The sequence below is a fragment of the Rhizobium sp. TAL182 genome (assembly GCF_002117725.1).
Lineage (GTDB): Bacteria > Pseudomonadota > Alphaproteobacteria > Rhizobiales > Rhizobiaceae > Rhizobium > Rhizobium esperanzae.
In genome coordinates, this window is the sequence record NZ_CP021024.1 from 3,545,454 (window position 1) to 3,659,720 (window position 114,267).

A 114,267-nucleotide genomic window follows, 5' to 3' on the forward strand; every position below is an offset into this window, starting at 1 on the left:
TTATTTCGCCGATCACAACGGAGAAATCGCCGACATCGTACTGCAGGGACGGCGCGATTTTATCAGTCAATTCCCGAACCTGCGGGATGAACAACTCATCAGACATATGGCAGATCCATGTGCCCGCGCGACGTTCGACAAGGTGAAGCTTGATTGGGCCGAATGGGAGAGGAACGCAGCAGTCGTTCGGCTTCATCGCGACCTCCTGAATTTGCGTCAGACAGATAAGGCATTTTCCCGCCAAGCCTGCGCCCGTGACGGCCAATTGGACGGCAGTATCTTGTCCAGCACCGCCTTTCTCCTCAGGTTCTTCGCGGAAAAACCGTCTGAGGAGAGACTATTGCTGATCAACTTCGGCAATGATCTCGTGATCGACAGTCTGGCGGATCCGCTTTTTGCTTCCCCACAAGGTCATCAATGGCGTCTCTCGTGGTCAAGTGAAGATCCCTCATATGGTGGCAGTGGACGCCGGCCCTATGATTTCCAGAAGCGTTGGATATTGAACGGCGATATCGCTCTGGTTCTCGCACCCGCAAAAGTCGGAAACCGGCAAAACGCCTCAGGAGTACCCATGAAGGGCTGGCAAGCCGGCATTTCGCGGGCCGAAGACTCCGGCCTCTGACTCAGAAAACCGCGCCGCATAGCCGTCCCTGAAGCGGCGCCTATCGGCAGCTCCGCTTCATGGGCCAGCTCAGGTGGCGCCGCCGATCCTCTCGGGCCCCCTGCGCGTTTCCAGGTCGTGGGCGTATGGTCCCGCATGTCCACCGGTTCTCATGAAGTGCTTATCAATTTCGGCGATGATCGCTTCAGCGTTCTCTCCGGCATTTAATCGGATCAGAGCGTCCAGTTTCGCTTCCGCGCGGTCATCGTTTTCCTTCGAAGACGGAGATCCGATGTAGAGAAAGTAGGCAAGACCGACGACCTGCCAGAGCAATTGCAGGAATTCGGACTGCCAATTTTCAAAGGTGTCTCTGCCCATCTCCATGAGGTAGGCATTGAGATCAGGGGCTTGACCGTGGCTCTGCTGCTCGCCGACAAAAGCAAACCAACCAAATAACCAGTGGCCGGTGAGCGAAAATAGAAAGAAGCCGACGGTGATCCAGGCGTAGGCGTATTTCTCGAACATGATACCTCCTTTGGACAGGCAACTGGTGCGGCGAGTGCGAGATCAGCTGCATTTGAAGTCCCCATCAGTCGATCCCTGGCCTGCCCTTCAAGTTCCCCCGGATTGAGAGATCGGGTGCAGCAGCCGTCGCGCCGGCCCTGAAAGCGGGCAGCACCTCACGTCCGTAGATTTCGATGAATTCGCTGCGAATTTCTTGACATCGATGCTGTAGATCCCCGCCTCCTCATACCAGCTACTGCTTCGGTTCGGCACCGCGACGGCCTCCCGTTAATCTCTGTTGCACACCTTCTAGAGCTTTTCCGGGTTAGCTTGAAGCATTCTGCCGGAGCAGGGTTTCGTCAGGGCAGAGGCGATTGGCGATGGGCATACCTCCAGGTACGTCCGAGCCGATCGCCTCTGATCCTGGCGGAAACATGCCCGGCCCTTCGGGTTGGCTGAAACGGGCCGGCTGATCGACCGGCCGGCTTGGCCGTAGAGCTGGGCTACGACGCGCGCCGGCCGGTCGACCATCCGACTCCGTTTGAGCCAACAGAATGCTTCAATCTAACCCGGAAAAGCTCTAACGGTTCCGGAAGGAGGGGGTTCCTTGAGTTGCGCCAGCTCCACCGAGGCGACGGGAAGCCGGATGAAGTCCGGCTCGGTGGAACCCGCAGGCATCACCGGTGTTCTCCCAAGATCCCAAACAAGTAGGAAAGCTTCCAATGGATCAGTCCACGACACCGCTGGGAGGTCCCGTGCGATCACCTCTCCAACCGAAATGGTGGCATACGGCAACTGTCTACCAGGTCTATCCGCGCAGCTTCTGCGATTGCAACGGAGATGGCATAGGCGATATTCCGGGCATCACCTCCAAGCTCGATTATGTGAAGAAACTCGGGATCGACATCATCTGGCTGTCGCCGATCTACAAGTCGCCGATGGACGACAACGGTTACGACATATCGGACTATCGGGACATCGCCCCCGAGTTCGGCACGCTCGCAGATTTCGACCAGTTGGTGGCCGAGGCGAAAGACCGAGGGATCGGCATCATGCTCGACCTCGTCGTCAACCATACGTCCGACGAGCATCCATGGTTTCTTCAATCCCGTCAGGGGCCGGACAACGCGTTTCGCGACTTCTACATCTGGCGCAAGCCCGCCCCGGACGGAGGACCGCCGAACAGGTTAAAATCCTCCTTCGGCGGGCCGGCCTGGACGCTCGATCCCGCCACAGGCGAATATTACCTGCACATGTTTTCCCGCCGCCAGCCGGACCTCAATTGGGAGAACGAGAAGGTCCGGGCGGAAATCTATGACATGATGAACTGGTGGCTCGAGCGCGGCATTGCCGGCTTCCGCATGGATGTCATCGACTACATCGGTAAGCAAGCGGACCGGGAGCTCGTCAAGGACGGGCCGCATCTCCACGATTATCTGCAGGAGATGAATGCCAAGACCTTCGGCAACCGCGATATCCTGACGGTCGGCGAAGCCTGGAGCGCCACACCCGGCGCAGCGCTGCTCTATTCCGGGCGTGAACGCCGGGAACTGTCGATGATCTTCCAGTTCGAGCACGTCACCCAGCAATGGGACGCGGTTTATGGGAAATGGCGCCCGAAGCCGTTCGACCTCGTGAATCTCAAGACCGTGCTCAGCAAGTGGCAGCTTGCTTTATCCGAAGATGGGTGGAATTCGCTCTTCTGGGGCAATCACGATTTGCCGCGCGCGGTCTCGCGCTACGGCAATGTCAGCGGCTATCACGTCGAGTCGGCGAAGATGCTGGCGACGGTGTTGCACCTCCTGAAAGGCACGCCTTTCGTCTATCAGGGCGAGGAGATCGGCATGACGAACGTCCCCTTCACCTCCATCGAACAGTATCGCGATATCGAAACCATCAACATGCACAGGCTGCACGTGGAGGCCGGCCTTTCACCGGAGGAATTCATCCGCGGAGCAAACGAGAACGGCCGCGATAACGCCCGCACGCCGATGCAATGGAGTGCAGCTCCCCATGGCGGCTTTTCCACAGGCGTGCCCTGGATCGAGGTCAACCCCAACTATTCTAAGGTCAACGCCGAAGCCGCCATCAAGGACGAAAAGTCGATCTGGAACCACTATCGCAAGCTGATCGCTCTGCGGAAATCCCACCCTGTCATCATCTATGGCGAGTACAGATCCTGGCTCGACCAACACCCCGATGTCTTCGTTTATACCCGCACGCTCGACAGGAGCTGGATCATCGTGGTCGCCAACTTCACACCCAGGGACATTTCGCTGAGTTTGCCGACGGAGCTCGCCATCAACGGAGAATGCCTCATCTGCAATTACGAACCGGTGCACATGATCGGCGAAACTGTTGAGCTCAAGCCGTACGAAACCTTCGCGATAGAATGTAAGTGAAGCTCTCAGGCCGGCGTGGCTTTCCCAACCGACGGCTTTCGGCAATCTCGAACTCGTTGAAAAGTTGCACCCTACGTCGGTACGACGCGTTTCAGCCGCCGAATGACTTCCGATAGGCATTCGGGCTCGTGCCCAGCCGCTTGCGGAAGTGGTGGCGCATCGTCGCCAGCGTGCCGAAGCCGCTTGATATCGCGATGTCGTCGAGCGATACGGCAAGCTCTCTTTCGAGAAGGTCGCGCGCATGGCGCAGCCGCTCCTTCAGCAGCCATTGGCCGACACTGAGACCTGTCGTCGTTTCGAAGCGGCGCTGGAAAGTGCGTATGCTCATGCCGGCCCTTTTGGCGAGCAGGCTGATCGGCTGCTCCTCGGCAAGGCTTGCGCGCATCCAGTCGATCAGCGGGCTGAGGCGTATGCCCTCACGTTCCTCCGGAACCGGCGCGCCGATGAACTGCGCCTGCCCGCCTTCGCGGTGCGGCGGCACGATGAGGCGGCGGGCGACGCTGTTTGCCGCCTCCGAGCCGAAATCGCCGCGCACCACATGCAGGCAGAGATCGATGCCGGCGGCGCTGCCGGCCGCTGTGAGCAGGCTGCCCTCATCGATGTAGAGTACATCCGCGTCGAGCGTGATGTCCGGATAACGCGCCGCGATCGAGGCGACATAGCGCCAATGCGTTGTCGCCCTGCGGCTGGCAAGCAGTCCGGAGCCTGCGAGAACCGCAATTCCGGAACAGAGCGACATGATGCGCGCGCCGCGCTGATGCGCTGCCTTGAGAGCGGCGGCAAGCGGTTCCGGCACAGGCGCATCGATCGACCGCCAGCCGGGCACGACGATCAGGTCCGCCGCATCGAGCACTTCCAGCCCCTTATCGACCGCGACCGTCAATCCGCCGGCGGCGCGAAGCGGCCCCGGCTCGATGCCGCAGACGGTGAAGCGATACCACCTCTCGCCCATCTCGGGACGCGGCAGGCCGAAGACCTCGTAGGCTATCCCGAATTCGAACGTGCAGAGCCCGTCATAAGCAAGCACCGCGACCAGCGGTCCGTTCATGTTCGGAGATATGTTTGGCATGATCTTTACGCTGTCAGTCATGATGGCCAATTTCACCAAGCTCTAGCATCGGCGATACCAGGCGGCAATCCAGCACGAAAGGAAAGACCGATGCCAAGCGCCGTCTCCGAAATTCCCGCCGCAGAACCCGAAATCGCTGCCGCCCATTACGCCGCCAAGCTCGCCTTCGAGACCGATTGTTCGGATGTCCGCGCCGCTTTCGCAGCTGGAAAGGCCGATTTCGTTCTTCTCGATGTGCGCTCGCCGGTGCTGTTTGCGCAGTCCCATGTGCCGGGCGCGATCAACCTGCCGCACGGCAAGATGACCGCGCATCGCATGTCGGAATGGGCAAGGGATATGCTCTTTGTCGTCTATTGCGCCGGCCCGCATTGCAACGGCGCCGACAAGGCGGCCTTTCGCCTTGCCAAGCTCGGCCTCAGAGCCAAGCTGATGATCGGCGGCATGACCGGCTGGGCCGATGAGGGTTTCGCCTTCGAAACCGAAACCATCGCTGCCGAATAACAGAAGGCTCCCCTCCACGGTGCGGAGGGAGCCTCATCTCTCAAAACTCAATGACGATCTTGCCGAAGGGGCCTCGATAGAGATGATCGAGCGCCTGCCGCGGAACCTCCGGCGATCATGAGCTGAAAAAGGCATCCTCAGGAAATCAAGCTGAATGCGAATCCCATGTTTTCTCTGAAAATGCCGAGATGCTGCAATATATCGCTAGTTCGTCGCTCTCACATTTGCGGCATCATCTGCCATCACTCAGAACACTGTGTCGCTTCGAAGCATGCTCCGCGCAGAAACAGCAGATTGCCACGCCGAAGTCGATCAGCTCTTCGGCATTTTCGACCTCTCCAGCAGAGAGCAGTACAGGACATTCCTGCGCGCGCACGCCCGCATCATACCGGCAGTCGAAAATGCGCTCGAGGAAGCCGGCGCCGGTATTGCAGAAGCCCTATACGACCGAAGGCATCATAGATCTCCTTGCCCGGGTGCCGCTTCCCAAGAGAGGGCAGAACAGTTAGCCACCCTCCGGCCGCAGCCCGCTAATAAAAAGTTGCTCCAGAAACCGCGCAGCATCCTCGAAGCGCCCTTCGCCGGCATGCTCCTGCCCCAGCACCGCGCGCACCTGGACGTCGAAGTCGGCATAATGCTGCGTCGTCGACCAGATCGAGAAGATCAGGTGGTAGGGGTCGCATTCGACGATCTTGCCTGATTTCGTCCAGGCGCGGATGACCTCCGCCTTCTCGTCGACCAGTTGCTTCAGCGGCCCCTTCAATTCGTCCTCGATATGCGGTGCGCCCTGCAGCACCTCATTGGCGAACAGCCGGCTCTCGCGCGGAAAATCGCGCGCCATCTCCAGCTTGCGCCTGATGTAGCTGCGGATTTCTTCTTCCGGATTGCCCTCGGCGTCGAAGGCCCGCAGCGGCTCCAGCCAGGTATAGAGGACCCGGTCGATCAGCGCCCGGTGCATCGCTTCCTTGGTGCGGAAATAATAAAGCAGATTGGGTTTCGACATGCCCGCGACTTCGGCGATCTGGTCGATGGTCGAACCGCGAAAGCCGCGTGCCGAAAACACGTCGAGCGCCGCCTCCAGAATCTGCTCTTCCTTCTCCTCCTGGATTCGCGTTCGCCTCAGGGTCTTCGCTGCTCTCGGAATAGCCATCGGCTATTGTTTCCCCTTGATATTCAACTTCTTCCCTCAAGTTTCGGCAGAGGCGGCCCCTGCCGCTTTCTTGAGCAACTGCCCGCATTTTTATCGGCAAATTTTGTGATTTTCGTCTTGAGCCCCGCGGTGGAAGTTGTAATGTTTACCAATCGGTCAAATATCCGCCAGATGAAAAACAAAGGCAACTGGCGATTTTCCGGCGCTCGACAAAACCAACAACAGGCGCGGGAAAGGACCATGGGAACAGGTGGGCATGCCCCTTGCATGACTGCCGCAAACAGGTGAGGGCTTGAAGAATGGTGGCAGCACCAGGCGAGAACATGCGCGTCAATGGCGACCGTCTCTGGGACAGTCTCATGGACATGGCGAAAATCGGCCCCGGCGTTGCCGGCGGCAACAATCGCCAGACGCTGACGGATTCGGATGCCGAAGGCCGCAGCCTCTTCAAGACATGGTGCGACGAAGCCGGCCTGACGATGGGCGTCGACCAAATGGGCACGATGTTCGCCACCCGCCCCGGCACCGATCCCGATGCCCTGCCGGTCTATGTCGGCTCGCATCTCGACACCCAGCCGACCGGCGGCAAATATGACGGCGTGCTTGGCGTGCTCTCGGCGCTTGAAGTCGTGCGCACCATGAACGACCTCGGCATCAAGACCAAGCATCCGATCGTCGTCACCAACTGGACGAACGAGGAAGGCGCGCGTTTTGCACCGGCCATGCTCGCTTCAGGCGTCTTCGCCGGCGTGCACAGCCTTGACTTCGCCTATAACCGCAGGGATCCCGAGGGTAATCTCTTCGGCGACGAACTGAAGCGCATCGGCTGGGTCGGCGACGAAGAGGTCGGCGCCCGCAAGATGCACGCCTATTTCGAATATCATATCGAGCAGGGTCCGATCCTCGAAGCCGAAGACAAGCAGATCGGCGTCGTCACCCACTGTCAGGGCCTGTGGTGGCTGGAATTCACGCTGACCGGCAAGGAAGCCCATACCGGCTCGACGCCGATGAACATGCGCGTCAATGCCGGCCTTGCCATGTCACGCATCCTGGAAATGGTGCAGACCGTCGCGATGGGCGAACAGCCGGGCGCCGTCGGCGGCGTCGGCCAGGTGTTCTTCTCGCCGAATTCCCGCAACGTGCTACCGGGCAAGGTCGTCTTCACCGTCGACATCCGCTCGCCCGATAAGGTCAAGCTCGACCGCATGCGGGCGAAGATCGAGGCCGAAGCCCCTGGCATCTGCGATGCGCTGGGCGTCGGCTGTTCCATCGAGGCGATCGGCCATTTCGCACCGGTCACCTTCGACGAAAAACTCGTCACCTCCGTCCGCTCCGCCGCCGAACGGCTCGGCTACACCCACATGAACCTCATCTCCGGCGCCGGCCACGACGCCTGCTGGGCCGCCAAGGTCGCGCCTGCCACCATGGTCATGTGTCCCTGTGTCGGCGGGCTCAGCCACAACGAGGCGGAAGAGATTTCCAAGGAATGGGCGACGGCGGGTGCCGATGTGCTGTTCCATGCGGTGGTCGAGACGGCGGAGATCGTGGCGTGATGGCGTCCGATTTGCCAACGACCTATCTCGATTATGCTGATGCTTTTAAGTTCTATAACCAGCGGACTGCCGACGACTTCGCATGGGCCACCGCCAATGTGACTCCGGTGAGCGAAGGACCATGGGGTGACGTCCCTAGCGTGCAGATCTTCTGTATTGGCATCAATGCAGCAGGCGAGCGGATCAGGCTTTCGCAAATATCGAGCTTTTGGCGATATAAACCTTCTGGTGTTCAACTGGCCAATTCAGATGACCGCGAGTCAGATGCGCCCCACCAAACCTACTCTCTCTATGGACCTGGGTCCGGCGTTGTTCGAATCGAACTCGGCCCCTCCGAGCCCGGCATACTGATCGAACGTCCCAAGGGCAGCCAGCCCATCCAGTCGACCGGGCTGATCGATGGCAAGGATTTCTACTTTCGCGAAAGCGATGGTTTTTGGTCATTGTCAGTCGGCGGCGCTGATGTCGTTGACCAACCCGACTGGTACTATGAGGAAGAGCATGACGCGCGCGATGAATTGAGCGAGCAGGCCGTCTACAGCTTTATCGCCCAGGGTGCGGCGCTCCTGCGAAGTGGCGCGCCCACGATGGCAGCCGAGCAATAACAGCAACAAGATCGCAGGGAAGAGGAACAGCAGCCATGACCACAGTCATCAAGAACGGCACCATCGTCACCGCCGACCTCACCTACAAGGCGGACGTCAAGATCGACGGCGGCAAGATCGTCGAAATCGGTCCGAACCTCTCAGGCGAGGAGGCCCTCGATGCCTCCGGCTGTTACGTCATGCCCGGCGGCATCGACCCGCACACCCATCTCGAAATGCCCTTCATGGGCACCTATTCCTCCGACGATTTCGAGAGCGGCACGCGCGCGGCGCTTTCCGGCGGCACGACCATGGTGGTCGACTTCGCCCTTCCCGCCCCCGGCCAGTCGCTGCTCGAAGCGCTGACCATGTGGGACAACAAGTCGACGCGGGCCAATTGCGACTATTCCTTCCACATGGCGGTCACCTGGTGGAGCGAGCAGGTCTTCAAGGAGATGGAGACCATCGTTCGCGACAAGGGCATCAACACCTTCAAGCATTTCATGGCCTACAAAGGCGCGCTGATGGTCGACGATGACGAGATGTTCGCGTCGTTCCAGCGCTGCGCCGAACTCGGCGCGCTGCCGCTGGTGCATGCCGAAAACGGCGACGTCGTCGCCTCGATGTCGGCAAAGCTGCTCGCCGAAGGCAATAACGGCCCCGAGGCGCATGCCTATTCCCGACCCGCCGAAGTCGAGGGCGAAGCCACCAACCGCGCCATCATGATCGCCGACATGGCCGGTTGCCCTGTCTATATCGTCCATACCTCCTGCGAACAGGCGCATGAGGCGATCCGTCGGGCGCGCGCCAAGGGCATGCGCGTCTATGGCGAACCGCTGATCCAGCACCTGACGCTCGACGAGAGCGAATATTCCAATCCCGACTGGGATCATGCCGCCCGCCGCGTCATGTCGCCGCCCTTCCGCAGCAAGCAACATCAGGACTCGCTCTGGGCCGGACTTGCCTCCGGTTCGCTGCAGGTGGTTGCGACCGATCACTGCGCCTTCACTACCGCGCAAAAACGATTCGGCGTCGGTGACTTTACCAAGATCCCGAACGGCACCGGCGGCCTGGAAGATCGCATGCCGATGCTCTGGACACACGGTGTCAACACCGGCAGGCTGACGATGAACGAATTCGTCGCCGTTACCTCGACCAACATCGCCAAGATCCTCAACATCTATCCGAAGAAGGGCGCGATCCTCGTCGGCGCCGATGCCGATATCGTCGTCTGGGACCCGAACCGTTCGAAGGTCATCTCATCCAAGAGCCAGCAATCGGCGATCGACTACAACGTCTTCGAAGGCAAAGAAGTGACTGGCCTGCCGCGCTTCACGGTGACGCGCGGCGTGGTGGCGATCGAGGAAAGCACGATCAAGACCCGCGAGGGCCACGGCGAGTTCGTCAGGCGCGAACCGGTCACAGCCGTCAGCAAGGCGCTGTCCACCTGGAAGGAGATCACCTCTCCGCGCAAGGTGGAACGCGCGGGCATCCCGGCAACCGGCGTATGACGATGGCGCATAACGATACGGCCATCAACCGGGGAACGGCGTCTCCATGCGGATGACCTCACGCCGGCACCAGCGCGTCCAAATCAGGCAGAAGCACGACGCTTTCCTGCTCGTGCGGATCGGTGCGGGCGATCACCGCCGTGCAGGGGGTGCCGCTGAGGTTCGCCGGCATATGCGGCACGCCGGCCGGGATGTAGAAGAGCTCGCCGGCATGGGTGATGACGTGATGCTCCAGCCGCTCGCCGTACCAGGTATGGGCCTCGCCGGAGAGCACGTAGATCGCCGTCTCATGCGCCTCGTGCAGGTGCGCCTTGGCACGCACGCCGGGCGGTATCGTCAGGAGGTGCATGCAGATGCCGCTGGCGCCGACGGTCTCGGCCGCTATCCCTTCAAAATAGTTGAGCCCCTGTTTGCCGCCATAGGCGTGCCTGGGGCGAACGATGTGGCAGGTGGGTTTTGATGTCGCGTCCATTTTCTTCCTCCAAGAATTGTGCCGCCGGCAAAGCCGGCAGCGATGGTAACATGCAAACCGCCTTCCGGCGGGGAAAACAAGATCGGTCGCATTGATGCAAGCACCCTCCGTCGTGTCCGCCAAGGACCTCTGTCTCACCTACCAGGCGAATGACGGCCCGGTGCGGGCGCTGAGCAATGTCAATCTCGACGTCCGCAAGGGCGATTTCGTCTCTTTCATCGGCCCCTCCGGCTGCGGCAAGACCACTTTCCTCCGCGTCATCGCCGATCTCGAGAAGAGCACATCAGGCGAGATCTCGATCAACGGCATGACGCCGGCAGAGGCCCGCAAGGCCCGCGCCTACGGCTATGTCTTCCAGGCGCCGGCGCTCTACCCCTGGCGCACCATCGAAAACAATATCGCTCTGCCCTTGGAGATCATGGGTTATGGCGGCGCTGATCGGACGAGGCGCATCGCCGAGGCGCTCGACCTCGTCGGTCTTTCCGGCTTCGAAAAGAAATTCCCCTGGCAGCTCTCCGGTGGCATGCAGCAACGGGCCTCGATCGCCCGCGCGCTCGCCTTCGACGCCGACCTGCTATTGATGGACGAACCCTTCGGCGCGCTCGACGAGATCGTCCGCGACCATCTGAACGAAGAACTGCTGAAACTCTGGGCCCGCACCAACAAGACGATCTGCTTCGTCACCCACTCCATCCCCGAGGCTGTCTACCTCTCGACCAAGATCGTGGTGATGTCGCCGCGCCCCGGCCGCGTCACCGACGTGATCGACTCCACCTTGCCGGCCGAGCGCCCGCTCGACATCCGCGACACCCCCGAATTCCTGGAAATCGCCCACCGCGTCCGCGAGGGGCTGAGGACGGGGCATAGCCATGAGGTTTAGGCGGTTGACTCCGAGGGTTACCCCCCTCTGCCCTGCCGGGCATCTCCCCCACAAGGGGGGAGATCGATATGCCGAACCGGCTTCCCCAAACAATCAAAGCCCCCTAATCCAGCGTCGGAGAACGGGGGACCGATGCGCTATCCGCTTGCCAATCTCCCCCCTTGTGGGGGAGATGCCCGGCAGGGCAGAGGGGGGTGGCTACGCATTCGATGCCCCAAAATGGGGGCAGACCCTATGAAACCCGATACCCTCAAAAACAAGATCGTCCCCGTCACCACCATCCTGGTCGCCCTCATCGCCATCTGGTATGTCGCCGCCATCCTCATGAACGCGCCGTTCCAGCGTGACATGGACAGCCGCGCCGGCGTCACGCCGACCACGATGGAATTCATCGGCAAGACGCTGGCGCAGCCGAAGCCGATCCTGCCGGCGCCGCATCAGGTGGCGCAGAACGTCTACGAGAATACCGTGCTGCGCAGCCTTTCGAGCAATCGCAGCCTCGTCTATCACAGCTGGGTGACGCTCTCCTCCACCCTGCTCGGTTTCGGATTCGGTATGCTGCTCGGCATCCTTCTTGCGGTGCTGATCGTTCACAATCGCGCTATGGACCGATCGTTGATGCCCTGGCTTGTGGCGAGCCAGACCATTCCGATCCTTGCCATCGCGCCGATGATCGTCATCATCTCCTATAATGTGCTGACCGGCGACAATGCGCTGGCCCACCTCCTCAACCTCGATTCCGACGCGTCCCGTCTGGTCTCCAAGGCGCTGATCTCCACCTACCTCTCCTTCTTCCCTGTTGCCGTCGGCATGGTGAAGGGGTTGCGGTCGCCCGAGATCATGCATCTCGATCTGATGCGCACCTATTATGCGAGCCCAATGCAGACTTTCTGGAAATTGCGTGTCCCTGCCTCGATCCCCTTCGTCTTCACCTCGATGAAGGTCGCGATTGCCGCAAGCCTGGTCGGCGCTATCGTCGGCGAGCTGCCGACCGGGGCCACCGCCGGCATCGGTTCGAAGCTGCTTGCCGGCTCCTATTACAGCCAGACTATCGATATCTGGGCGGCCTTGGTCGCCGGATCGCTGCTGGCGGGTATCCTGGTTGCAATCGTCGGCCTTGCCGCCAAGATCGTCGAGCGCGCGATGGGCGGGAGGCCGGCATGAGACACCTGACCTTCTCCTGGCAGGGCGTGACCGCCCTCCTCCTCTGCCTTGCAGCGCTGATCACCCTGCCGCTGCTGGCCGAGGGGGCGGCACGGCCCTTCACGGACGGTACGGCGAGCCTCGTCTTCATCATCGTCGCCGCCGCCGCACTGCTGTCCTTCGCGCCACAGCCGCTGGCCTACCGCGCCACCGTGCTGTTCATCGGCGCCCATGGCGCCGCCTGGATGCTGCTGTCCACCCTCTCCGGCAACGAGGGCATGGCGACGCGGGCTTTCTTCCTGCTGCTCTTCGCTTGCTGGCTGCTGGCTTGGCGATGTGTCACCGAGCTATCGAAACAGCAGCCCGTCACCGCCTTCGGCAAATCGGCGCTGCAACTGCTGATCCCGGCAATTTTCGGCGCCTGGATCCTCATCCTCTGGGAGACGGCAACGCGCGGCGCCGGCATTCCCTTCATCATCCTGCCGCCACCGAGCGCCATCGGCGCCCGTATCATGGCTTCCCTGCCGATCCTCGGCGACGACGTCAGACAGACCATCTTCAAGGCGGTATTGATCGGCTATATCATCGGCTGCCTTAGCGGCTTCATCGTCGCGGTGCTGGCCGATCGCGTCGCCTTCCTGCGCCGCGGCCTGCTGCCGATCGGCAATATGGTCTCAGCCCTGCCGATCATCGGCATCGCCCCCGTCATGGTCATGTGGTTCGGCTTCGACTGGCCGTCGAAGGCCGCAGTCGTCATCATCATGACCTTCTTCCCGATGCTGGTGAACACCGTCGCCGGCCTTGCCGCCTCCGGCAGCATGGAACGCGACCTGATGCGCACCTATGCATCGAGCGACTGGCAGACGCTGCTGAAGCTCAAGCTTCCGGCGGCCATGCCCTTCATTTTCAACGCACTGAAGATCAACTCGACGCTGGCGCTGATTGGTGCCATCGTTGCCGAATTCTTCGGGACGCCGATCGTCGGCATGGGCTTTCGCATCTCCACCGAGATCGGCCGCATGAATGTCGACATGGTTTGGGCGGAAATCGCCGTTGCGGCGCTGGCCGGCTCGATTTTCTATGGCATCATCGCCCTGACGGAACGGGCGGTGACATTCTGGCATCCGTCTATCCGTGGTGGCTAGGCGCGCACGGGCCTCGCAAATGGGGTTCGGGCATAACTTCAGAGGGTAAGGAAAAGAAAATGAAAAAGTTGATGGTTGCAATGACGGCGAGCGCCATGACGCTGGCCGCCGCGCACGCGATGGCCGCCGACAAGGTCGTGCTGCAGTTGAAATGGGTGACGCAGGGCCAGTTCGGCGGTTACTACGTCGCTAAGGACAAGGGCTTCTACAAGGAAGAGGGCCTGGACGTCGACATCAAGCCGGGCGGTCCCGATATCGCCCCCGAGCAGGTGATCGCCGGCGGCGGCGCCGATGTCATCGTCGACTGGATGGGCGGCGCTCTCGTTGCCCGCGAGAAGGGTGTTCCGCTCGTCAACATCGCCCAGCCCTATCAGAAGTCGGGCCTGGAAATGATCTGCCGCAAGGACGGCCCTGTTAAAACCGAGGCCGACTTCAAGGGGCATACGCTCGGTGTCTGGTTCTTCGGCAACGAGTATCCCTTCTTCGCCTGGATGAACAAGCTCGGCCTCTCCACCGAAGGCGGCCCGAACGGCGTCACCGTGCTGAAGCAGAGCTTCGACGTGCAGCCGCTCGTCCAGAAGCAGGCCGACTGCATCTCCGTCATGACCTATAATGAATACTGGCAGGCGATCGATGCCGGCTTCAAGCCGGAGGAACTGACGGTCTTCAACTATACCGCGATGGGCAACGACCTCCTGGAAGACGGCCTCTACGCGATGGAAGACAAGCTGAAGGATCCGGCCTTCAAGGAGAAAATGGTCAAGTTCGTCCGCGCCTCGATGAAGGGCTGGAAGTACGCGACCGAAAACCCTGATGAAGCTGCCGAGATCGTCATGGACAATGGCGGCCAGGACGAGAACCACCAGAAGCGCATGATGGGCGAAGTCGCCAAGCTCGTCGGCGACGGCTCCGGCAAGCTGGACGAAGCGCTCTATGCCCGCACCGCAAAGGCGCTGCTCGACCAGAAGATTATCAGCAAGGAACCTTCGGGCGCCTGGACGCACGACATTACCGACGCTGCTTCCAAGTAATCGCGGCAACATTGCAGGGCGAACGCGCGGAGAAGGTCTCCGCGCGTTTCATATTTTTCCTGCTTTCATAAAAAAACACCGGGCAGCTGTCGCATTTGTCGGGCGTCAAACGTCATTCGGGTAGAGCCAGGATCAATCATCGTCATGCTCGCATAACCCTTCGGTGATTGATTCAGGTTCTGATGGTAATTATTATCGGCTCATGGGGAATTGTTTTCTGCCGGGCTTGCATATCGAGCAAATCGATACCAATTAGAAGCCGATTTGCCGGCGAGGGATGAAGACGGCAATGATGTGCGGATACCCTTGAGAATGCAGGAAAGGCAGTGGCCTGGTCGCGAGCTGAAGGACAGACGCGCGAGTTCGGCCAACCTTGTTACAAGATTGGACGACGACGCATGGCACGCAGGCCGAACGGATTTTTAGGTGCATCCACCCTTTTTGCAGCGGCACTGGCTGCATCCACCGCATTTTCGCAGGAAGCGCCGGTCGCAAAACCGCAGCAGAACCTGCCGGCCATCGTCGTTACCACAGCGACAAACCGCACTCTCGTCGACCGTGTCATCGGCACCGGAACGGTTAAGCCCGTCGAGGAGGTCTATATCCAACCGCAGGTCGAGGGACTGTCGATCCGCACGCTGAAAGCCGATGTTGGCGACAAGGTTCAGGCCGATAGCACGCTGGCGACCCTGAACGATGATGCGTTGGTATTAGAGAAAAGCCAGATGATGGCGACGAAGGCCAAAGGCGAGGCAAGCCTTGCTCAGCTGCGCGCCCAACTCATCGAAGCCCAGGCCAACGCCGAACAGGCCAGGCAGCAACAGGCCCGCGCTCAGGAAATGGGCAAGAAGGGCACCGTTTCCACCGCCCAGGTCGAACAGGCCGATGCGACCGCCGCCGCCGCCAATGCCCGCGTCGTTTCCGCCGAGCAGGCGATTGAAGTCGCCGAAGCCGATCTCAAGGTCTTCGACAGCCAGATCGCCGATGCGGATCTGAAGCTTGCCCGCACTGACGTGAAGACGCCGGTCGCCGGCACGATCGCGGCCAAGAACGCCAAGGTCGGCGCCATTGCCGCCGGCAACGGCGATCCGCTGTTCACCCTCATCCGGGACGGCGATATCGAGCTTGTCGCCGAAGTCGCCGAAAGTGACATCGTCAGGATCATGGCCGGCCAGAAGGCGACGATTTCGCTGTCCGGCAGCCGCGAGAAGCTTTCCGGCGCCGTGCGCCTGGTGTCGCCGACAGTCGATCCCACCACCCGCCTCGGCCTCGTCCATATCTCCATCGACGATGACAGCAAGGCGCGCTCCGGCATGTATGGCAGCGCTGAAATCGTCGTGCGCGAGACACAAGGCGTATCGCTTCCCCTGACCGCGGTCCTGACGGGCAATGAAGGCTCATCGGCCCGCAAGGTCGAGGATGGAGTGGTAAAATTCGCCAAGATCGAGACCGGCATCCAGGACGGCGCCTATGTCGAGATCGTTCAGGGATTGAAGAGCGGCGATGAGGTCGTGGCCAAAGCGGGTGCTTATGTCCGCGACGGCGACCACATCACGCCGGTGCGTGAACAGCCCGCGGCTTCCAACTAAAGAGACCATTCGATGAATTTTTCAGCCTGGTCCATTCGAAATCCGATCGCGCCGCTGCTGGCCTTCTGCCTGTTGATATTCATCGGCATCCAGTCCTTCAACACGCTGCCGATCACCCGCTTCCCGAACATTGACGTGCCGTTGGTTTCGATCAGCGTGACGCAGAGCGGCGCTTCGCCGGCCGAACTGGAAATGCAGGTGACGAAGGAGATCGAAGACGCGATCGCCTCGATCACCGGCATCGACGAAATCCAGTCAACGGTGACCGACGGCAGCTCGCAGACCAACGTCATGTTCCGCATGGAAGTGCCGACGGAACAGGCCGTGCAGGACGTCAAGGATGCGATCGATCGCATCCGCAGCGATCTGCCGGCGACAGCCGAAACGCCGATCGTCACCAAAGTCGATGTCGAAGGTCAGGCAATCCAGACCTTCGCGGTGTCGTCGCCCGACATGTCGCTGGAAGAACTCTCCTGGTTCGTCGACGATACGATCAAGCGCGCGCTGCAGGGCCAGGCCGGCATCGGTCGCGTCGATCGCTACGGCGGCGCCGAGCGTGAAGTGCGCATCGAGCTCACCCCCGCCAAACTCGATGCCCATGGCATCACCGCCGCAAGCGTGAACCAGCAGCTGCGCGGCACCAACGTTGACCTCGGCTCCGGCCGCGGCCAGGTGGCGGGCAGCGAACAGGCGATCCGCGTTCTCGGCGACGCCCGCAATGTCGCCGAACTCGCCGACACGACGATCGCGCTGCCGAACGGCCGTTTCGTCAAGCTGTCCGACCTCGGCGTCATCAAGGACACTTATGAGGAGCCGAAATCCTTCTCGCGCTTCAACGACACGCCTGTTGTCACATTTGGTGTCTTCCGTTCGAAGGGCGCCAGCGAGGTCAGCGTCGCCGAAACCGTGGCGCAGAGCCTCGACAAGGTCAGAGCCGACAACCCGAATGTGAAGATCGAGATGATCGACGATTCGGTTTATTTCACCTACGGCAATTACGAAGCCGCCATCCATACGCTGCTCGAAGGCGCGCTGCTCGCCGTCATCGTCGTCCTGCTGTTCCTCCGGAACTGGCGTGCGACGCTGATCTCGGCGATCGCCCTCCCCCTCTCCGCGATCCCGACCTTCTGGGTCATGGACATGATGGGCTTCTCGCTAAACCTCGTCAGCTTCCTTGCCTTGACGCTGGCAACCGGCATCCTCGTCGACGATGCAATCGTCGAAATCGAAAACATCGCCCGCCACATCAAGATGGGCAAGACGCCCTATCGGGCGGCGATCGAGGCGGCTGATGAAATCGGCCTCGCCGTCATCGCCACCACTTTCACCATCATCGCCGTCTTCGTGCCGGTTTCCTTCATGCCCGGCATTCCCGGCCAGTACTTCATCCAGTTCGGCCTGACCGTCGCTTTCTCCGTCTTCTTCTCGCTGATGGTGGCGCGCCTGATCACGCCGATGATGGCCGCCTATCTCATGCGCGCCGAGGATGGCGTCGACGACCATCATGACAATGACAGCCTGCTGATGAAGGGCTATACGCGCCTTGTCACCGGCACGACTCGCAAGTGGTATTGGCGTTATACGACGTTGATTGTGGCCCTCCTCTTCACGGTTGGTTCGGTCATATCGCTATTCATGTTCGTGCCAGGCAGCTTCCTGCCGCCGGAAGACGCCTCGCGTATCGTTCTCTCCGTCGAACTGCCGCCGAATGCGCGGCTTGACGACACCGAGAAGACGACCGATGCGATCTATGACAGGGTCAAGGACATCAACGGCGTCGAAAGCGTCTTCGTACTCGGCGGCGCATCGCCGAAGGGCGAACTCGAACTGCGCCGCGCGACGATCACGCTCGCGCTCGACAAGCTCGACCAGTCGTTGGTCAAGAAGGTGGTCAACGATGTGCTCGGCCGCATCCCGGTCATCGGCCCGATGCTGCCGAAGGTCGAAGTTCACGGCCGTGAACGTCCGCAATGGGACATTGAAAAGGAAGTCTTCGCTAAGCTGCGCGATATTCCCGACGTCCATATCCTCAAGCTCAACGACCGCGGCGAACGCGACCTCTCCTTCAACTTCCTTTCCAAGAACGAGAAGGACCTGAACGACGCCGTCGGCATCCTGGAATCCAAGCTGCGCGCCGATCCGTTGCTGGCAAACGTCAGCGCCGACGGCGCCCTGCCCCGTCCGGAACTGCAGGTCTACCCGCGCAAGGACGAGGCCGCCCGCCTTGGCATCACACCGCAGCAGATTTCCGAGACGATCCGCGTCGCCACCATCGGCGATGTGGACGCGGCTCTCGCCAAAATCTCGCTCGACGATCGCCAGATCCCGATCCGCGTGCAGGCGGCGCTCGACATGCGGCGCGATCTCGCGGCGATCCGGGCGCTGAAGATCCAGACCGCCAGCGGCGGCACCGTTCCGCTTTCGAGCGTCGCCAATATCGACTATTCCGAAGGCGTAAGCTCGATCAAGCGCAACAACCGCTACCGCGTCGTCTCGATCGGGTCCGACCTGCCGCAGGGCGTGGCCCTCGATACGGCATCGGCCCGTTTCCGCGAGATCGTCAACGAGGCCAAAATCCCGGCGGCGGTGCATCTTGCCGAAAGCGGCGATACCAAGGTGCAGACCGAGATGCAGCAGAGCTTTGTCAACGCCATGTTGATGGGCCTCCTGCTTGTGCTGACGGTGCTGATCCTGCTCTTCAAGGACGTGATCCAGCCCTTCACCATCCTGTTCTCGCTGCCGCTCGCCATCGGCGGCGTCGCCGCAGCCCTCATCATCACCAGCAATCCGCTGTCCATGCCCGTGATGATCGGCATTCTGATGCTGATGGGTATCGTTACCAAAAACGCCATCCTGCTCGTGGATTTCGCGATCGAGATGCGCCATCAGGGCATGACGCGGGTCGAAGCCATGGTCGAAGCCGGCCGCAAACGCGCCCGGCCGATCATCATGACCTCGATTGCCATGTCGGCAGGCATGCTGCCTTCCGCGCTCGGCGTCGGCGAAGGCGGCTCATTCCGCGCGCCGATGGCGATCGCGGTGATCGGCGGCATCATCGTCTCGACGGTGCTTTCGCTCGTCGTCGTACCTTCCTTCTTCCTGATCATGGACGATCTGTCCCGCCTGCTCGGCTGGATGTTCGGCCGCCTGGTCGGCAGGAAGGACGAGGAGGACCTTCCGCTGTCACGCGAAGATCTCACCCGCGTCACCCGCGAGAACCGCAGCGACATCGACTCGCTCGACGAGCGCCTGACCGCGATGGAAAAGCCCGAAAGCAAGCGCAAAAGCGCCAACGACACCAACGTGCTCCGCCTGCCGCCGTTTGCCGCGGAGTGAGCAAAGCCTCAGGAAACGAAACGGGCCGGGAGCGATCTCCCAGCTTCCTCGGTCATGCTCGGCCTTGTGCCGAGCATCTAACCACGGCAATTGCTTGACAGAAAAGCATTTGTTTTCAGTTTCTTAATTGGAGGTGCGCAGATCCTCGGCACAAGGCCGAGGATGACGGCGCGAGTTTTTTGTCAACAAACTACGGCGCCGGGAGCGATCTCCCGGCCCGTTTTTGTTTGGCCACCCTCGCCACCGTCAGCCCGATGCGGCGGACCTGCCCCTTAAAGCCCGCCCTGCTCTCTCAAGAAACTAACTATCGAGCTGACGCCGTCGCCGCGCTTCATGTCGGAGAAGACGAAGGGGCGTGAGGCGCGCATGCGCGTCGCATCCCGGTCCATCACCTCCAGATCGGCGCCGACAAAGGGAGCCAGATCCTTCTTGTTGATGACGAGCAGATCCGAGCGGGTGATGCCGGGTCCGCCTTTGCGCGGGATTTCCTCGCCCTGGCAGACGGAGATGACATAGATGGTGATATCGGCGAGATCCGGCGAAAAGGTTGCCGCCAGATTGTCCCCGCCGGATTCGATGAAGACGACGTCGAGATCGGGAATCCGCTCATTGAGGCCGGCGATCGCCTGAAGATTGATCGTCGCATCCTCGCGAATGGCGGTATGGGGGCAGCCGCCCGTCTCGACGCCGACGATGCGGTCCGAAGGCAGTGCCTGCATGCGCACCAACGCCTCGGCATCCTCGGTCGTGTAGATGTCGTTGGTGACGACAGCGACGGAATAGTCGTCGCGCATCGCCTTGCAGAGCTTTTCCGTCAGCGCCGTCTTGCCCGAGCCGACCGGTCCGCCGATGCCGACGCGCAGAGGTCCGTTTCGTGATTTCATATATCGTACTCCAATAGGATTCCGATGATAGCGAGGCCGCCGGCATGCGCCACCGTCAAATGACGCAGTTGCGGGATAATTTGGTAGGTTACGAGCGGAAAAGCCTGGTCGTCTGGGTTTCGTGGCGCAAGCTGGCGATATCGGTCTGCACCGTCGCCGCACCGAGATCGTCGAGGGTTGAGGCTGCCGCCTGCCGCGCGATCCCGGCAATCTGCTCTTCAAGCCCGGCAAGTATGGCAACGCCATCCCTCTGCCCGGCGACGCCAAGTCGGATGCCTGCTGAAACCGCCTGCGAGGCATAAGCATGCAGAAAGACCGCGAGCACCTTCTCCGGTCTTATGCCATGGGCGCCCGCAACCGCTCCGACCGCGATGGGGTAGGCGGTCTTGCCGGGCAGCCTTTCGAAAACCTCATCCGGCCAGGCTCGCGCCGCCAAGAGGAAGGCCTCGCCGAGCAGCATCGTTTCCTGATGGCGCTCACGCGATCCGGCAAGCGCTTCGGCAAGCGCAGCGACTTCGGCAAGGGCTGGAGCCTCGGCCTGGCGCCTGTGGCTCTCAGTCAGAAGCACCGCATCGTTCCAGACCGAACCATGGCCGATCAGCGTGCCGATCCAGTCCGCAAGCGAAGCCGCATCGGTGACGAGCCCATCGGCCACCGCTCGCTCCAACCCGCCCGAATAAGCAAAACTGCCGATCGGAAAGGCCGGTGAAAGCCATGCGGTGAGGCGCAGCAATGCCTGCAATTCACGATCTTCGCTCATCGAGCCTCAGTCGTGTTTGTGGCCGTGATGCCCGTCCCCATGACCATGGTCGTGATCATGGTCGCAGGTGTGATCATGCGTGTGATCATGGTCATGCCCAGCGTTATAATTGTGCCCGTGGTCATGATGAGCATGCCCATGGTCATGCGAATGTCCGCCATGGGAATGATAGGCTCCACGTGCCGGCTGGAAGGGCTCTTCGATATCGAGCACGGCGGCGCCGAGTCCCTGCAGCATGGTGCGGATGACATGGTCGCGCAGGATAACGATGCGATCTTCCTCGATCTGGGCGGCTAGATGCCGATTGCCGAGGTGCCAGGCGAGCTCAATGAGATGCGTGCGGTCGCGTCCGCGAATCTCGAAGAGTTTCTCGTCGGCCGCAAGGATCTCGATCAGTTCGCCGTCTTCGCGCACAAGCAGGTCGCCATTGGCGAAGAGCACCGGATCCTTGAGGTCGAGCATGACCATCTCGCCATTTTCCAGATGCAGCAGCTTGCGGCGCAGATGCCGCAGATCATGCGGCAGCTTGACCTGGGCGGTCGGATGGGAGGACGGGGTTCCGGCAGGAAGATAGGAGGTAACGCGCTGCATGACATGTCCGTTTTGCTGAAAGGACGACCATGCAAAATAGCTCTTGCCGATGCAAGCACCAATGGCCTTTCGTTGGCAGCTTGGCTTTTATATCCCGTAGGCCTGCATCACGTTGTCGCTGCCCTGTCGCCTGCCCTCCGCGTCGGGACCAGCTTCAGCAAGTCCGTGCCAGGCATGATGCAGCCCCTCCCTCTCGTGCACGACGCGATTGCGTCCGAGCGCCTTGGCGAGATAAAGCGCCCGGTCGGCCGAGGCATAAACCTGCTGCTTGTTGCGCCCAGGAATGAGATCGGCCACGCCGCCAGAAATGGTGATGGCAATATGGTTCCCATCGGCCACAAGCGGCCTGCCGGCGATATCGGCCTGCACGACCTGGATCCGCTCCAACCGTTTCTCCAGCGGTTCGCCGGAGACGATGACGCCGAATTCCTCGCCACCAAGGCGCGCAACGACGGACGATTCGTCGAAGGCGGTGATCAGCACCGCCGAAACCGCCGTGATAACCGCATCGCCGCAGGCATGGCCGAAGCGATCATTGATCGCCTTGAAACGGTCGACGTCGAAAATGACGAGCGAGGCGTCGCCTTCGATCCGATCCAGCGCCTCGGTGAAGGCGCGCCGGTTCAACAGGCCGGAGAGGGTATCCGTGCGGCTGAGCTTTTCGAACTTTGCCCGCGATAGCGTCAGCTCATGCATGGTGAAGCCTGTGGCCAGCGACAGCATTCCGGAAACCGTGCCACCGACAAGCCAGGAAAAAATGGCGCCGAAGCCGATCGCCTGCGAAAGGGTCACCGGCAGCAGCCCGAGAAAACCAAGTGGCGGTATCGTCAGCGCAATGATGACGCCGGAGAAAATGACGGCAAGAAAGCTCATCTTCAACGCAAAGACATAGACGTGCCTGCGATATTGAAAATCGCCAAAATCGGCCTGCAGCGACATCCAGTTCCTCATGAGAATCGACCTTCCCGCCCGGCGTTTCAAGGCATTGATAAGAGCGCAATTGCTGCGGGTGTCTTAATCGACTCGCTAAAATTTGAACGATTTCAGACGATTCGGTGGAGAGATTTTTTCTAGCAGGGGCTGCAAGTCTCCAATCCCTGAATCGAACAGAGCACGGAAGCAGCTAATCGACTGATCTATAATAGCTTTCTTGAGTTCTTGCGCTGGGCTGTTTCAGAATGGTGTAACTGAAAAAAACTTGGGTTTTCCTAGTGATTTTTACAACCGGACAGAGAGTTCCGTTCACAATTTCGTTTAAGCGCGGACAGGCCGGCCGGTGCGTCAATTGTAGACACCAATAGACAATCGCAATGATTGTGGAAGCGGGTTCCATAAGCCAGTTCGAAGCCCCGCCGAACGGAGTGCAGCGGCAGTCCAGGTGTTGCAGCCGAAGAGGGCATTGAAGTATCCCTTGGCTTCGAAAAACCGATCGATCTCCCCGTAACCGGCATCCGGGATCGGCGCGATCTCGCCCGCATTGCGGACGAAGCTGTCCGCGATGAATTGGCGCAGCCGCGCCAATTCATCGTCACCAATATCGAATGCGGTAACATCTGGCTGCGGCTCGGCAATATGGCCGGCGAGATCGACATGCAGCACCGAACGGTCGATCGTCAGCGCCCGTAGCACCGGTAGCGGCTTCAGCTCAGCCCAGGTCGGTGTTTCCAGATAGAAGGCGCGGCCGCCCCAGCCGACCACGAGCCATTCCGCATTCGGGTGATCGAGCGGAAAATCGGGATCGTCGAGAAAGGAAAAGCCAGCCCGAGTCTCCGCATCGAGCGGAATGGCAATATCGGTATGGATTGGTCCCGACAGCAGAAGCACCCGGTGGGTTGGCGCCGCGGACGACGCCTTGACCGGAGCAATCAGCGGCCGGGGAATGAAGGTCCCGCCCGCTGCCAGCATCAGAAGCAGGAATAGGGCCCGCAACAGCCAGCGGACGCCCGTCCTCATCAGCCGCCGCGCATGCACGGATGCTGGCCTAAAACAGGAAATAGCGCTGCGCCATCGGCAGCACCGTCGCTGGCTCGCAGGTCAGCAGTTCGCCGTTCGCCCTGACTTCATAGGTCTCCGGATCGACTTCGATCTCCGGCGTCAGGTCATTGTGGATCATCGATGCCTTGGAGATGCCGCCGCGCGTATTCTTCACCGCCACGAGTTCCTTGCCGACACCGAGCCGGCTCTTCAGGCCGGTGTCGAGCGAGGCCTGGCTGACGAAGGTGACGGAGGAATTGGTGAGGCTCTTGCCATACGAGGCGAACATCGGCCGATAATGCACCGGCTGCGGCGTCGGGATCGAGGCGTTCGGATCGCCCATCGGGGCGGCGGCAATCGAGCCGCCGAGCAGCACCATGTCGGGCTTCACGCCGAAGAAGGCTGGGTTCCAGAGCACGAGGTCGGCGCGCTTGCCGACCTCGACCGAGCCGATCTCATGGCTGAGACCGTGGGCGATCGCCGGATTGATCGTGTATTTGGCGATATAGCGGCGGACGCGGAAATTGTCGTTATCGCCCTTTTCCTCCTTCAGCCGGCCGCGTTGGCGCTTCATCTTGTCGGCCGTCTGCCAGGTGCGGATCGCCACCTCGCCGACACGGCCCATGGCCTGGCTATCGGACGAGATGATCGAGAAGGCGCCGATATCATGCAGGATGTCTTCCGCCGCAATCGTCTCCTTGCGGATACGGCTTTCGGCAAAGGCGATATCCTCGGGGATCGATGGCGACAGGTGATGGCAGACCATCAGCATGTCCAGATGCTCGGCGATGGTGTTGACCGTATAGGGCCGCGTCGGATTGGTGGACGACGGGATGACGTTCGATTGGCCGCAGATCTTGATGATATCGGGCGCATGGCCGCCGCCCGCCCCTTCCGTGTGGAAGGCATGGATGGTGCGGCCCTTGATGGCGCCGATCGTATCCTCGACGAAGCCGCTTTCGTTCAGCGTATCGGTGTGGATCATCACCTGCACGTCGTATTCGTCGGCGACCGACAGGCAGCAGTCGATGGCGCCGGGCGTCGTGCCCCAGTCTTCGTGCAGCTTCAGCGAGGTGGCGCCGGCCAGCACCATTTCGGTCAATGCTCCCGGCAGCGAGGCATTGCCCTTACCAGCAAAGGCAAGGTTCATCGGGAAGGCGTCCGCCGCCTCGATCATGCGGGCGAGATGCCAGGGGCCTGGCGTACAGGTGGTGGCAAGCGTGCCATGCGCCGGCCCAGTGCCGCCGCCGAGCATGCAGGTCATGCCAGACATCAGCGCTTCTTCGATCTGCTGCGGCGCGATGAAGTGGATATGGCTGTCCATGCCGCCCGCAGTAACGATCTTGCCTTCGGCGGCGATCGCCTCCGTGCCCGGGCCGACAATAATATTGACGCCCGGCTGCATGTCAGGATTGCCCGCCTTGCCGATCGCGACGATGCGTCCGCTCTTCAGCCCGATATCGGCCTTGTAGATGCCGGAATGATCGACGATCACCGCATTGGTGATGACGGTATCGACCGCGCCGTCCGCCCGCGTCACCTGGCTCTGGCCCATGCCATCGCGGATCACCTTGCCGCCGCCGAACTTCACCTCCTCGCCATAGGTGGTGAAATCCTTCTCGATCTCGATAAAGAGCTCCGTATCGGCAAGGCGCACCTTGTCGCCGGTGGTCGGTCCGAACATGCCGGCATAGGCGGCGCGCGAGATCTTATAGGGCATCCATCAGGCTCCGTAGGAGGAAGAGACAAGCGTTTTTCCGCCGAGCCGCCTGAGGCGGCCGGCGGCAATATAACCATCGACAAGCTGTCGTTCGGCGGCAAACGGGTGCCATTCCCAGCCAGCGTGACCGAAGCCGGCCAGCATCACCTCGGCCTCGGTATATTTGCCCAGCACCTCGGCGATGACGATCATGCCGCTGCTCGGCACCACATAGGGCGCCGGCGCAAAGGCCGAAAGCGAGGCGTCGGCGGCCTCGTGGAGCGCCTTGCCGATGACGACATGCGTCTTGCCGGCATCCGCGCAGAAGGCAGCGAACGCATCCGTATAATCATCGCAGAAATCGTCGAGATCAGGATGCGAGACGGCAAGCGGCGCCCGCATCGCGGCGAATTTTTCCGGGTCGCGCACGCTCCAGATTTCGCGCGCCGCGACAACGCCGGGATGAGCGCGCCACTCGGGCGAGCCGAGCATTGCCTTTGCCGGCCGGCCGGTATTGCAGACCGCAACGGCGTCCGTGCGGCTGCCGCCGCCGCCGTAGGAGCGGCAATCATTGAAGCGGATGACGAAGTCGGCGGCATCGATGATGCCTGCCTGTCCTTCCCCGACCTCGCCATTGCCGACGATTACGATCTTCCTGATCACCTTAGTTGCTCATCGTGTCTGCGAGCTGTTTCAGCTCTTTCGTGCGTTTATCCGTCTCTTCGGCCAGGCATCCGGCAACCAGCATCGGCTCCATCGTGCCCCCGCGCGCCTGAAAGCCAAAGGCATCGCATTCTGCGTCGCGATAGTCGATCCAGGCGCGCTGCGCCTTGACCAGCGCCTTCTCCGCGCCCCTCATGTCGCCGTCGAGATCCTTGTCAATCGCCGCCATGGCGGCACGCGTCTTCTTGTACTGTTCGTTCAGCGCCTTGTCGGCAGCCTCATGGCGCGCCTCTTCGCAGGAGGTCATGTCCGATTGCGTCTGCGGATTCTTGCAATCGACATCCTGCGCGGACGCGCCGCCGGCCACAAACAGCATCGCCGCCCCAATGAGGCAAATATTCAGACGCATTCACCTCTCCCGTTGTTCTAAAGCTTGCCCATCACCAGCTGGCGGAAGCCATAGACCTCGCGCTTGCCGGAAAGCGGGATCAGCGTCACCGAGCGCGTCTGTCCCGGCTCGAAGCGCACGGCCGTCCCCGCCGGAATATCGAGACGTTTCCCGTGCGCCGCCGCGCGGTCGAAGGAAAGCCCGGCATTGGTCTCGGCGAAATGATAGTGGCTGCCAACCTGCACCGGCCGGTCGCCGGTATTGGAAACTTCCAGCGTCACCGTCGGCGCGCCGGCATTGAGTTCGATGTCGCCGCTTGCGGCAATGATCTCGCCCGGAATCATAGAGTTCTCCCTAAGCCGCCCTGGGCGCGCAGCCCTCGGCTTTCAGCACACGTTTCGTCGACGCAGGATTTTTGGCGAGCATCGCTGCCGGCCGAATGGGCCTGGCGACGAGGTTGCCACCGCAATTCGGGCAGACGCCCTTCAGCACGCCGTCCACGCAATCGGCGCAGAAGGTGCATTCATAGGTGCAGATCCGCGCCTCCGCACTTTCCGGCGGCAGATCCTTGTTGCAGCATTCGCAATTGGGCCTGAGCTCCAGCATGCTATGTCCTCACCGGATCGGTTCGTGCACGGTGACGAGCTTGGTCCCGTCGGGGAAGGTCGCCTCCACCTGCACGTCGTGGATCATCTCGGCAACGCCTTCCATCACTTGGTGGCGGCCGATCACTTGGGCGCCGGCCTCCATCAACTCGGCGACGGGACGGCCGTCGCGCGCGCCTTCGACGACGAAATCGCTGATCAGCGCGATCGCCTCGGGATGGTTCAGCTTGACGCCGCGCTCCAGCCGCCGCCGCGCCACCATCGCCGCCATCGATATCAGCAGCTTGTCTTTTTCTCTGGGAGTGAGGTTCATTAGGTGCCCATCTGCTTCGTGCTTAAATTCATAGATTCCAGACTTTCGGCACAGGCGCACCATTGCGCAAGGTGGAAATGACCGGGATCAGGATTTTTCTGAGCGAGAAGCCGTCGGCTGCCGCAAGGCGCACGACGAGCTTGTCGTTCCAGGCGCTGGCGCCACCCATCGACCCTTCGACGAGCGGCCGGACTTTGCCGAGATAGGCTTCCGCCAGCGGCCCGGCATAGAGCAGTGTCGCAAACGCGACCTGCCCGCCAAGCACGGCCTGGCGCGCAGCCAGCGCCGAAATACCTTCGGAAAGCTTCAGTTCCTCAGCATGGATCAGCCGGCCCGAACGGCGGATGCGCCAGCGGTCGCGAAAGAGCCCCGTCTCCACCGCCTCGCCCATCGCCTTGCGGCCTAGCAGCACCGCCTCGACGGCCAGGAATTCGGCGCGCTCGTCGAGATCGACATCGAGCCGGCGGAAAAGAGAAGCGCGGTCGAAGAGGATCGTTTCCTGCGGCAGCCAGTCGACGCGCGCTCCCGCGCCAACTTCGATGCGGATCGTCACCTCGGCGGCTCCAGCCGATGCCTTGTAGATCTTCTCGCAGGCCTGGGTGGTGACGTCGATCTTCGTGCCGGCGCCGGCAACGACGTTCCAGTCCATCCGGTCGCCGCCAGTCAGCCCGCCCGCGGTATTGATGATGACGGCTTCCATCGAGGCATCGAACGTATCGGGCAGACGGATCTTCGCCGCGCCCTCCTGATAGAGTTCACGGAGGCGCGTACGGCCATCGAGCAGCCTTGCCGCCAGATGCCCGCGTCCCTCCGCTCTTTGCGGTCTCGTGCTGGCCACCGCAATCGTCATCTCGTCCCTTTCGGTCGCGCCACCGCTTTTCATTTCATTGCGCGGATGACGGAAAGCAAGCAATTCCCATGCCGCCCGGAAGGTGCGGCAGATCGGCGAAGTACGGCTCCCACTGCCGCAAAACGCGGCATCTGCCCGTCAGACGGTCAGATGACGACGGGCTTCCGGCGTATCCAGCGTCTCCGCCAGCCCTTCATGCACGATCTCGCCGCGATCCATGATGTAGACGTAATCGGCAAGCTCCCGGCAGAAATCCAGATATTGTTCGACGAGCAGGATCGCCATGCCGGTGGATTCGCGGAGGTAGCGGATCGCCCGGCCGATATCCTTGATGATCGACGGCTGAATGCCCTCGGTCGGCTCGTCGAGCACGAGGATCTTCGGCCGCGTCACCATGGCGCGCCCGATCGCCAGCTGTTGCTGCTGCCCGCCGGAAAGATCGCCGCCGCGCCGCGATAGCATCGACTTCAGCACCGGGAACAGGCTGAAAATGTCATCGGGAATGTTGCGGTCGCGGCGGCCAAGTGGAGCAAAGCCGGTTTCGAGATTTTCCTTCACGGTGAGCAGCGGAAAGATTTCGCGCCCCTGCGGCACATAGCCGATGCCCTGCTTGGCGCGGGCAAAGGGCGGCAGGCCGTTCAGCTTCGTATCATTGAAGGTGACGGTGCCGGCCGACAGTGGATGCTGCCCGGTGACGGCGCGCAACAGCGAGCTCTTGCCGACCCCATTGCGGCCCAGCACGCAGGTGATCTTGCCCATCTCCGCCTTGATGGAGATGCCGCGCAGCGCCTGCGCCGCGCCATAATGCAGATTCGCGTTTTCGACTGTCAGCATCCGTTCACCCATTCCCCATCAGTTCATCAGGCTACGCTTCAGCGTCTGCAGAGCGTAGTCCTGTTCCTTAGTTCTCTCGCCGCCGACCGCGGCCACGTCTTCGGCAATATTGATCAGCTGCCGCCGCTCCTGCATATCGAGCACCTTGATCCAGAGGTCCCGGAACCGGCGGATCGGGTCTTCGGGACTGTTGACGTTCTTGGACGCCCATTCGCCGAAAACCAGCACCTCTTCCATGTCGCCCGGCCGAATGATTCCTTTCATGCGGCCGCGGATGACATCCCTCGCTGCGTCGACATACATCGGCTTCTCCTTGGCAAGGCAGAAGAAAAAGGCCACTGCCGCTATCGCCGGATCGGCGATCGAGGCCAGTGGCGCCGCCTCCGCCTGCTTGCGGCGTTTTCCGCGCCTATAAGCGCCCCGCATACGCTCGACGGAATCGATGATCTCATTTCCCGCCTCACGCACCATTTTAAAACGCCAATACCAGATGACGGCGCCGCTGAGCGCCGCGACCAGAATACCGAGAAAAGCCATGCGGAAACCCCACAAGAATACCCACTCGTTTTAGAGCTTGTTCTTCTGTCAGGTTCAAGCCTGGAAGTTGCATTGATCACCGCCCCAGATAGTTCTCGATCACCTTCGGATCCGAACTGACGAAATCGATCGATCCTTCCGCAAGCACCGAACCTTCCGCGAGGCAGGTCACCTTGACGCCAAGGTCGCGGATGAAGCCCATATCGTGTTCGACGACAACGACCGAACGGGTCCTGGCAATGTCTTTGAGGAGGATCGCCGTTTCCGCCGTTTCCGCATCCGTCATGCCGGCCACCGGCTCGTCAACGAGCAGCAGCTTCGGCTCCTGCGCGAGCAACATGCCAATCTCCAGCCACTGCTTCTGCCCGTGCGAGAGATTGGCCGCCAGTTCGTCGCGCCGGTGCGTCAGCCGCACCGTTTCGAGGATTTCCTCGATACGCGCCCTGTCCTCGCCCGAAATCCGGTAGAACAGCGCCGAGAAAACCGAGCGGCGGCGGTTCAGCGCCAGTTCCAGATTGTCCCAGACCGTATGGCTTTCAAAGACCGTCGGCTTCTGGAACTTGCGGCCGATGCCTAGCTGAGCAATGTCGGCCTCGTCCTTTTTGGTGAGATCGACAGTGCCGTTGAAGAACACCTCGCCCTCGTCGGGCCTGGTCTTGCCGGTGATGATATCCATCATCGTCGTCTTGCCGGCGCCATTCGGGCCGATGATGGCGCGAAGCTCGCCGGGCTCGATGACGATCGAGAGCGAATTCAGCGCCTTGAAGCCGTCGAAGGAAACGGAGACGCCGCTGAGATAGAGCACGCTGTTGGGTTTGAGGTCGGGAATCACTGTGTTCACTCCGCTGCCTGGATTTTCGGCTCGATGCCGTCCTCCTCTGCCGCCCGCGGGACAGAATCGGAGACGGCTTTCCGTTTGCCGAGATAGTGCGAGATCGTGCCGACGACGCCCTTCGGCAGGAACTGCGTGACGGCGACGAAGAGGCCGCCGAGCGCAAACAGCCAGAACTCCGGAAAGAGGCCTGTGAAGATCGTCTTGCCGCCGTTGACGAGGATCGCGCCGATGATCGGCCCGATCAGCGTCCCCCGCCCGCCGACCGCCGTCCAGATGACGACCTCGATCGAGTTGGCAGGCGCGAATTCGCCGGGATTGATGATGCCGACCTGCGGCACGTAGAGCGCCCCGGCAATCCCCGCCATCATCGCCGAGACGACGAAGGTGAACAGCTTGAAATGCTCGACGCGGTAGCCGAGGAAGCGCGTGCGGCTTTCCGCGTCGCGCACGCCGACCAGCACCTTGCCGAACTTCGAGCGCACGATTGCCGAGGCGATCGTCAGCGACAGCGCCAGGAAGATCGCGGTCGCGGCAAAGAGGCTTGCGCGTGTGCCGTCCGCCTGGATGTTGAAGCCGAGGATATCCTTGAAATCGGTCATGCCGTTATTGCCGCCGAACCCCATGTCGTTGCGGAAGAAGGCAAGCAGCAGTGCGTATGTCATCGCCTGGGTGATGATCGAGAGATAGACGCCGTTGACGCGTGAGCGGAAGGCGAACCAGCCGAAGACGAAGGCGAGCAGCCCGGGTACGGCGAGCACCATCAGCGCCGCGAACCAGAACTGGTCGAAGCCGTACCAGAACCAGGGCAGTTCCTTCCAGTTCAGGAACACCATGAAGTCGGGCAGGACGGGATCGCCGTAGACGCCGCGCGAGCCGATCTGGCGCATCAGATACATGCCCATCGCATAGCCGCCGAGCGCGAAGAAGGCGCCGTGGCCGAGCGAGAGAATGCCGCAGAAGCCCCAGACGAGATCGAGCGCCAGCGCCAGCAGCGCATAGGTGAGATACTTGCCGAACAGCGCCATGATATAGGTCGGCACGTGCAGCGGGTGCGTCGGGCCGGTGGCAAGGTTCAGCACCGGCACGAGAATGGCGACCGCCAGCAACAAGGCGACGGCGATGGAGATCCTGCGATCAAGAGACCGAAGAAGGAAGGCCGTTATCATGCTTCCACCGCCCTTCCTTTGAGTGCGAAGAGCCCACGCGGACGCTTCTGGATGAAGAGAATGATGAGGACGAGCACCAGGATCTTGCCGAGCACGGCGCCGGCGAAGGGCTCGAGGAACTTGTTGACGACGCCGAGCGACAGCGCGCCGACCAGCGTTCCCCAGAGATTGCCGACACCGCCGAAGACGACGACCATGAAGCTGTCGATGATGTAGTTCTGGCCGAGGTTCGGCGAGACGTTGTCGATCTGCGAGAGCGCCACACCGGCCATGCCGGCGATGCCGGAGCCGAGCGCGAAGGTGAAGGCATCGACCCAGCCGGTGCGGATGCCCATCGACGAGGCCATGCGGCGGTTCTGCGTCACCGCCCGCATCTGCAGTCCGAAGGGGGAGCGCTTCAGCAGCATCAGGAGCGTCAGGAACACCACCATCGAGAAGACGATAATCCAGAGCCGGTTCCAGGTGATGGCGAGCCCGCCGAAATCGAATGCGCCGGACATCCAGCTCGGATTGCGGACCTCGCGGTTGGTCGGGCCGAAATAACTGCGGATCGCCTGCTGCAGGATCAAGGACACGCCCCAAGTGGCAAGCAGCGTTTCCAGCGGGCGGCCGTAGAGATAACGAATGACGACGCGCTCGATGACGAGGCCGACGAAACCGGTAAAGACGAAGGCGGCCGGCACCGCGAAAGCCAGCGAATAATCGGCAAGCGATGGAAAGGCCGAGGTGATATATTCCTGCACGACATAGGTCGTATAGGCGCCGATCATCACCATCTCGCCATGCGCCATGTTGATCACGCCCATGACGCCGAAGGTGATGGCAAGGCCAATCGCGGCCAGCAGCAGTACCGAACCGAGCGACAGGCCGTACCAGACGTTCTGGACGACGTCCCAGAGCGCCAGGTCGCGGTTGATCGAATTGATCTCTGTCTGGATCGCTGGCTTCAGATCGTCACGGGCATTCGCCATCGCCGCCGTCAGGATCGTCAGCGCATCGCGGCCGCCGCGGGCGGCGATCATGTCGATGGCGGCCCGCTTCTCCTCGCTGCCGGCATCGCTCTTCAGCACCATCACGGCCCGCGCCGCTTCCATCGTGTTTTTGATCTCCCCGTCCTTCTCGGCTGAAAGAGCCGAATTCAGAAGTTCGAGATTGGCGGGATCGGCATCCCTCAGCATGCCCTCAGCCGCTGCGAGCCGCGCGGAGCGATCCGGGCTCAAAAGCGTCAGCTGACTCATCACAGTCGTGATCGTGGTGCGCAGCGAATTGTTGATCTTGACCTTCGACATCATGTCGGGGTCGACATCGGCAACCGCCTCTCCGGTGATCGGATCGGAATAGGTTGGCTCGTCCTCCGTGCCGCCCTGAACGAGAACGGGGCCGCCCTCCGAATTGACGTAGAGCTGGCCGTCGCTCAGTTGCTGCAGGATCTGGCTGACATGCGAATCCCCGGAAGCGGCAAGCGCCCGGATGGCCGCATCGCGCTCGGGAAAGCCGCCGACGCCGAGCGCATCGACGAGAGCGTGCACGTCGCCCTCGGCGCGCAGACCGGTCACCGAAAGCGCCAGGCCGGAAAGCATCAGGCAAAATGTCAGAAGGAAAATCTTGATGGCGCGAAACATCGGCTCTCTCGCCTTGAGTGTCGTCGGCCTTGCGGCGCAGCGGTAAGGACAGAGCTTCCGCCCGGATCGGCTCCGGACGGAAGTCTTCAGGCTTTCAACGGATGGGGTTCCTCAGGAGCCCTTGCCACCGCACTTACCCGTGGCAACGTTGAAGTTGCCGCAGGAGAGAGGCTTGCGCCAATCGGAGATCAGGTCCTTTGAGTCAGGCAGGTAGTCGGACCATTCGTCGCCGACGACGGCGGGCGTCTGCTGGACGATCTCGAACTGGCCGTCGGCCTGGATCTCACCGATCAGCACCGGCTTGGTGATGTGGTGGTTCGGCATGACGGTGGCATAGCCGCCGGAGAGGTTCGGAACGGTGACGCCGATAATGTTGTCGAGAACGGCATCGGTATTGGTGGTGCCGGCGGCCTGGACGGCCTTCACCCAGGCGTTGAAGCCGATATAGGCGGCTTCCATCGGGTCGTTGGTCACGCGCTTGTCGTTCTTGGTGAAGGCATGCCATTCCTTGATGAACTTCTTGTTGGCCGGGCTTTCCACGGACTCGAAGTAGTTCCAGGCGGCGAGATGGCCGACGAGCGGTTTGGTATCGAGACCGGCAAGCTCTTCTTCGCCGACCGAGAAGGCGACAACCGGAATGTCGGTCGCCTTGATGCCCTGGTTGCCGAGTTCCTTGTAGAAGGGAACGTTGGCGTCACCGTTGATGGTGGAGACGACGGCGGTCTTCTTGCCGGCCGAGCCGAATTCCTTGATCTTGGCGACTTCGGTCTGCCAGTCGGAGAAACCGAACGGCGTGTAGTTGACGAGAATATCTTCCTTCGGAATGCCCTTGGATTCGAGATAGGCTGCGAGGATCTTGTTGGTCGTACGGGGATAGACGTAGTCGGTGCCTTCGAGCACGAAGCGCTTCACGCCCTCGGTCTTCATGAGGTAGTCGACCGCCGGGATAGCCTGCTGGTTCGGGGCTGCACCCGTATAGAAGATGTTGCGCGAGGATTCTTCGCCTTCATACTGCACGGGATAGAAGAGCAGCGAGTTCAGCTCTTCGAAAACGGGCAGGACGGATTTGCGCGAGGACGACGTCCAGCAGCCGAAGACGGCGGCGACCTTGTCCTTTTCGATCAGCTCGCGCGCCTTTTCAGCAAAGAGCGGCCAGTCGGACGCCGGGTCGACGACGACGGCCTCGAGTTTCTTGCCGAGAAGACCGCCCTTCTTGTTCTGCTCGTCGATGAGCATCAGCATGGCGTCTTTCAGCGTGGTTTCGGAAATCGCCATCGTGCCGGAAAGCGAATGTAGCACGCCGACCTTGATCGTATCATCGGCCGCAGCCGCACCGCTGAAGGCAGCCGACGCCGCCATGACGGCACCGATCGCGGCACTCGTAATCGTGGATTTGAGATTCATATGGTTGATCCCCTCTCTTGTTCCGCAACAGGCCGGAAACGGAGTTAACTGTTGCCGAGGGGACTATCGGGTGCTGCAGCGCAAAAACACATACGCAAAATGACGTAGGCGCAGGGGGCAAACGGGCCGCCGGGAAACAAGGGCATCCCCGCAACCGGGGATGCCCTCCATCTGTGAACGGAAATCAGCCGTCGATCGTCAGCGTAACCGATGTCGGACCGTAGGAGAGGCTCGCCTTATGGCCGGAGATGGTGAACTTGCCGAAGCTGCCGGTGACGTTGCCCGCCTTCAGGATCTCGATCTTGGTTCCGGTCGTCGGGGTGAAGCCATCGGCAAGCGTCACGTCGAGATCGCCGGCGAGCTCCGCCTTGCCGTTGACCACAAGGGTGCCGGCGCCGTCCGCGCCGAGTGCAAGCTTCGCCACAGCATTGGTCTGCCGATAATCGCCCCCCACGATCAGCGGCTTGTCGGCCGCCACCACGAGCGAACCGCCGTTCACCGTCAGCCCGCCGGTGCCGAAAGCCGAAGACGAACCGGCGACCAGCACGCCTTCTTCCAGGACGGTGCCGCCCGCATAGCTGTTGGCGCCGGACAGGCCGAGGATGCCGCTGCCGCTTTTCATCAGCCTGCCCTTGCCGCCGATGTCGTTGCGCCAGGTGTCGATTGCACTGAAGCCGCCCTTGGCCGCATCCATCGTTACGGTCACGTCCTGGTCGAATGCACCATAACCGTCGGCGGCAGCAAACAGGTTGAGACGGCCGTAACCTTCCGCGTCGTCGAGGAGCGGATAGCCGGAAGCGATTTCCGTCGTCTTCAGAACCTCGCGGCGCTGTTCGTCGTTAAGATAAGGCAGACGCGTTTCGAGCAGCGCTTCGGCGCCTTGCGGCACGCGCGCCGGCTGGTCGGTCGCATGGATGGTCGGCAGGCCGTAGCTCAGGCGCTGTAGCACGTAAGCGCGATTGGCTTCATGATCGGCGAAACGGTCCAGCGAAAGCGGCGCCGCATGGGCGACGACGTCGAGCGCACCTGCATCTGCAACGCCTGATTTGCCGATGAGCCACGATTGTGCCTGGGCGTAAGCGTCGCTCTTCAGCGCAGCATTGTCGGCCTTGTTCAGATTGTAGACGACCGTCGCGGTGCCGAGCATGCGGCCGCCCATCACGTCGAGCGGAGAATGCATGCCGGAAAGGATGCGATCCTCGCCCAGTTCGCTGGCGCGTGTGATCATTTCCTGAAAGCGCTGCGGTACGAGATAGGCCATGGCGAGCGCATCCCGCCAGGCTTCCGCCGTATGCCCGCTCGGGAAACCGCCATCCTCGACCGGCTTCCCGCTCTTTGCGGGCACCAGGGTCGGGACAACCGACACGTCCTGGCTCCAGCGGTAGGGGCGGCCATATTTGAAATAGCGCTTGGCGGGTTCCGTCGAGCCGTCAGCGCTTGCGGCGTTGATGAAGTCGATCGCAAGCCCCATGTCCGGGTTGGCGTCGGTCTTGTTTTCGGTATCCGGCTTGCTGCCGGCGCCGCGATTGTTGCCCTTGTCGTCATATTTGACCGTCGTCGCGTCGGCCGCCACCTCGGTGATGGTGGTGGTCTGCTTGGAGCCGGCCTTCCAGGCATCCGTCAGCGGTCCAAGGCCGTCGACGATGCTGGCATTCTTGCCGCGCCGGTCGTCGAGATAGGCGGCAACCGCCTGCTCGGCCGTCCGCGCCTTGGTCACCTTGACGGCATAGGCAATATTGGCGTCATGGACGAGCTTGTTGACGATCTGGCCGTCGGTTTTGCTGAAGGGAATGCCGTCCCAATCCGTCTTGGCGACCGCCGGGCAATTGTCCTTGGCCGGCGCTTCGACGCCCGCGTCGACAAAAGGCGTGCGCGGGGTCCAGACTTCCAGAAAGCCGGAGAGAAGGTGCACGGCGGCATTAGTGTCCACCGTCGAGAAGCAGGCGTCACCGCGCTTGTTGGTGTTTCCGGTCTCGACGTAAGGCGCTTTTGCCGTCGTGGCCTGCTCGGCGTCAGCAAGCGACGGCACGATCGAAACGAGGCAGACGAGAGCGGGGCTCAGGCGGAAAAGGCTTGAAACAGACATGGATGTTACCTGAAATGGTTGAAGGAACGCCGGGAGAGTTAGAGAGCTCGTGTGACAGAGCGGCTTCAAAAATATGGCAGTTCAGTGAATCTGCCAGTGCTACGCCCTTGCCTTTCTCACCCATCCCGCCAAAACTGTTCCGAGACGATAGGCCAACCGGAATGCCGGAAGGAAGACATGGCAGCGCGCCAACGCATCATTCCGGTAAGACGCGAATATAATCGCTGGGTCGCCAACCAGACGCTGGAAGACTACGCGCTGCGCTTTACCGCAAAGAGCGCCCGCCACTTCTCCTCCCAGCGCATCGCACAGACGGCGATCGGCGCGATCTCCTTCCTGGCGCTCGAGGCGATCGGCGGCGCCATCACCCTCTCCTACGGCACCACCAACGCCTTCTACGCCATCATCGTCGCTTCGCTCGCCATGCTGGCGATCGGTCTGCCGATCAGCCGATACGCCGTCCGTCACGGCGTCGATATCGATCTGCTGACGCGCGGCGCCGGTTTCGGGTACATCGGCTCGACCATCACCTCGCTGATCTATGCGAGCTTCACCTTCATGCTGTTTGCGATCGAGGCCTCGATCATGTCCGGCGCGTTGGAACTGGCGCTCGGCATTCCCCTCTGGATCGGTTATATCGTCAGCGCCGTCATGGTGATCCCGCTGGTGACGCACGGCGTGCGGCTGATCAGCAAGTTCCAGCTGATGACCCAGCCCTTCTGGATCGTGCTGAATATCCTGCCCTTCCTCTTCATCGCCTTCATGGACTGGGAGAAATTCGATCTCTGGCGCGCCTTTGCCGGCATCCGCCATGTCGCAGGCCCGCCCGGCACCGTCGCCGATTTCGATCTGGTGGAGTTCGGCGCCGCTTCCGCCGTCATCCTCGCCCTGATGTCGCAGATCGGCGAACAGGCCGACTTCCTGCGCTTCCTGCCGCCGGAACCGCGGCGCAAGTGGCGCCATCGCCTCGCCGTCTTCCTTGCCGGACCCGGCTGGGTTGTCATTGGCGCACCGAAGCTGCTTGCCGGGTCCTTCTTGGTCGTGCTGACGTTGGCCTCGGGCGTGCCGGTCGATCGCGCCGCCGACCCGGCGCAGATGTATCTGACCGCCTTCGGCTATATGATCCCCTGGCATAATGCCGCGCTGTTGCTGATGGCGGCCTTCGTCGTCGTCTCACAGTTGAAGATCAACGTGATGAACGCCTATGCCGGCTCGCTCGCCTGGTCGAACTTCTTCTCACGGTTGACCCACAGCCATCCGGGCCGCGTCATCTGGCTGGTCTTCAACGTCGCGATCGCCCTTTTGCTGATGGAACTCGGCATCTACCGGCTGCTGGAGGAGACGCTCGGCATCTTCTCGATCGTCGCCATGGCCTGGCTCTGCACGATCTTCGCCGATCTCTTCATCAACAAGCCGCTGGGGCTCGCTCCCCCCGGCATCGAGTTCAAGCGTGCTCACCTCTACGACATCAATCCGGTCGGCCTCGGCGCCATGGCGCTGTCGGCAACGGTGTCGCTAATCGCTCATTTCGGCGCCTTCGGCCCGCTCGCCGCCTCGCTTGCCCCCTATATCAGCCTCGTCGTCGCGCTCATCGCCTCGCCGGCACTCGCCTGGGTGACGAAAGGCAAGTTCTATCTCGCCCGCAAGCCGCGCCAGAGCTGGAAGAACCTGACGAACATCACCTGCTCCGTCTGCGAGCACCCTTTCGAGCCGGAGGATATGGCATGGTGCCCGGCCTATGCCGCGCCGATCTGTTCGCTCTGCTGCTCGCTCGACAGCCGCTGCCACGACATGTGCAAGCCGGCCGCCCGTTTCAATGCGCAGGTCGGCACCGTCGCCAAGGTTCTGCTGCCGGAAACCGTTCTTGGCAAACTGACGACGCGCCTCGGCCGCTACGGCATCGCCGTCGTTCTGGCCTTGGCCGCCATCGGAGCGATCCTGGCGATGATCGCACATCAGGTCGCCGCCGCCTCCCCCGAGACGGCCGAGGTCGTCAATCGCACCATCCTGGTCGTCTTCTTCGTCTTTTCGGTGATATCGGGAGTCGTCTGCTGGTTCTACGTGCTCGCCCATGACAGCCGCGTCGTCGCCGAGGAGGAATCGTCGCGGCAGAACACCCTGCTGCTCAAGGAAATCGCCGCCCACAAGAAAACCGATGCCGCCCTGCAGAACGCCAAGGAGACGGCCGAGGCTGCCAACCGCGCCAAGAGCCGCTATGTCGTCGGCCTCAGCCATGAACTGCGCACACCGCTGAATGCCGTGCTCGGCTATGCCCAGATCCTCGAACGCGACGAAACGATCCCGGCGCCTCGCCAATCCTCGATCAAGGTCATCCGCCGCAGCGCCGAACATCTCTCGGGGCTGATCGACGGCCTGCTCGATATTTCGAAAATCGAGGCCGGCCGCCTCCAGGTTTATTCCAACGAGATCAACATCCAGGACTTCCTCGATCAGATCGTCGAGCTGTTTCGGCCGCAGGCGCAGGCAAAGGGGCTCACCTTTATCCATGATCGCTCGCCCGCGTTGCCGCAATTCGTCCGCACCGATGAAAAGCGCCTGCGCCAGATTCTCGTCAACCTGCTCTCCAATGCCATCAAATTCACCGACGAAGGCAGCGTCACCTTCGATGTCGCCTATCGCAGCCAGGTTGCGACCTTCACCGTCACCGATACCGGCCGCGGCATCGCCGAGAAGGACCTGACGCGCATCTACGAACCTTTCCAGCGGGGCGAGGCAGACAGCGTCCGGCCGATGCCGGGCCTCGGCCTCGGCCTCACCATCACCCGGCTTCTGACCAACACGCTTGGCGGCGAGATTGCGGTCTCGAGCGTCAAGGACGAAGGCTCGGCATTCCGTGTGCGGCTGATGCTGTCCGCCGTCATGCGCGCCGCCGCGCCGCCGCAGGAAAAACGCATCGTCGGTTACGACGGTCCGCGCCGCACCATCGTCGTCGTCGACGACAATGAGGATCACCGGGAGATGATGCGCGAAATCCTGGCGCCGCTCGATTTCATCGTGCTGACGGCGGCAGGCGGGGCCGAATGCCTGACGCTGATCGACGGCATCCTGCCCGATCTGTTCCTCGTCGATATATTGATGCCCGGCATGAGCGGCTGGCAGCTCGTCTCGCGTCTGCGTGAGGCTGGCCAGACAGCGCCGGTTGTGATGCTTTCGGCCAATATCGGCGATGCGACGGTTCTGAGCGACAGCGACGACAGCCACAATGATGCGATCGGCAAGCCCGTCGACATCCGCCGGCTGCGCGACAAGCTCGCCTTGCATCTTGGCCTGAACTGGGTCTATGCCGATGACGCCCCCGCCGCTCCTGCAAAGACCGCAGCGCCGATGCTGGGCCCGGGTGCAGCCCATGTGCAGGAATTGCTGCGGCTCGGCGAGATCGGTTACATCAGGGGCATCGAAGCCAAGCTTTCGGACCTTGCCCAGGTGGAGGCAAATCGGCCATTCACCGAGGCTCTTCGACCCTATGTGGCCGCCTTCGATCTGGCCGGCTACATGACCTTCCTGCACGACTTCGACGAAAAGGTGGAATCCATTGGCTGAGCCGGCCCTCCCTCGCGACATCGTTCTACTTGTCGACGACTCGCCCGAGGCGCTCGGTTTCCTCACAGACGCGCTCGAACAATCCGGCTTCTCCGTGCTGATCGCCACATCAGGCACGGCAGCGCTTGGCATCGTCGAGCGGATCACGCCCGATCTGATCCTGCTCGACGCCGTGATGCCCGCCATGGACGGCTTCGAGACCTGCCGAAGGCTGAAGGCGAATGCCACTGTAGCCCAGGTGCCGGTCATCTTCATGACCGGCCTGACGGAGACCGAGCATGTCGTGCACGCGCTGGAATCCGGCGGCGTCGATTACCTCACCAAGCCGATCAACATCGATGAACTGCGCGCCCGCATCCGCGTCCATCTGCGCAATGCCCGCTCGGCCCAGAGCGCCCGCGTTGCGCTCGACGCTGCCGGCCGCCATCTGCTGGCGGTCAAGGGCGATGGCGCGATCCAATGGTCGACGCCGCAGGCGACCCGGTTGGTCAATGCCGCCATGGGCAGTGATGACGGCATGGAGATCGTCGTCCGCCATATCGCCGGCTGGATGCGTGACCGCGTGGCAGCAGTGCGCGACGGCATCATCTCAATCACCCATGCCGGCCAGGCGGCGCTGCAGCTTGCCTTCCTCGGCGCGATTGGCCCGGATGAATATCTCTTCCGCCTCACCGCCGCCAGCCAGCGCAGCGACGACGAGATGCTGCGCCAGCGTTTTTCGCTCACCCAACGAGAATCCGAAGTGCTGCTCTGGATTGCCAAGGGCAAGGCCAACCGTGACATCGGCGAAATACTGGGTTTGTCGGCACGCACCGTGAATAAACACCTCGAACAGATCTATGTGAAACGCGGCGTCGAAAACCGCGCGTCGGCGGCCGTGAAGGCGACGCATGTTCTGCATGAGATGTGAGGGATATTGAAACGCGCCGCCCCGCACGATGTCGGCTGCAAGCTTTCGAATAACCCCGGTCCGGCACGCCCCTCGCCTCGAAAAGGCGCACCACGATTGAGATGTCCCGAAAATGAAAGAAGCCCGGCCGGAACCGGGCTTCGATCAGATCATGTTATCGACAGGCAAGCGAAGCTTACATGCCCTGCGGGACATAGGTGTACTTGCCGTCCGCGCCCTTCTTCCATTCGTACATGATGTAGCCAGGAATCTTTGGATCGCCCTTTTCGTCGAACGAAATGTCGCCGAGAACCGTCGGGAACGGGCCCTTTTCCTTCATGGCCGTGGCAACGGCTTCAGGATCCACCGAACCGGCAGCCTTGGCAGCACCGGCGATCGCCTGCATCGCAGCGTAGGAGTAGAGCGTATAGGCTTCCGGGTTGAAACCGGCGGCCTTGAACTTTTCGACGAGCTCCTTGTTCGCCGGGTTCAATGTCGGATCGGGGCCGAAGGTGTTCAGGGTACCGGCGACAGCGTCACCGGCGATCGAGGCCAGTTCGTTCGAAACGATACCGTCACCAGAAACCAGCGTGGCCTTCAGGCCCTGGTCTGCGGCCTGACGGATGATGAGACCGGCTTCGGTGTGCAGACCGCCCCAATAGATAATCGAGACGCCGGCTTCCTTCATCTTGGCGATGAGGGCCGAGAAGTCCTTGTCGCCGACATTGATGCCTTCGTACATGACTTCCGTGACACCAGCGGCATTCATGGCCTTCTTGGTTTCGTCGGCAAGGCCCTGACCGTAGGGGGTCTTGTCATGAACGACGGCGATCTTGGCGTCCTTGAAGTGGTCGGCAAGATACTTGCCGGCGATGGCGCCCTGCTGGTCGTCACGGCCGCAGGTGCGGAACGTGTTCCAGAGGCCGCGCTCGGTGAACTTCGGGTTGGTAGCGGCCGGGGTGATTTCGAGAATGCCGTTTTCGGCATAAACTTCCGAAGCCGGGATCGAAACACCCGAGTTGAAGTGGCCGATGACGAACTTGACGCCGTCGGCAACAAACTTGTTGGCGACCGAGATGCCCTGCTTCGGGTCGGAAACGTCGTCGCCGAGTTCGATCTTGATCTGCTCGCCGTTGATGCCGCCAGCAGCATTGATGTCGGCGGCTGCCTGCTCGGCACCCTTCTGAAGCTGAGCGCCGAAAGCGGCGTTCGGGCCGGTCAGCGGACCAGCGACAGCGATGAGGACGTCGGCCCAAGCGTTGCCGCTGAAGGCGACCATCGCCGTCAGAGCCACTGCCGACAGAAGAGACTTCTTCATATTGTTACTCCCAATTTTTGGGCGGGTTCCGGTCCAAGGCCCGGCGCATTACCCACCATTGACTGCGCCAGGAAAGCTGTTCCACTCTGAAGGCAATTCATGCCTAGTTTCAACGGACTGTCAATGTTTGTCCTTCCACGAAAACGCGGAAGTTTTTTCGTACAGCCAGTAATAGTTGTTGACCATCTGATTGGTACGGCGAAAGCGGTAGCCGGCCGTCGAGAAGACTAGCAAGGTCACGAAGTCGATGCCATAGAAGAGACCGCTGAGCATCGGTCCATTGAACAGGGCATGGTGTAGAAACTGCATCGCCCAGGCCAGGAGGAAGGTGTAGACGACGGCGAGCGGATAATTGTTCCAGCCGTCAGCCACCGCCTTGCCGGCTCGCCAAGCCGTCCAAAAGCCGATCAGTACGACGAGGGCGCGAATGACAAGCCGGACGCCGTCGTCGCTTTCGAAGAAAAGTCCCTGCATGTCAAACTCTCCCTTCGACTAATGTCTTCCGCCTTCGAGATAGGCGGCGCGGACTTCCGGGTTTGCAAGCAGTTCCTTGCCGGAGCCGCTCATCGTCACCTTGCCGTTCACCATCACATAAGCGCGGTGCGAAAGTCTCAGCGCCGCGAATGCATTCTGCTCGACGAGGAACACGGTGAGGCCTTCCTGCTCATTGAGCTTTCGGATCGCTTCGAAAATCCCCTTGACGATCAGCGGCGCCAGGCCGAGCGAAGGTTCGTCGAGCAGCAGCAGCTTCGGGCGCGCCATCAGCGCGCGGCCGATCGACAGCATCTGCTGCTCGCCGCCCGAAAGCGTGCCGCCGCGCTGGGCGTGACGTTCCTTAAGACGCGGGAAGAGCGTGAAGATCTTCTCGACGTCCTCGGCGAAAAATTTGAGATTGTCGAGACCCGCGCCCATCTGGAGGTTTTCCATGACCGTCATGCGCGGGAAGATGCGGCGCCCTTCCGGCGACTGCGCGATGCGCAGGCGTGCGATTTCATGGGTCGGCATACGAGTGATCTCGCGACCCTCGAAGACAACCGAGCCCTTACGGGCCTGGGGGCTGCCGCAGATCGTCATCATCAGCGTCGACTTGCCGGCGCCATTGGCGCCGATCAGACTGACGATCTCGCCCTTGTTGACCGCGACATCGATGCCGGCCAGCGCGCGGATATTGCCGTAGTAGGTTTCGACGCCATTCACCTGAAGGAGCGGTTGACCCGTCATGACTGCATCGCCCATCAGTTTGCGCCTCCTTCGAGCTGCTCGACGGTTGCAATCACCTCTTCCACTTCCTCATCCTCGACGCCGAGATAGGCCGCAATGACCTTCGGATCGTGCTTCACATGGTCCGGCGTGCCATCGGAAATCTTCTGGCCATATTCCAGGACGACGACGTGATCGGAGATTTCCATAACCACAGACATGTCATGCTCGATGAGAAGAATGGAGGTTCCGGTATCGGCGCGAATGCCCTGCAGCAGCTCGTTGAGCTTAGCAGATTCGCGTGGGTTGAGGCCCGCGGCCGGCTCGTCCAGGCAGAGCAATTCCGGGCCTGTGCACATTGCGCGCGCGATCTCGAGACGGCGCTGGGCGCCGTAAGGCAGATCGCCTGCCGGATCGTCGGCACGCTCGATCAGATCGGCCTTTTCAAGCCAATGACGCGCCAACTCGACGGCGGCTGCGGCTTCTCGCCTATAAGGGCCGATGCCGATGAGGCCGAGAATGGTATAACCCGACGCCTGCATCAGCTTGTTGTGCTGGGCAACGAGCAGATTTTCCAGAACCGTCAGGCCGGAAAACAGCCGGATGTTCTGGAATGTGCGCGCCACCTTGGCTTCCTTGGTAATGCGAAAGTCCGGGAGACGCTCCAGCAGGTACTGCTTGCCGCTTCTCTGATTAAGCGTGATCATCCCCATCGTCGGCTTGTAGAAGCCGGTGATGCAGTTGAAGACGGTGGTCTTGCCGGCGCCGTTCGGACCGATTAACGCGGTGATGTCGCCGCGCTTGGCCTCGAAGGAGAAGTCGTTAATGGCCATCAGGCCGCCGAACTTCATCGAGAGGTGCTCGACCTTAAGAAGCGTGTCGCTCGACATCGTATTGGTGACGGGGCTCATCAACCGTGGCCCTCCTTGGTGAAGCTTCCGGATACGGCCTTGCGTGTCTTGAGGAAGGCGGTTGGTTCACGCGATCCGACGAAACCGCGCGGTTTGAACAGCATGACGACGACCATGGCGAGACCGAAGAGCAGCATGCGGTAGAGTTCCGGCGTGAAGTCGGGCCCGAAGACTGCTTTCAGGAAATCCATTTCGCGCAACGCTTCGGTACCGCCTACCATGACGATCGCGGCGATCGCAATGCCGGTCAGCGAGCCCATGCCGCCGAGAACGACGATGGCGAGAACGACGGCCGATTCCAGGAAGATGAAGGATTCGGGCGAGACGAAGCCCTGGCGAGCGGCAAAGAACGAGCCCGCGAAGCCACCGAACATGGCTCCCGTCGCGAACGCCGTCAGCTTGGTCGTCACCGTGTTGATGCCGAGCGAACGGCAAGCGATCTCGTCTTCACGCAGCGCTTCCCAAGCACGCCCGATTGGCATGCGCCGCAGGCGGATGGTGACGTAGGCCGTCAGCATGCACAGCGCCAGAATCAGGTAGAAGAGGAAAATCTTGTAGTAGGCGGAAGACATCGGCAGGTGAAAGAGCTTGGCAAAGCCGCCGGCCGTCGCATCGAAGGGAATGCCGAAGAGGGTCGCCTTCGGAATGCTCGAGATGCCGAAGGTTCCCTTGGTCACGTCGGTCCAGTTGATCAGGACGAGACGGATGATCTCACCGAAGGCGAGCGTGACGATGGCGAGATAGTCGCCGCGCAGACGCAGCACCGGGAAGCCGAGAATGACGCCCCAGAGCGCCGCCAAGGTGCCGGAAAGCGGCAGCAGCACCCAGAAGGACAGGCCGAAATAGCTCGACAGCAGCGCGTAGGAATAGGCGCCGACCGCATAGAAGGCGACGTAACCGAGATCGAGCAGGCCGGCGAGACCGACGACGATGTTCAGCCCCCAGGCGAGCATCACGTAGATCAGGATCTGGATGCCGAAATTGTCGACCCATTTCAGCGAGCCCTGAGCACCGACGAGCGCCACGATCACGACAGGATAGAGCACCAGCGCGAGCAGCGCGAACTTCAGGAAATGGCGATGGAAGAAGTTCTTCTCGGTCGAGATGTCGAGATCGCCTTCCCGTGCCTTCCTAAGCTTGCGGCGGTCGATGTTCGGCTTGATGAAAACGACCATCGCGAAACGGCCGATCGCGGCGATAGCGACAAAGATCGCCAGCAGTCCCCAGCGCTGAACGATGATCAGCTCGTTGTTGATGTTCTGATCGGTTTTCAGGCCGACATAGAGAACGAACATGCCGAGGGAGAGAACGGCGGCGAAAAGGGCTTCGATAAGACCTTTGCGGACAAGTCCGGCATCGGGCTTGCCTGCAGAATTCTCGATGTTTGCCATGACGTTATACCTTCTCGACTTCCGGCCGTCCGAGGATGCCCGTCGGCTTGAAGATCAGCACGAAAGCGAGGATGGCGAAGGTCGCCACATCCTTGTACGCGATGGTGAAATAGGCCGACCACAGCGATTCGATCAGGCCGATCATCAGCCCGCCGAGAACGGCGCCCGGCAGCGAGCCGATGCCGCCGAGAACGGCTGCGGTAAATGCCTTCACGCCCGGCGTGAAACCATCGGCGAACGACGCAACACCATAATACATCAGATACATCGTGCCGGCGACGGCAGCCAGCGCCGCCCCCATGACGAAGGTGATCGAGATCGTCTGGTCGACGTTGACCCCGAGCAGCGCTGCCATCTTGCGATCCTGCTCCGTGGCGCGCTGGGCGCGGCCAAGCGCGGTATGATTGACGATATACCAGAAAACCGTCAGCAGCACCGCCGTGATCAGGATGATGATGATCTGCTTCAGCGACACCGAGATGTTGCCGAACTGGTAAACCGAGCTCACCATCGGCGGGATCGGCTTGTTGCGCGGCCCCTGCGTCACCTGGATGAAGTTCGACAGCACGATCGACATGCCGATCGCGGTGATCAACGGTGCAAGGCGGAAGGATCCGCGCAGCGGACGGTAGGCGACACGCTCGATCGTCCAATTCCACAAACTCGTCATCAGCATCGCGACGACAAGCATCGCCAGCAGCAAAATTGCCACCGGGAGACCTGCGAAGATGGATGTGAGGACGAGAAAGACGATAAGAGCGGCGAAACCACCGAGCATGAAGATGTCGCCATGGGCGAAATTGATCATGCCGATAATGCCATAAACCATCGTATAGCCGATAGCCACGAGGCCATAGATGGATCCGAGCGTCAGCCCATTGAAGAGCTGCTGGACGAAATACTCCATATGTCGTTTTCCCCTGGATGCGAGCCGAAGATGCTGCATCTCTTTTTGGTTATTCGGCTCCCCGTTCAAGGAACCTCATAGGCCGCATGCATAGCGGTTTCGTTGAAAATGTGAAGACAAAAAGGATTTACTCCAGCAGATTCTTGTTCGAACAGGCCTAATTGGCGCATTTTAAACCAAAATCCACAGAAAATCGGCAAAGACCGACCCATTTTTAGCCAAAACCTGCTGCCGGGTTAACCATCCGGCAAGCGCGCCTTCGATTTGGTGTGTCGCTTTCCGCGTAAGCTATTCCACAAGGCTGGAAGAAAGCGCAAATTCAACCCTTGAGCCCGTAGTTTTTGCGAATGGTATTTCACAGGTAAATGCCGCCATCCCTCGCCTGACAGCTGCGGGAACTTATGGTAGCATCTTCAATCTGCGTTATCGGGGGTGCGGGGCGCGGCGAGAACCACCATATCGATATCTGGTGCGACAGGGATGGTTGACGACGAGCGACAGCGGGCGCTCGCGTGCGGCGAACGGCAAAAGGACAATGCTGACGACATTTGAAAAGGCGGCGCTCGAAGCCGGCAAGGCCATCATCGCGGTTTTGCGCGAAGGCTTTCCCGTCGCCATGAAGGCGGACGCAAGCCCGGTTACGGTTGCCGACGAGAAGGCCGAACGCATCATCCTCGCCCATCTGTCCAGGGATTATCCCGATATACCCGTCGTGGCGGAAGAGTCGGTTGCCGCTGGAAACGTGCCCGACATCAGCGGCCGGGGCTTCTTCCTGGTCGACCCCCTCGACGGCACCCGTGAATTCGTCGACGGACGGCAGGAATTCACCGTCAACATCGCCTATATCGAGAACGGCGCCCCGGTCGCCGGGATCGTCTATGCGCCGGCGCTCGGGCTCGCCTTCTCAGGGGAACGCGGCCGTGCCGAAAGGCTCGACGTCACCGAGGACTTCACCATCGGGGCGCGCACCGCAATTGCCGTGCGCGAGCAGCCGGACGATCGGCTTGCACTTGCAAGCCTTCGTCACAACAGCCCGGAGACGGGAACCTTCCTCGCCGATCACGCGATCTCCAAATGCACCAATATCGGCTCCTCGCTGAAATTCTGCCTGCTGGCGGAAGGCAAGGCCGACGTCTATCCACGCTTCACCCGCACGATGGAGTGGGACACCGCGGCCGGCGATGCGGTGCTGCGCGCCGCCGGGGGATCGACGGTGACGCTCGACGGGGCGCTGCTGACCTATGGCAAGACGGGGACAGCGGCCGATTTCGACTTTGCCAACCCGAAGTTCATCTCCTGGGGCGGCAGGAAACGCGTCCTCGAACCGGCGTGACCGTCCGCGGGCATTCGCAAATGCCGTGATAGCGCGATCCCGCTCATTATGATGTTCTGCGCCTGCCGCGGCATGCCCTGCCGCGTTCGAGCCGCACAGCAGACCCTCGCAGAAACCGGCAGGTGATTTGGCCGAGGTGGTCGCGTGATGGCCTGGCCTAACTCTCTATCTCTCACAGTTTTGAGCGCTGTCGATTCGGCCTTGATTTTGTCATATTCTGACACATTTTGAGAACGGCCCAACATATCCGGCAAAAAAATTCACGTCGGAATTCGTTAAAAATGCCGTCTGCCAACCGTCGGTCGCGTGTCGAAACAACACGAGGACAGCCCCATGGAAGCCTTCGCCAAAGGCCTAAAAACCTTGATGAAATTGCAATTCTTAACGAAATATCATGAGCTTGCCTCAACTTAACGCAAGTGCGAAAGATTTGTTGCGATGCGATATTTCTCTGGACACCATTACACAATTGTCGCATTTTTCCGTTTTAGTAGGGTTACCAACACCTGAGTGCAGCCCTGGTCACAGGGCAAACCATTGATCGCCTATTGCCGCCGCGCCCCTCGAAGACAACAGAGTACGATCCTTGAGCATCACGGAATTAAACAACACCATTTCGACTGATTCCTTCCGGCCGAGCCGCCGCCAGCAGCCGAGCCTGAAGATTCAAACCCCTGTCATCCATAGCGATGCCTCCCAGGTGCCGTTGGTGGATCTAGCCCTGAAGCGGGCGTTCGACATAGTTTCGTCGTTGAGCGCCCTCCTCGTCCTCGCCCCTTTCCTTCTCCTCGTCGCCCTGCTGATCAAGCTCGACAGCCCGGGACCGGTGCTGTTCAAGCAGACCCGTTGGGGTAAGAACTGCAAGGCCATCAAGGTCTACAAGTTCCGTTCCATGCGCACCGATCTTTGCGATGTCTCGGGCGTTGCCCAGACGGTGAAGAACGACCCCCGCATCACTCGTATCGGCGCTATTCTGCGCCGCACGAATATCGACGAGTTGCCACAGCTGTTGAACGTGCTGTTGGGCGACATGTCGGTCGTTGGTCCTCGCTGCCATGCAATCGGCATGCGCGCCGGCGGCATGCTCTATGAAGAGCTCGTGCCTGAATATCATCAGCGCCACGCGATGCGCCCCGGCATGACCGGTCTTGCCCAGATGCGTGGCCTGCGCGGTCCGACAGATCGTCCCGCCAAGGCGCGCGCCCGCATCGCTTGTGATCTTTATTATGTCGGGAATTTCTCGATCTTGATGGACATGCGCATCATCGTCGGGACCGTCGTCTCAGAAGTGACCGGCGGAAAAGGCTTTTAAAGAGCGGTTCAGCTTTCCACGGAAGCGCAGAACCGCTCTAACCTTTTGTATTTATGCAATTCCCGGCAAAAGCGCTTCGCGCTTTGCCTGGGAAAAGCGCTTCGCGCTTTTCCTGGAATTGCTCTAGGCTTTTTATGAGAAGGACCGGCTGCCTCACGGCGGCCGGTGCCGTTCTGGCGACCCTGCGTGCGGTTGACTGTATATGGCTTGGACATCGCGCTCTTCAGATAACCATCGACCACATGCGACGAGAGATCGAGAATAATCGCGATCTCATCGCTGCTCTTGCGTTTCGCCGACAACGCAGCTTCGATCTGCCGCCGGCTAGACGTTTCCGGCGAGCCATCTTCGGGATTGCTGTTGCTTGAGAGCTGCTCCAGAAGCTCACGCAGCCACAGCGCATTGCCATAGAATGCTCCCATGCCGACATGGCTGCCCGAGTAGCGAAAATGTATTGTTTCAGGTCAGCGTCGTGCAATGCGGGGCGAAGCCGTTCTTCAGGCCGGGCACCTGGAAGAGCCTGTCGAGGCGGCAATTTTCCTGATCGGCCGCACCTTCCGCAATCGATCCCTCCTCGCAGAAGATCGGCGAACCGTCCGCTTCGTCGCCGTCACCGGTGCCATAGAAGCGATCGACGTGCTCGTGAGTGCCGGCGGGATTTTACCTGGCTCGTTCACCGGCCGCTCCAGGCATCTAAATTTGTTATCAAAGTCTTACGTTGGGCTTAGGCAATTTTTAAATGTGGCAAGCTAGAGTGGCGCTCGTGGTCTTGCGTTGTGTAGAGAGTCCAATGACCGAAATGATACGTCCCCGAGTGAAATATGTCATCGGCCCCGATGGCAGCCCCCTGACCATCGCGGACCTTCCGCCGCCCAATACGCGGCGCTGGGTGATCCGCCGCAAGGCAGAGGTTGTCGCGGCTGTTCGCGGTGGCCTGTTGAGCTTGGAAGAGGCCTGCGAGCGTTACACGCTCACGGTCGAAGAATTCCTTTCCTGGCAGTCGTCGATCAACAGCCACGGCCTCGCCGGACTGCGCACCACGCGCATCCAGCAATATCGCCACTGATCGCACGCCATCGTCGCCATTTATTTCGGGCCGGACGCATCTCCCATCAGGGAATGAAGAAGGCCCGAAATTATTGACGAGGCGGCGTAGCACCAGAGGCCGGGCTGCGTGAAGGCATCCGCCAACCCCGTTGTCTTCGCCGCAGCAATGACGATCGCGACCAGCAGCACGTCCATCATTGACCACTTGGACAGATGCGGCACGACGCGACGATAGAACAGGCTCCCGGCCCCGCTGCCGGCAGCCGTCGCTTCCGCCGCAATCCCGATCATCTTCAGAAACGGAAGCACGATCGAGACCAGCGCGACGATCGCCGCCAGCAGCCCGTCTCCGCCTTGCCAGAGCGAGACGACGATGTCGATGAGCGACGGGGTCTGATCGAAGAAATACAGCGTCTCGAAACGGACCAGCGGCAAGATCAGGCCGAGCGCCAGGAGGAACGGCGCTGCCACGAAAAGCGCGGGGCGGACGATCGAAAGCGCGCTCATTGCCCCAAACCTCGCGCCGATCCGACATTTTTCATGAACACTGCGTCTCCCTGAGGAACTGTTCCGCCGGCTTGGCACGACCGCGCCACCGTGTCACCGTCGGCTGCGATAAATATCTGTGTACGAGGAAAGACGATGGATATTCGAAATGAGGAAGGCGCATCCGGCGGCCGTTATGCCGTGGACGTCGAGGGGCACGAGGCGGAGATGACCTATTCGCGCACCTCGCCGAAGCTCGTCATCATCGATCACACGGCGGTTCCCGATGCCCTGCGCGGCAAGGGTGTCGGCCAGGCATTGGCGCTGCGCGCGGTGGAAGCGGCTCGCGCTGGCGGTTGGAAGATCATTCCGCTCTGCCCGTTCTTCAAGGCGCAGGCGCAACGTCATCCGGAATGGCAGGATGTCGTGAACTGATTCGCGACGCCTGAAGCGGTCGCCGCGTGGAGCGGTGGCGTGCGGACGCAAACGGCGGGAAACACCAAAAGCCATGTATGACGGACGGCACGCCCATCATACATGGCTTCTCTGTGGCAATTCCCGGGGCGCCGACGCCGGCGCCCGCATTTTCTCTCAGGCCCTGGCGGCGCGGGCGCCGCTGTCACGTTCCTCCAGCGCCGTCGCCCTTGCATATTCCGCCTGCATTTCCTCAAGCGCCAGTTCCAGCGCCTCTTCCTGCATCTTCAGTTCCTTGATCGAAACCTGCAGGTTGTCAGCCCGCTGACGCGCGGCCTTGGCGAAGGTCGGATAAGCAAAGTGATTCGGGTCGGATATACCGGACTTCTTTTCCTCGACGACGATCTGGCTCTCCAGATCCTTCGTCATCCGTTCGAATTCGGACATCATCATCTGCAATTGCTGCAATTGACGTCGTTTTTCGTTCACCTGAAACTCTTTCAGGCGAACGAGACTTTCTCGCGACTTCATACGCATTACTCCCGTGATGCGAGACCCCGGCTCAACTTGAAACCGCCCTGCGCGCCGCTTTGACACGGTTTGCTAAAAAAATTCCTGCGATATTAACAAAAACCTACCGCTGGTAACCTTTCGTTTACGGGCATCGTTAATGATAGACCCGATGATTTAAGGGTCGGTAAATGCCACGGCATGAAGTTCGAACCTTTTCATTGGCGAGTCGGATGAATCACTTAGTGCTGCTTCCTAATGTTAACGTTGAGGAACGCCTTTTTGAGATTCCTATTGGAAAACAGAGAAATGGAAAAATTATTTAATAAATTCGATACTCCTTGCCAGAGTGAATTAGAATTTGTTAACCATTTCGTGGCAGCTTCCAAATCACGTAGCTTGTTCGGGTAGCGTGTAGGGGGCCAGGCCACCTTTCGGCGGCGGTAAAGGGGATAATTATGCGGGTACTTCTCATCGAAGATGACAGCGCTACGGCGCAGAGCATCGAATTGATGCTCAAATCAGAGAGTTTTAATGTTTACACCACCGATCTCGGTGAAGAAGGCGTCGATCTGGGCAAGCTGTATGATTACGATATCATCCTTCTCGATCTGAACCTGCCCGACATGTCCGGATATGAAGTGCTCCGCACTCTCCGGCTGTCCAAGGTCAAGACACCGATCCTCATTCTGTCGGGCATGGCAGGCATCGAGGACAAGGTTCGCGGCCTCGGCTTCGGCGCCGACGACTACATGACCAAGCCGTTCCACAAGGATGAACTGGTCGCCCGCATTCACGCTATCGTTCGCCGCTCCAAGGGCCACGCCCAGTCAGTCATCATGACCGGCGAGTTGATCGTCAATCTCGACGCCAAGACCGTCGAAGTCGGCGGCCAGCGCGTCCACCTGACGGGCAAGGAATACCAGATGCTGGAGCTGCTTTCGCTCCGCAAGGGCACCACCCTCACCAAGGAAATGTTCCTGAACCACCTTTACGGCGGCATGGACGAGCCGGAACTGAAGATCATCGACGTCTTCATCTGCAAGCTGCGCAAGAAGCTGGCCAACGCCGCCGGCGGCGCCAACTACATCGAAACCGTCTGGGGCCGTGGTTACGTTCTTCGCGAGCCGGATGGCACCGAATATGCGGAAACCGCTTGATCTTCCGATCCCCCTTATCGGATGACGAAATCCCGCCCTTTCGGCGGGATTTTTCGTTTGTACTGCCGGCGCTGCCGCCGTTAAAGGGATCCCGGCTGATCTGGCCGAACAGGTTGATATCCCGGTCAGGGAAAAGCGCAGCGTCAGCCTGAGCCCGGCGGCGCTTTCGGCACTATGCTCAGGGACGGCCGATGCGGCCCGGAAGAAAGCTGCTGTCAGGCAGCAATCGCGCGGTTTCCGAAAACGGCGGTTAGGATCTTACGATCGAACGGCTTCAGCAGGAAATCGGTGGCGCCGGCTCGTTTACCCGCCATTAGCTTCTTCAGATCCGCCTCGATGACGCAGTAATAGATCTTGACCTCTTTGCCGCCGTCCATGGCGCGGATGGCCGCGATGAGGTCGAGCGCCCCTTCCATGCCGGAATCGACGATCAGGTATTCCGGCAACTCTGTTTGGCAGTGCTGCAGCGCCTCGGCGGCATTGGAGGCCTCGCTGACGAGAAAGTCGAGTTCGGAGAGAATGCGCTTGCCGACCTTACGGACAATGTCCGAATTATCGGTGATCATGAACCTTTGCATGACTACTCCTTTCCCCGCATTCGTCGCAACGAGGGGTCTTCCACAACCTAAGAGAATAGGTCCATCAGGCTAAGGAATCGTTACCAGACGGGCGAGAGCATGCTGCTGCACGCCGAAAATCAGACCGCAGCAACCGTCGCCGTGAACACCAGTTCGTCCGGGCTTGCGCTGTGGTCGAGCGTCATTCCGCACTCCTCGGCCAGAAGCACGGCGTAGTACGGCTGGATCGAATGGGCGTCGATCGCTTCCTCGATCGTGCCCGTCGATATCTCGACGAATTTCGGCGGCAGACGCATCAGCTTGCCTTTCGCCGTGAGCGTGAACTTGGCGTCGAATTCGGGATTTTCAAGCGTTACCTCGAGCACGCCGCCGCGCGGAATCGCCGAATAGGCGACGAGGAAGAGGTTGAGCAGCAGCTTGACGCGGTTCTTGGCCACGATGGCGCGCGGTCCGTTCCAGATCACCTCGGTCTTCTTTTCGGCGATCGCAAAATCCTTGGCGGCCCGCTCGGCCTCGCCGGTATCGATGGAGGCGCCGACTGAACCCGATGCGCCGAAGGCGAGGCGCGCGAATTTCAGACGGACGGACGCGTTGAGCGCACTGGTGCGGATCAGATCCATTGCGTCGGAATCAGCACCGCCTTCATCCAGAAGTTCCAGACCGTTGTTGATCGCGCCGACGGGCGAGATGACATCGTGGCAAACGCGGCTGCAGAGAAGCGCGGCCAGATCCGGGCCGGACAGGGTGAGGTTCGGGTTCTTGGACATCATCGTCTCCTGAAGGGCGGCAATCTCATCGCGCCCGCAATATGCTTCATCAAAATTGCGCGAAGTTTGCGATCGTATTCAGTGCCATAATGACACCATATTTGGTAAACCGATTGTTAAGATCATCGGCGCAAAATGCAGCAATCGACGCGAGCGGGTGCCCGCTCCAGCCAAACGACGAACGGATGACATCATGCGCCTTCGATTTCCGCACCGATTCATTGGCTTCTGCAGGTTGCTTTCGGCCCTCGTCTTCTCCTCGCTGATGATTGCCGGGCCGGCCGCCGCCCAGAACAACGGTCAGTATACGATGCAGGAGATCATCGATGCCGGCCACTCCTTCTTCGGCTCTGCCAGCGGCGGCCTTGCCAAGGTGGTCGAGAGCGCCTTCCAGAAATATGGTCTGCCGAACGGTTATATTCTCGGGCAGGAAGGCGGCGGCGCCTTCATCGCCGGTCTCACCTACGGCGAAGGCCAACTCAACACCAAGAACGCCGGCGAGCATCCGCTCTACTGGCAGGGCCCGTCTCTCGGCATCGATTACGGCGGCCAGGGTTCGCGCGTCATGATGCTGGTCTACGACCTGCCCTCCATCGACGGCATCTATGCCCGCTTCGGCGGCGTCAGCGGCTCGGCCTATGTGATCGCCGGCTTCGGCATGACGGTGCTGAAAAACAACGACGTGCTGGTTGTGCCGATCCGCACCGGCGTCGGCGCCCGCCTCGGGGTCAATGTCGGCTATCTCAAGATCACCCAGGCGCCGACCTGGAACCCCTTCTGAGGCCTTAAAGCGGCAGGAATCGGCGGCCGCCGGCATCGGCGGCCTTGCCATGCGCGCCATGCCTGCTTAATCATCGCGGCTGACCCCGCATCAACTGTCGAATCGATGGCCGCGCCGTGATCGAATACGCTCTCTTGTTCGGATTGGGCTTCCTGACCGCGGCCTTCCTCGTCTTTCTGGTCTCGCCGGCCGTTCATCGCCGCATTGTCTGGTATACCGAAAACCGTCTCAAGGCGACGATGCCGCTGAGCCCGCAGGAGGTTCGCGCCCAGAAGGATATGGTGCGCGCGCTTCATGCCGCCGAAAATGCCCGCACCACCCAGGACCTTTTGCGTGAGCGCGAGAAATCTCTGTCGCTCCAGTTGCGCCACGATGCGCTCGCCGTCGATGCCGGCAGGCTCGCCGCCGAGATCGGCGAATTGCAGGCCCAGATCGGCGAGATGCATGTCGAGGCGGCCGAGCAGCGCTCGCACCTGCGCAAAGATGAGAATTATATCAGCCAGTTGAAGACCAATCTGCATATTGCCGAACAATCCGCCGCCAACAAGGAGAGCGAACTGACGGCAATGCGGACGCGGCTGAGCAAACTCAGCGAGCAGGCCGACGGGTTGAGAATCGATCTCGCCGCGCGTGAGACCGAAGCGGAAAGCCTGAAATTCCGCGCCAACGCACTGCGCGACGAACGCGACACATTGCGCCAGGACGTCAACCTGCTGCAGAAGCGGGCTAGGGATGCCGAACAGAAACTGACGCAGCAGCAGCATATGGTGATCCGCCTGGAGGACAAGGCTGCGCGCGAAAGCGCTTCCGCCGCCGAGAAGGAAACGCAGCTCGCTCGCCGTCAGCAGGAGATCGCCAAGTTGAAGGAGCAGTTGAAAGCCGCCAATGCCGAGATCCGCAAGATTAACCGCGTGCTGCGCGACGCTGGCCTGACCAAGATAGCGGCGGAACTACCGGCGGAACTGACGGCCGAAGACACGGCCGCATCCGTGCTCGACACCGCCGCTGTGACGGCTGAGATAGGCGAGGATGTCCGCAAGCGCAGCGCCGCCCTTGCCGAACGCCTGCAGAAGGCAAAGTCCGTCACTGGACGCGATGGCGCGATCCGCGAAGAGATTGCCGCGATCGCCGCCAATATGGTGGCGCTGACCGCACTCAACGAAGGCCCTTCCTCACCGATCCACGCGCTGCTGCCGGACGCCGGCAACAAGAACCCGAGCGATCGCGTCAGCCTTGCCGACAGGGCGGCCGCCATCATCGCCAATCCGGGGCGTTAAAGCTCATATCCGCCCCATGATCGAGGCCATGGAAAACAATGCGATCCCCGTCGCAGTCGCCGCGTTGAGACTGTCGAGCTCGTCCGATTGCGGGATGCGGGCGCTCTGAAAGCGCGCCAGCAATGCCTCCGGCAAGCCCTCCCCCTCCGTGCCGATGACGAGCGCCATGCGTGCCGCAGCCGGAATGGCGCGGATGTCGGTCTTCCCGTGCGGCGAAAGCGTCCAGATGGTAAAGCCCCGTTGGGCAAGCGCCAGAAGCAGGTCCAGCGCCTTGCCGCCGCGCCGGTGCGGAACGCTCAGCACCGAGCCGACCGATACACGCAATGCCTTGCGATAGAGCGGATCGCAGCAGGTTTCGTCGAGCAGCACGGCATCCGCCCGGAAGGCGGCAGCATTGCGAAACATCGAGCCGACGTTATCGTGGTTGGAAATGCCGCAGCCGACCAACACCAGCGCCCGTTCCGGCAATGCGTCGAGAAGTGCTGCCTCGCCGCGGTCCTCTCGCTTGCCGAGGGCGAGAATGCCGCGATGCAGATGAAAGCCGACGACACCATCGAGCACTTCAGCCTCGGCGACATAAACCGGCACACTAGCCGGAAACCGTTCCAGGATGGATTGCACGCCGTCGACGCGATTGCGCAGCAGCAGGATTTTCTCGGCCGAGAAGCCGCGACGTGCCGCATGCGCCTCGGCGAGCATGCGCAGCACGACAGTGCCTTCGGCGATAAAGCGATTTTCCCGGCCCGTCAGGTCACGCTCTCTTATAGCGCGAAACTCAGCGATGCGGGGATCGTTGGCACTGTCGATGACGATCGGGGCGGCCATCCCGCCTCAATTCCCCGCGACGGTGACGTCGGCGACCGTGCGGCCGGTCCTCAGATCGAATACCAGCGCCTTCCTCGTGCCTTCAACCGTTTCCCCATAGAACAGGATCTGTCCCGCCGAAAACGAGGTGGACTGCACCTTGAACCCGAGCGGCAGGGAAAGGGTCGCCGCAAGCGGTGCATCCGAGGGCACACCGGAGGCTGCGGCAGTGGACGCGGTCTCCTTGGGCTCGCTCATCGTCTTGTAGACAACAGCGCCGAAGACCGCCATAAGGCTGACGAACATGATGGCGCCGGAAACAATCTGCAGGCGGACCATCTTGCGCCGGACACTTTCCATCGCCGGATCAAGGGGCTTCTCTTCCTGGTCGTCTGGCTCGATTGCTGTCATCTGTGCGTTCCGTTCTAAAAATACGTCGGAGAAGAAGCGTCTTGAGCGACCCCTTTAAACAAGCAGGCGGCATTAGAAAAGTCCTCACCGCCGATGAAACCGCCGAAGGCCGGCTCGACGCCTGGCTGACGGCGCAGGTCGGTGAGGATTTTTCCCGGAGCCGCATCAAGGCGCTGATCAAGGAGGGGCGGGTTTCTTTGCGAGGCGAGCATGTTACCGATCCGCAGCGCAAGGTGCGCGTCGGCGACAGCTTCGAAATCACCCTGCCCGAGCCTGAAGACCCGACCCCAAAGGGCGAAGATATCCCGCTCGACATCCTTTATGAGGACGATGACCTTATCGTCATATCGAAACCGGCGGGTCTGGTCGTCCATCCCGGCTCCGGCAACTGGACAGGAACGTTGGTCAACGCGCTGATCCATCTTTGCGGCGATACGCTTTCCGGCATCGGCGGCGTGCGCCGTCCCGGCATTGTCCATCGTCTCGACAAGGATACGACAGGAGTCATGGTCGTCGCCAAGAACGACGTCGCCCATCGCCACCTCTCGCTTCAATTTGCCGACCACGGCCGCACCATGCCGCTGGAGCGGGCCTACCGGGCAGTCGTCTGGGGCCGTCCCCGCACTCTGTCGGGAACAATCGATGCCCCTCTCGGCCGCGCCACCGGTGACCGCACCCGCCGGGCCGTCAAGCGCCCCGACAGCCAGGATGCCGATGCGGCAATCACCCACTACGAAGTGATCGAGCGCTTCCAGGAGAACCCTGACGCGACCGCGCTCGCCTCGCTGGTCGAGTGCCACTTGGAAACCGGCCGCACCCATCAGATCCGCGTGCACATGGCCCATATCGGTCATCCGCTCGTTGGCGACACCGTTTATGGCGCCGGCTTCAGGACCAAGGCCAATCTTCTACCCGAAGATATCCGCAAGGTCGTCAATGGTTTCGGCCGTCAGGCACTGCATGCCTTCATGCTGCAATTCGAGCATCCCCGCACCGGCGAACTCATGCATTTCGAAGTACCGCTGCCGGCCGACATGGTGAAACTGGTCGAGGCATTGCGGCAATAAAGACGGCTTCGGGACACCGCGCTCGCCGCCTCACACCTGCGTGAGCGGCACCTTGAACCGCCGTTTCGCCATACTTATCTGTATATAGACTTAGTGCGGGCTTGGAACAAAAGCCGCACGTCCCGGTTCGCCTTTTAACGCGGGGGCGCGTTTCCATCGGGAGCCGGAATTCACTTTAGGAGGGTGCACTATGGCCCGAAATACCTTGCCGTCCATTACCGCCGGCGAAGCCGGTCTCAACCGTTATCTCGACGAAATCCGCAAATTCCCGATGCTGGAGCCGCAGCAGGAATATATGCTGGCCAAGCGTTATGCCGAGCATGGCGACCGCGACGCTGCCCATAAGCTCGTCACCAGCCATCTTCGCCTCGTCGCGAAGATCGCGATGGGTTATCGCGGCTACGGCCTGCCCATCGGCGAAGTCGTCTCTGAAGGCAATGTCGGTCTGATGCAGGCCGTCAAGAAATTCGATCCCGAACGCGGCTTCCGCCTCGCCACCTATGCCATGTGGTGGATCAAGGCCTCGATCCAGGAATATATCCTGCGGTCGTGGTCGCTGGTGAAGATGGGCACGACCGCCAACCAGAAGCGCCTGTTCTTCAACCTGCGCCGGCTGAAGGGCCGCATCCAGGCGATCGACGACGGCGACCTGAAGCCGGAGCACGTCTCGGAAATCGCCACCAAGCTGAACGTCTCGGAGGAGGAGGTCATCTCGATGAACCGCCGTCTCTCCGGCGATGCCTCGCTGAACGCGCCGATCAAGGCGGCCGAAGGCGACAGCGGTCAATGGCAGGATTGGCTTGTGGACGACCACGAGAGCCAGGAAGACGTGCTGATCGAACAGGATGAGCTCGAAACCCGCCGGCGCATGCTGGCGAAAGCGATGAGTGTTCTGAATGAACGCGAGCGCCGCATCTTCGAGGCCCGCCGCCTTGCCGAGGACCCGGTGACGCTGGAAGATCTCTCAGCCGAGTTCGACATCAGCCGCGAACGCGTCCGCCAGATCGAAGTCCGCGCCTTTGAAAAGGTGCAGGATGCTGTTCGCAAGGAGGCCTTGGAACGCGCCAAGGCCATCCGCGTCGTCGAAGCCACGGCCTGATAGAATTGAACGTACAGTTGGAAACGCCACCTTCCGGATGCGGGAGGTGGCGTTTTTGTTTTGTCAATTGGAGCGTGCGGTGCGCCATCATCCAACCTGTCCGCAGATGTCTTAGCAAGGCAGGACGTTACAACGAATCTCTTCTCCCCAGCGGGGAGAAGAGGGAGCAAACGGTTAAGTTCGCCCGACAACAAATGTCTCAAGAAAAACGAAGCATCCGCCATCACTGGCTCGTCGAGACATCCCCGAGTGCAGTCCACTCCTTGATGGCTGTATTGAAGGCATTCGTTCCCGTGCCCCCCTTCTCCATCGTCAGCAGCGCGCGGCGGCCGTTGCGGTAGGTGATCGGAATATCGATCCAGTTGCGGGTCGACAGCAGATCGAGGTTGGCCTTGCGCGCATCGGGGTAGTCGTTGAGCGCGATCATGTGAAAATCATCGGTAATCTTGGCCGGAACCGCGATCAGCGCGTCGCCGCGATCCTGCTCGGTGCGCTTCATCGAGATGCGTTGGACACTTTCGATGCTGCCGCCTTCAAAGTTGGGCGGCACCGAAAAGACGATCTCGACTAGATGGCTCGCCGGCAGCGATGGATCGGAATTGCGCTTGAAGGTGACGAGAGCCGAGAGGTTGCGCTCGGGAACGGTGACATTGCCCTGTATCGTCGCTTCCTGCCGGCCGTTCTGGCCGGCCTCGTGCTGGACGCTCCAGACAACAGTTCCCTCGATCGCCGTCGGCGAGCTCTGGCCGATACGCTCCTCATAGAGGAACATTTTTTCCGACGAACCAACCGGAGCAGCCTGCTGCGGCGATGCCGCAGGACCGTTCGGCGTCAGCGTTTCGGGCGGGGCCGCATCGCCTTGCGCACTGGCCGCCGGCGTATCCGCTGCCGCGACGTTCTGCTCGGCCACCGATTTTCCTTCGGCCGTCGGCGTTCCCGGCACCGTCGCCGGGCCGCTATCGACTTCAGTTCCGTCGGAAAGCAGTCGTTGCGTAAATTTGGAATTGGCCGCCGCGCCGTCATTGTTCAATAACGCCACTTGCTGGTTCGGCTGTGCCGGTGCGGGCGGCGTATTCTGCGCTTCCGGCGCAGTTGGCTGGGCTGGCGTCGGCGTGGTCTGGGCCGGCGTCTCGGACCCCGCCGGCGTCATTGCCGCCTCGTTCCTCGTAGCTTGCGATGGCGCCGAGCTGACAAGCCCATCGACCATCGCCACCAGCGCTTCTCTGTTCATCCAGCCGGCATAGGCGCCGCCACCGATCAGGATAAGTGCGAAGAGGAGAGTGATTATCGTGCCGATGCCGAAGCGGCGGCGCTTCGGTTCCATGCGGAAATTCTTGCCCTGCAGCTTCGAAGCGACGATCTGATCGATATCCATCGCCGGATTGGCGTCGTCATCGTCAGTGGCGATCGGACCGCGGCGGTCATAGCCACGCAGGGCCTTCGCTTCGCGCCACCCCTCGCTCGGCGCGCCGGCGGGGGGTGTAGGCTTGCCGTCGTGCACCTCCGCAAAGATATCAACGTCGTCGAAATGCGAGGAAACCGGCGTTTTCTTGTCGGTGCCCGCCTCGATCGGCGGCAGGTCGTCGAAGGCAGCTTTCTCCCAGGAAAAAGCTTCCTTGGCGACCGGCATGACAGCGGCGGGCGTCATTTTCTCGAGACTCGATATCACGTCTTCGAAGGCACGCGCCGAAGCGTCGGCGGGAACTGGCGCCGTTTCCGAATATTGCCGGAGCTCCTCTTCGGCCCATTCGGTCTCGGCATCCTTGGGCGCCGGAGCCGGCGTCTCGACGGCAGGTTCGGCCCAAACAGGATCGAAATGTCCGGCAGCATCGGCCTGCAGCGGCTCCTCGCGGCTATGTTCGACGAATTCCTGCGCACGATCGAAATCGGCGACCGGCTCCACGAGCCGGTTGGATGCATGCTCCATGCCGCGTGTGATCGGCTGAAACGACTCGATGGGCTCGTAAGCCGCCTCGGCCTTCGGCTCATGGCTTTCCGCCATCGCCGGTTCGGCCGGGATCTCCTCGGCCGCCACGGGATGCTGCTCATCGGCACGATGCTCGTCGGCTTCCTCGTAGGAATGACCGGCAGCCGGCTGCATTTCTTCGGTGGCGACGTCACGCGCCTCGCCGGCATGCCATTCCTCGGCCGGCGCCTCCTCCTCGTGTGAGGGATGCCAATAGGTCTCGGCGGGTGCAGCTGTCTCAGCGGAAACAGGCGTGTGTTCGGGCTCAGGTTCCGCGGAAAGGGGCTCCTCGGCCGCGACCTCTTCCTCAGTTTCCTGCCCTGCGTCGGCTTCTAGGTGAGCGGGCTCGTGGACGGCGTCAGCCGTCGGCAAGCCCGCATCGGCTTCACCGGCCGGCTCGTCGACAGCCGTCTGGGGCGCAGGCGGCGACGTGCTTTCGTCAGGAACCGCTTGTTCTTCCAAGGTTTCCGGCTCAGCACCGGCGCCAGCCGCCGCCTCGAGGGGCAACGCTTCGGAGTGTTCAGCCTCCACTTCGCGAATGGCGGCCTCGAGCTTTTCGAGCTGGCGTTGCAGCATGGCTTCCGGCGGACGCGGCTTCATGTTCTCGAGCTGCCGCTGCACTGCGCCGCGAGCACGTTCGTAGACTTTCACCCGCATCTCGGGGGTATTTTCAGCCAGACCGTCGACAGCCCGCCGAATAACTGCAATAAAATCCGCCATTCTTACTTTCTCAAGAAGTCCGGCCTTCTGCCGAACTGTCCTCCACAGTGGGCCGTGACCTTAATCCTCAAACGGATCGGTCACAAGTATCGTGTCGTCCCGCTCCGGACTGGTGGAAAGGAGCGCGACCGGCGCCCCGATCAATTCTTCGACCTGGCGAACATACTTGATCGCCTGCGCCGGAAGATCCGCCCAACTGCGGGCGCCGACGGTCGATTCCTTCCATCCCTCGAGCGTGACATAAATCGGTTCGACCCTAGCTTGCGCTCCCTGGCTTGCGGGAAGATGATCAATCTGTTCGCCGTCGAGCATATAACCGACGCAGATCTTCAATTCCTCGAGACCGTCGAGCACATCGAGCTTGGTGAGCGCGATGCCGGTGATGCCGTTGGTGGCAACCGACTGGCGCACCAGTGCTGCGTCGAACCAGCCGCAGCGGCGCTTGCGCCCCGTCACGGTACCGAACTCATGGCCCTTCTCACCCAGGAACTGGCCGATTTCGTCGGTCAGTTCCGTCGGGAACGGGCCTTCGCCGACGCGCGTCGTATAGGCCTTGGTGATGCCGAGGATATATCCGAGCGAGCCTGGCCCCATGCCGGAACCGGCCGCCGCCTGGCCGGCCACGGTGTTGGAGGAGGTCACGAAAGGATAGGTGCCGTGGTCGATGTCGAGCAGGCTGCCCTGCGCGCCTTCGAACAGGATACGGGCGCCCTTGCGGCGCTCCTTGTCAAGCAAAAGCCAGACCGTGTCACGGTACGGCAGCACCCGATCGGCGATCGAGGTGAGCTCGTCCATGATCGCCTGGTGGCTGACCTCGGCGACGCCGAGGCCGCGGCGAAGCGCGTTATGATGCGTCAGAATACGGTCGACCTTGCCGGAAAGGCTGTCGAGATCGGCAAGATCCATGACCCGGATGGCGCGGCGGCCGACTTTGTCTTCATAGGCCGGGCCGATGCCGCGGCGCGTCGTGCCGATCTTGGTGCCGCTGTTGGAGGCTGCATCCTCGCGCATCGCGTCGAGCTCACGGTGCAGTGAAAGGATGAGCGTAGCATTGTCGGCGATCCGAAGATTATCGGGGCTGATCGTCACGCCCTGGGCGGACAGTTTTTCGATCTCGGCGATCAGCGCGTGCGGATCGACGACGACGCCGTTGCCGATCACCGCCATCTTGCCGGGGCGCACGACGCCGGAGGGCAGCAGCGAGAGCTTGTAGCTCGTGCCGTCGATGACGAGCGTATGGCCGGCATTATGTCCGCCCTGAAAGCGCACGACAATATCCGCGCGTTCCGAAAGCCAATCGACAATCTTGCCTTTGCCTTCGTCACCCCATTGCGAACCGACCACGACTACGTTCGTCATCCAACTCTTCCTGTTACCGGCGGAAAACCGCACACCTGCTCAAACCCGCGCATCTATAAAGCTTTGTTTTTGGGAAAGCGACCCTGTTGTCACAGCCGATTGGGCTTTTTACGTGACAAATCAGCAGCCGGCAGTCTATTTCCCCTGGGAAAAAGCCGATTATCGATCGCAAAAGACGAGGAAGAACGCTCTTGCAAGCCACAGCCTATATCTGCCTCGTCATCGCCACCCTCTGCTGGGGTGGCAACTCCGTCGCCGGCAAACTTGCCGTCGGCCATATCAGCCCGATGATGCTGACCTTTTTGCGTTGGTTCCTCGCCGTCGCGCTCATCGCCTTGATATCCGTTCCGCAACTGAAGAAGGATTGGCCCGTGGCGAGGAAAAACCTGCCCCTGCTCCTTTGCTACGGCGCCATCGGCTATACACTCTTCAACGCCATGCTCTACTCGGCGGTGCAATATACGACGGCGATCAACGTCGCCATCGAGCAGGCCGGCATTCCGATGCTGATCTTCCTGTTGAACTTCTTCTTTTTCCGCACCGGCATCTCGCTGGCGCAATGTCTCGGCTTCGGCATGACGCTGCTGGGCGTGGCACTGACGGCCGCCCATGGCGACCTGGCCACGCTGCTGCAGTTGCAGCTCAATCGCGGCGACGGGCTGATGCTGATCGCCATTGCCGCCTATGCGCTCTACACCATCTTCCTGCGCTGGAAACCGGCGGTCGATTGGCGCACGCTGATGGCCTTCCCCGCCCTCGCCGCCATGTTGACCTCGCTCCCGCTGCTTCTTTGGGAGATTGGCCGCGGCGCGGCGCAGTGGCCTGACCAGGCCGGCTGGAGCATCACCTTCTATACGGCGATCTTCCCCTCATTGCTGGCGCAGATCCTTTATATCAAGGGCGTCGAGGCTATCGGCGCCAACCGCGCCGGTCTCTTCATCAATCTCGTGCCGGTATTCGGAACACTGCTCTCCGTCGTACTGATCGGAGAAAGGCTTCAGTCCTTCCATATGGTAGCGCTGATGCTGACGCTGGGCGGCATCGCGATCGCCGAAAGGGGCCGGCCGAAAGCGTCCGCTCCCACCGTGCCTGCCTCACCCGTCGATTAGGCTTAACCAAGCTCCAGCGTCGTCACGCCGAAGACGTGTTTCAACGGGATGGCTGGCGCCGGCCCGCGATACATCCGCATGGTCTCGAACACCGGCTGAAGGCCTATGCTTTCGGCAAGCGCGATCGCCTCGCGGTTTTCGGAGGGAATATCGATGAATATCTGAGCCCCCTTTGCTTCGGGGATCAATTCGGCAAGCAGCGCCGCGGCGCTGTCTGCATCGTTGGCGAAAAGCGGGCCGATCTTGTAGCCTTCGTAACAGCGGCGGATCGTGCCGTAACCGCGGATCTTGTGGCTTTTGCGGACCACGGCCGTACGCCGCCCCTTGCGGCTGGTGCACCAGGCGGCGAGGAAGGCATCCCGCGGCTGCGGAAAGACCGCCGCATCATACCGTTGCAACCCTTCCAGGCGTGAATCCAGCACCGGCTGCGCGACAAGCGTCGAGGCCGGCAAAGAGGAGGCAACACCGCCGTAACGAATGGTGGAATAGGCGGGCTCGAAGCCGGCCTTGCGATAATTCCCCTGCTGCGCGGCAACGCCGTCGAGACCGATCGTCCGACCTTCCGCCGTGGCGATCCCCGCTTCCCAGATCGCCTTGCCGTAACCCTTGCAGCGGAAATCCGGGTGGACGATATAGAGGCCGAGAAAGGCGAAGCTGTCGCCATATTTGACGACCGAGATCGAGCCGACAGGGACTTCACCGATAGAGCCGACGAAAAATCCCGACGGATCGGCTTCGAGGAATGCAATCGAATCATCGAGACCCGGATTCCACCCCTCCTGACGCGCCCATTCGAGCACGAGTTCCAATTCGCCGGGCCGCATCGAACGAACGGCAAATTCCGAATTCATGCGACCTTCCCAGATTGAATGTTCCGCAAGTCCATCCCGCCAACGGCAAAGCAATTGTCAGATCACCGCTCCCCGAGCGCACCTGCGAATGATCGAGAAGCAGCGCCGATGGTCCTGACCACGCGTATAAACGTTTTCGATGCAATGCAGTAAGCTTCGTTTCCGCATTACCATGAAACAATGCCGTTGCAAGCTCAAGAAAATTACTTGGCGCCCAATAATCTTCCTGCCGGCGCGAATAAATGTCGCGCCGAAATCTCTCGCTTACTCAACCCGGAGGACGAGGAAGCATTTCAGCGGAAATCAACCACTATCGCTGCCCTGCGCCAGATCAATGGTTGTGCCGAGGCGGTTTTTTTGCGATCTGGCGGAACTCCGAAGCCCCTTCCAGAACCGCGCCGTCCGACAGTTGCGTGACCGAACGGCGGTAGATCTGCTGCCACGGCGTCGCATCCGCCGGCACCGGCGGAATACCGTCACCCTTGCGCCGCTCGATCTCGGCGCCGCTGACGAGCATGTCGCAGCGCCCCTGGTTGAAGTCGATGCGGATGATATCGCCGGTGCGAAGCCAGGCGAGGCCGCCCCCGGCCGCACTTTCCGGTGATGCGTTGAGGATCGAGGGGCTGTCGGCGGTGCCTGACTGACGGCCGTCGCCGATCGTCGGCAGGCTGCGGATGCCGCGCTTCAACAGATGATCCGGCGGCTGCATGTTGACGACCTCGGCCGAACCCGGCCAGCCGAGCGGTCCGGCTCCACGGATGACGAGGATGGTATCCTCATCGATGCCGAGTTCAGGGTCGTTGATGCGCGTGTGATAATCCTCGGAACCGTCGAAAACCACCGCCCTGCCCTCGAAGACACCTTCCCGCCCGGGCTCCAGAAGATAACGCCGGCGGAAATCCTCCGAGACGACGCTCATCTTCATGATCGCAAAATCGAAGAGATTGCCCTTGAGAACGAGGAAGCCCGCCCGCTCCTTCAGCGGTTCGTCGAAGGCCCGGATGACCTCGCGGTCGCTGGCCTGCCGCCCGTCGAGGTTTTCGGCCATCGTGCTGCCCGTCACCGTTCGACAGTCGCCGTCGAGTTTTCCGGCCTGCAGCAGCTCCCACATGATCGCCGGCGTGCCGCCGGCGCGGTGGTAGCGCTCGCCGAGATAGGCGCCCGCGGGCTGGACATTGGCCAAAAGCGGGATATCGAAGCCGTGCACCTGCCAATCATCGGGATAAAGTTCGACGCCGGCGTGCTTGGCCATCGCAGCCAGATGCGGCTGCGCATTGGTCGAGCCGCCGATTGCCGAATTGGTGCGGATCGCATTGAGGAAGGCAGCTCGCGTCAGGATATCCGATGGCTTCAGATCCTCGAACACGATCTCGACGGCGCGCCGTCCGGTACGGTAGGCCATCTGCCCCCGCTCGCGATAGGCGGCCGGAATGGCGCCGCAGCCGGTGAGCGATAGGCCGAGTGCTTCCGCCAAGGCATTCATCGTTGAGGCTGTGCCCATCGTATTGCAGTGGCCGACGGATGGAGCCGAATCGAGCGCTGCCTGTAGAAACTCCTCCCGATCGATCTCGCCTGCAGCATATTTCCGCCGCATCCGCCAGATGACAGTGCCGGAACCGGCCAGCTCCCCCTCGTGCCAGCCATCGAGCATCGGCCCGGCGGAGAGCACGATGGCCGGAATATCGACCGTCGAAGCAGCCATGATCGCCGAAGGCGTGGTCTTGTCGCAGCCGGTTGTCAACACGACACCGTCGAGCGGATAGCCGTAAAGGATTTCGACGAGGCCGAGATAGGCGAGATTGCGGTCGAGGGCGGCGGTCGGGCGCTTGCAGTTCTCGAAGATCGGATGTGTCGGAAATTCGATCGGGATGCCGCCTGCATCGCGAATGCCGTCGCGCACGCGCTTGGCGAGTTCGACATGCACCCTGTTGCAGGGCGTCAGATCGCTGCCGCTCTGAGCAATCCCGATGATCGGTTTGCCCGAGCGCAGCTCTTCCGGGGTGATGCCGTAATTCATGAAACGCTCGAGATAGAGCGCCGCCATGTCGATATGATCGGGATTGTCGAACCAGTCCTGCGAACGCAGGCGGCGTTTCTTCGGTTGGCGGTCCGTCATCATTATCCTCCCGATCGGCCACTCTTCTCGTCGAAGTCGAGAAGCGGAGCGCTGCAGTCCGCCTCACTAACTTCCGCGAGCGCGCCGGCTTTGCCGGCTTTGCTTATCCGGACAGCAGGCCCGCGCCGATCCTCCCAGCTGCTACCCGTCTTTGATAGTCCCCTCGTTCACGGTTGCAACCGTTTTGATGAACGTAACGCATTTTCGTCGGGTGTCTGAAAAACGATACGGGCGAGAACCGAAGTTCCCGCCCGATTTACTCGACAAAGGAAGGTTGAATTCCGTCTATTCCGCCGCGAGCCGGATGACCTCCGCCTCTTCCTCCTTGTGTTCGTCCGGCTTGTGCTGGATGAGCGGACGGTTGCCCGTCAGCCGTCGCAGCAGCACGTAGAACACCGGAGTCATGAAGATGCCGAAGAAGGTGACGCCGATCATGCCGGAGAACACCGCGACACCCATGGCCGCACGCATTTCCGCGCCGGCGCCTGTGGAGGCGACCAGCGGCACGACACCCATGATGAAGGCCATGGAGGTCATGAGGATCGGACGAAGGCGAAGGCGGCTGGCCTCGACCGCCGCCTCCCGCGGCGTCCTGCCCTCGAACTCCAGTTCGCGGGCAAATTCCACGATCAGGATCGCGTTCTTCGCCGATAGGCCGACAAGGACGACAAGGCCGATCTGGGTGAAGATGTTATTATCTCCTCCGGTGAGCCAGACGCCTGTCAGAGCCGCCAGCACGCCCATCGGCACGATCATGATGATCGCCAGCGGCAGGGTCAGGCTCTCGTACTGGGCGGCCAGCACCAGGAAGACCAGCAGCAGGGCAAGCGGGAAGACGACCACGCTTGAATTGCCGGCAAGGATCTGCTGATAGGTCAGATCCGTCCATTCGAAATCGATGCCCGACGGCAGCGTCTCGCGAAGGATCTTCTCGATGGCCGCCTGGGCCTGACCAGACGAGAAGCCCGGCGCCGGACCGCCGTTGATATCGGCGGCGAGGAAGCCGTTGTAGCGGTTCGCCCGCTCCGGCCCCGTGCTCGGCTCCACCTTCAAGAGGGCCGATAGCGGGATCATCTCGCCCGATGCCGAACGAACCTTCAACTGGCCGATATCTTCCGGCTGGGCGCGGAATTTCGCGTCGGCCTGCACTCGGACGCTGTAGGTGCGGCCGAAGGCGTTGAAGTCGTTCACATAGAGCGAGCCGAGATAGATCTGCAGCGTCTGGAAGACGTCGGTGACGGAAACGCCGAGCTGCTCGGCCTTGGCGCGGTCGAGATCGGCATAGAGCTGCGGCACGTTGATCTGGAAGCTCGAGAACAGCCCGGCAAGCTCAGGCGTCTGATAGGCCTTGGCAAGCACCGCCTTGGTCGCCTCGTCGAGCGCCTGATTGCCGAGACCCGCCCGATCCTCGATCTGCAGCTTGAAACCGCCGGTCGTGCCGAGGCCGTTGACTGGCGGCGGCGGGAACATGGCGATGAAGGCGTCCTGGATCGCCCCGAACTTCTGGTTCAGCGCCATGGCGATGGCGCCGCCGGAGAGATCCGGCGTCTTGCGCTCCTCGAAATCCTTCAGCGTCACGAAGACGATGCCGGCATTCGACGAGTTGGTGAAGCCGTTGATCGACAGGCCGGGGAAGGCGATCGCATTGGCGACGCCCGGCTGCTTCAAGGCGATGTCGGTCATCCGCTTGATGACATCCTCGGTGCGGTCGAGGCTTGCCGCATCCGGCAGCTGGGCGAAGCCGATCAGATACTGCTTGTCCTGGGAGGGCACGAAGCCGCCCGGAACCGTGGTGAACATGCTGTAGGTCGCACCGACCAGCGCCAGGTAGACCACCATGACGATGCTCTTGCGCGACACCAGACCGCCCACTCCCTTGCCATAGGCATTCGAACCGGCGCCGAAGACGCGGTTGAAGCCGCGGAAGAACCAGCCGAAAATCGCATCCATGAACCGCGTCAACCAGTCCTTCGGCGCATGGTGGCCCTTCAGCAGAAGGGCGGCCAGCGCCGGCGACAGCGTCAGCGAGTTGAAGGCCGAGATGACGGTCGAGATCGCGATCGTCAGAGCGAACTGGCGGTAGAACTGCCCCGACAGGCCGGAGATGAAGGCGAGCGGCACGAAAACCGCGACGAGGACCAACGCGATCGCAATGATCGGACCGGACACTTCCTTCATCGCCTTGTAGGTGGCGGCTCTTGGCGACAGGCCGTGTTCGATGTTGCGTTCGACGTTTTCGACCACGACGATCGCGTCGTCCACCACGATACCGATCGCCAGCACCAGCCCGAAAAGGCTGAGCGCGTTGATCGAGAAGCCGAAGACATACATGACCGCGAAAGTGCCGATGATCGAGACCGGAACCGCGATCAGCGGGATGATCGAGGCGCGCCATGTCTGCAGGAACAGGATGACGACGAGGACAACGAGCGCGATGGCCTCGAGCAGCGTGTCGATGACCTTCTCGATCGAAGAGCGCACGAATTTCGTCGTATCGTAGACGATCTCGTATTTGACGCCCTCGGGCATCGCCAATTGCAGCTGATCCATGGTCGCGCGCACATTGTCGGCAATTTCGATCGCATTCGAACCGGGCGCCTGAAGGACGGCCACGGCGACGGCAGGCTTGCCGTCGAGCAGCGACCGCAGCGTATAGTCGGCGGCGCCAAGCTCGATGCGGGCAACGTCGCGAAGACGGGTGATCTCGCCATTGGCGCCCGTCTTGACGATGATGCTGCCGAATTCTTCCGGCGTGCGCAGGCGGCCCTGCGCATTCACGTTGAGCTGCAGGTCGACGCCCGGCTGGCTCGGCGAGGCGCCGATGATGCCGGCGGCCGCCTGGACGTTCTGCGAGCTGATGGCGTTGCTGATGTCGCTGGCGGCGAGATCATGCTCGGCCGCCTTCTGCGGATCGATCCAGACGCGCATCGAATAATCGCCGGCGCCGAAGACCTGCACCTGACCGACACCGGGGATACGGGCAAGCCGATCCTTGATGTTGAGGGTCGCGTAGTTGCGGAGATAGGTGATGTCGTGGCTGTCGCCGTCGGAGACGAGGTTGACGACCATGATGAAGTCGGGCGAGCTCTTGACCGTCGTGATGCCGAGTGCACGGACTTCCGCCGGCAGGCGCGGCTCGGCCTGTGAAACGCGGTTCTGGACGAGCTGCTGCGCCTTGTCGGGGTCGGTGCCGAGCTTGAAGGTGACGGTGACGTTAAGCACGCCGTCCGACGTCGCCTGGCTGGACATATAGAGCATGCCCTCGACGCCGTTGATCTGCTCTTCGAGCGGCGTCGCCACCGTTTCGGCAATGACGCTCGGATTGGCGCCGGGATAGGTTGCGCGCACGACGACCGATGGCGGCACGACTTCAGGATATTCGGAAATCGGCAGCGCCCGCAGGCCGATCAGGCCGGCAACTACGATGAGGACCGAAAGAACGCCGGCAAAGACCGGCCGGTCGACAAAGAATCTGGAGATGTTCATATCAAAGCCCTCTCCGGGGTGAACATGGATGCAATGTCCCTCTCCGGCGGGTGAGGCGCCGCCGGCGGGTCATATTATGTCGGGTATCGGCCTTCCCCCGCAGGGGAAGGCGGGATCTTACTGGGCGGTCGCGACCTTCTCTTCCATCTGCGGAACGACGACGGCACCGGGACGGATGCGCTGCAGGCCGTTGACGACGATCTTCTCGCCGGCCTTCAGGCCGCTTTCGACCACCCGCTGGCCGTCAGCCAGCGAGCCGAGCTGGACCTGCCGGTAGGCCACCTTGTTCTCGCCGTCGACGACGAAGACGAACTTCTTGTCCTGGTCAGTGCCGACGGCCCGGTCGCTGATGACGATCTTGTTCTCGGCTTTCGGCTGGCCCATGCGCACGCGCACGAACTGACCGGGAATGAGGCGTCCGCCCGGATTGTCGAAGACGGCCCGCACGCCGATCGTGCCGCTTGATGCATCGACCTCGTTGTCGATCAGCTGCAGCTTGCCTTTGATCGGCGTACCGTCGTCGGCCAACGTGCCGATTTCGACGGGGATTTGCTCGACCGGAGGCAGCGCGCTGTCGGTCTGCGGCAGTTGGGCAAGCGCCCGCGTCACCATCTCTTCGCTGGCGTTGAAGCTCGCATAGATCGGGTCGACCGAAACCAGCGTCGTCAGCGCCGGCGAGGTCGATCCGGCTGCAACGAGGTTGCCGGCGGTTACCTCGATCTTGCCGATACGGCCCGATACCGGAGCGCGAACCTGCGTGTAATCGAGATCGAGCTGGGCCGACTGCAAGGTGGCCTGCGCCGAACGCAGGCCGGCCTGCGCCTCGGCCAGTGCGCTCTGGCGCTGATCGAGATCGCTCTGGGAGATGGTGCGGTTGTCGGAAAGCCTGCGGCCGCGATCGAGCTCGGTCTGCGCCAGGCTGACCTTGGCTTCGGCCGAAGCGACCTGGCCTTGCGCCTGCGCCACGCTCGCCTGGTAGGGCGCCCGGTCGATGGTGAACAGCAGGTCGCCCTGTTTGACCAGCGCGCCCTCACGGAACGCCACCGACAGAATGGCGCCGGCGACGCGGGAGCGCACCTGTACGCGGTCGACCGCTTCCAGGCGGCCGGAGAAACTTTCCCAGGCGGTCACGTCGTGCGCCGCGACCACGGCAACCGTCACCGGCACGGCCGGAGGCTGGGCCGACTCGGATGCGGCCGTGGCAGCCGTGCTCATCGGCAATTCGAAAAACAATGCAGCGCCGGAAACGGACGCAATGAGACCTAAGCCGGCGCCCACCAGGGCCCAGCGCTTGCTTCTGGACGTCATCAGTACTCTCCTTGCGGCCTCGAGCCGCCGAAATATCAGATCTTCTTCAATGCAATTGCGGTTGGACGCTTACGTCCTGAAGGAAACTCCCGAAATGGCGGCTGACGTGTTCCTGCCAACCGGGCGCTTCCCCGGATTTCCCACCATAAATCGAAGCCCAGCCCGTCCCGGCGGGAAGGACATGCTGGCGCACACCGACACCGGCCTTTTTCAGGCGGGCGCCGTAACCGATTGTTTCGTCGTGCAGAGGATCGTCCTCAGCGGTGAATATCAGCGCCGGAGCGACGCCAGAAAGACGCGAACAGAGGCAAGGCGCCGCATAGGGATGGCAGCCGCCGCCACTCAGGTAATGACTCCAGCCATCGGTCCAGCGCTGGCGCATGCCGACGGCTTCCGCCTTGCGGATGGAAGACGTGCCCATGAAGGGATCAAGCAGCGGCGAAATCAACACCTGGCCATCGAGTGCATCAGGCAACTGGTCGCGCGCCTTCAGCGCCACACCGGCGGCGACGTTGCCGCCCGCCTCCTCACCGGCGACAAAAAGCAACGACTTGCGGTCGCCAAGACCGGCAGCACGTTTGTTGGCGAGATAGCTGAAAACCGAGAAAGAAACTTCCAATGCCTTCGGAAACAGGTTGTCGGACAGGCTGCTATAGTCGACGGCGGCGACGATGGCGCCAGCCTTGGCGAGGCTCATCGCCACCGGGCGATCGACATTGGTCTCGCTGTCGAGAAAGGCGCCGCCATGCAGATAAAGCACGATCGGCGGACCCTTGCCATAATCGGCGCCCTGGTAGATACGCGCGGAAACGGGGCCAATGGCCACCTTGTCCAGCATCATATCTTTCCACTCCACCGTCATGCTTCCGGTCTCTTTCCGCATGGGAGCAAACAGGCACATTCCGCCGCTTGCATTTTGTATAAAAAAGATATTGTTATTCAGCACAGGGAATAAGAAGCGATATCGCGATTACACTGTTCCGATTTTCGAATAATGGTGCAACGCAAACTGCGGACTTGAAACCGATGGATCAGCTCTCGGCAATGCGCGTCTTCATCCGCGTCGTGGAGACGGGCAATTTCACCCGCGCCGCCGACATGCTCGCCATGCCCAAGGCGACGGTGACCAACCTCATTCAGGGGCTCGAAGCGCATCTGCGCACCAAGCTCCTGAACCGCACCACGCGCCGGGTCATGGTGACCACGGACGGCGCACTTTATTACGAACGCGCCGCCCAGATCATCTCTGAGCTGGAGGAACTCGATGGCAGCCTCTCCAATTCGCAAAGCGTGCCGAGCGGGCGGTTGCGCATCGAAATGAGCGGCGCTTTTGCCGACGCCATTGTCGTTCCAGCACTTTGCGACTTCTACCAGCGCTATCCCGATATCCGTCTGGACCTGGGGGTCGGCGACCGCACGGTAGACTATCTGGTCGAAAACGTCGATTGCGCGCTGCGGGCCGGCACGCCCACCGATCAGTCACTGATCGCCCGGCGGGTTTCGGAGATGGAACTGATCACCTGCGCTTCGCCGAGCTACATTCAGAAATTCGGCATGCCCGAACGGCCGGAGGATCTTGAGGCCACGCACTATTCCGTCAATTATTTCCGCGCCCAGAACAACCGGACGCTGCCCTTCGAATTTCGCAGGGGCAACGAAATGGTCGAGACCACCCCGCGCTGCATCGCCTCGGTCAATGACAGCCGCACTTATCTGACCGCGGCCCTGACGGGGCTCGGCGTCGCGCAGGTGCCGACCTTCATGGCGCGTGAACCGATGCGGCGGGGCGAACTCATCCGCGTGCTGCCGGACTGGCGCCGCGATCCGATACCGCTCTATGTGGTCTATCCACCGAACCGCCACCTCAGCAACAAGGTCCGCGTCTTCGTCGATTGGCTGGTCAAGCTCCTGGTCGAGGCCAAGCTGAACGATTTCTAGAGCATGTCGCGCGGCGGCAAAACAGAGACGGCCCGGAAGGCAAGGGAAACCTTCGACGGGCCGCAAATTTTGAACATCGGACCTGTCGCGCCGCAGACTGGGCGCGGCAGGCTCTGGAGGTTCGGGAGAGAGCGTCAGGGAACTCCACTCTCTCGCGATAAAGCAACTATAGGCACTCTCCACAAGATTGTAAGGGGGAAGACCTACAATCTTCGTTCACATGATTGCGATGAGGGCGCCTTCGTCAGATCACGCCGCCGTTGGCGCGCAGTGTCTGGCCATTGATCCAGCCGCCTTCCGGGCCGGCGAGAAAGGCGACCGCAGAGGCAATATCCTCGGGCGAGCCGAGCCGTTCCAGCGGGTTCATCTTCGCCATGCGGGCAATGAGTTCCTCCGTCTTGCCGTTGAGGAAAAGATCAGTAGCCACCGGCCCGGGCGCGATGGCGTTGACCGTGATGTTACGGCCGCGCATCTCCTTGGCCATGATCGCCGTCAGCGTTTCGACGGCGGCCTTGGTGGCGGCGTAAACGCCGTAGGTTTCGAGCTTCAGCCCGACGACCGAAGTCGAAAAGTTGATGACCCTGCCGCCGTCACGCAGGCGCCGGGCCGCTTCCCTGAGCGTATTGAACGTGCCCTTGAGATTGACGCCGATCTGGCGATCGAAGTTTTCGTCGTCAGCCTCGGCGAGCGGCGACAGCATCATGATGCCGGCATTGTTGACGAGCACATCAACGCCGCCAAAGGCGCCTTCCGCAGCGTCGAACATCCGCCGGACGGCTCCAGCATCGCTGACATCCGCCTTCGCCGTCAGCGCCCTGCCGCCAGCCTGCTCGATCTCCCGGGCGAGGTCCTCGGCCGCGGCCGCACTGCCGGAATAGTTGACGACGACGGTGAAACCGTCCCTGGCGAGGTGCCTGGCAACGGCCGCGCCGATACCACGGGAAGCGCCGGTGACACCAGTGCGACCTTTTTGTTTTTGTTGGAAGCCATTGTTCTTCTCCTTCTGCGCCACGGCGCGTTTTCGATGAGAAGAAGATGCGCCTTTTCCTGTGGCGGATAATCGTGCATTCTTCGGCATTACTATCCGGAGAATACGAACAAACAAGATGGACAGATTCGATGCCATGCGTGTGTTCTGCCGCATTGTGGAGCGCCGCAGCTTCACCCTCGCAGCGGAAGACACGGGCCTGCCGCGCTCGACCGTCACCGACGCGGTCAAGCAGCTCGAGGCCCGCCTCGGTGTGCGCTTACTCCAGCGCACGACGCGCCATGTCAGCCCGACGCTCGACGGCGAGGCTTATTACCAGCGCTGCCTGTCGATCCTCGCCGACATCGAGGATGCGGAAGGGGCCTTTGCCGGCGCCAGACCGAAAGGCCTGCTGCGCGTCGATGTGCACGGCACGCTCGCGCGCCATTTCGTGCTGCCGAGCCTGCCGTCCTTTCTGGAGACCTATCCCGAGATCGAGTTCTTTATGAGCGAAGGCGATCGGCTGGTCGATCTGGTGCGCGAAGGCATCGATTGCGTGCTGCGCGTCGGTACGCCCGCCGATAGCGAAATGATCATCAGGCGTGTCGCCATGCTTGATGAGGTCACGCTCGCCTCTCCGGCCTATGTCGCCGCCCGCGGCGTGCCGCAGCATCCGGACCGGCTTGCCGGCCATTGCATGGTCGGCTTCCGCTCTACCAGCACTGGCGGTCTGCTGCCGCTCGAATTCATCGTCGATGGTGCGGCACGCAACATAACCATTCCCGCGACCGTCACCGTCAACGCCGCCGAAAGCTATGTTGCTGCAGCGAGGATGGGCCTCGGCCTGATCCAGATCCCGCGCTACCACGCCGAAAAAGACCTGTCCGACGGCACTCTGGTCCAAGTGCTTCCGGATTTTCCGCTGACCCCGACGCCGGTCTCCCTGCTCTATCCCCGCAACCGCCAGCTTTCGCCGCGCGTGCGCGTCTTCATCGATTGGCTGGTGAAGGTCTTCGCTCGACAAAATTCCAAAAACACGCTTTGCTAATATGAGCGGTTGGGGGAAGGGCCATGGCACTCAGCGATATCACCGTCTACCAGACGGAAGACGGCTTCGTCGTCGAATTCGGCGGTGAAGGCGAAGACAGCATTGCCGTAACGCTGCGGAGCGCACCCGAACTGACGTTGGAAAACGCGGTCCCGCGCGCCAAGGTGCTGCTTGCGGCAGCAATCGAACCAGCCCATGGCGACGGCGCGCGCAGCAAGGATCCGGCCCTGCTCGAAGAGGAACTGGAGGAAGGCCTGGAAGATTCCTTCCCGGCGAGCGATCCGGTCTCGGTTACATCATCCTCGATCCCGATGCGTGATCCGAATGCCGGCCGCTGACGCGGCCGGCCTCATCAAATGGTTTTAGGATGACGGCGGCGGCAGCGAATGTTATCTGCCTCGGTTATGACCGATGGTGGAATGACAAAGGGCGCGATCGGCGCCGGCGCGCTTGCCGGCGAAGGCCTCAGGGCGTTTTTCGAGCGCGACGCGATCACTGTGGCCCGCGACCTGCTCGGCTGCCATCTGACAGTCGATGGCGCCGGCGGCCGCATCACCGAGACCGAGGCCTATTTCCCCGATGACGAAGCCTCGCACAGTTTTCGCGGGCCCACCAGGCGCAACGGCGCCATGTTCGGCCGGCCCGGCAATGTCTACATCTACCGCATCTACGGCATGTACTGGTGCCTGAACTTCGTCTGCCATCCGGGCTCGGCCGTGCTGATCCGGGCGCTCGAGCCGGAAGCGGGAATTGCCGCCATGACGGAGCGGCGCGGCACCGATAAGCTGACGGCGCTCTGCAGTGGCCCGGGCAAGCTCTGCCAGGCGCTCGGCATCGACATCGAAATCAATGACAGGTTGCTCGACCGCCCGCCCTATGCGCTGACGCCGTCTGCGCCGGTGCCTGTTGTCTCAGGAAAACGCATCGGCATCACTAGAAATGCCGAAGCACCGTGGCGCTTCGGCATTCAGGGATCGCGGTATCTCAGCAAACCGTTTCGCTGATTATTCCATCACCGCGCTATGGTCGACGGCGGGCGCCGCTTTCGGCTTGCGCAGCAGCAGCGCCAGCGGGATGACCGCGAGCGACATCAGCATCAAGAGCTTGAAATCGTCCATATAGGCGATGATCGTCGATTGCAGGGTGATCATCTCGTTGAGCGAAGCGCGGCCGGCGGCCGTCAGGGGGCTCAACCCTTGCGCCGCCACCGCATTGAAGGCGTGGTTGAAAGGCGTCACATAGGCCGCGATCGACTCGTGATTGCTCTGTGTGTTCTCGACGATCAGTGCCGAGACGATCGAGATACCGACCGCCGAGCCGATGTTTCGCGACAGATTGTAGAGGCCGGTACCGTCGCCACGCATATGGGCGGGCAGCGTGGCGAAGGCGACCGTCGTCAGCGGCACGAAGAGAAAGCCGAGACCGGCGCCCTGGATGAAGCCGACCGAGACGATCGTCCATTGCGAAACATCGGGCGTCCAGCCCGTCATGTCGTACATCGCCCAGGCGGTCAGGCCGAGACCGAGCACCAGCAACACGCGCGTATCGACCTTGCCGATCAGCCGTCCGACAATGAACATGCAGAGCATGGTGCCAAGCCCCCGCGGCCCCATGACGATGCCGGCGGTAATGACGGGATAGCCCATCAGCGTCTGCAGATAGGGGGTCATCAGTGCCAGCGAGGCGAGGTAGGTGACGCCAACCACGAAGATGAAGATCATGCTGACCGTGAAGTTCTGGTCGAGAAACAACTTCGGATTGACGAAGGATTTCTCTGCAGTCAGCGTGTGCACCAGAAGCAGATAGAATGCGGCGGCGCAGACAATCGCTTCGACCATGATCTCGCCCGAAGAGAACCAGTCGAGCTGCTCGCCGCGGTCGAGGAAGAGCTGCAGCGCGGCGATGAACAGGCTCATCATCCCGAAGCCGAACCAGTCGAGTTTGGCGAGCGCATCCCGCTTGGTCTCGCTAACGAAGACGACGATGCCCATGAAGGCGAGCGCGCCGATCGGCACGTTGATATAGAACACCCAGCGCCAGCTGATGTTGTCGGTCAGCCAGCCGCCGATGACCGGGCCGAGCACCGGCCCGACCATGACCGAGACGCCGAAAAGCGCCATAGCCGAGCCGCGCTCCTCCACCGTATAGATGTCGAGAAGAATGCCCTGGGAAAGCGGCACCAGCGATGCGCCGAACAGGCCCTGCAACAGGCGGAAGGCGACGATCTGGTTCAAGGATTGCGCCAGGCCGCAGAGAACGGAGGCGGCCACGAAGCCGGCGATTGCGACGAGCAGAACACGCTTGCGGCCGAACTTGGCGGCGAGGAAACCGGAGGGTGGCGTCATGATCGCCGCCGCGACGATATAGGAGGTCAGCACCCAGTTGATCTGGTCGGCGGAGGCCGACACGCTGCCCTGGATATAGGGCAGCGCCACGTTGGCGATCGTCGTGTCCAGCGCCTGCATGATGACGGCGAGAATAACGCAGGCCGTGATCGCGCCGCGATTGGCAACCGGGGTCGCCGGGGAAGCGGGAGCGTTACTCATCATCCCCGCCCTGAGCCCGGCCCAGAAGCTTGTTGACGAAATCGGGCAGGCCGCGGGCATGGCCGGTATCGACATCGACGACCGTGCTCATGCCGACGCGCAGCGGCGGCTTGCCTTGCGCATCCTCGATGCTGACGCGCATCGGAATGCGCTGCACGACCTTCACCCAGTTGCCGGTGGTGTTCTGCGCCGGCAGCAGCGAGAAGCTGGAGCCCGACGCGGGGCTGATGCTCTCGACCTTGCCCTTCCACGTCACGCCGGGATAGGTGTCGACGTAAATCGTGGCCGTCTGGCCGGGCTTGACATAGGTGAGCTCGGTTTCCTTCGGGCTGGCGGCGATCCACAGATGATCGGTGGCGACAAGCGAGAAGGCCTGCTGCGAAGCCTGCAAGTAGGAGCCGACCTGCAGCGCATTGACGTTGGTGACGATGCCGTCGAAGGGCGCCTTGACGACGCTGTTGTCGAGTTCGCGCCGGGCGTTGTCGACATTCGACTTGGCCTGCAGGTAGAGCGGGTTTTCTTCGACCGGCTGGTCGGCAGAACCGCCGAGCTGGGCGAGCGTCGTTGCGGCTTCCGCCTTGGCGACGGCAACCTTCTGCTGCGCAGCTTCGAGATTGTGCTTGGCCTCGTCATAGGCTGATTGCGTCGCGCTGCCGTTGTTGACGAGGTTCTGCTGCCGGTCGAACTGATCCTGGTAATAGGGCAGGTCCGCTTGCGCCTGAGTGATCTCGGCGAGCGACTGCTGATAGCTCGCCTTGAGGTTCATGATCTGGTTGCGCTGGACCCCGAGCTGCGCTTCGGCGCCGGCAAGTGCGATCTTGAAGGAGTCGACCCTCAGGCTGAACAGCACCTGCCCCGCCTTGACCGCCTCGTTCTCATGCACGTCGATCTGGTCGACGATGCCGGAGACATCGGTGGTGACCCCGACCATATCGGCCTGGATATAGGCGTTGTCGGTCGACATCACCTGACCGCCATTGACGTAGTAGTAACCGCCGACGACGAGCGCAACCGGCAGCAGGGCGAAGAGAACGGGCCGCGTGAAACTGCGCCGGCGGCGGACCTTGTTGCCGCCAGGCGCAGCCACGGCAGCAGCCGGCGCTGAATTGGATGAAGGCGCTTCGGCTACCGTTTCCTGCTGTTTCGCTTCATTTTCTTCAATAGGAGACTTGGCATTGGCGTCGGCAACGACGCGCAGGGGAGATTGATCAGCCATCGTTCATCTCATTTTCGTCAACCGGGGTCCGGCATGCATGGACCAAGTTGGTCTTCATTATGGACAGGATCTGAAAAAGCTGCTCGCGCTGCTCGGCGGAGACACCTTCCAGCGCCTCTGCGCGGGTGACATCGCCAAGTTCGCGCATTTCGGCGAGCAGAGGATGCGCCTCGTCGCGCATGTAGAGCAGCCAGATCCGCCGGTCGGTCGGATGCTGGCGGCGCTCGATGAGCCCGCGTTCGGCGAGCTTGTCGAGAATGCGCACCAGCGTGATCGGCTCGACTTCGAGAATTTCGGCAAGGCCGCTCTGGTGGATGCCCTCGTTGTTCGAGAGATAGGCGAGCGTCTGCCATTGCGACCGTGTCAGCCCAAGACACTTGGCACGTTGCTCGAAGCGCTTGCGCAGCAGTCGTGCGACATCGTGGAGAAGGAAACCGAGTGTGGGCGTGGCGTTCATGGAAACCTATGCCGAATATTTATAAGCATACTTATGATGTGCTCACATATATTGAGCGCAGACGCTCGCACAAGAGCGTAAGCCACAGATTCTGCAACCGCGGCCAAAATGCCGCAGGCCGCGGCCGGCAGCTTGCCGTCCCTCACAGCTTTAGGCTTTAACGGTAGCCGCGGCATCGCCTGGCCCTAGTTTTCGGCAAGAACTATTCGCTGAAATGGTCTGGAGGGCCTATGGCGTTCTTCGAAAGCATGCTGACGCTGCTCTTGGTGGCGATCATCTTCCTGCAATTCTCCAGGAAGTTCCGTGTGCCTTATCCGACCATGCTGGCGATCGCCGGCATCATTGTCGCTGCCTTCCCGTGGGCGCCGGAGGTGGCGATCGATCCCAGGCTGGCGCTGGCGCTTTTCATCGCACCCGTACTTTTCGATGCCGCATACGATTTGCCGCCGAGGACGTTGAGGCGCAACTGGCTGCCGCTCTTTTCGCTTGCCGCAATCGCCGTCATTTTGACGGCCGCGGCCGTCGCCGCCGTCGGCGTCGCAATGGCCGGCCTGCCGCTTGCCGTGGCCGTCGCACTCGGCGCCATCGTCGCGCCGCCGGATGCGGTCGCGGCGACCGTCATGCTCGACCGCTTCAATCTGCCGCGCCAGACCTATGTAATCCTCAAGGGCGAGAGCCTGCTCAACGATGCCGTCGCACTCCTCATCTTCAGCGCCGCAGTGGCGGCCGCCACCAATCCTGCCTTCTTCACCGGCATTCTGGCGGAATTGACGCTGGCAGCGCCGGGCGGTCTCATCCTCGGCCATCTTCTCGGCCGTCTCTACATGATCGTTGGTCTGAAGCTCGCCGGCACGCTCGGCGGCACACTGCTCGAGTTCGTCGCCACCTTCGGCACCTGGATCATCGCCGAGCGACTGCACCTTTCGGCGATCCTGGCGATCGTCGCATATGCCATGGTGATCGCCCGCTACATGCCGGAGCGGCAGACGGCCCGCCACCGCATTCATTCCTATTCGGTTTGGGAGGCCGCGGTGTTCCTGCTTAATGTGCTCGCCTTCCTGCTGATGGGCTTGCAGGTCCGCCAGATCGTCCTCGATCTCGATCCCGCTCGGCTGAATTTTGCGTTCACCTTGGCAACCGCAGTCTTCGTCACCGTCATCGCCGTGCGCCTGGCCTGGGTGCTCGTCTATAACCGCGTCATCATCTTCCTTGCCGAGCGCGGTCTCACGACGCAAGCCGCTCCCACATTTGCCGCGAGCCTGCTTGCCGGCTGGTGCGGCATGCGCGGTCTCGTCACGCTGGCAACTGCGCTCGCCCTGCCGATCGACTTCCATGATCGCGATATCATCCTGCTCAGCGCGCTGGCCGTCGTTCTCGGCACGCTCATCGTCCAGGGGCTGACGCTCGGGCCGCTGATCCGCTTCCTGAAATTCGATCCGGACACATCCCTGAACCGCGATCTCACCAAAGCCCGCGTGGCATTGATCGACGCGGCTCTTGCCGAGCTTGAAGGCGAGGACAAATCCACCCGAATCCTGCGCGACGTCTACACCTCCGAGCGCGAGATTGCTGCCGACGGAAGACACCCGCGCGAGGTCAGCAGGCTCGACAAACAGCGCCGCAATGTCATCGGTGCGAAACGGCGCAAACTGGCCGCGATGCGCCGCGCCGGCGAGATCGACGACGATGTTTTCCATACGCTGGAACAGGAGCTCGACTGGGCAGAGCTCGCCGTCCTGCCGCCCGGCCGCGACGAAATCGTCGAGAGCTGACGCCGTCCATGAAGTTTCGACGGATTGCGCAAGAGCAGCCAATTGGCATTTGCTATTTTTCGTCGCTGCCGTTTATATCCAGTTTCATAGCGTTACGACTTTTCCGATTTGCATTGCATGCCGGCCTTCCTTTCCAGAATTGGACGCCGGGGTAATCACGGAGGCAAACGCCTTCGTTCAAAGCAGCAAGACAAGAATAACATCACTTCATCTTAGGTTCGGCGGCAGTCGATCGGCCGTCGAGATTGGAGGGACCGGTATGACTTACGCGCTTCGACGGATATTGATGCTCGGCTCTCTTGCGATGTCGATGCCTCTGGCAGCGATGGCGCAGGGCGCACCGCCTGCCCCCCCTCCGGTCACCGTCGCAAAACCCGTGGTGCGCGATGTCGTCGACAATGACGAGTTCATCGGCCGCTTTCAGCCGGTTGACGAAGTCTCCGTCCGCTCCCGCGTCGGCGGTTACCTGCAGGAAGTTCATTTCGAAGATGGCGCCCTGGTCAAGCAGGGCGACCTGCTCTTCGTCATTGACCAGCGGCCGTTCATAACAGCACTCAACCAGGCGAAGGCGGCGCTCGAAGCATCGCAATCCGCTCTCGTTTTTGCCGATGCGCAGTACAAGCGTGCCCAATCGCTCGCATCGAGCGGCAGTCAGTCCGCCCAGACGCTGGACGACCGCCGCCGCGAGTTCGAGTCGGCCGAGGCCAATGTCCGCGGCGCGCAGGCCGCAGCCGACCGCGCGGCTCTCGATCTTGAATATACCGAGATCAAAGCGCCGCTCAGCGGCCGCATCGATCGCCGCCTGATCTCGCCCGGCAACCTGGTGCAGGCCGATCAGACGGTGCTCACCACCATCGTTTCCCTCGATCCGATCGATTTTTATTTCGATGTGGATGAGCGCCGCCTGCTGAATTTCGCCGACACGGCGCGCAAGCAGGGCAAGGACCTTCAAATGGGCGGCGGTGGCGTGGATGTTTCCGTCACGATCTCGGACCCGACCGCCAAACCTTTCAAGGGCAAGCTCGATTTCGCCGAGAACCGGGTGGACAACGAGAGCGGCACCATCCGCATCCGCGCCCGTCTCCCAAATCCCGATTTCATCCTCCAGCCCGGCCTCTTCGGCCGTGTTCAGGTCGAAGCCTCCAACACTTACAAGGCCGTTCTCGTCCCCGACGAGGCGATCGGCTCGGACCAGAATGAACGCGTCGTCTATCTCGTCGATGCGCAGGGCAAGGTTTCGACCAAGCCCGTGCGACCCGGACCACGGCTCTATGGCTATCGCGTCATACGCGAGGGTCTCGACGGCAGCGAAACCATCATCGTCAACGGCGTGATACGCGCCCGGCCCGGTTCGACTATCACCCCGCAGATGAGCGAACTGCCGCAGGAGCGGCAGGATACAGCGCCGGAGGCCGCAAACGCGGAGAGCGGACAATGAGGTTCGCGCATTTCTTCGTCGACCGGCCGATTTTTGCCGCCGTCATCTCGATCCTCTTCCTCGTTGTCGGCGGCATCGCCTATACACAGCTGCCGGTCGCCCAATATCCGGAGATCGCGCCGCCCACCATCGTCGTGCGCACCTCCTATCCGGGCGCCGACCCGCAAACCATCGCCGACACCGTTTCGACCCCGCTCGAACAGCAGATCAACGGCGTCGAAGACATGCTTTACATGTCTTCCTATTCCAGCGCCGACGGCGCCATTTCGCTGACGATCACCTTCAAGCTCGGCACTGATCTCGACAAGGTCCAGGTGCTCGTCCAGAACCGCGTTTCCATCGCGCTGCCCCGCCTTCCCGAGGAGGTCCAGCGGCTCGGCGTGACCACCGACAAGAGCTCGCCCGACCTGATGATGGTCGTGCACCTCTTGTCGCCATCACACCGCTATGACCAGCTTTACGTCTCGAACTACGCCCGGAACCGCATCCGTGACGTGCTCGTGCGCCTCGATGGCGTCGGTGACGTGCAGGTCTTCGGCGAACGTCAATATTCGATGCGAATCTGGCTGGATCCGGAAAAACTCTCCGCCTACGGCATGACATCCGACGACGTCGTCTCCGCCTTGAGAGACCAGAACGTCCAGGTCTCGGGTGGCAAGATCGGCGCGCCGCCGGTCACAGGCAGGAACGCCTTCGAATATACGGTGCGCACGGACGGACGCTTCTCCGATGTGCGCGAATTCCGTTATGTCATCGTGAAATCGACGACATCGGGCCGGCTCGTGCAGTTGCAGGATGTCGCCCGCATCGAGCTTGGCGCGCAGGACTACGTCACCAATAGTTACCTCAACAACGATCCGGCGGTTGCACTTGGCATTTTCGCCCGGCCGGGAACCAACGCCCTGGATACGGCCCATCAGGTCCAGGCACTCATGAAGGACATCTCCCAGAATTTCCCGGAGGGTCTCGAGTATCGCATCGTCTACGACACGACCGAATTCATCTCGGCCTCGATCAACGAGGTCTATAAAACCATCGTCGAAGCGGCCATCCTGGTGGCGATCGTCGTTCTCGTCTTCCTGCAATCCTGGCGCACCGCGATCATCCCGATCGTCGCCATCCCCGTCTCGCTGATCGGCACCTTCGCGGTGCTTTTAGCCTTCGGCTTTTCTCTCAACATGCTGACACTCTTCGGCCTTGTGCTGGCGATCGGCATCGTCGTCGACGACGCGATCGTCGTGGTGGAAAACGTCGAGCGCAATCTCGCCCGCGGCATGACGCCGAAACAGGCCTCTCACGTCACAATGGACGAAGTCGGAACCGCGGTCGTCGCGATCTCGCTGGTGCTGATTGCGGTATTCGTGCCGACGGCCTTCATCCCCGGCATATCAGGCCAGTTCTACAGGCAGTTCGCCGTGACGATCGCCGTGACAACCGCGATCTCGGCCTTGAATTCCCTGACGCTTTCGCCGGCGCTCGCAGGCATATTGCTGAAGGCCCACGTTCACGAGGGGAAAGGCAAGAGCATCGCGTCGCGTCTGGGGGCTGGCCTTGCAAACGGCTTCAACCGCGGCTTCGACCGGATGAGCTCCGGCTATTCGTGGACCGTCCGGCACCTGGTCAGCAGCTGGGTAGGATTGACCTGCTCGATGGTCGCCTTCGTCGCCCTCCTCGGCGCAACCTGGTACATGACCACCCGCGTTCCTTCGGGTTTCATCCCGACCATGGACCAGGGTTATGCGATCATCGTCGTGCAGCTTCCCGATGGCGCCTCGCTTGCGCGCACCGATGCCGTCATCAAACGGGTGGGCGATATCGCCCGTACCGTACCCGGCGTCGGCAACGCCGTGCAATTTGCCGGCTTCAGCGGCGCGACCTTCACCAATGCTTCGAATTCGGGCGTTGTCTTCGTTCCTTTCAAATCCTTCGCCGAACGTGAGGAAGGCGGAGAGAACGCCAACAAGATCATCGGCGAGCTCTTCGGCAAGCTGCAAAGCATCCAGGAAGCCTTCATCATTGCCATCCCGCCGCCGTCCGTGCGCGGCGTCGGCAACTCCGGCGGCTTCAAGATGCAGATCTCCGACCTCGAAAACCCCGACATGACGCGCGTGCTCGGCCTTGCCCGTCAGATGATGGGGGCGGCAGCAACGACCGAGGGGCTGACCGGCGTCTTTACGACGTTCTCCGATGCCAGCCCGCAATATTTCCTCTCCATCGACCGCGACAAGGCGCGCTTCCTGAACGTGCCGATCCCCAATATCTTCAACGCGCTTTCGATCAATCTCGGCGTCGCCTACGTCAACGATTTCAACGCGTTCGGCCGCGTTTACCAGGTTCGCGCCCAGGCTGACCGGCAATATCGCATGGACCGGGAAGACATTCTCGCCCTGAAGGTGCGCTCCGCGACCGGCGCGCTCGTGCCTCTCGGCACACTGATGGACATTCAGGACTCCAGCGGCCCGGCGCTCGTTCAGCGCTACAACATGTATGTTTCGGTGCCGCTTCAGGGCAATCCGACGCCCGGTACCTCGACGGGCGATGCTCTGAAGAAAATGGAGGCATTGGCGGCCAAGATCCTGCCGCCCGGAACGACCTTCGAATGGACGGAGCTTGCCTATCAGGAAACCCATACCGGCAACACCGCCGTCTACATCTTCGCCCTGTCCGTCATTTTCGTCTTCCTGGCGCTGGCGGCCCAATATGAAAGCTGGGTTCTGCCTCTGGCGATCATTCTCATCGTCCCGCTTGCCGTGCTCGCCGCACTGATCGGGGTGTCGCTCAGGGGCATGGACAACAACGTCCTGACGCAGATCGGCCTGATCGTCCTGATCGGCTTGGCGGCCAAGAACGCCATTCTGATCGTCGAATTCGCCAGACAGGCGGAAGAGGAAGGCAAGTCGCCGGTGGAGGCCGCCATCGAGGCCAGTCATCTTCGCCTGCGCCCGATCCTGATGACGGCATTCGCCTTCATCTTCGGCGTTCTGCCGCTTGCCATCGCCACCGGCCCCGGCGCCGAAATGCGCCAGTCGCTCGGCACCGCCGTCTTCTCGGGCATGCTCGGCGTGACGCTCTTCGGCCTGTTCCTCACACCGGTTTTCTACGTCGTGCTGCGCGGCTGGCGCCGCAAGCGCTCGGTTGAAAGACCGGTCGAAGCTGTTCCGACTGAAAGGGAGACGGTCTGATCACTCTAGCCTGTCGCGCAAAAGTGTGCAGCGGTTTTGCGGCAACGACATGCGTGAAAACTGAGACCTAAAGCGCAGGAGGAATCTGAAAGATCGCGACGCGCTTTAGTGAAACAGCCTCGCGGGGGACGATGTCAGGTGGAAAACAGATGCACCCGGCCCTGCCAGAACCGTGCGACGGTCAGCCTGCCGCTGCGAAAGGCGCGTGTATCAAGATTGAGCCGCCTCGGGCGAATGTCGGGCTCGTCGCTGGGCGTATGGCCGTGCACAACGAGCTTCGGCAAAGGAACCCTGCTTTCGAGAAAGCGGTGGCGGATAAGGACCAGGTCCTCCTCCGTCTGCGCGGAGAGCGGCAGCATCGGATCAATGCCGGCATGCACGAACAGCACACTCGGTGTATCCAGCATGATGGGCAGTGCCCGCATAAAATCGATGTGCGTATGCGGCAGCGACTGCCGCAGGAAGGCGTCGAGCTGCGCGCCGGAGGGAAAGACGAGCGGCAGATGCTCCGGATCGAGCCCATAGGATTTAAGCGATTCCGCCGATCCCATCCGCATCCAGTCGTCATAAGGGAGCCAGCCGTCGACATAATCGAGCATAGCGATCTCGTGATTGCCGGCAAGGCAGATACGGTCGAAACCATCAGGCGGCGGCTCCATGAGGTGAGTGATGACCTGCGCCGATTCCGGGCCCCGGTCGATATAGTCACCCAGCGTCACGATCAGCTTTTGCCCGGGCAATCGCGTGCCATCTTGCAGGATCGCCTCCTCGGCTTTCAAAAGTAGATCGTAGCGGCCGTGAATGTCGCCGATCGCATAAGTTGGAATCTCGGCGATATCCAGCGTCAGGCGCGGTCTCGGCTGGCGCCCCATTTTCCAAACCTCGCTATGGCGAGCAAGTGCTTCACCCATCATATTCCTCAACTGGATAGCCCCGGTTAACCATAAGTAGAGTGCAAGGCGAGGCGATCAAGTTGGTGAGAAAATTCGAAGCTTTGGGTTTTTCTGGAAAAACCGTTCTTATCATCCGGAGGAAAATCCCTCACTCCTGTCACCCGTCGAGGAAAGAGTGAGCGATGGGAACAGTATCGCAGTTTCAAGACCGCATCAGGCCGCCGGCACGCCGCATCGAAAACGAAGAGGAGGCGGTATCTACGGCTCGCAAACTCGCCGACACATTCCGTCAACAGGCAAGCGAGCGCGATATCAACCGCATCCTGCCTTTTGCCGAGCTCGACGCGCTGTCGATATCGGGGCTGACGGCAATCTCTGTTCCGCCCGAACATGAAGGGCTCGACGTGCCGAACGCCCTGCTTGCCGAGGTCATCGCGATCATTGCCGAGGCCGACGCCTCGATCGGCGAGACCCTGGAAAATCACTTTTCCGTCCTGGAAACCCTCCGCACCCAGGCGGCCGAGGATCTGAAGGCATCGCTGTTTGCCCGTGTGCTGCTCGGCGACCGCTTCGCCGGCGCAACCGTCGCCGACGGCAGCGAGCTGTCGGCCGAAGGACCGGGGTACCGTCTGAGCGGACGGATGCGGCCGGCGCCCGGCATTCTCTATGCCGATTGGATTGCCGCTGCCCTCACACTTCCGCCCGGCCGCCCGGTGACGCTCTACCTCAGCCGCAACAGCGAGGACGCGCAGGTGGTCGATGATTGGGACGGTTTCGGCCAGCGCACCAATGGATCGGCAACGACGATCGCCGGCGCAGTTCATGTCGATGCCGGCGCAATCGCGCCGGCCCCCTCGTCCGGATACTCGACGGGCATTTCGCTCGGGCTGCTGCTCAACGCGGGCGTAGGCCTCGGCATCGCGCGGGCCGCATGGGCCGACCTGATGACAGCCATTGGCGATCGCACCGTCTCCCCCTCCCGGCTCGGCGAACACGCCGTCGGCATCGAAATCACGGCGGCAGCTCTGGAGCGGGCGGGCCGCAAACTCGATATTGCCCAGGTCAATCCTGTAGAGGCTGCGATGGCGGATGCCTACTTTTCCGCCTCGGCGGCCGCAATCACTGCCGGGGAAACAGCCCTCAGCGCCGCAAATGCGCTGTTCGAACTGGCGGGCGAAGCGTCAACCGGCATCGGCCTCAATCTCGACCGCCATTGGCGCAATGCACGCATCCACGCGCTGTCCCTGCCGCGCGATCGATTGCTGCACCGCGCCGGCGACCATATGTCGAGATGAGCCCTGAACGACACAGCGCGGCGCTCTAGGCTATGAAATCGAAGCGTCTCAGCTGGCGGCGGAGATCGGCAATTCGTCCCCGGTTTCTTCAATGCGGCCGCCGGCTGCGACGAATTGGTCGAGAGTCATATTGTCCAGAATGGCGGCGATCGCATCCCGAACGTCGGTCATCGAGCGCCGCACCTGACAGGTTTCCGGGTCGGCGCAGTCGTCGCAAGCCTCGTAAGCCGTGCGGCTGGCGCAGCGGATCGGCGCCAGCGGACCATCGAGAGTGCGGATGACATGGCCGATGCGGATCTCGGAAGCCGGCCGCGAGAGAGAATACCCGCCGCCGGGCCCCTTCTTTGAACGCAGGATACCAACATTGCGCAGCTCGAGCAGGATCGTGTCGAGAAACTTCTTCGGAATATTGTTGCGCGCCGCGACGTCATTGATGAAGGCGGTCTCGCCCGGCGCCAGACGCGCCAGATCGACCAGTGCCTTCAGGCCGTATTTTCCCTTCTTCGTCAGCATCGTCGTCGCCTTTTGGAAATCGCAATATTCGTCGCCAATAGCAGGCAAATAACGTCGAAAGCGTGAAGATACAACAAAATAGCTAATATTTATAGCTTGTATCGGCAACATCGACGGCCGGCCGGCAGTCTTGCGAAGAACAGGCTTGCCATGCTGCGCTTTGCGGCAGCTTCGATCAAATCGTCTTCAGCATGCCGCCATCGACGAAATAGGTCGATCCGATGCAGTAGCTCGCCCGCTCCGAACTCAGAAAGACGAAAACGTTCGCCAGTTCCTCCGGCGTGCCGAAGCGTTTGGATGCAGCGTGTTCATTGGCAACGCTCTGCAGGTAGCCTTCCCAGTTTCCGCCGCTTTCGGCCGTCAGCTGCTTGGCGGTCTTGATCCAGTCGGGCGTCAGGATCAGGCCGGCATTGATGCAGTTGACGCGGATATTGTCCTGGATGAGTTCGGTCGAGAGCGTCTTTGAAAACATCATCAGCGCCGATTTGCTGACATTGTAGATCGGCTCGTACCAGAGCGGCTGGACGGCGCAGATCGAGGCATTATGCAGGATCACCCCGCCGCCGCGTTTCTTCATCTGCGGCGCGATCCCGCGCGCCAGCCGCACGGCGGCCATCACATGCAGGTCCCAATAGGCCTGCCACTTCTCGTCCGGCGCCTCCATCACCGTCTCGTTCGAGCCGGTGCCGGCATTGTTGATGAGGATATCGGCGCCGCCTTTCTTTGCGGCCGCCGCAATGATCGCCTCCGTCCCCGCAGCCGTCGCCACGTCGGCGGCAACGGCGGTGGCGCTGACGCCAAATTTCTCGCCAATGCGGACGGCCTCCGCCTCCAGCCGTTCGCCGCCGCGCGCAGCCAGCACGAGGTCCACGCCCTCAGCCGCCAGTCCCTCGGCGATCGCCAGCCCGATGCCGACCGACGCACCCGTTATGACCGCGATCTTACCCTTCAATCCCAGATCCATGTCTTCCTCCAGAAGCGCCGGCGATCCCGGCTCGATGGAAGCGAGTGTTCCGCCAATGAATTCGGGCGTCAAGCACCCAAACGCCTCTTGCGGCAGGCTCCGTTCTGTCGCAGCCTGCATCCGCACCCAAGGAGTTTTCATGCGACGTTATTCAGCCTGTATAGAATGGCTGTTTGCCGAAGACGGCGACAGCTTTGCCGACCGCATCCGTCGCGCCCATGCTGGCGGCCTGACGGCGGTCGAATTCTGGCGCTGGACCGACAAGGATCTGGATGCGATCGAGGCGACTCTGAAGGAAACCGGCCTTGCCGTCACCAGCCTCGTCGCCGAGCCGCTGATCGCTTTGACCGATGCCGCCAACCGGCAGACCTGGCTGGAAGGCCTTGCCGAATCCGTCGCCGCCGCCAAACGCCTCGGCGCGCCGGTGCTGATCGTCCAGGCCGGCGACGACCTCCCCGGATGCAGCCGTGAAGAACAGCGCAAGGCGCTCACCGAAACACTGAAAGCAGGCGCCGACATCCTCAAAGGCAGCGGTGTCCGCCTCGGCGTCGAGCCGCTCAACATCCGTATCGACCACGTCGGCTATTTCCTCGATTCGACCCGCGAAGGCCTCGACATCGTTGACGACGTCGCCCGCTCCGAGATCGGCATCGTCTATGACATCTACCATTCCGCCGTGATGGATGAACGCACCGAAGAGGTGCTGGACGGCCGTCTCGACCGTGTTTTCCACGTCCATGTCGCCGATCATCCCGGCCGCAACGAACCGGGCTCCGGCGGCATTGCCCTCGCTCATCGCCTCGATTGGATCTTCGCCAACGGTTATGCCGGCGCCATCGGCCTCGAATACCGGCCGACCAGATCCGGCGCGGACGCGGTCAAAGCCGCAATCGTCTCGCTTGGTGGTTAGTCCGAACGCGCGCCTTCTGCGAAGGCCTCAAGCTCCGGGTCGAATTCAACCTCGACGACATTGTTGAAGACGGCGGTCGCCAGCATGATGCCGGCGAAGGCGACGAGATCGACGAGCGCCTTGGTTTCGTAGCGCTCTTTCAGCTTCGACCAGAGCTCGGCCGGAACGGCATTGGAATCGGCGACAACAGCCTTGCCGAAGGCGTCGAGCAGCGCCTCCGCTTCGGAAAGCTGCAATGCGTCGGGATCAAAACCCTTGTTGATCAAGGCACGGCGAAAGAAGGTGATGGCGATCTTCGATTTCGCCGCCTTCGAAATCGCATGCGAGAAGATCCAGATCTCGCGGTCGCTGATGACAGGATCAAGCTCGGCCCGCAGCGTGAACCACTCGGCATAGATGTGATTGGCGACCGGCGAATGGAGGAGCGTCCGCTTCATGTTGGTCATGCGCCCGCGCAGCCTGATTTCTTCATCATGCGCCGCGCGAACTTCTGGCGAAGCGGTGTCGTAATCGATCTGCGGGAGATGGCTCATCGGCTCCGCTCTTTCTGCTGTATCAAGGTAAATCCGCTTGGCTGTCGCGATACTCCCGCCTAGATGTAGAGCCTTTCCGGGTTAGACTGACCCGATCAAGGCGGAGGCTAGGCATGAGCGGCGACCACGAGCATTCTCACATCGACTGGCGCGAACACGGCGTCAAGGTCATTCCCGGCAATTCGCTCGACCCGAACACCGCGCAGACCCCGGGCATGAACCGCGCGACCGCGATCAACCATGCGCGTGCCGGCGCCGAGAAAATCTGGGCGGGCACGGTGACGATCCATGCCAATGCGAAAACCGGCGCCCATCATCACGGCGATCTCGAAAGCATCATCTACGTCGTCAAGGGCAAGGCTCGCATGCGCTGGGGCGAGCATCTCGAATATACCGCCGAAGCCGGCCCGGGCGATTTCATCTACGTCCCGCCCTATGTGCCGCACCAGGAGATCAACGCGAGCCGCGACGAGACACTGGAATGCGTGCTCGTCCGCTCAGGCCAGGAACCGGTCGTGGTCAATCTGGATATCGAACCGGTCGAGAAACCGGAAAACGTCGCCTGGATCGATCCCATTCACCGCTGACACCGCTCAGGCGTGAACGGCGCCGGCGCTGCTCACCGCCGGGTTTTCGATGATCCGGCCGGTATCGGCGGCATAGAGGTGGATCGTATTGTGATCGATCGCGATACCGATCGGATCGCCCGATTTCACCGTCACGGCCTCGGTCAGCGCCACGGCAAAGGGCAGCCCGTCGAAATCGGCATGAACCACGCGGCTTGCGCCGAGTTCTTCGATGAAATCGGCCGTTGCGACCAATGCGCCGGGCGCATCCGGGGCAACCAGCCGAGCTGCCTCGGCGCGTATGCCGAGCACGACGCGTTTGCCCTTCAGCGGCGCGGCGCGTTCGCGTGGCAGCGCAATTCTGCGGCTCTGGTCGTAGACGAAGACACCCTCGTCGTTGATCGTGCCTTCGAGCAGGTTCATCGCCGGCGTGCCGACGAAACCGGCGACGAAACGCGAGACCGGATGATGATAGACCTCTTCCGGTGTGCCGACCTGCTCCACCCTGCCGCCGTTCATCACCACCAGCCGGTCAGCCAGCGTCATCGCCTCGGTCTGGTCATGCGTGACGAAGATCGAGGTGGCGCCGAGGCGGCGGTGCAGGCGGCGGATTTCCGCGCGCATGGCGATGCGCAGCTTGGCGTCCAAGTTCGACAAGGGTTCGTCGAAGAGGAACACCTTCGGCTCGCGGATCATCGCACGCCCCATGGCGACGCGCTGGCGCTGGCCGCCGGAAAGCGCGGCCGGGCGGCGGTCGAGGAAGGGTTCGAGGCTGAGCGCCTTGGCGACCTCGGCGATCCGCCGGCTGCGCTCGGCCTTCGCCACACCCGCCACTTTCAAGGCGTAGCCGATATTCTCGGCGACGGTCATATGCGGATAGAGGGCGTAATTCTGGAACACCATGGCGCAGCCGCGTTCGCGCGGCTCCATCTGGTTGACGACGCGTCCGTCAATGGCGATTTCACCGCCGGTGATTTCCTCGAGGCCGGCGATCATGCGCAGGAGCGTGGACTTGCCGCAGCCGGATGGGCCGAGGATGACGATGAATTCGCCGGATTGGATCTCCAGGTCGACGCCGTGAACGACGGGATGCTTGCCGTAGCTCTTCTTCACATCACGGATTGAGATCGATGCCACAGGACTGCTCCTTCACTTCTCGGTGGAGATAAGGCCGCGCACGAACCAGCGCTGCATCAGGATGACGAGCAACAGCGGCGGCGACATGATGATAAGTGTCCCGGCCATGGCGACGTTCCAGTCGGGCAGGCCGAATTCGGACGGAATAAGGGTCTTCAACTGCGTCACCGCAATGCCGAAATTCGGATCGGTGGTGACCAGCAGCGGCCACAGATACTGGTTCCAGGCCCAGACGAACATGATCGTGAACAGCGCGATCATGTTCGAGCGCGACAGCGGCAGCAGTATGTCGATGAAGAAGCGGACGGCGCCTGCGCCATCCATCTTCGTCGCCTCGGCAAGCTCGTCCGGAACGGTCAGATAGAACTGGCGGTAGAGGAAAGTGCCGGTGGCAGTGGCAACGAGCGGCGCCACGAGGCCGGTGTAGGAATTCAACAGGCCCCATTCGAGCTTGATCTGGATGCCGGAGACCCAGGCGACGAGCGCGGTGATTCCAGTAAGGTCGAGGATCGTCTGAAACGGCTGCAATGCATTCGCCGCAATCGAATAGGTCGGCACGATGCGGACTTCCAGCGGCAGCATCAGCGTGATGAAGATGATCCAGAAGATCAGATGCCGGCCGCGGAAACGGAAGTAGACGATCGAGAAGGCCGCCATGGCGGAAAGCATGACCTTGCCGGCGCCGACCGCTGTGGCGAAGATGATGCTGTGGATCAGCTTGTTGCCGAGATCGGCGCGGATCCAGGCAGCCTGTGCATTTTCCCAGAAATGCGAACCCGGGGTCAGCGGCAGCGGCACCCGGTTGACCGTCTCCAGATCGAGCGTCGATGCGATGATGACGATGACAAAAGGCAGAAGCGCGATCACCATGCCGAGCGCGAGTATCGTGTAGCAGATGAAGTTGAATATCGGCGTGCGTTCGATCATGTCCGCAACCTCACTTGTAGTGCACGCGCCGCTCGATGAAGCGGAACTGGAAGATGGTGAGAAGGACGACGAGCGCCATCAGGATGATCGACTGGGCGGCCGCACCCGAATAATCGAGCCCCCTGAAACCGTCGAAATAGATCTTGTAGACCATGAGCTCGGTCGCGCGCGCCGGTCCGCCCTGGGTCATGACGTCGACGATGCCGAAGGAATCCTGGAAGCTTTCGGTGATGTTGATGACGAGCAGGAAAAACAATGTCGGCGTCAGCAGCGGCAATTGCAGGTCCCACATGCGGCGCAGCGGCCCCGAGCCGTCCATGGCCGCGGCCTCGATCAGCGAGCGCGGAATGCCCTGAAGGGCCGAAAGGAAGAAGATGAAATTATAGCCGATATATTTCCAGGAAAAGGCGATGATGACGGCGATCATCGCGTCCTTGCCGTCGAGTGCCGGGTTCCAGAGGCCGGGCCAGACATGATTGATGACGGAGAGAAGACCGGCCTCCGGCGCCAGGATGAAGCGGAAGGCAAGGCCGAGGGCGGGCGCGGCAATCGCGTAAGGCCAGATGAAGACCGACCGGTAGATTTTGTGGCCGCGCAGTTCACGGTCCGTCAACAGCGCTAGGATGAGGGCCATTCCCATGGCGATCGCCGTCGAGCTGAAGCCGAAGATCATGCTGCGGGTGATCGACTCCCAATAGATGGGATCGCTGAGCAGTTGCTTGAAATTGTCGAAACCGACCCAGGCATTGCCGCCGCCCCATGGCTGCTCGAGCGTGAACGCCCAATAGAGCGCCTGCGCACTCGGCCAATAGAAGAAGACGAAAATCAGCAGCAGCATCGGAAAGGCGAAGAGCAGTCCGATCGTCGTCGAGGAGAAAGTGACGCGCTTTTCCATGAGTGGTCGTTTTCGCCTGGTTTGTTTGGGCGCGGACGACAGTGCGCATCCGCGACTGATGAGGAGAGCTTACAAAGACGCACCCGGCGCGCGCAAGGCGGCCGGGTGCGGCGCATGTCAGGCGATCAGGGAAGCTGAACGTTCTTGTAAGTCTGCTGGAAGCGGCGCAGCAGCTGGTTGCCGCGATCGGCAGCGCCATCGAGCGAAGCCTGGACGTCGGCATTGTTGACGAAGATCGCCTGCAGGCCGTTGGCGATTTCGGTGCGGACCTGCAGTAGGCCGCCGAGGCGGATGCCGTGCGGAGCCGTATCGCCGGCAGGCGATGCGGTCAGGCTCTGGATCGCCAGTTCGCGGCCGGCATAGGGAGCCTTGTCGTAGAAGCCCTGCTTCTTCAGATATTCGAAGCCGGAATTACGAACCGGGATGTAGCCGGTGACGGTCGACCAAGTCAGCGCTTCTTCCGGCTTGGCGATGAAGTTGAAGAAGGCGGCCGCAGCCTTGTATTCGGCGTCGGTGTGGCCCTTCAGAACCCAGAGCGAAGCGCCGCCGACGAATGAGCTGTGGCGGGTTGCGTTGCCGTAGGTCGGGAGCATCGAAACGCCCCAGTTCATGCCCTGCTTGGCGGTACGGCCGATATTGCCGTGGTCGCCGACCGAGGTCAGGATGACCTGGCAATCGCCGGCAGCGAACGCTTCGACGAAGGTCTGGCCGACGGCCTTGTTCTTGATGACGGCGAGCTTGTTGTCGTACCAGGACTTGAGGTCCTTGATGTAGCTGACGAGAAGCGGATTCTTGTTGAACACCAGCTCGGCGTCGAGGCCTTCGAAGCCGTTCTTCTTCGTGGCGATCGCTTCGCCGTTAACGGCTTCGAACTGCTCGACGTACTGCCAGACTTCATTGTTGGAGATGTCGAAGGCGAGCGGGCAGGCATAACCGGCATCCTTCAGAGCCTTGAAATCTTCGCCGGCTTCCTGCCAGGTGGCCGGAGCATGGTCCTTGCCGATCTTGGCGAAGGCGTCCTTGTTCCAGTAGAGCAGAGCGGTCGACGAGTTGAAGGGGAAGGAATACATCTCGCCCTTGGACGTCGCATAATAGTTTGCGATGCCGGAGAAGTAATCCTTCCAGTCGACCGTGTAGCCCATGTCGGTCATCAGCTGGTTTGCCGGATAGAAGGCGCCGGAGAGCATGATGTCGAGGGTGCCGGCGTCGGAGACCTGAGCGATCGTCGGCTGCTTGCCGGCGCGGAAAGCGGCAATCGTATTCTGCAGGGAAGCATCGTAGCTACCGTGGCTGGTGCAGACGACTTCGTAGTCTCCCTGCGACTGGTTGAAGCGATCGCACTGTTCCTGGACACGCTTCGCGATATCACCGGAATTGCCGAACCAGAAGTCGATCTTGGTCTTATCGGCGGCGGCAGCGGGACCAGCAAGAAACGCTGTAGCGAGAAGGGCGCCAACGGCGCCGAGAAGCTTGGCTTGCATGAGAACCTCGAACGTAAAAGAGACGCGCACTTTCAGCGCACGCCCTATTAGCTGGTCCAAATTGCCGCGGCCAATGAATATTCCATGACATGAAACAACCGAAATCGTACCGTCACGAAACCTTCATGCGGATGTTATTTGCCACGGCTGAAGGCTATATTGAGAGAAGCCTCGCCAACCACCCCAGCGCACTGCCGAATAATTATATCTATACCAGAATTCCTATAAATTTCAATGATTTTCAATATTTGACTATACTTCGATCGCGCCTCTTAATTCGCTGGCAATGGTCGCTTGAAACTTACAAAGAGCGCCACTTTTCTGCCGCTGCACTGCTGCGCAACGCCTGGTTTCAGGCTCGAAATCAGCGGGAATCCTTCAAAATTGCAGCAAAATGCGGATCGAATGCCCGACCGATTGGTCCAGCGGCCGCCCCGAGCGCCACCGACCAAGGATCGGCCATGCCGGGCTGCAGCCGCGGCAGCGTCCGGCCGCGCCGTTCGGCGATCGAGGGCAGCAGCGGGCCGATGGCCGCAATCAACCTGTTGACCAATGCCTCGGGCGCGCTGCCGCAGAGGATTACCGTCTGCGGATCGAAGATCGTTTCGATCAGATGGATGCTCCAGCGCAGGTCAGCAGCCGCCGTTTCGATCCAGGTGTCGATGCCTGGATCGCCCCCCGAGGCGAGGTCATTGATGTGTGCATGCAGATCGGGATCGGCGGGATCGGCCGAGAGATATTGGTAGAGCGAGGCGAGCGAGGCGCGGTGTTCGAGCGGGGTCGATTTGCCATCGGCAAAGAGCAGTGCCATGCCGATTTCGCCGGCATTGCCGTTGGCGCCGCGATAGAGTTCGCCGTTCAGGATGAGACCGGCGCCAATGCCGTAGCCGACGAACAGGCAGACGGCATGGTCGAGGCCATGCGCGGCCCCCACCATACGCTCCGCAGTCGCGGCCGCTGCCGCATCGTTCTGCAGACCGACGTCGAGCCCGGTGCCGGCGGTCAGCGTGTCCAGCAGCGGAAACTTCTGCCAAGCCTCCATCATCCACGGATCGTCGCCGCTGCCGTCGATCCCGAAGGGACCTGGCATCGCGACGCCGAGGCCGACCAGCCGCTTCTCGGATTGCCGAACGATCCCGGCGAGCTTTAACCGCACACTGGCGACGAGATCGAGAATGACCTTCGTTCCTGTCGACGGGCCTCCCGGCGGCAGAACGGCCTCGGCGCGCACGAGAACGCTGCCGACGAGATCGACGGCGACCGCCCGCGTCACGTGCCGGTCGATCTGCAGGCCGATCGCAAAGGCGCCCTCGGGAACGAGCCGATACGGCGTCGAGGGCTGGCCCCTCCCCTTTCGCACCGCCTCCTGCGAACTGACGAGACCGTCGCGCTCGAGTTCCTCGATGATATTCGACACAGTCTGCTTGGTCAGCCGCGTCGCCCGCGCCAGATCGGCGCGCGAGAGCGCACCGTTGATCCTCAAGGCATCGATCATCACGCGCCGGTTATGCGCGCTGGTGCCTTCGTGATTGGTGCCGCTCTTGGCCCTGATCGGCCTGCTGTCATTCATGTGCAATTGCCTCTTGACTCCAGTAGAATGTTGAAGAAGTAATAAGTCAAGACAATTGACTTAATAAGGGACCGAAGAGTTCCAGGGAACGCAGGAAGCCGCACAGGGCTTCCAACGACGCTCCGAGATGACCAACCGGCACGTTTTGTTTCACGCGTGCCTTCTCGAAAACCGATGGCGGAAAATCCGCCCTCGGCCATGCGTAAATGTCAAAAACTGGAGGCTGCAATGCTGAAATCCCTTACCAAGACGCTTCTGGGTGCGGCCTTGATCGGCGCGTCCCTTGCACCGCATGCTTTCGCCGAAACGACGCTGAACGCGCTGTTCATGGCGCAGGCCGCTTACAGCGAGGCCGATGTGCGCGCCATGACCGACGCCTTCGCCAAGGCAAACCCTGACATCAAGGTCAATCTCGAATTCGTTCCCTATGAGGGGCTGCACGACAAGACAGTGCTGGCGCAGGGTTCCGGCGGCGGCTATGACGTCGTCCTTTTCGACGTCATCTGGCCGGCCGAATACGCCAGCAACAAGGTGCTGGTCGACGTCTCCTCCCGCATCACGGAGGAGATGAAGAAGGGCGTGCTGCCGGGTGCCTGGACCACTGTGCAATATGACGGCAAATATTACGGCATGCCGTGGATCCTCGACACAAAATACCTGTTCTACAACAAGGAGATCCTCGAAAAGGCCGGCATCAAGGCGCCGCCGAAAACCTGGGACGAGCTGACCGAGCAGGCAAAAGCGATCAAGGACAAGGGTCTGCTCGCCACCCCGATCGCCTGGAGTTGGTCGCAGGCCGAAGCGGCGATCTGCGATTACACCACCCTCGTCAGTGCCTATGGCGGAGATTTCCTGAAGGACGGCAAACCTGCCTTCCAGAGCGGTGGCGGTCTTGACGCCCTGAAATATATGGTGGCCAGCTATACGTCCGGCCTGACCAATCCGAACTCCAAGGAGTTCCTGGAAGAGGACGTCCGCAAAGTCTTCGAAAACGGCGATGCCGCCTTCGCGCTCAACTGGACCTACATGTACAACATGGCCAACGACCCGAAGGACAGCAAGGTCGCGGGCAAGGTCGGCGTCGTGCCGGCGCCGGGTGTCGCCGGCAAGAGCGAGGCTTCGGCCGTCAACGGCTCGATGGGCCTCGGCATCACTTCCGCCAGCCAGCATCCCGACGAGGCCTGGAAATACATCACCTTCATGACCTCACAGGCGACACAGAACGCCTACGCCAAGCTCAGCCTGCCGATCTGGGCCTCCTCCTACGCGGACCCGGCCGTTACCAAGGGCCAGGAAGAACTGATCTCGGCCGCCAAGGTCGGCCTTGCCGCCATGTATCCGCGCCCGACGACGCCGAAATATCAGGAGCTTTCGACGGCGCTGCAGCAGGCGATCCAGGAATCGCTACTTGGCCAGTCGACGCCTGAGGATGCGCTGAAGTCGGCCGCCGAAAACAGCGGCCTCTGAGTCCGACATAAACCCCGGGCGGCGTCCTGTCGTCGCCCGGCTCGATTCCAATAACCTATGAATGAAAAAGGGTCGCCTCGATGTCGGGCACATGGCTGACAACGCGCGCGTGGCTGTTGATGCTGCCGCTTCTCGTGGTCATGATCTCGGTCATCGGCTGGCCGCTGGTCGATACCGTCGGCCTCTCCTTCACCGATGCCAAGCTCGTCGGCACCGAGGGAAGCTTCGTCGGCCTCGACAATTACGTGAAGATGCTCTCCGGCTCGAATTTCCAGCGCACCCTGATCACCACCGCATGGTTCGCGATCGTCTCGGTTGCCGCCGAAATGGTGATCGGCGTCCTTGCGGCTCTGTTGCTGAACCAGCAATTCCGTGGCCGCACCGCGCTCCGCGCCCTGATGATCCTGCCCTGGGCGCTGCCGACCGTCGTCAATGCCACGCTCTGGCGGCTGATCTACAATCCGGAATATGGCGCGCTGAACGCCGCGCTGACCCAGCTCGGCCTGCTCGACGCCTATCGTTCCTGGCTGGGCGAACCCGGCACGGCGCTCGCCGCCCTCATCGTCGCCGACTGCTGGAAAAATTTTCCCTTAGTGGCGCTGATCGCGCTCGCAGCACTCCAGGCCGTGCCGCGCGACATCACCGCGGCGTCGCTCGTCGATGGCGCCGGCCCGCTCGCCCGCTTCCGCTTCGTCATCCTGCCCTATCTCGCCGGCCCGCTGATGGTGGCGCTGGTGCTGCGCACGATCGAGGCCTTCAAGGTGTTCGACATCATCTGGGTCATGACCCGCGGCGGACCGGCCAACAGCACGCGAACGCTCTCGATTCTGGTCTATCAGGAGGCCTTCTCTTTCCAGCGCGCGGGCTCGGGCGCATCGCTCGCCTTGATCGTCACGCTGCTGGTGACGCTGCTCGCCGCAGGCTACGCGGCCCTCGTGCGCAAGACCGCCGGGAGTGCCGTCTGATGGAACGCCGGAGCCCGCTCTTTTCCGCTTTCATTCACCTCTCGGCGCTGCTGCTTGCCGCCGTCATCCTGGCGCCGATCCTGTGGCTTTTCATCATGAGCATCGCGCCGGCGGCTGATCTCGCCGCAAAGCCGCTGCGCTGGTGGCCGCAAGCCATTGATTTCTCGCGATACCAGGTGCTGCTGTCGACGCTCGAAAACAGCGCCGGCGCTGCTTTCACCTCGTCATTGCGCAACAGCATCGAGGTGGCCGGCATGGCGACGATCGCCGCCATCGCGCTCGCAATTCCCGCCGGTTGGGCAGTGTCGCGCACACCTTCCGTCGGCTGGTCGCTGTCGATGGTGATCGCCACCTACATGCTGCCACCGGTGGCGCTCGCCGTGCCGCTCTATATGGGCCTCTCCCATCTCGGGATGCTGAACAACGTCTTCGGCCTCGCCCTCGTCTATCTGACGATCCTGGCGCCCTTCACCACCTGGCTGATGAAATCAGGCTTCGATTCCATCCCGCGCGAGATCGAATCGGCGGCGATGATCGACGGTGCCGGCCTGTTTCAGACGCTGAAGATCATCACGCTGCCGCTTGCCGCCCCGGTGGTGGCGACTTCGAGCCTCTTCGCCTTCCTGCTGGCCTGGGATGAATTTTTCTATGCGCTGCTCTTTACCTCGGACCAGCGCGCCAAGACGCTGACCGTCGCCATCGCTGATCTCGCCGGCGGCCGCGTTTCCGATTACGGACTGATCGCCACGGCAGGCGTGCTCGCCGCCCTGCCCCCGGTGCTGATCGGTCTCGTCATGCAACGCGCCCTGATCTCGGGGCTCACCAGCGGCGGCGTCAAGGGATGAACATGACAACAGAAAGAATTCGACCCGCCGGGCTTGCGGCGATCGATCGCGAAATGGCCCGCCAGCACGCCGATGCAATCACCTCTTATCAATCGGCCGGGTCGATGGCGGCAAGAGCCGCCGCCTCGCTTGAGAAGACCGGGCGGCTGCTCCTGATCGGCATGGGCGGCTCACATGCCGTCAACCGCGCCGTCGAGCCGCTCTATCGCGCGCTCGGCATCGACGCCGTCGCCCTGCCGCTCTCCGAGCAGCTCGGCCAGCCGCTGCCGATCGCCGGCAGGACGATCTTCGTCACCTCGCAATCAGGCCAAAGTGCCGAGATCGTGCGTTGGTTCAACGAGACCGGCGGCACCGAGGACACTTTCGGCCTGACGCTTGAAGCCGGCGCCTTCCTGGCAAGAACCGCCCCATCGCTCGTTGGCAGCGGCGGCACCGAGCTTGCCTTCGCAGCCACCCGCAGTCTGACGGTGACTTTTGCTCTGCATCTGGCAATCCTTGCCGCGCTCGGCGAAGATCCCGCAGCCGCGCTTGCTGTCCTTGAAGCGCCTGAAGACCACGACATCACCGCCGCCCTCGCCGCACTTGAAAATGTTGCGACCGTCGTCACCTCGGGCCGCCGTCTGCAGGGCGTTGCCGAGGCCTTGGCCCTGGGATTGACCGAATTGTCGCGCCGCCCCTGCTTCTCGCTCGAAGGCGGTCAGTTCCGCCACGGTCCGATGGAGATGCTCGGCCCGGAAATCGGCGTCGTGCTGTTCCGCGGCCAGGATGAAACCGCCGGCCTGGTTACAGCAATGGCGATGTCTGCTGTCGAGACCGGCGCTCCCGTCATCCTCTTTGACGCATCGACAGAAGCTCCGGTGGCCGGTGCGGTCACAATCCGCTTTCGCCCGGCGACAGGCCTTGCCGCGATCTTCGCCATGCTGCCGGTTGCCCAGCGGCTGATGATCGGCTTTGCCGACACCCGCGTCGAGAATGCCGGAACGCCGGTTCGATCCACCAAGATTACCCGGAGCGAATGAATGCGGCCGCTTGCAGTCATCGGCAACGTCAATGTTGACCTGATCCTCGGACCGGCCGCCCCCTGGCCCAAGGCCGGGACGGAAATCATCGTCGATCACGACGAGCTCAGGGTCGGGGGATCGGCCGGCAACAGCGCACTCGCCTGGCAGGCGCTCGGGGTCGAATTCGAGATCGCCGCCAATATCGGCAGCGACCAGTTCGGCCGCTGGCTGGCCGAAGCCTTCGGCCACCGTTCCGCGAAGTGGCCGGTGCGCCCCGAACAAACGACCCTCTCCGTCGGCATCACCCATCCTGACGGCGAGCGCACCTTCTTCACGACGCGGGGCCATCTGCCGCGCTTCAGCCTCGCCGATGTTTTCGCCGTCATCGACGGCGAAAAGCTGCGCGGCGGCTGTGCGCTTCTCTGCGGCGGCTTCCTGACCGACGATCTGACCCGCCAATATGGCGCCTTCTTCGACTGGGCCGAGAGCCATGACATCGCCGTCGCCCTCGATACCGGCTGGCCGCTCGACGGCTGGACCGAGCAGAATTGCGCTGCGACACGGGCCTGGCTTTCTCGCAGCCGCATCGCGCTGCTCAACGAGGTCGAGTCGACGACGCTTGCCGGCATCGCCGATCCGATCGAAGCCGCCCGGCACATCAGCTCGCATATGCCGCAAGGTGCGATCGTCGTCGTCAAGCGCGGCCCCGATGGCGCAATCGCGATCGGGGCTGACGGCCAACTGGCTACGGTGACTGCGCCTATTGTCGCAGTAGTCGATACCATCGGCGCCGGCGATGTCTTCAATGCCGCCTTTCTCGCAGCCCTGGCAAAGGATGAGCCTTTGATATCTTGCCTGAGGGCCGGAACCGAGGTCGCCTCTCGCGCCATCTCCACGCTTCCCCGCAGCTATGGCGACCCGACCTCTCGTCAGGAGCCACAGTCATGAGCGCGCTCGATATCGAAAATATCCGCAAGACCTATGGCGACGTCGAGACGCTGAAGGGTATCGATATTTCCCTGGAAAGCGGCGAATTCCTCGTACTGCTCGGTTCCTCCGGCTGCGGCAAGTCAACGCTCTTGAACATCATCGCCGGCCTTGCCGAGGCGACGAGCGGTGACATCAGGATTGGCGGCCGCTCAGTGCTCCGCATGCATCCGAAGGACCGCGACATCGCCATGGTCTTTCAATCCTATGCGCTCTATCCCAATCTGACGGTGCATAGGAATATCGGCTTCGGCCTGGAAATGCGTAAAGTTCCGACGCCCGAGCGTGACAAAGCGGTGCGCGATGCCGCAAAGCTCCTGCAGATCGAAAATCTTCTCGATCGCAAGCCGAGCCAGCTCTCCGGCGGCCAGCGCCAGCGCGTCGCGATCGGCCGCGCGCTGGTGCGCAAGCCGGAGGTGTTCCTCTTCGACGAGCCGCTCTCCAACCTCGACGCCAAGCTGCGCATGGAAATGCGCACCGAAATCAAGCGGCTGCACCGGATACTGAAGACGACGGTGGTCTATGTCACCCATGACCAGATCGAGGCGATGACGCTGGCGAGCCGCATCGCCGTCATGCGCGACGGCCGCATCGAACAGCTGGGCACGCCGGAAGAGATCTACAACAGTCCGGCGACGCTCTATGTCGCGACCTTCGTCGGCGCGCCGCCGATGAACCTGCTGGCGGCAACGATCCGAGATGATCGACTGGTGCTCTCGGGTTCCGATACCAGCCTGCCTCTGCCCGTCCGCTTCGGCAAGGCGGCAGCCGATGGCCGCGATCTCATTCTTGGCATCCGCCCCGAGGCGCTTCGCACGGCTGGATCCGGGGCTTCGCTCGAGGCAACCGTGGAGGTTGCGGAGTTGACCGGCCCGGAGCTCGTCGTCACCGCCCTCGCGGGAAACCAACGGCTGATGGCCTGCCTGCCGCCGCGCACACCGGTCCGCGACGGCGAAAAACTCACGCTCTTCTTTGACGAGGAGGCGATGCATCTCTTCGATGCGCAAACCGGTCTCAGTTGCCTCCGCGAGCAATAGAGCGATCAACGGTCGCTCGCTCAATTCGCCGCGTCGGCCGGCTTGCGCTTGTAAACGTGGATATAGTCGACGAGCAGGATGGAAGGATTTGGCGTTTCATCGATCGGCCAACCCGAGCCGAGCGCCAAATTCACCAGCGGATAGAACGGCATATGGAACTCCTTCGGCGTGTCGAAGCTCCACAGGTACTGGCGATCCAGATAGAAGGTCGTCTTGTCGGGCTGGATATCGACGCCGTAGGTATGATACTCGCTGTTCAAAATTCCATCCTGGACGGTTTTCCAATAGCCGCCATTGGAATTCTCACCGCCATGGGCCTGGCGCCAGACATGAAAGCCCATGCTGAACTCGTAGGGGGCGCGTCCATAATATTCCAGCACGTCGATCTCGGCGGTGTATTTCGACCGGTCGAGCCCGATGAGCCAGAAGGCTGGCCAAACCCCTTTGCCCGGCGGCAGCTTCATCCTCGCTTCGAAATAGCCGAACTGCTGCGAGAAGCCTTCGCCTTTCGGGTTGACCGCCGAGAGCAGGCCCGACCGCCAGGTTCCATCCTCTCCCTTACGCGCTTCGATCTTCAGGATTCCCTGATCGGTCGTAAACGGAAAATCGGACGCCGGATCCGTGAAACGGGCGTCGCCGAAATCACCGTTCCAGGGCGTATGAGCGATCCAGCGGGAGCTTCTCTCTCCCCACGCCGAGACATCGAGACTGTCGAAATTCTCCTCGAACGTCAGCTGATAGGCATTCATGTTGATCGGTTCCTGGGCGACACTAGGCTGGCCGGGCAATGCCCCCAAACCGAGAACAACGAGCAGACCCAAGCTCTTAGAAGATATGCCGTAACGCATTGCGCTCCTCCGAAACCGCCAAAATAATCGTTGGACTGCACCGGTCTTTCTCATGAAATGAGAATTCTGTTTCGTCGCGGCATGAGCCGGTGAACGACGATGGTCTCGACGCCGTCGGGCCTTCCCAGAATCTGCCATAGCAACAGCGCGAAGACCCAAAAGATCGTCGCCGCCGCCGCGCCGCAAAGCGCCAGGCCGACGATCAGGCCGAAGCCGGCAGGCATGGCGGCGAGCTTGGGGCCCATCCAGAGCAGGAAAGCGATCATCGGCAGGCTCGTGGCCAGAGGCCTGCAAAAGGAAGTCAGCTGCGCGGCAAAACTCGCCCCGATCAACCGCCGAGTGATGATGAGCGACGCGGCATAAGCGACGAGAACCGCCACAACGCGCGCGCCGAGCGCACCCGCCACCTGGAAATAGACGATACCGAGGATGGTGACCGGGACCCTGACCAGGAATTCGGCGAACATCCGCAAGGCGAGGGAACGGGTTTTGTCCATGACCATCGCCAATGCCGGCACTATGTTCGTCGGAAGACCGAGCAGGCTCACCAGGCAGAGCCATTGCAGAATTGGTGCGGCGGATGCCCATTTCTCGCCGACGAGGACACGCACCGTCGGCTCGGCCAGAAAGGCGAGCGCAATAAGAATGGGCGCCGCGACGAAGGTGATTGCGCTCGTTGCCTTCAAATAGGCGGCAACCAGGTTGCGACGATCTTCGACAGAGGAGAACGCCGCCATCAGCGGGCGCAGCAACGGGCCGACAAAGGTCTGATAGGGAATGCCGGCGATATTGTCGGCGACGCTGAAGGCGCCAAACGTCGACAGCCCGGCAAAACGCGGCAAAAGCAGCCGGTCGAGCTGCCAATTAATTGCGCTCAGCACCTGCGATACGGTATTCCAGCTGATCATATCCTGGAAACGCTTCCATTCCGACAGGCTGAACTTCGGCTGCATCGGCGCAAAGACATAGGAGGTGATCATCGCCGCGGTCGGGCCGGCGACCGCCCCGACCGCGAGCCCCCAATAGCTGCCCGTCGCCGCGGCCACCCCTGCCCCGAACAGCAGCGTCGATCCTTTGGTGATGAGGTCGAGCGCAAACTCGCGTTTGAAATCGAAACGCTGCATGAAAAGGACCATGCGAGGACTGATCATGCTCCGCATGGAGGGCGCGATCGAAAGCACGGTGACAAGCGCAAAAAGTCGGGAATCGTCGTAGATCACGGCCATCGGCCAGGAAATGACCATCATCAGCAGGCTGATGGCCAACCCTCTCAGCAGGCTCAACGTGAAAGCCGTCGCAAACATCTCCTCGGAGGGGGACGGCTGACGCATCAGGGCCTGCGTCAACGGCAGATCCAGGATTGCTTCGATAATGACCAGAACCGACGTCGCAATGGCGACCAATCCGAAATCCGCAGGACTCAACAATCTTGCCAGGACAAGCAGACTGACGAAATCCAGCAGTCGCGCGAGGAATTTTCCGCTGATCGTCCAGATGCTCGCCGTCGCCGTCCTCTGAGATAGGCTTGACATGATCTGTCTATTCCTCGTCGGCAGATTGAGACGGTTTCGATCGCGGCAGCAAGACAGGCAGCTCCAGTCTTGCCCTCAGACCGGTTGTCTATTGAAGGCATCGACGGACCGGTCGGCATGGGTGGAGAGCTGTTGCTCGATGAGCCCGGCCATCCGATTGCGGAAAACCGCCGAGGAAAATTTCAGCGAATGCGCGCGTATGGCTTGCGGATCGATATCGTCCTCCCCCTCTTCGAACGCCGCCATGGTTTCCAGCAAGGCCTCGGTGGTTTGCTCAGCGAAGCGAAAACCGACCTGCGGTGAAGATACCGTTTCCCTTGCGCCGCCGGCGTCGAAAGCGAGGACAGGCCGCCCTGATGCCATCGCTTCGACCGGCAGGATGCCGAAATCCTCCGTGCCCGGAAACAGTAGGGCGCGGCATCGCGAGAGGTGATCACGCAGGACATCGAACGGCTGATGGCCGAGGAATTGGACAGTCGGGCCGGCGATCGATTTCAGATAGGGCAACTGTTCTCCCTCTCCGATCACGATGAGCTTACGCCCGGCCGCGGTGCAGGCGCGAACAGCGATATCCGGCCGCTTGTAGGCCGTCAGCTGACCGGCATAGAGATAGAATTCGCCCTTCCCCTTCCCGACCGAAAAATCATCGGTGGCAACCGGGGGATGGATGACGATGGAATCCCGATCGTAGAAGCGGCGAATGCGGTTTGCGACGTAGTCGGAATTGGCAACGAACACGTCGACGCGGGACGACGTCGTCACGTCCCAGGCGCGCAGCATCGGCGCGGTGACCGACATCAAGGCACGTCCCACCCAGGGCAGACCATGCCGATAGACGTGGAACTGATCCCAGATGTAGCGCATCGGCGAATGGCAGTAACAGACATGAAGAGCGTCGGCGCGAGTAATGATGCCCTTGGCAGGCCCGGATTCGCTCGACAGCACGAGATCGTAGTCCTGCAGATCGAATTGTTCGAGCGCGAAGGGCATCAGCGGCAGCATCTTGGTGTAATGCCTCTGCGCGCCGGGGATCTTCTGCAGAAAGGACGTGCGGATGTTCCGCGTCTTGAGAAAATCGCTGATGCGATCCCGGTTGCAGACAAGGGTGAAGATGTCGGCCTGCGGAAACATGCGGCACAATTCTTCGACGACTTTCTCGCCGCCGCGCATCGAGACGAGCCAGTAATGCACGATGGCGACGCGCAGTTGCCTGGTTTCCTTGACACTTCCCGCCTCGACGACGCGTCTTTTCGCCATCACGGGCGCATCGCCGAGGTATGCCCTTGCGTCGGAAAGAGAGGTTGTTGCTTTAAAGGTCAACGGAATACTCCTTGTGTCGCCACACCGTCTGTCAGCTCGGGAACCGCATTCGTCGAAAGCAGGCTGCAATATTCGGCAAGGAGCGCGTCGCGCCATTCCTCATGCGTCGAAGCGAGATCAGGCGACATCAGGAAGGCCCGCTCGCTCATGGCGCGGATTTCGTGCCTCGGCATTTGGCCAAATCGCGTCAGTGTGTCGGCAAAGGCGGCTTCATCAGCCGTGTCGCAGGCAAACGCCATACCGGCGCGTTCCATTTCCTCGGCGAGAAAGGCGCTGCGCGACATGATGACCGGCAGGCCGCTTCTGGCCGCTTCGATCGCTACGAGGCCGAAAGGCTCGGGATAGCGCGATGGCATCAACAGGGCGCACGCCTTGCGGATGGTGGTGCCGATCTGCGCATGCGACTGCCAGCCGACGGCCCTGACGTGATCGCCGGAAGTTGCGACCAACGGCATCAGCGGCCCATCCCCAATCACGCAGAGCCTGGCGCCGGCTCTGCGTGTGGCGGCCACGGCGTCTTCCACGCCCTTTTCCTCGTCGAGCCGACCGATGAAGACAAACTCGTCGTTCGCCTCCGCCTCGACACGCTCTATCGACAAGGGGGCGACGGGGTTGCGGATCGTCGTCAACCGCTCGGGCCGATAGCCGGCGCCGACGAGAAAGCCAGCCATCTTCTCATGCAGCAGGATGATCCGGCCGAAATCGGCTTCAGCCCTCAGCAACCGGAGGATATTCGAGCCGCGGGCGACCCGCCACAATTTGTGCGAATAACTTCTCTTGTCGCAAGCCGTCGCGATGCAGCCGGCACCGAGCGGACGACGAAGGCAGATCTCTTGCGCCTGATAATCGAAAAAGGCGCCGTTGGGACAGGCGGTGAAGAAGTCATGGGCGTGAACGACGCACCGTCCCGCGACCGGAGCCAGTGCCCCGAAAAGCGCCGGAGACAGGATCTGATGCCAGCCATGAACGTGATAGACGGTATTCGCCGTATCTTTTGCGGCAATCCAATTCGCGACCATGCGGGCAGCCGCACCATTGTGAATGCCGGTCACGAAAGCCTTCGCACGCTCGGCGCTCAGCAGGTCGCGGCTGTTCAATCCGACCATCGAGACCCCGAGGGCAGCGAGCTCCGCATTGGCGGCGTCATCCCCGCAAATATAAGTCACGGGAATATCGAGGCCGCGAAAAAGCTTGGCCGACAGCACCGCCAGCCCCGTCGCCCCGCCCCTGGCCACCGAGTAGTCGTCGATGACGACCACGCGATCGATCCTTGGCGTGCCGGAGCCTGGAAAGCGGCTGACATTTGCGGCGGATCGGAGGGCCTCGGAAAGCGACGGGTGCATCACTTCACCGAAAACGCGCCATTCGCACAGGCCTCGAGCGCCTTGCGGTTAAGAATTCGGATCCTACCCTGCCCTCCGTCGATAATCTTGCATTCCCGCAGGCGCCGTAGGCATTGATTGACCTTCTCGCGGGACGCCGGCAACGTCGCGGCCAGATCATTTTGCGAAATAGTCAGTTCGTTGCCGCTGTTTGCGGAATCTTTTCCGTAAACAGCCGAGAGCCGCAGCAACGTGCTCGCCAGTCTTGCCTGCAGGGTCGACGCCGCATTGGCGATTATTCTTTGTTCAAGCTCCGAGACACGCGCCAAAGCCCTTGAGAAGACTTTTTCGCGGAAGCACGGATCGGTGGCATACATGTCCCGCAGCAGCCGGCCCTCGAAGAAGTGCAGCTCGCAATTGGAACCGGCCCGGTATTCGAGGTTCAATGTCTGTCGGCGCAAGACCTCGAGCTCGCCGATCAGACCTGATTTCGCAATGATCTCGACGATGAATTCCCTGCCGTCAGGCAGCATCGTACTTGCACTGACCACCCCCGAATGCACGCGAGCGAACATGTCGACAAGAACGCCCGCCCCGGCAATGATCTCGCCGCGACGGAAACGCCGTACGCTCGAGCGGCAGGAAAGGAAGTCGTCTTCGATGACAATGCGACTGTTGAGGTGAATGCCGCTGGCCGAGATCGCGGCTTTGCTGATGCCGGGCCTGCGATCAGATGCATGTGTGATCCCGTCCATGCAATTCGCTCCTAATACTAGAATGGTCTCTCACCCATGCTGCATTGCATCAATTATATTGGATTACTACGTTAGTCAAATAACATCGGTGCTATCTAACGTAAAATTTAAGTCTACCTTCATAGAAATTCGAAGAACTCCCGACGTACAATAGGACATTCTAAAATGCTCTAATAATTTCCACGACACGAGCCAAAATTGCCCATAAAGACGACTTAGCGATTTAAAAATCATCAATTATTGAAATTGCGACATCAACACAATTGTTGAATTAATGCGCAAAATTATCACCAACAGCAGATTATATAGCCAATTAAAAGAATTGATGACACAGATCTGCAGTCGGAAATCTGTGTGAGGCTTCCTAGCATAAAGAATTAATTAACGATTATGACCTTGGTAACAGACAATCTGGGTGCGGCGCAGCAAGGTTTCAACGGTTGTTGACGGGCAATGTTTTGGAGACCGCGATGGCATGGGAAGCACATAGTGTTGAGGCTTGGTCACGCGTCGGACGGGCCGCTAAGGGTGACGATTTACCCGACACCCGGCCTCGTGCAGCGAGTAGTTCGTCGAAGCGTGCGATAGATCTTCTTGTTGCGATCACCGCCCTGATCCTGCTCTCTCCGCTTCTGCTGATCGTCGCGATGATCGTGAAACTCTCCGACCGCGGCCCTGTCTTCTATTCCCATACGCGCATCGGCTTCGGCGGAGCGCCGTTCGGGTGCCTCAAATTTCGGACGATGAAGCCCGATGCGAGCGCTCAGCTCACGGAATTGCTGCAAAACAACCCGGCCGCCCGCAGCGAATGGGAAACGACGCGCAAGCTGAAGAACGACCCCAGGATCACCGCCGTCGGCGATATTCTCAGGCGCTCGAGCATCGACGAGCTTCCGCAGCTGATTAATATTGTCCGTGGCGAAATGAGCCTCGTCGGACCCCGGCCGGTCACAGCCGAGGAACTGCCGCGCTACGGCGAACACATGTGGGCCTATATGGCGGTCCGTCCGGGACTGACCGGTCAATGGCAGACCAGCGGGCGCAACGACGTCAGTTACGAGTTCCGGGTTTCTCTCGACGTCCACTATCTCAACAACTGGTCGCTTGCCCGAGACTTCGTCATCATCGCCAAGACTATTCCTGCGCTGTTTTCGCAGCGCGGATCGTACTGAGCGTTCAAGGGGAGACAGCCGACAGCACCGGGATCGGAAAATGCGCCGCTCCCGCGTCCCCTCCAAGCCGCCACTACCTGGTTATTCCTTGATTTCCCATTTTGGATTAGGACGACATGACCTCCAGCACGATCTTCAGCGGTGTCTCTGCCATATCCCTGCCTGCAGCAGCCACTGGCGGCGGGAATTCGCCGCTGACCCTGCGGGATATGCTCTTCTTTTTGAGAATGCGCTGGCACTGGATCGTCGTGACGACCATCGCTTTTCTGGCAATCGCCGGAACCTACCTGCTGACTGCCGAACCGACCTTCGTTGCCAGCACGCAGCTTTTGATCTTCCCCCAGGTGAGCGGCTCTGAAGCACAGAGGGCTTTCGCCGAAGATGCGTTCATCGAAGGACAGCTGGAGATCGCCAGATCGAGCGATGTCGTCGGCGGAGCGGTGGCGGCGCTTGGTCTCGTCCGTGATCCGGAGTTTGTCGATCAGACGCCTTCTCTGCAGGGTAGAGCGAAGAATTGGCTGACAGGGCTTTCCTCACAACTGGATACGCCATCGCAAGACGCGGCGGGCAACGGAGCGAGCGAAGCGCAACCGCAGACGGAGGAGGAGCGGCTCCACGACTGGGCAACCGCCAAACTGCTGAACATGATGGACATCCGCCGGATCGGAAGCTCGACGATCATCGAGATATCGGCTGCGGCATCGACCCCTCAGAAGGCCGTCGACATCGCCGACACGCTCGCCAGGCAATACATCCAGAAGAATATCTCGATGAAGGCCAACGCCGCCCGCCAATACAGCGACTGGCTGGCGAAATTCATGGCCGAGCAACAGCGAGGGCTGGCGGAAGCCGCCAGCGCCCTGGCGAGCTTCACGAGCAATCCCCGCGACCAGTTCAAGCTTGCGGAACTGCAAAGCGCAACGGATGCCCGCCGTACGCTTTATGAAAACACCTTGAACCAGCTGACCGAAGCAAAGCAGCGCATCACCTACCCGATGTCCGACGCCACGATCGTCTCGCGGGCCATGTTGCCTCTTTCGAAGGCGAGACCGCGCAGCACGCTCATCGTTGCCTTTGCGGCGGCGGTCGGCCTTGGCGCGGGTCTCGCACTCGCAATGATAAGACATGCCAGCGACCGCCGGCTCGTCCGCCCGCATCAGATCGCTGAAACCTGTGGTCTGCCCTTCGTCACCGTTCTGGCGACATCAAAAAGAACACGCAACGGCCAGCCGGCGCCTTTCCTCGCCGCCGGCACGGGCAGCAGTACAGCCGCCTATCCGGTTATTCCAGGCATGACGGAGTTGAGCGCAACGGTCGTCGGGCTTCGGCGCAAACGCCGGATCGTCATCGGAGTGGTCGCCGTCAATCCCGGCAATGGAGCATCAACCATCGCAAGCGAACTTGCCGTGCTATCGTCGGCATCTGGAGCGAAGACACTTCTGATTGATGCGGCCGCGCAGAAATCATCACTCAGCAAAGCGATTGCGCCCCATAGTTCCAGCGGCCTCGTCGACGTGCTCGACAACGGCGAACTGATTCAGACGGCGGCCTTGCCCCTCAGCCCGACGCTGAAATTCCTTCCGCTCGGCAAGGTCGACACCGTGACGCCGGCAATTCGTCTGAGTTCGCGCCGCACGCAATTGAGCTTCGCCGAGCTGAAAAAGGAATTCGACACCATATTTGTCGACATTTCCGCATTCTCTGCTTCGCCGGATGCCAATGCGATCGCGCCGGAGCTCGACGGTGTTCTGGTGGTCGCCTCGCACGGACGCACCTCGATTGACGACGCCATGCGTGTCATCGAGACGATGCGCAATGTCGGCGCGGAGATCCTCGGCGCGGTCATCAACCACTCGCCGAAGAGCATACAGCCATGATCGCGCATTCGGCAAAAACCACAAGGCAGGACGGCTTGGTCGGACCGGCGCCTGTTTCTTCCGACACCGAA

Annotated in this window: 104 protein-coding genes and 2 pseudogenes (2 of these 106 running past the window's edge); 45 read left to right on the forward strand and 61 right to left on the reverse strand. The window is 61.4% G+C overall.

What is annotated here, in order from left to right; all coding sequences use genetic code 11:
- Positions 1 to 622, forward strand: partial view of a malto-oligosyltrehalose trehalohydrolase gene (gene treZ, locus Tal182_RS17875; protein WP_085860282.1) — the end only. The gene continues 1,364 nt to the left of window position 1, outside the view; only the last 622 of its 1,986 coding nucleotides appear in the window; its start codon lies beyond the left edge, outside the window; the stop codon is at positions 620 to 622.
- 69 nt (positions 623 to 691) lie between these two features.
- Here treZ and Tal182_RS17880 read toward each other — a convergent pair whose 3' ends face one another.
- Positions 692 to 1,126, reverse strand: coding sequence for a DUF6766 family protein (locus Tal182_RS17880; RefSeq protein WP_085860283.1), 435 nt, complete (start codon positions 1,124 to 1,126; stop codon positions 692 to 694).
- Positions 1,127 to 1,827: 701 nt separating this feature from the next.
- Between Tal182_RS17880 and Tal182_RS17895 the strand changes: the two genes are divergently transcribed.
- Positions 1,828 to 3,507: an alpha-glucosidase gene (locus tag Tal182_RS17895; RefSeq protein WP_064804482.1), complete on the forward strand. Its 1,680-nt coding sequence runs from the start codon at positions 1,828 to 1,830 to the stop codon at positions 3,505 to 3,507.
- A gap of 91 nt (positions 3,508 to 3,598) precedes the next feature.
- On the opposite strand, the gene ftrA is transcribed toward Tal182_RS17895, so the two are convergent.
- Positions 3,599 to 4,597 carry a transcriptional regulator FtrA gene (gene ftrA / locus Tal182_RS17900; RefSeq protein WP_085860284.1) on the reverse strand — a complete coding sequence of 333 codons (999 nt, stop codon included), beginning with the start codon at positions 4,595 to 4,597 and terminating at the stop codon, positions 3,599 to 3,601.
- A 69-nt stretch (positions 4,598 to 4,666) separates the two neighbouring features.
- Here ftrA and Tal182_RS17905 point away from each other — a divergent pair, with 69 nt between their 5' ends.
- Both Tal182_RS17905 and Tal182_RS33205 read left to right on the forward strand, forming a co-directional pair.
- Positions 4,667 to 5,077, forward strand: a complete 411-nt coding sequence (locus tag Tal182_RS17905; protein ID WP_064804484.1) for a rhodanese-like domain-containing protein — start codon at positions 4,667 to 4,669, stop codon at positions 5,075 to 5,077.
- Between the two features lie 256 nt (positions 5,078 to 5,333).
- Positions 5,334 to 5,507 (forward strand): annotated as a pseudogene (locus Tal182_RS33205) (biliverdin-producing heme oxygenase); the annotation flags it as partial.
- Positions 5,508 to 5,582: 75 nt separating this feature from the next.
- Here the strand turns inward: Tal182_RS33205 and Tal182_RS17915 are convergent.
- Positions 5,583 to 6,227: a TetR family transcriptional regulator C-terminal domain-containing protein gene (locus tag Tal182_RS17915; protein WP_085860285.1), complete on the reverse strand. Its 645-nt coding sequence runs from the start codon at positions 6,225 to 6,227 to the stop codon at positions 5,583 to 5,585.
- A gap of 299 nt (positions 6,228 to 6,526) precedes the next feature.
- Between Tal182_RS17915 and Tal182_RS17920 the strand changes: the two genes are divergently transcribed.
- The 3 genes from Tal182_RS17920 to hydA are packed head-to-tail and all read left to right on the forward strand — an operon-like array spanning position 6,527 to position 9,875.
- A complete protein-coding gene (locus Tal182_RS17920) occupies positions 6,527 to 7,780 on the forward strand; it encodes a Zn-dependent hydrolase (protein ID WP_085860286.1) in 1,254 nt (417 codons plus the stop codon).
- A complete protein-coding gene (locus tag Tal182_RS17925; RefSeq protein ID WP_085860287.1) occupies positions 7,780 to 8,385 on the forward strand; it encodes a hypothetical protein in 606 nt (201 codons plus the stop codon). The genes Tal182_RS17920 and Tal182_RS17925 overlap by 1 nt, the downstream gene beginning before the upstream one ends.
- A gap of 35 nt (positions 8,386 to 8,420) precedes the next feature.
- Positions 8,421 to 9,875 carry a dihydropyrimidinase gene (gene hydA, locus Tal182_RS17930; protein WP_085860288.1) on the forward strand — a complete coding sequence of 485 codons (1,455 nt, stop codon included), beginning with the start codon at positions 8,421 to 8,423 and terminating at the stop codon, positions 9,873 to 9,875.
- Between the two features lie 58 nt (positions 9,876 to 9,933).
- On the opposite strand, the gene Tal182_RS17935 is transcribed toward hydA, so the two are convergent.
- Complete coding sequence (locus tag Tal182_RS17935; RefSeq protein WP_085860289.1) at positions 9,934 to 10,347, reverse strand: cupin domain-containing protein; 414 nt, start codon at positions 10,345 to 10,347, stop codon at positions 9,934 to 9,936.
- 94 nt (positions 10,348 to 10,441) lie between these two features.
- Here Tal182_RS17935 and Tal182_RS17940 point away from each other — a divergent pair, with 94 nt between their 5' ends.
- The 6 genes from Tal182_RS17940 (at position 10,442) to Tal182_RS17970 (ending at position 19,471) form a co-directional block, all read left to right on the forward strand.
- Positions 10,442 to 11,227 carry an ABC transporter ATP-binding protein gene (locus Tal182_RS17940; RefSeq protein WP_085860290.1) on the forward strand — a complete coding sequence of 262 codons (786 nt, stop codon included), beginning with the start codon at positions 10,442 to 10,444 and terminating at the stop codon, positions 11,225 to 11,227.
- Positions 11,228 to 11,461: 234 nt separating this feature from the next.
- A complete protein-coding gene (locus tag Tal182_RS17950) occupies positions 11,462 to 12,391 on the forward strand; it encodes an ABC transporter permease (RefSeq protein WP_085860292.1) in 930 nt (309 codons plus the stop codon).
- Positions 12,388 to 13,515, forward strand: coding sequence for an ABC transporter permease (locus Tal182_RS17955; RefSeq protein ID WP_085860293.1), 1,128 nt, complete (start codon positions 12,388 to 12,390; stop codon positions 13,513 to 13,515). Before Tal182_RS17950 ends, Tal182_RS17955 begins: the two co-directional genes overlap by 4 nt.
- Positions 13,516 to 13,574: 59 nt before the next feature.
- On the forward strand, positions 13,575 to 14,546 hold the full coding sequence (locus Tal182_RS17960; RefSeq protein WP_085860294.1) for an ABC transporter substrate-binding protein: 972 nt from the start codon (positions 13,575 to 13,577) through the stop codon (positions 14,544 to 14,546).
- Between the two features lie 398 nt (positions 14,547 to 14,944).
- On the forward strand, positions 14,945 to 16,135 hold the full coding sequence (locus Tal182_RS17965) for an efflux RND transporter periplasmic adaptor subunit (protein WP_037140980.1): 1,191 nt from the start codon (positions 14,945 to 14,947) through the stop codon (positions 16,133 to 16,135).
- 12 nt (positions 16,136 to 16,147) lie between these two features.
- Positions 16,148 to 19,471: an efflux RND transporter permease subunit gene (locus Tal182_RS17970; protein ID WP_085860295.1), complete on the forward strand. Its 3,324-nt coding sequence runs from the start codon at positions 16,148 to 16,150 to the stop codon at positions 19,469 to 19,471.
- 272 nt (positions 19,472 to 19,743) lie between these two features.
- On the opposite strand, the gene ureG is transcribed toward Tal182_RS17970, so the two are convergent.
- From ureG to Tal182_RS18065, 19 genes are all read right to left on the reverse strand, one after another.
- Entirely contained in the window at positions 19,744 to 20,355 is a 612-nt protein-coding gene (ureG, locus tag Tal182_RS17975) for an urease accessory protein UreG (protein WP_085860296.1), read from the reverse strand.
- A gap of 88 nt (positions 20,356 to 20,443) precedes the next feature.
- Positions 20,444 to 21,115: an urease accessory protein UreF gene (locus Tal182_RS17980; protein WP_085860297.1), complete on the reverse strand. Its 672-nt coding sequence runs from the start codon at positions 21,113 to 21,115 to the stop codon at positions 20,444 to 20,446.
- A 6-nt stretch (positions 21,116 to 21,121) separates the two neighbouring features.
- On the reverse strand, positions 21,122 to 21,706 hold the full coding sequence (gene ureE, locus Tal182_RS17985) for an urease accessory protein UreE (protein ID WP_085860298.1): 585 nt from the start codon (positions 21,704 to 21,706) through the stop codon (positions 21,122 to 21,124).
- Between the two features lie 87 nt (positions 21,707 to 21,793).
- Positions 21,794 to 22,657 carry a GGDEF domain-containing protein gene (locus tag Tal182_RS17990; RefSeq protein ID WP_085860299.1) on the reverse strand — a complete coding sequence of 288 codons (864 nt, stop codon included), beginning with the start codon at positions 22,655 to 22,657 and terminating at the stop codon, positions 21,794 to 21,796.
- 330 nt (positions 22,658 to 22,987) lie between these two features.
- Entirely contained in the window at positions 22,988 to 23,659 is a 672-nt protein-coding gene (locus Tal182_RS17995) for a TIGR02117 family protein (RefSeq protein WP_085860300.1), read from the reverse strand.
- Positions 23,660 to 23,687: 28 nt separating this feature from the next.
- Positions 23,688 to 25,400, reverse strand: a complete 1,713-nt coding sequence (gene ureC, locus Tal182_RS18000) for an urease subunit alpha (protein ID WP_085860301.1) — start codon at positions 25,398 to 25,400, stop codon at positions 23,688 to 23,690.
- 3 nt (positions 25,401 to 25,403) lie between these two features.
- Complete coding sequence (locus tag Tal182_RS18005) at positions 25,404 to 26,042, reverse strand: Urease operon accessory protein (protein WP_085860302.1); 639 nt, start codon at positions 26,040 to 26,042, stop codon at positions 25,404 to 25,406.
- Position 26,043: 1 nt separating this feature from the next.
- Positions 26,044 to 26,451: a lysozyme inhibitor LprI family protein gene (locus Tal182_RS18010; protein ID WP_064804513.1), complete on the reverse strand. Its 408-nt coding sequence runs from the start codon at positions 26,449 to 26,451 to the stop codon at positions 26,044 to 26,046.
- Positions 26,452 to 26,468: 17 nt separating this feature from the next.
- Entirely contained in the window at positions 26,469 to 26,774 is a 306-nt protein-coding gene (locus Tal182_RS18015) for an urease subunit beta (RefSeq protein WP_003542314.1), read from the reverse strand.
- A 10-nt stretch (positions 26,775 to 26,784) separates the two neighbouring features.
- Positions 26,785 to 27,036 (reverse strand): DUF1272 domain-containing protein, encoded by a 252-nt coding sequence (locus Tal182_RS18020; protein WP_085860303.1) that lies wholly within the window; start codon positions 27,034 to 27,036, stop codon positions 26,785 to 26,787.
- A 9-nt stretch (positions 27,037 to 27,045) separates the two neighbouring features.
- Positions 27,046 to 27,348 (reverse strand): urease subunit gamma, encoded by a 303-nt coding sequence (locus tag Tal182_RS18025; protein WP_085860304.1) that lies wholly within the window; start codon positions 27,346 to 27,348, stop codon positions 27,046 to 27,048.
- A gap of 28 nt (positions 27,349 to 27,376) precedes the next feature.
- Entirely contained in the window at positions 27,377 to 28,198 is an 822-nt protein-coding gene (locus Tal182_RS18030; protein WP_085860978.1) for an urease accessory protein UreD, read from the reverse strand.
- 138 nt (positions 28,199 to 28,336) lie between these two features.
- Positions 28,337 to 29,032 (reverse strand): urea ABC transporter ATP-binding subunit UrtE, encoded by a 696-nt coding sequence (urtE, locus tag Tal182_RS18035; protein WP_085860979.1) that lies wholly within the window; start codon positions 29,030 to 29,032, stop codon positions 28,337 to 28,339.
- 18 nt (positions 29,033 to 29,050) lie between these two features.
- Entirely contained in the window at positions 29,051 to 29,569 is a 519-nt protein-coding gene (locus Tal182_RS18040) for a hypothetical protein (RefSeq protein ID WP_085860305.1), read from the reverse strand.
- Between the two features lie 76 nt (positions 29,570 to 29,645).
- Positions 29,646 to 30,401: an urea ABC transporter ATP-binding protein UrtD gene (urtD, locus tag Tal182_RS18045; protein ID WP_085860980.1), complete on the reverse strand. Its 756-nt coding sequence runs from the start codon at positions 30,399 to 30,401 to the stop codon at positions 29,646 to 29,648.
- A gap of 5 nt (positions 30,402 to 30,406) precedes the next feature.
- The gene (gene urtC / locus Tal182_RS18050; protein WP_085860306.1) at positions 30,407 to 31,570 is read right to left on the reverse strand and encodes an urea ABC transporter permease subunit UrtC; all 1,164 of its coding nucleotides are present in this window, start codon (positions 31,568 to 31,570) and stop codon (positions 30,407 to 30,409) included.
- Positions 31,567 to 33,192: an urea ABC transporter permease subunit UrtB gene (urtB, locus tag Tal182_RS18055; RefSeq protein WP_085860307.1), complete on the reverse strand. Its 1,626-nt coding sequence runs from the start codon at positions 33,190 to 33,192 to the stop codon at positions 31,567 to 31,569. The genes urtC and urtB overlap by 4 nt, the downstream gene beginning before the upstream one ends.
- Positions 33,193 to 33,303: 111 nt before the next feature.
- The gene (gene urtA / locus Tal182_RS18060; RefSeq protein ID WP_011426551.1) at positions 33,304 to 34,596 is read right to left on the reverse strand and encodes an urea ABC transporter substrate-binding protein; all 1,293 of its coding nucleotides are present in this window, start codon (positions 34,594 to 34,596) and stop codon (positions 33,304 to 33,306) included.
- Between the two features lie 184 nt (positions 34,597 to 34,780).
- The gene (locus Tal182_RS18065; protein WP_085860308.1) at positions 34,781 to 36,682 is read right to left on the reverse strand and encodes a phosphatase PAP2 family protein; all 1,902 of its coding nucleotides are present in this window, start codon (positions 36,680 to 36,682) and stop codon (positions 34,781 to 34,783) included.
- A 177-nt stretch (positions 36,683 to 36,859) separates the two neighbouring features.
- Between Tal182_RS18065 and Tal182_RS18070 the strand changes: the two genes are divergently transcribed.
- Entirely contained in the window at positions 36,860 to 40,243 is a 3,384-nt protein-coding gene (locus tag Tal182_RS18070; RefSeq protein ID WP_085860309.1) for an ATP-binding protein, read from the forward strand.
- Entirely contained in the window at positions 40,236 to 41,153 is a 918-nt protein-coding gene (locus tag Tal182_RS18075) for a response regulator transcription factor (RefSeq protein ID WP_085860310.1), read from the forward strand. The genes Tal182_RS18070 and Tal182_RS18075 overlap by 8 nt, the downstream gene beginning before the upstream one ends.
- A 175-nt stretch (positions 41,154 to 41,328) precedes the next feature.
- Here Tal182_RS18075 and Tal182_RS18080 read toward each other — a convergent pair whose 3' ends face one another.
- The 6 genes from Tal182_RS18080 to Tal182_RS18105 all read right to left on the reverse strand — a co-directional run bounded on the left by Tal182_RS18080 (position 41,329) and on the right by Tal182_RS18105 (position 46,859).
- Positions 41,329 to 42,450 carry a branched-chain amino acid ABC transporter substrate-binding protein gene (locus tag Tal182_RS18080; RefSeq protein WP_038690865.1) on the reverse strand — a complete coding sequence of 374 codons (1,122 nt, stop codon included), beginning with the start codon at positions 42,448 to 42,450 and terminating at the stop codon, positions 41,329 to 41,331.
- 120 nt (positions 42,451 to 42,570) lie between these two features.
- Positions 42,571 to 42,924: a DUF6867 family protein gene (locus Tal182_RS18085; RefSeq protein ID WP_064804534.1), complete on the reverse strand. Its 354-nt coding sequence runs from the start codon at positions 42,922 to 42,924 to the stop codon at positions 42,571 to 42,573.
- A gap of 18 nt (positions 42,925 to 42,942) precedes the next feature.
- Positions 42,943 to 43,686 (reverse strand): ABC transporter ATP-binding protein, encoded by a 744-nt coding sequence (locus Tal182_RS18090; protein ID WP_170965895.1) that lies wholly within the window; start codon positions 43,684 to 43,686, stop codon positions 42,943 to 42,945.
- A complete protein-coding gene (locus tag Tal182_RS18095; protein WP_064804536.1) occupies positions 43,686 to 44,561 on the reverse strand; it encodes an ABC transporter ATP-binding protein in 876 nt (291 codons plus the stop codon). The genes Tal182_RS18090 and Tal182_RS18095 overlap by 1 nt, the downstream gene beginning before the upstream one ends.
- Positions 44,561 to 45,952, reverse strand: coding sequence for a high-affinity branched-chain amino acid ABC transporter permease LivM (gene livM / locus Tal182_RS18100; RefSeq protein WP_064804538.1), 1,392 nt, complete (start codon positions 45,950 to 45,952; stop codon positions 44,561 to 44,563). Before livM ends, Tal182_RS18095 begins: the two co-directional genes overlap by 1 nt.
- A 4-nt stretch (positions 45,953 to 45,956) precedes the next feature.
- Complete coding sequence (locus Tal182_RS18105) at positions 45,957 to 46,859, reverse strand: branched-chain amino acid ABC transporter permease LivH (RefSeq protein ID WP_064811172.1); 903 nt, start codon at positions 46,857 to 46,859, stop codon at positions 45,957 to 45,959.
- Positions 46,860 to 47,394: 535 nt separating this feature from the next.
- Between Tal182_RS18105 and cysQ the strand changes: the two genes are divergently transcribed.
- Together cysQ and Tal182_RS18120 are read left to right on the forward strand one after the other, a co-directional pair.
- Positions 47,395 to 48,192, forward strand: coding sequence for a 3'(2'),5'-bisphosphate nucleotidase CysQ (cysQ, locus tag Tal182_RS18115; RefSeq protein WP_085860311.1), 798 nt, complete (start codon positions 47,395 to 47,397; stop codon positions 48,190 to 48,192).
- Positions 48,193 to 48,778: 586 nt separating this feature from the next.
- On the forward strand, positions 48,779 to 49,504 hold the full coding sequence (locus Tal182_RS18120; RefSeq protein WP_064804542.1) for a sugar transferase: 726 nt from the start codon (positions 48,779 to 48,781) through the stop codon (positions 49,502 to 49,504).
- A gap of 8 nt (positions 49,505 to 49,512) precedes the next feature.
- Here Tal182_RS18120 and Tal182_RS18125 read toward each other — a convergent pair whose 3' ends face one another.
- Positions 49,513 to 49,926, reverse strand: coding sequence for a helix-turn-helix transcriptional regulator (locus Tal182_RS18125; RefSeq protein WP_085860312.1), 414 nt, complete (start codon positions 49,924 to 49,926; stop codon positions 49,513 to 49,515).
- 55 nt (positions 49,927 to 49,981) lie between these two features.
- Here Tal182_RS18125 and Tal182_RS18130 point away from each other — a divergent pair, with 55 nt between their 5' ends.
- Both Tal182_RS18130 and Tal182_RS18135 read left to right on the forward strand, forming a co-directional pair.
- Positions 49,982 to 50,257 (forward strand): hypothetical protein, encoded by a 276-nt coding sequence (locus Tal182_RS18130; protein WP_085860313.1) that lies wholly within the window; start codon positions 49,982 to 49,984, stop codon positions 50,255 to 50,257.
- Positions 50,258 to 50,294: 37 nt separating this feature from the next.
- The gene (locus Tal182_RS18135) at positions 50,295 to 50,570 is read left to right on the forward strand and encodes a DUF1153 domain-containing protein (RefSeq protein WP_007533628.1); all 276 of its coding nucleotides are present in this window, start codon (positions 50,295 to 50,297) and stop codon (positions 50,568 to 50,570) included.
- A gap of 20 nt (positions 50,571 to 50,590) precedes the next feature.
- Here the strand turns inward: Tal182_RS18135 and Tal182_RS18140 are convergent, their stop codons facing one another.
- On the reverse strand, positions 50,591 to 51,058 hold the full coding sequence (locus Tal182_RS18140) for a paraquat-inducible protein A (RefSeq protein ID WP_064811176.1): 468 nt from the start codon (positions 51,056 to 51,058) through the stop codon (positions 50,591 to 50,593).
- A gap of 135 nt (positions 51,059 to 51,193) precedes the next feature.
- Between Tal182_RS18140 and Tal182_RS18145 the strand changes: the two genes are divergently transcribed.
- The gene (locus tag Tal182_RS18145; RefSeq protein ID WP_064804549.1) at positions 51,194 to 51,472 is read left to right on the forward strand and encodes a GNAT family N-acetyltransferase; all 279 of its coding nucleotides are present in this window, start codon (positions 51,194 to 51,196) and stop codon (positions 51,470 to 51,472) included.
- A 156-nt stretch (positions 51,473 to 51,628) separates the two neighbouring features.
- On the opposite strand, the gene Tal182_RS18150 is transcribed toward Tal182_RS18145, so the two are convergent.
- Complete coding sequence (locus Tal182_RS18150) at positions 51,629 to 51,982, reverse strand: hypothetical protein (RefSeq protein ID WP_011426566.1); 354 nt, start codon at positions 51,980 to 51,982, stop codon at positions 51,629 to 51,631.
- Between the two features lie 437 nt (positions 51,983 to 52,419).
- Between Tal182_RS18150 and ctrA the strand changes: the two genes are divergently transcribed.
- A complete protein-coding gene (ctrA, locus tag Tal182_RS18155; protein ID WP_007533606.1) occupies positions 52,420 to 53,121 on the forward strand; it encodes a cell cycle two-component system response regulator CtrA in 702 nt (233 codons plus the stop codon).
- A gap of 215 nt (positions 53,122 to 53,336) precedes the next feature.
- Here ctrA and Tal182_RS18160 read toward each other — a convergent pair whose 3' ends face one another.
- A complete protein-coding gene (locus Tal182_RS18160) occupies positions 53,337 to 53,699 on the reverse strand; it encodes a response regulator (protein ID WP_064804550.1) in 363 nt (120 codons plus the stop codon).
- 119 nt (positions 53,700 to 53,818) lie between these two features.
- Positions 53,819 to 54,466, reverse strand: a complete 648-nt coding sequence (locus Tal182_RS18165; RefSeq protein WP_011426568.1) for a histidine phosphotransferase family protein — start codon at positions 54,464 to 54,466, stop codon at positions 53,819 to 53,821.
- A 193-nt stretch (positions 54,467 to 54,659) separates the two neighbouring features.
- Here Tal182_RS18165 and Tal182_RS18170 point away from each other — a divergent pair, with 193 nt between their 5' ends.
- Both Tal182_RS18170 and Tal182_RS18175 read left to right on the forward strand, forming a co-directional pair.
- On the forward strand, positions 54,660 to 55,247 hold the full coding sequence (locus Tal182_RS18170; RefSeq protein ID WP_064804552.1) for an EipA family protein: 588 nt from the start codon (positions 54,660 to 54,662) through the stop codon (positions 55,245 to 55,247).
- 116 nt (positions 55,248 to 55,363) lie between these two features.
- A complete protein-coding gene (locus Tal182_RS18175; RefSeq protein WP_085860314.1) occupies positions 55,364 to 56,524 on the forward strand; it encodes a hypothetical protein in 1,161 nt (386 codons plus the stop codon).
- Between the two features lie 3 nt (positions 56,525 to 56,527).
- Here the strand turns inward: Tal182_RS18175 and Tal182_RS18180 are convergent, their stop codons facing one another.
- Positions 56,528 to 57,349, reverse strand: coding sequence for an RNA methyltransferase (locus Tal182_RS18180; RefSeq protein WP_085860315.1), 822 nt, complete (start codon positions 57,347 to 57,349; stop codon positions 56,528 to 56,530).
- A 6-nt stretch (positions 57,350 to 57,355) separates the two neighbouring features.
- Positions 57,356 to 57,739, reverse strand: a complete 384-nt coding sequence (locus tag Tal182_RS18185) for a hypothetical protein (RefSeq protein WP_085860316.1) — start codon at positions 57,737 to 57,739, stop codon at positions 57,356 to 57,358.
- A 41-nt stretch (positions 57,740 to 57,780) separates the two neighbouring features.
- On the opposite strand from Tal182_RS18185, the gene Tal182_RS18190 reads away from it, so the two are divergent.
- Positions 57,781 to 58,806: an RluA family pseudouridine synthase gene (locus Tal182_RS18190; RefSeq protein ID WP_085860317.1), complete on the forward strand. Its 1,026-nt coding sequence runs from the start codon at positions 57,781 to 57,783 to the stop codon at positions 58,804 to 58,806.
- 190 nt (positions 58,807 to 58,996) lie between these two features.
- Positions 58,997 to 59,905 carry an RNA polymerase sigma factor RpoH gene (gene rpoH, locus Tal182_RS18195; protein WP_020922112.1) on the forward strand — a complete coding sequence of 303 codons (909 nt, stop codon included), beginning with the start codon at positions 58,997 to 58,999 and terminating at the stop codon, positions 59,903 to 59,905.
- Between the two features lie 223 nt (positions 59,906 to 60,128).
- On the opposite strand, the gene Tal182_RS18200 is transcribed toward rpoH, so the two are convergent.
- Together Tal182_RS18200 and Tal182_RS18205 are read right to left on the reverse strand one after the other, a co-directional pair.
- The gene (locus Tal182_RS18200; protein ID WP_085860318.1) at positions 60,129 to 62,591 is read right to left on the reverse strand and encodes a hypothetical protein; all 2,463 of its coding nucleotides are present in this window, start codon (positions 62,589 to 62,591) and stop codon (positions 60,129 to 60,131) included.
- A 60-nt stretch (positions 62,592 to 62,651) separates the two neighbouring features.
- The gene (locus Tal182_RS18205) at positions 62,652 to 63,950 is read right to left on the reverse strand and encodes an adenylosuccinate synthase (RefSeq protein ID WP_020922114.1); all 1,299 of its coding nucleotides are present in this window, start codon (positions 63,948 to 63,950) and stop codon (positions 62,652 to 62,654) included.
- Positions 63,951 to 64,141: 191 nt separating this feature from the next.
- Between Tal182_RS18205 and Tal182_RS18210 the strand changes: the two genes are divergently transcribed.
- Positions 64,142 to 65,059, forward strand: coding sequence for a DMT family transporter (locus Tal182_RS18210; RefSeq protein WP_064811183.1), 918 nt, complete (start codon positions 64,142 to 64,144; stop codon positions 65,057 to 65,059).
- A 2-nt stretch (positions 65,060 to 65,061) separates the two neighbouring features.
- Here the strand turns inward: Tal182_RS18210 and Tal182_RS18215 are convergent, their stop codons facing one another.
- From Tal182_RS18215 to Tal182_RS18235, 5 genes are all read right to left on the reverse strand, one after another.
- On the reverse strand, positions 65,062 to 65,910 hold the full coding sequence (locus Tal182_RS18215; RefSeq protein ID WP_085860319.1) for a GNAT family N-acetyltransferase: 849 nt from the start codon (positions 65,908 to 65,910) through the stop codon (positions 65,062 to 65,064).
- 331 nt (positions 65,911 to 66,241) lie between these two features.
- On the reverse strand, positions 66,242 to 68,026 hold the full coding sequence (locus Tal182_RS18220) for an IlvD/Edd family dehydratase (protein WP_085860320.1): 1,785 nt from the start codon (positions 68,024 to 68,026) through the stop codon (positions 66,242 to 66,244).
- A 285-nt stretch (positions 68,027 to 68,311) separates the two neighbouring features.
- Complete coding sequence (locus Tal182_RS18225) at positions 68,312 to 71,512, reverse strand: multidrug efflux RND transporter permease subunit (RefSeq protein ID WP_064804568.1); 3,201 nt, start codon at positions 71,510 to 71,512, stop codon at positions 68,312 to 68,314.
- 117 nt (positions 71,513 to 71,629) lie between these two features.
- Entirely contained in the window at positions 71,630 to 72,820 is a 1,191-nt protein-coding gene (locus Tal182_RS18230; protein WP_085860321.1) for an efflux RND transporter periplasmic adaptor subunit, read from the reverse strand.
- A 46-nt stretch (positions 72,821 to 72,866) separates the two neighbouring features.
- Positions 72,867 to 73,682: an alpha/beta hydrolase fold domain-containing protein gene (locus Tal182_RS18235; protein WP_064804572.1), complete on the reverse strand. Its 816-nt coding sequence runs from the start codon at positions 73,680 to 73,682 to the stop codon at positions 72,867 to 72,869.
- 164 nt (positions 73,683 to 73,846) lie between these two features.
- On the opposite strand from Tal182_RS18235, the gene Tal182_RS18240 reads away from it, so the two are divergent.
- Positions 73,847 to 74,758 carry a LysR family transcriptional regulator gene (locus Tal182_RS18240; RefSeq protein WP_064804574.1) on the forward strand — a complete coding sequence of 304 codons (912 nt, stop codon included), beginning with the start codon at positions 73,847 to 73,849 and terminating at the stop codon, positions 74,756 to 74,758.
- A 244-nt stretch (positions 74,759 to 75,002) separates the two neighbouring features.
- Here the strand turns inward: Tal182_RS18240 and Tal182_RS18245 are convergent.
- Positions 75,003 to 75,748 (reverse strand): annotated as a pseudogene (locus Tal182_RS18245) (SDR family oxidoreductase).
- Positions 75,749 to 75,864: 116 nt separating this feature from the next.
- Here Tal182_RS18245 and Tal182_RS18250 point away from each other — a divergent pair.
- The 3 genes from Tal182_RS18250 (at position 75,865) to Tal182_RS18260 (ending at position 77,777) form a co-directional block, all read left to right on the forward strand.
- Complete coding sequence (locus Tal182_RS18250; protein ID WP_064811186.1) at positions 75,865 to 76,773, forward strand: LysR family transcriptional regulator; 909 nt, start codon at positions 75,865 to 75,867, stop codon at positions 76,771 to 76,773.
- Between the two features lie 23 nt (positions 76,774 to 76,796).
- A complete protein-coding gene (locus Tal182_RS18255) occupies positions 76,797 to 77,111 on the forward strand; it encodes a hypothetical protein (RefSeq protein WP_064811187.1) in 315 nt (104 codons plus the stop codon).
- Between the two features lie 66 nt (positions 77,112 to 77,177).
- Positions 77,178 to 77,777: a DNA-3-methyladenine glycosylase gene (locus Tal182_RS18260; RefSeq protein ID WP_170965898.1), complete on the forward strand. Its 600-nt coding sequence runs from the start codon at positions 77,178 to 77,180 to the stop codon at positions 77,775 to 77,777.
- Here the strand turns inward: Tal182_RS18260 and Tal182_RS18265 are convergent, their stop codons facing one another.
- From Tal182_RS18265 to Tal182_RS18275, 3 genes are read right to left on the reverse strand one after another with little or no spacing between them, the layout of a single operon-like run.
- Entirely contained in the window at positions 77,778 to 79,319 is a 1,542-nt protein-coding gene (locus Tal182_RS18265) for a DHA2 family efflux MFS transporter permease subunit (protein ID WP_085860324.1), read from the reverse strand.
- Positions 79,312 to 80,535, reverse strand: a complete 1,224-nt coding sequence (locus Tal182_RS18270) for an HlyD family secretion protein (protein ID WP_085860325.1) — start codon at positions 80,533 to 80,535, stop codon at positions 79,312 to 79,314. Before Tal182_RS18270 ends, Tal182_RS18265 begins: the two co-directional genes overlap by 8 nt.
- Positions 80,528 to 80,992 carry a MarR family transcriptional regulator gene (locus Tal182_RS18275; RefSeq protein ID WP_064804587.1) on the reverse strand — a complete coding sequence of 155 codons (465 nt, stop codon included), beginning with the start codon at positions 80,990 to 80,992 and terminating at the stop codon, positions 80,528 to 80,530. The genes Tal182_RS18270 and Tal182_RS18275 overlap by 8 nt, the downstream gene beginning before the upstream one ends.
- A 230-nt stretch (positions 80,993 to 81,222) precedes the next feature.
- Between Tal182_RS18275 and Tal182_RS18280 the strand changes: the two genes are divergently transcribed.
- From Tal182_RS18280 to Tal182_RS18290, 3 genes are all read left to right on the forward strand, one after another.
- On the forward strand, positions 81,223 to 82,764 hold the full coding sequence (locus tag Tal182_RS18280) for a cation:proton antiporter (protein WP_085860326.1): 1,542 nt from the start codon (positions 81,223 to 81,225) through the stop codon (positions 82,762 to 82,764).
- A gap of 259 nt (positions 82,765 to 83,023) precedes the next feature.
- The gene (locus Tal182_RS18285) at positions 83,024 to 84,202 is read left to right on the forward strand and encodes an efflux RND transporter periplasmic adaptor subunit (RefSeq protein ID WP_085860327.1); all 1,179 of its coding nucleotides are present in this window, start codon (positions 83,024 to 83,026) and stop codon (positions 84,200 to 84,202) included.
- Positions 84,199 to 87,384: a multidrug efflux RND transporter permease subunit gene (locus tag Tal182_RS18290; protein WP_085860328.1), complete on the forward strand. Its 3,186-nt coding sequence runs from the start codon at positions 84,199 to 84,201 to the stop codon at positions 87,382 to 87,384. Before Tal182_RS18285 ends, Tal182_RS18290 begins: the two co-directional genes overlap by 4 nt.
- A 134-nt stretch (positions 87,385 to 87,518) precedes the next feature.
- On the opposite strand, the gene Tal182_RS18295 is transcribed toward Tal182_RS18290, so the two are convergent.
- Entirely contained in the window at positions 87,519 to 88,295 is a 777-nt protein-coding gene (locus Tal182_RS18295) for a metallophosphoesterase family protein (protein WP_170965899.1), read from the reverse strand.
- Positions 88,296 to 88,459: 164 nt separating this feature from the next.
- On the opposite strand from Tal182_RS18295, the gene Tal182_RS18300 reads away from it, so the two are divergent.
- Positions 88,460 to 89,572, forward strand: a complete 1,113-nt coding sequence (locus Tal182_RS18300; RefSeq protein WP_085860329.1) for a monooxygenase — start codon at positions 88,460 to 88,462, stop codon at positions 89,570 to 89,572.
- 48 nt (positions 89,573 to 89,620) lie between these two features.
- On the opposite strand, the gene Tal182_RS18305 is transcribed toward Tal182_RS18300, so the two are convergent.
- Together Tal182_RS18305 and Tal182_RS18310 are read right to left on the reverse strand one after the other, a co-directional pair.
- Positions 89,621 to 90,085, reverse strand: a complete 465-nt coding sequence (locus Tal182_RS18305; protein ID WP_064806299.1) for an Rrf2 family transcriptional regulator — start codon at positions 90,083 to 90,085, stop codon at positions 89,621 to 89,623.
- Positions 90,086 to 90,260: 175 nt separating this feature from the next.
- Positions 90,261 to 91,049 carry an SDR family oxidoreductase gene (locus Tal182_RS18310; RefSeq protein ID WP_085860981.1) on the reverse strand — a complete coding sequence of 263 codons (789 nt, stop codon included), beginning with the start codon at positions 91,047 to 91,049 and terminating at the stop codon, positions 90,261 to 90,263.
- 139 nt (positions 91,050 to 91,188) lie between these two features.
- Here Tal182_RS18310 and Tal182_RS18315 point away from each other — a divergent pair, with 139 nt between their 5' ends.
- Complete coding sequence (locus tag Tal182_RS18315; protein WP_064806301.1) at positions 91,189 to 91,959, forward strand: TIM barrel protein; 771 nt, start codon at positions 91,189 to 91,191, stop codon at positions 91,957 to 91,959.
- Here the strand turns inward: Tal182_RS18315 and Tal182_RS18320 are convergent.
- Positions 91,956 to 92,492: a hypothetical protein gene (locus Tal182_RS18320; protein WP_085860330.1), complete on the reverse strand. Its 537-nt coding sequence runs from the start codon at positions 92,490 to 92,492 to the stop codon at positions 91,956 to 91,958. The genes Tal182_RS18315 and Tal182_RS18320 overlap by 4 nt on opposite strands.
- Positions 92,493 to 92,605: 113 nt before the next feature.
- Between Tal182_RS18320 and Tal182_RS18325 the strand changes: the two genes are divergently transcribed.
- Positions 92,606 to 93,079, forward strand: a complete 474-nt coding sequence (locus tag Tal182_RS18325; RefSeq protein ID WP_064804601.1) for a cupin domain-containing protein — start codon at positions 92,606 to 92,608, stop codon at positions 93,077 to 93,079.
- Positions 93,080 to 93,085: 6 nt separating this feature from the next.
- Here the strand turns inward: Tal182_RS18325 and Tal182_RS18330 are convergent, their stop codons facing one another.
- From Tal182_RS18330 to Tal182_RS18350, 5 genes are all read right to left on the reverse strand, one after another.
- Entirely contained in the window at positions 93,086 to 94,195 is a 1,110-nt protein-coding gene (locus tag Tal182_RS18330; protein WP_085860331.1) for a sn-glycerol-3-phosphate import ATP-binding protein UgpC, read from the reverse strand.
- 12 nt (positions 94,196 to 94,207) lie between these two features.
- Positions 94,208 to 95,122: an ABC transporter permease subunit gene (locus tag Tal182_RS18335; RefSeq protein ID WP_016733961.1), complete on the reverse strand. Its 915-nt coding sequence runs from the start codon at positions 95,120 to 95,122 to the stop codon at positions 94,208 to 94,210.
- Between the two features lie 10 nt (positions 95,123 to 95,132).
- Entirely contained in the window at positions 95,133 to 96,017 is an 885-nt protein-coding gene (locus Tal182_RS18340) for a sugar ABC transporter permease (protein WP_012485023.1), read from the reverse strand.
- A gap of 125 nt (positions 96,018 to 96,142) precedes the next feature.
- Entirely contained in the window at positions 96,143 to 97,498 is a 1,356-nt protein-coding gene (locus Tal182_RS18345; RefSeq protein ID WP_085860332.1) for an extracellular solute-binding protein, read from the reverse strand.
- A 364-nt stretch (positions 97,499 to 97,862) separates the two neighbouring features.
- The gene (locus Tal182_RS18350) at positions 97,863 to 99,068 is read right to left on the reverse strand and encodes an ROK family transcriptional regulator (protein ID WP_010023209.1); all 1,206 of its coding nucleotides are present in this window, start codon (positions 99,066 to 99,068) and stop codon (positions 97,863 to 97,865) included.
- A gap of 228 nt (positions 99,069 to 99,296) precedes the next feature.
- On the opposite strand from Tal182_RS18350, the gene Tal182_RS18355 reads away from it, so the two are divergent.
- From Tal182_RS18355 to ugpC, 6 genes are all read left to right on the forward strand, one after another.
- The gene (locus Tal182_RS18355) at positions 99,297 to 100,535 is read left to right on the forward strand and encodes an extracellular solute-binding protein (protein ID WP_085860333.1); all 1,239 of its coding nucleotides are present in this window, start codon (positions 99,297 to 99,299) and stop codon (positions 100,533 to 100,535) included.
- 80 nt (positions 100,536 to 100,615) lie between these two features.
- On the forward strand, positions 100,616 to 101,500 hold the full coding sequence (locus Tal182_RS18360; RefSeq protein WP_064811198.1) for a sugar ABC transporter permease: 885 nt from the start codon (positions 100,616 to 100,618) through the stop codon (positions 101,498 to 101,500).
- Entirely contained in the window at positions 101,500 to 102,345 is an 846-nt protein-coding gene (locus Tal182_RS18365; protein WP_064804615.1) for a carbohydrate ABC transporter permease, read from the forward strand. Before Tal182_RS18360 ends, Tal182_RS18365 begins: the two co-directional genes overlap by 1 nt.
- Positions 102,342 to 103,364 carry an SIS domain-containing protein gene (locus tag Tal182_RS18370; RefSeq protein WP_085860334.1) on the forward strand — a complete coding sequence of 341 codons (1,023 nt, stop codon included), beginning with the start codon at positions 102,342 to 102,344 and terminating at the stop codon, positions 103,362 to 103,364. Before Tal182_RS18365 ends, Tal182_RS18370 begins: the two co-directional genes overlap by 4 nt.
- Positions 103,365 to 104,294, forward strand: a complete 930-nt coding sequence (locus tag Tal182_RS18375; protein WP_085860335.1) for a PfkB family carbohydrate kinase — start codon at positions 103,365 to 103,367, stop codon at positions 104,292 to 104,294.
- Entirely contained in the window at positions 104,291 to 105,370 is a 1,080-nt protein-coding gene (ugpC, locus tag Tal182_RS18380; protein ID WP_085860336.1) for a sn-glycerol-3-phosphate ABC transporter ATP-binding protein UgpC, read from the forward strand. The genes Tal182_RS18375 and ugpC overlap by 4 nt, the downstream gene beginning before the upstream one ends.
- 20 nt (positions 105,371 to 105,390) lie before the next feature.
- Here ugpC and Tal182_RS18385 read toward each other — a convergent pair whose 3' ends face one another.
- From Tal182_RS18385 to Tal182_RS18405, 5 genes are all read right to left on the reverse strand, one after another.
- Positions 105,391 to 106,218, reverse strand: a complete 828-nt coding sequence (locus Tal182_RS18385) for a glycoside hydrolase family 16 protein (RefSeq protein WP_085860337.1) — start codon at positions 106,216 to 106,218, stop codon at positions 105,391 to 105,393.
- A 50-nt stretch (positions 106,219 to 106,268) separates the two neighbouring features.
- Positions 106,269 to 107,750 (reverse strand): lipopolysaccharide biosynthesis protein, encoded by a 1,482-nt coding sequence (locus Tal182_RS18390; protein ID WP_064804625.1) that lies wholly within the window; start codon positions 107,748 to 107,750, stop codon positions 106,269 to 106,271.
- 75 nt (positions 107,751 to 107,825) lie between these two features.
- A complete protein-coding gene (locus Tal182_RS18395; protein ID WP_085860338.1) occupies positions 107,826 to 109,070 on the reverse strand; it encodes a glycosyltransferase family 4 protein in 1,245 nt (414 codons plus the stop codon).
- On the reverse strand, positions 109,067 to 110,413 hold the full coding sequence (locus tag Tal182_RS18400; protein WP_085860339.1) for a glycosyltransferase: 1,347 nt from the start codon (positions 110,411 to 110,413) through the stop codon (positions 109,067 to 109,069). The genes Tal182_RS18395 and Tal182_RS18400 overlap by 4 nt, the downstream gene beginning before the upstream one ends.
- On the reverse strand, positions 110,413 to 111,147 hold the full coding sequence (locus Tal182_RS18405; RefSeq protein WP_085860340.1) for a Crp/Fnr family transcriptional regulator: 735 nt from the start codon (positions 111,145 to 111,147) through the stop codon (positions 110,413 to 110,415). Before Tal182_RS18405 ends, Tal182_RS18400 begins: the two co-directional genes overlap by 1 nt.
- A 470-nt stretch (positions 111,148 to 111,617) precedes the next feature.
- Between Tal182_RS18405 and Tal182_RS18410 the strand changes: the two genes are divergently transcribed.
- The 3 genes from Tal182_RS18410 to Tal182_RS18420 form a co-directional block, all read left to right on the forward strand.
- On the forward strand, positions 111,618 to 112,319 hold the full coding sequence (locus Tal182_RS18410) for a sugar transferase (protein WP_085860341.1): 702 nt from the start codon (positions 111,618 to 111,620) through the stop codon (positions 112,317 to 112,319).
- A gap of 116 nt (positions 112,320 to 112,435) precedes the next feature.
- Positions 112,436 to 114,196: a tyrosine-protein kinase domain-containing protein gene (locus tag Tal182_RS18415; protein ID WP_085860342.1), complete on the forward strand. Its 1,761-nt coding sequence runs from the start codon at positions 112,436 to 112,438 to the stop codon at positions 114,194 to 114,196.
- Positions 114,193 to 114,267: the 5' portion of a glycosyltransferase gene (locus Tal182_RS18420; RefSeq protein ID WP_082929680.1), read on the forward strand. The gene runs 945 nt beyond the window's last position; only the first 75 of its 1,020 coding nucleotides appear in the window; it begins with the start codon at positions 114,193 to 114,195; its stop codon lies off the right edge, out of view. Before Tal182_RS18415 ends, Tal182_RS18420 begins: the two co-directional genes overlap by 4 nt.

Bases quoted from the DNA above. Each gene is read 5' to 3' on its own strand.
- Tal182_RS17880 (WP_085860283.1), bottom strand. From the start codon at position 1,126: ATGTTCGAGAAATACGCCTACGCCTGGATCACCGTCGGCTTCTTTCTA.
- Tal182_RS17895 (WP_064804482.1), top strand. From the start codon at position 1,828: ATGGATCAGTCCACGACACCGCTGGGAGGTCCCGTGCGATCACCTCTC.
- ftrA (WP_085860284.1), bottom strand. From the start codon at position 4,597: ATGACTGACAGCGTAAAGATCATGCCAAACATATCTCCGAACATGAAC.
- Tal182_RS17905 (WP_064804484.1), top strand. From the start codon at position 4,667: ATGCCAAGCGCCGTCTCCGAAATTCCCGCCGCAGAACCCGAAATCGCT.
- Tal182_RS17915 (WP_085860285.1), bottom strand. From the start codon at position 6,227: ATGGCTATTCCGAGAGCAGCGAAGACCCTGAGGCGAACGCGAATCCAG.
- Tal182_RS17920 (WP_085860286.1), top strand. From the start codon at position 6,527: ATGGTGGCAGCACCAGGCGAGAACATGCGCGTCAATGGCGACCGTCTC.
- Tal182_RS17925 (WP_085860287.1), top strand. From the start codon at position 7,780: ATGGCGTCCGATTTGCCAACGACCTATCTCGATTATGCTGATGCTTTT.
- hydA (WP_085860288.1), top strand. From the start codon at position 8,421: ATGACCACAGTCATCAAGAACGGCACCATCGTCACCGCCGACCTCACC.
- Tal182_RS17935 (WP_085860289.1), bottom strand. From the start codon at position 10,347: ATGGACGCGACATCAAAACCCACCTGCCACATCGTTCGCCCCAGGCAC.
- Tal182_RS17940 (WP_085860290.1), top strand. From the start codon at position 10,442: ATGCAAGCACCCTCCGTCGTGTCCGCCAAGGACCTCTGTCTCACCTAC.
- Tal182_RS17950 (WP_085860292.1), top strand. From the start codon at position 11,462: ATGAAACCCGATACCCTCAAAAACAAGATCGTCCCCGTCACCACCATC.
- Tal182_RS17955 (WP_085860293.1), top strand. From the start codon at position 12,388: ATGAGACACCTGACCTTCTCCTGGCAGGGCGTGACCGCCCTCCTCCTC.
- Tal182_RS17960 (WP_085860294.1), top strand. From the start codon at position 13,575: ATGAAAAAGTTGATGGTTGCAATGACGGCGAGCGCCATGACGCTGGCC.
- Tal182_RS17965 (WP_037140980.1), top strand. From the start codon at position 14,945: ATGGCACGCAGGCCGAACGGATTTTTAGGTGCATCCACCCTTTTTGCA.
- Tal182_RS17970 (WP_085860295.1), top strand. From the start codon at position 16,148: ATGAATTTTTCAGCCTGGTCCATTCGAAATCCGATCGCGCCGCTGCTG.
- ureG (WP_085860296.1), bottom strand. From the start codon at position 20,355: ATGAAATCACGAAACGGACCTCTGCGCGTCGGCATCGGCGGACCGGTC.
- Tal182_RS17980 (WP_085860297.1), bottom strand. From the start codon at position 21,115: ATGAGCGAAGATCGTGAATTGCAGGCATTGCTGCGCCTCACCGCATGG.
- ureE (WP_085860298.1), bottom strand. From the start codon at position 21,706: ATGCAGCGCGTTACCTCCTATCTTCCTGCCGGAACCCCGTCCTCCCAT.
- Tal182_RS17990 (WP_085860299.1), bottom strand. From the start codon at position 22,657: ATGAGGAACTGGATGTCGCTGCAGGCCGATTTTGGCGATTTTCAATAT.
- Tal182_RS17995 (WP_085860300.1), bottom strand. From the start codon at position 23,659: ATGAGGACGGGCGTCCGCTGGCTGTTGCGGGCCCTATTCCTGCTTCTG.
- ureC (WP_085860301.1), bottom strand. From the start codon at position 25,400: ATGCCCTATAAGATCTCGCGCGCCGCCTATGCCGGCATGTTCGGACCG.
- Tal182_RS18010 (WP_064804513.1), bottom strand. From the start codon at position 26,451: ATGCGTCTGAATATTTGCCTCATTGGGGCGGCGATGCTGTTTGTGGCC.
- Tal182_RS18015 (WP_003542314.1), bottom strand. From the start codon at position 26,774: ATGATTCCGGGCGAGATCATTGCCGCAAGCGGCGACATCGAACTCAAT.
- Tal182_RS18020 (WP_085860303.1), bottom strand. From the start codon at position 27,036: ATGCTGGAGCTCAGGCCCAATTGCGAATGCTGCAACAAGGATCTGCCG.
- Tal182_RS18025 (WP_085860304.1), bottom strand. From the start codon at position 27,348: ATGAACCTCACTCCCAGAGAAAAAGACAAGCTGCTGATATCGATGGCG.
- Tal182_RS18030 (WP_085860978.1), bottom strand. From the start codon at position 28,198: ATGACGATTGCGGTGGCCAGCACGAGACCGCAAAGAGCGGAGGGACGC.
- urtE (WP_085860979.1), bottom strand. From the start codon at position 29,032: ATGCTGACAGTCGAAAACGCGAATCTGCATTATGGCGCGGCGCAGGCG.
- Tal182_RS18040 (WP_085860305.1), bottom strand. From the start codon at position 29,569: ATGGCTTTTCTCGGTATTCTGGTCGCGGCGCTCAGCGGCGCCGTCATC.
- urtC (WP_085860306.1), bottom strand. From the start codon at position 31,570: ATGATAACGGCCTTCCTTCTTCGGTCTCTTGATCGCAGGATCTCCATC.
- urtB (WP_085860307.1), bottom strand. From the start codon at position 33,192: ATGTTTCGCGCCATCAAGATTTTCCTTCTGACATTTTGCCTGATGCTT.
- urtA (WP_011426551.1), bottom strand. From the start codon at position 34,596: ATGAATCTCAAATCCACGATTACGAGTGCCGCGATCGGTGCCGTCATG.
- Tal182_RS18065 (WP_085860308.1), bottom strand. From the start codon at position 36,682: ATGTCTGTTTCAAGCCTTTTCCGCCTGAGCCCCGCTCTCGTCTGCCTC.
- Tal182_RS18070 (WP_085860309.1), top strand. From the start codon at position 36,860: ATGGCAGCGCGCCAACGCATCATTCCGGTAAGACGCGAATATAATCGC.
- Tal182_RS18080 (WP_038690865.1), bottom strand. From the start codon at position 42,450: ATGAAGAAGTCTCTTCTGTCGGCAGTGGCTCTGACGGCGATGGTCGCC.
- Tal182_RS18085 (WP_064804534.1), bottom strand. From the start codon at position 42,924: ATGCAGGGACTTTTCTTCGAAAGCGACGACGGCGTCCGGCTTGTCATT.
- Tal182_RS18090 (WP_170965895.1), bottom strand. From the start codon at position 43,686: ATGGGCGATGCAGTCATGACGGGTCAACCGCTCCTTCAGGTGAATGGC.
- Tal182_RS18095 (WP_064804536.1), bottom strand. From the start codon at position 44,561: ATGAGCCCCGTCACCAATACGATGTCGAGCGACACGCTTCTTAAGGTC.
- livM (WP_064804538.1), bottom strand. From the start codon at position 45,952: ATGGCAAACATCGAGAATTCTGCAGGCAAGCCCGATGCCGGACTTGTC.
- Tal182_RS18105 (WP_064811172.1), bottom strand. From the start codon at position 46,859: ATGGAGTATTTCGTCCAGCAGCTCTTCAATGGGCTGACGCTCGGATCC.
- cysQ (WP_085860311.1), top strand. From the start codon at position 47,395: ATGCTGACGACATTTGAAAAGGCGGCGCTCGAAGCCGGCAAGGCCATC.
- Tal182_RS18125 (WP_085860312.1), bottom strand. From the start codon at position 49,926: ATGGGAGCATTCTATGGCAATGCGCTGTGGCTGCGTGAGCTTCTGGAG.
- Tal182_RS18130 (WP_085860313.1), top strand. From the start codon at position 49,982: ATGCGGGGCGAAGCCGTTCTTCAGGCCGGGCACCTGGAAGAGCCTGTC.
- Tal182_RS18135 (WP_007533628.1), top strand. From the start codon at position 50,295: ATGACCGAAATGATACGTCCCCGAGTGAAATATGTCATCGGCCCCGAT.
- Tal182_RS18140 (WP_064811176.1), bottom strand. From the start codon at position 51,058: ATGAGCGCGCTTTCGATCGTCCGCCCCGCGCTTTTCGTGGCAGCGCCG.
- Tal182_RS18145 (WP_064804549.1), top strand. From the start codon at position 51,194: ATGGATATTCGAAATGAGGAAGGCGCATCCGGCGGCCGTTATGCCGTG.
- Tal182_RS18150 (WP_011426566.1), bottom strand. From the start codon at position 51,982: ATGAAGTCGCGAGAAAGTCTCGTTCGCCTGAAAGAGTTTCAGGTGAAC.
- ctrA (WP_007533606.1), top strand. From the start codon at position 52,420: ATGCGGGTACTTCTCATCGAAGATGACAGCGCTACGGCGCAGAGCATC.
- Tal182_RS18160 (WP_064804550.1), bottom strand. From the start codon at position 53,699: ATGCAAAGGTTCATGATCACCGATAATTCGGACATTGTCCGTAAGGTC.
- Tal182_RS18165 (WP_011426568.1), bottom strand. From the start codon at position 54,466: ATGTCCAAGAACCCGAACCTCACCCTGTCCGGCCCGGATCTGGCCGCG.
- Tal182_RS18170 (WP_064804552.1), top strand. From the start codon at position 54,660: ATGCGCCTTCGATTTCCGCACCGATTCATTGGCTTCTGCAGGTTGCTT.
- Tal182_RS18180 (WP_085860315.1), bottom strand. From the start codon at position 57,349: ATGGCCGCCCCGATCGTCATCGACAGTGCCAACGATCCCCGCATCGCT.
- Tal182_RS18185 (WP_085860316.1), bottom strand. From the start codon at position 57,739: ATGACAGCAATCGAGCCAGACGACCAGGAAGAGAAGCCCCTTGATCCG.
- rpoH (WP_020922112.1), top strand. From the start codon at position 58,997: ATGGCCCGAAATACCTTGCCGTCCATTACCGCCGGCGAAGCCGGTCTC.
- Tal182_RS18200 (WP_085860318.1), bottom strand. From the start codon at position 62,591: ATGGCGGATTTTATTGCAGTTATTCGGCGGGCTGTCGACGGTCTGGCT.
- Tal182_RS18205 (WP_020922114.1), bottom strand. From the start codon at position 63,950: ATGACGAACGTAGTCGTGGTCGGTTCGCAATGGGGTGACGAAGGCAAA.
- Tal182_RS18215 (WP_085860319.1), bottom strand. From the start codon at position 65,910: ATGAATTCGGAATTTGCCGTTCGTTCGATGCGGCCCGGCGAATTGGAA.
- Tal182_RS18220 (WP_085860320.1), bottom strand. From the start codon at position 68,026: ATGACGGACCGCCAACCGAAGAAACGCCGCCTGCGTTCGCAGGACTGG.
- Tal182_RS18225 (WP_064804568.1), bottom strand. From the start codon at position 71,512: ATGAACATCTCCAGATTCTTTGTCGACCGGCCGGTCTTTGCCGGCGTT.
- Tal182_RS18230 (WP_085860321.1), bottom strand. From the start codon at position 72,820: ATGACGTCCAGAAGCAAGCGCTGGGCCCTGGTGGGCGCCGGCTTAGGT.
- Tal182_RS18235 (WP_064804572.1), bottom strand. From the start codon at position 73,682: ATGACGGTGGAGTGGAAAGATATGATGCTGGACAAGGTGGCCATTGGC.
- Tal182_RS18240 (WP_064804574.1), top strand. From the start codon at position 73,847: ATGGATCAGCTCTCGGCAATGCGCGTCTTCATCCGCGTCGTGGAGACG.
- Tal182_RS18250 (WP_064811186.1), top strand. From the start codon at position 75,865: ATGGACAGATTCGATGCCATGCGTGTGTTCTGCCGCATTGTGGAGCGC.
- Tal182_RS18255 (WP_064811187.1), top strand. From the start codon at position 76,797: ATGGCACTCAGCGATATCACCGTCTACCAGACGGAAGACGGCTTCGTC.
- Tal182_RS18260 (WP_170965898.1), top strand. From the start codon at position 77,178: ATGACCGATGGTGGAATGACAAAGGGCGCGATCGGCGCCGGCGCGCTT.
- Tal182_RS18265 (WP_085860324.1), bottom strand. From the start codon at position 79,319: ATGAGTAACGCTCCCGCTTCCCCGGCGACCCCGGTTGCCAATCGCGGC.
- Tal182_RS18270 (WP_085860325.1), bottom strand. From the start codon at position 80,535: ATGGCTGATCAATCTCCCCTGCGCGTCGTTGCCGACGCCAATGCCAAG.
- Tal182_RS18275 (WP_064804587.1), bottom strand. From the start codon at position 80,992: ATGAACGCCACGCCCACACTCGGTTTCCTTCTCCACGATGTCGCACGA.
- Tal182_RS18280 (WP_085860326.1), top strand. From the start codon at position 81,223: ATGGCGTTCTTCGAAAGCATGCTGACGCTGCTCTTGGTGGCGATCATC.
- Tal182_RS18285 (WP_085860327.1), top strand. From the start codon at position 83,024: ATGACTTACGCGCTTCGACGGATATTGATGCTCGGCTCTCTTGCGATG.
- Tal182_RS18290 (WP_085860328.1), top strand. From the start codon at position 84,199: ATGAGGTTCGCGCATTTCTTCGTCGACCGGCCGATTTTTGCCGCCGTC.
- Tal182_RS18295 (WP_170965899.1), bottom strand. From the start codon at position 88,295: ATGGGTGAAGCACTTGCTCGCCATAGCGAGGTTTGGAAAATGGGGCGC.
- Tal182_RS18300 (WP_085860329.1), top strand. From the start codon at position 88,460: ATGGGAACAGTATCGCAGTTTCAAGACCGCATCAGGCCGCCGGCACGC.
- Tal182_RS18305 (WP_064806299.1), bottom strand. From the start codon at position 90,085: ATGCTGACGAAGAAGGGAAAATACGGCCTGAAGGCACTGGTCGATCTG.
- Tal182_RS18310 (WP_085860981.1), bottom strand. From the start codon at position 91,049: ATGGATCTGGGATTGAAGGGTAAGATCGCGGTCATAACGGGTGCGTCG.
- Tal182_RS18315 (WP_064806301.1), top strand. From the start codon at position 91,189: ATGCGACGTTATTCAGCCTGTATAGAATGGCTGTTTGCCGAAGACGGC.
- Tal182_RS18320 (WP_085860330.1), bottom strand. From the start codon at position 92,492: ATGAGCCATCTCCCGCAGATCGATTACGACACCGCTTCGCCAGAAGTT.
- Tal182_RS18325 (WP_064804601.1), top strand. From the start codon at position 92,606: ATGAGCGGCGACCACGAGCATTCTCACATCGACTGGCGCGAACACGGC.
- Tal182_RS18335 (WP_016733961.1), bottom strand. From the start codon at position 95,122: ATGATCGAACGCACGCCGATATTCAACTTCATCTGCTACACGATACTC.
- Tal182_RS18340 (WP_012485023.1), bottom strand. From the start codon at position 96,017: ATGGAAAAGCGCGTCACTTTCTCCTCGACGACGATCGGACTGCTCTTC.
- Tal182_RS18345 (WP_085860332.1), bottom strand. From the start codon at position 97,498: ATGCAAGCCAAGCTTCTCGGCGCCGTTGGCGCCCTTCTCGCTACAGCG.
- Tal182_RS18350 (WP_010023209.1), bottom strand. From the start codon at position 99,068: ATGAATGACAGCAGGCCGATCAGGGCCAAGAGCGGCACCAATCACGAA.
- Tal182_RS18355 (WP_085860333.1), top strand. From the start codon at position 99,297: ATGCTGAAATCCCTTACCAAGACGCTTCTGGGTGCGGCCTTGATCGGC.
- Tal182_RS18360 (WP_064811198.1), top strand. From the start codon at position 100,616: ATGTCGGGCACATGGCTGACAACGCGCGCGTGGCTGTTGATGCTGCCG.
- Tal182_RS18365 (WP_064804615.1), top strand. From the start codon at position 101,500: ATGGAACGCCGGAGCCCGCTCTTTTCCGCTTTCATTCACCTCTCGGCG.
- Tal182_RS18370 (WP_085860334.1), top strand. From the start codon at position 102,342: ATGAACATGACAACAGAAAGAATTCGACCCGCCGGGCTTGCGGCGATC.
- Tal182_RS18375 (WP_085860335.1), top strand. From the start codon at position 103,365: ATGCGGCCGCTTGCAGTCATCGGCAACGTCAATGTTGACCTGATCCTC.
- ugpC (WP_085860336.1), top strand. From the start codon at position 104,291: ATGAGCGCGCTCGATATCGAAAATATCCGCAAGACCTATGGCGACGTC.
- Tal182_RS18385 (WP_085860337.1), bottom strand. From the start codon at position 106,218: ATGCGTTACGGCATATCTTCTAAGAGCTTGGGTCTGCTCGTTGTTCTC.
- Tal182_RS18390 (WP_064804625.1), bottom strand. From the start codon at position 107,750: ATGTCAAGCCTATCTCAGAGGACGGCGACGGCGAGCATCTGGACGATC.
- Tal182_RS18400 (WP_085860339.1), bottom strand. From the start codon at position 110,413: ATGCACCCGTCGCTTTCCGAGGCCCTCCGATCCGCCGCAAATGTCAGC.
- Tal182_RS18405 (WP_085860340.1), bottom strand. From the start codon at position 111,147: ATGGACGGGATCACACATGCATCTGATCGCAGGCCCGGCATCAGCAAA.
- Tal182_RS18410 (WP_085860341.1), top strand. From the start codon at position 111,618: ATGGCATGGGAAGCACATAGTGTTGAGGCTTGGTCACGCGTCGGACGG.
- Tal182_RS18415 (WP_085860342.1), top strand. From the start codon at position 112,436: ATGACCTCCAGCACGATCTTCAGCGGTGTCTCTGCCATATCCCTGCCT.